At 46.8% G+C, this 115343-nt stretch carries 113 protein-coding genes, 2 tRNA genes and 2 pseudogenes (1 of these 117 running past the window's edge); 49 read left to right on the top strand and 68 right to left on the bottom strand.

The features are described 5' to 3' along the window. The 5 genes from OGX98_RS07225 to pepT form a co-directional block, all read right to left on the bottom strand. Positions 1-896 carry the 5' portion of a helix-turn-helix transcriptional regulator gene (locus OGX98_RS07225; RefSeq protein WP_286595052.1) on the bottom strand. 88 nt of this gene lie to the left of the window's left edge, so 896 of the gene's 984 nt are visible here — the first part of the coding sequence; it begins with the start codon at positions 894-896; its stop codon lies off the left edge, out of view. A 190-nt stretch (positions 897-1086) separates the two neighbouring features. Then, positions 1087-2679: a methyl-accepting chemotaxis protein gene (locus OGX98_RS07220; protein ID WP_286595051.1), complete on the bottom strand. Its 1593-nt coding sequence runs from the start codon at positions 2677-2679 to the stop codon at positions 1087-1089. A gap of 647 nt (positions 2680-3326) precedes the next feature. Next, the gene (locus tag OGX98_RS07215; protein ID WP_286595050.1) at positions 3327-3956 is read right to left on the bottom strand and encodes a DUF2913 family protein; all 630 of its coding nucleotides are present in this window, start codon (positions 3954-3956) and stop codon (positions 3327-3329) included. Between the two features lie 574 nt (positions 3957-4530). Next, positions 4531-5892, bottom strand: coding sequence for a C4-dicarboxylate transporter DcuC (dcuC, locus tag OGX98_RS07210; RefSeq protein WP_286595049.1), 1362 nt, complete (start codon positions 5890-5892; stop codon positions 4531-4533). Next, positions 5889-7145 carry a peptidase T gene (pepT, locus tag OGX98_RS07205; protein ID WP_045440314.1) on the bottom strand — a complete coding sequence of 419 codons (1257 nt, stop codon included), beginning with the start codon at positions 7143-7145 and terminating at the stop codon, positions 5889-5891. Before pepT ends, dcuC begins: the two co-directional genes overlap by 4 nt. Before the next feature lie 1110 nt (positions 7146-8255). Between pepT and rclC the strand changes: the two genes are divergently transcribed. Together rclC and OGX98_RS07195 are read left to right on the top strand one after the other, a co-directional pair. After that, positions 8256-8816, top strand: coding sequence for a reactive chlorine resistance membrane protein RclC (gene rclC / locus OGX98_RS07200; protein WP_404842376.1), 561 nt, complete (start codon positions 8256-8258; stop codon positions 8814-8816). A 43-nt stretch (positions 8817-8859) separates the two neighbouring features. After that, a complete protein-coding gene (locus OGX98_RS07195) occupies positions 8860-9321 on the top strand; it encodes a DUF302 domain-containing protein (RefSeq protein ID WP_286595048.1) in 462 nt (153 codons plus the stop codon). 143 nt (positions 9322-9464) lie between these two features. On the opposite strand, the gene OGX98_RS07190 is transcribed toward OGX98_RS07195, so the two are convergent. Then, entirely contained in the window at positions 9465-10028 is a 564-nt protein-coding gene (locus OGX98_RS07190; RefSeq protein ID WP_045440307.1) for a DJ-1/PfpI family protein, read from the bottom strand. 401 nt (positions 10029-10429) lie between these two features. Here OGX98_RS07190 and OGX98_RS07185 point away from each other — a divergent pair, with 401 nt between their 5' ends. From OGX98_RS07185 to OGX98_RS07160, 6 genes are all read left to right on the top strand, one after another. Next, positions 10430-11542 carry an agmatine deiminase family protein gene (locus OGX98_RS07185; RefSeq protein ID WP_286595047.1) on the top strand — a complete coding sequence of 371 codons (1113 nt, stop codon included), beginning with the start codon at positions 10430-10432 and terminating at the stop codon, positions 11540-11542. Positions 11543-11918: 376 nt separating this feature from the next. Further along, positions 11919-12599, top strand: a complete 681-nt coding sequence (locus OGX98_RS07180; protein ID WP_045440301.1) for a heavy metal response regulator transcription factor — start codon at positions 11919-11921, stop codon at positions 12597-12599. A gap of 15 nt (positions 12600-12614) precedes the next feature. Further along, entirely contained in the window at positions 12615-14072 is a 1458-nt protein-coding gene (locus OGX98_RS07175; protein WP_045440298.1) for a heavy metal sensor histidine kinase, read from the top strand. A gap of 65 nt (positions 14073-14137) precedes the next feature. Next, the gene (locus tag OGX98_RS07170; RefSeq protein WP_255642487.1) at positions 14138-14269 is read left to right on the top strand and encodes a hypothetical protein; all 132 of its coding nucleotides are present in this window, start codon (positions 14138-14140) and stop codon (positions 14267-14269) included. Between the two features lie 78 nt (positions 14270-14347). Further along, complete coding sequence (locus OGX98_RS07165) at positions 14348-14932, top strand: flavodoxin (RefSeq protein WP_045440295.1); 585 nt, start codon at positions 14348-14350, stop codon at positions 14930-14932. A gap of 107 nt (positions 14933-15039) precedes the next feature. Beyond that, entirely contained in the window at positions 15040-16104 is a 1065-nt protein-coding gene (locus OGX98_RS07160) for an alpha/beta hydrolase (RefSeq protein WP_048221992.1), read from the top strand. Between the two features lie 245 nt (positions 16105-16349). On the opposite strand, the gene OGX98_RS07155 is transcribed toward OGX98_RS07160, so the two are convergent. The 3 genes and pseudogenes from OGX98_RS07155 to OGX98_RS07150 all read right to left on the bottom strand — a co-directional run bounded on the left by OGX98_RS07155 (position 16350) and on the right by OGX98_RS07150 (position 17983). Continuing rightward, on the bottom strand, positions 16350-17276 hold the full coding sequence (locus OGX98_RS07155) for an alpha/beta hydrolase (RefSeq protein WP_286595043.1): 927 nt from the start codon (positions 17274-17276) through the stop codon (positions 16350-16352). A gap of 33 nt (positions 17277-17309) precedes the next feature. Next, positions 17310-17402: pseudogene (locus tag OGX98_RS23975) on the bottom strand (hypothetical protein); the annotation flags it as partial. Positions 17403-17464: 62 nt separating this feature from the next. After that, the gene (locus OGX98_RS07150) at positions 17465-17983 is read right to left on the bottom strand and encodes a 2-thiouracil desulfurase family protein (RefSeq protein ID WP_045440287.1); all 519 of its coding nucleotides are present in this window, start codon (positions 17981-17983) and stop codon (positions 17465-17467) included. Positions 17984-18221: 238 nt separating this feature from the next. Between OGX98_RS07150 and OGX98_RS07145 the strand changes: the two genes are divergently transcribed. Together OGX98_RS07145 and OGX98_RS07140 are read left to right on the top strand one after the other, a co-directional pair. Beyond that, positions 18222-19073, top strand: coding sequence for an aldo/keto reductase (locus OGX98_RS07145; protein WP_286595042.1), 852 nt, complete (start codon positions 18222-18224; stop codon positions 19071-19073). A gap of 26 nt (positions 19074-19099) precedes the next feature. Further along, a complete protein-coding gene (locus OGX98_RS07140) occupies positions 19100-20089 on the top strand; it encodes an aldo/keto reductase (protein ID WP_045440284.1) in 990 nt (329 codons plus the stop codon). A 34-nt stretch (positions 20090-20123) separates the two neighbouring features. Here OGX98_RS07140 and OGX98_RS07135 read toward each other — a convergent pair whose 3' ends face one another. Next, positions 20124-21017 carry a LysR family transcriptional regulator gene (locus OGX98_RS07135; RefSeq protein WP_045440282.1) on the bottom strand — a complete coding sequence of 298 codons (894 nt, stop codon included), beginning with the start codon at positions 21015-21017 and terminating at the stop codon, positions 20124-20126. A 449-nt stretch (positions 21018-21466) separates the two neighbouring features. Between OGX98_RS07135 and OGX98_RS07130 the strand changes: the two genes are divergently transcribed. Then, positions 21467-21718 carry a YdgH/BhsA/McbA family protein gene (locus OGX98_RS07130; RefSeq protein ID WP_045440279.1) on the top strand — a complete coding sequence of 84 codons (252 nt, stop codon included), beginning with the start codon at positions 21467-21469 and terminating at the stop codon, positions 21716-21718. 57 nt (positions 21719-21775) lie between these two features. After that, the gene (locus OGX98_RS07125; RefSeq protein ID WP_048221996.1) at positions 21776-22126 is read left to right on the top strand and encodes a helix-turn-helix domain-containing protein; all 351 of its coding nucleotides are present in this window, start codon (positions 21776-21778) and stop codon (positions 22124-22126) included. Positions 22127-22296: 170 nt separating this feature from the next. Here the strand turns inward: OGX98_RS07125 and OGX98_RS07120 are convergent. The 13 genes from OGX98_RS07120 to proB form a co-directional block, all read right to left on the bottom strand. After that, positions 22297-22372: transfer RNA gene (locus OGX98_RS07120), tRNA-Thr, on the bottom strand. A 253-nt stretch (positions 22373-22625) separates the two neighbouring features. Further along, positions 22626-23090 carry a methyltransferase family protein gene (locus tag OGX98_RS07115; protein WP_225760507.1) on the bottom strand — a complete coding sequence of 155 codons (465 nt, stop codon included), beginning with the start codon at positions 23088-23090 and terminating at the stop codon, positions 22626-22628. A 267-nt stretch (positions 23091-23357) separates the two neighbouring features. Next, the gene (locus OGX98_RS07110; RefSeq protein ID WP_200013305.1) at positions 23358-24806 is read right to left on the bottom strand and encodes an EAL domain-containing protein; all 1449 of its coding nucleotides are present in this window, start codon (positions 24804-24806) and stop codon (positions 23358-23360) included. Positions 24807-25148: 342 nt separating this feature from the next. Further along, positions 25149-25622 (bottom strand): FidL-like protein, encoded by a 474-nt coding sequence (locus tag OGX98_RS07105; RefSeq protein WP_045440270.1) that lies wholly within the window; start codon positions 25620-25622, stop codon positions 25149-25151. Next, the gene (locus OGX98_RS07100) at positions 25597-26334 is read right to left on the bottom strand and encodes a winged helix-turn-helix domain-containing protein (RefSeq protein ID WP_286595039.1); all 738 of its coding nucleotides are present in this window, start codon (positions 26332-26334) and stop codon (positions 25597-25599) included. The genes OGX98_RS07105 and OGX98_RS07100 overlap by 26 nt, the downstream gene beginning before the upstream one ends. A gap of 143 nt (positions 26335-26477) precedes the next feature. Further along, positions 26478-27173, bottom strand: a complete 696-nt coding sequence (locus tag OGX98_RS07095; RefSeq protein ID WP_286595038.1) for a fimbrial biogenesis chaperone — start codon at positions 27171-27173, stop codon at positions 26478-26480. Further along, positions 27170-28786 (bottom strand): fimbrial adhesin EcpD family protein, encoded by a 1617-nt coding sequence (locus OGX98_RS07090; RefSeq protein WP_286595037.1) that lies wholly within the window; start codon positions 28784-28786, stop codon positions 27170-27172. Before OGX98_RS07090 ends, OGX98_RS07095 begins: the two co-directional genes overlap by 4 nt. Before the next feature lie 4 nt (positions 28787-28790). Then, a complete protein-coding gene (locus OGX98_RS07085; RefSeq protein WP_200013301.1) occupies positions 28791-31283 on the bottom strand; it encodes a CS1-pili formation C-terminal domain-containing protein in 2493 nt (830 codons plus the stop codon). Positions 31284-31341: 58 nt separating this feature from the next. After that, the gene (locus OGX98_RS07080; RefSeq protein ID WP_045440260.1) at positions 31342-32019 is read right to left on the bottom strand and encodes an EcpB family pilus assembly chaperone; all 678 of its coding nucleotides are present in this window, start codon (positions 32017-32019) and stop codon (positions 31342-31344) included. 52 nt (positions 32020-32071) lie between these two features. After that, a complete protein-coding gene (ecpA, locus tag OGX98_RS07075; protein WP_045440258.1) occupies positions 32072-32659 on the bottom strand; it encodes a common pilus major fimbrillin subunit EcpA in 588 nt (195 codons plus the stop codon). 595 nt (positions 32660-33254) lie between these two features. Next, entirely contained in the window at positions 33255-33974 is a 720-nt protein-coding gene (locus OGX98_RS07070) for a Crp/Fnr family transcriptional regulator (protein WP_045440256.1), read from the bottom strand. 279 nt (positions 33975-34253) lie between these two features. After that, positions 34254-35507 carry a glutamate-5-semialdehyde dehydrogenase gene (gene proA, locus OGX98_RS07065; RefSeq protein ID WP_286595036.1) on the bottom strand — a complete coding sequence of 418 codons (1254 nt, stop codon included), beginning with the start codon at positions 35505-35507 and terminating at the stop codon, positions 34254-34256. Positions 35508-35518: 11 nt separating this feature from the next. Continuing rightward, on the bottom strand, positions 35519-36622 hold the full coding sequence (gene proB, locus OGX98_RS07060) for a glutamate 5-kinase (RefSeq protein ID WP_045440251.1): 1104 nt from the start codon (positions 36620-36622) through the stop codon (positions 35519-35521). A 290-nt stretch (positions 36623-36912) separates the two neighbouring features. Here proB and phoE point away from each other — a divergent pair, with 290 nt between their 5' ends. Continuing rightward, positions 36913-37968, top strand: a complete 1056-nt coding sequence (gene phoE, locus OGX98_RS07055) for a phosphoporin PhoE (protein ID WP_045440249.1) — start codon at positions 36913-36915, stop codon at positions 37966-37968. A 56-nt stretch (positions 37969-38024) separates the two neighbouring features. Here phoE and crl read toward each other — a convergent pair whose 3' ends face one another. The 3 genes from crl to gpt form a co-directional block, all read right to left on the bottom strand. Then, positions 38025-38426, bottom strand: coding sequence for a sigma factor-binding protein Crl (crl, locus tag OGX98_RS07050; RefSeq protein WP_045440244.1), 402 nt, complete (start codon positions 38424-38426; stop codon positions 38025-38027). Positions 38427-38483: 57 nt separating this feature from the next. Beyond that, entirely contained in the window at positions 38484-39728 is a 1245-nt protein-coding gene (frsA, locus tag OGX98_RS07045) for an esterase FrsA (protein ID WP_045440242.1), read from the bottom strand. A 100-nt stretch (positions 39729-39828) separates the two neighbouring features. Further along, positions 39829-40287, bottom strand: a complete 459-nt coding sequence (gpt, locus tag OGX98_RS07040) for a xanthine phosphoribosyltransferase (RefSeq protein ID WP_003031380.1) — start codon at positions 40285-40287, stop codon at positions 39829-39831. Between the two features lie 261 nt (positions 40288-40548). Between gpt and pepD the strand changes: the two genes are divergently transcribed. After that, positions 40549-42006, top strand: a complete 1458-nt coding sequence (gene pepD, locus OGX98_RS07035; RefSeq protein WP_045440238.1) for a cytosol nonspecific dipeptidase — start codon at positions 40549-40551, stop codon at positions 42004-42006. Between the two features lie 60 nt (positions 42007-42066). Here pepD and dinB read toward each other — a convergent pair whose 3' ends face one another. From dinB to lafA, 11 genes are all read right to left on the bottom strand, one after another. Then, positions 42067-43122 (bottom strand): DNA polymerase IV, encoded by a 1056-nt coding sequence (gene dinB, locus OGX98_RS07030; protein ID WP_045440234.1) that lies wholly within the window; start codon positions 43120-43122, stop codon positions 42067-42069. 78 nt (positions 43123-43200) lie between these two features. Further along, complete coding sequence (locus tag OGX98_RS07025; RefSeq protein WP_286595035.1) at positions 43201-43848, bottom strand: DNA primase; 648 nt, start codon at positions 43846-43848, stop codon at positions 43201-43203. A 53-nt stretch (positions 43849-43901) separates the two neighbouring features. Continuing rightward, positions 43902-44900 carry a putative lateral flagellar export/assembly protein LafU gene (gene lafU / locus OGX98_RS07020; RefSeq protein ID WP_045440228.1) on the bottom strand — a complete coding sequence of 333 codons (999 nt, stop codon included), beginning with the start codon at positions 44898-44900 and terminating at the stop codon, positions 43902-43904. Between the two features lie 2 nt (positions 44901-44902). Further along, positions 44903-45766, bottom strand: a complete 864-nt coding sequence (gene motA, locus OGX98_RS07015; protein ID WP_045440225.1) for a flagellar motor stator protein MotA — start codon at positions 45764-45766, stop codon at positions 44903-44905. A gap of 29 nt (positions 45767-45795) precedes the next feature. After that, positions 45796-46512 carry a FliA/WhiG family RNA polymerase sigma factor gene (locus OGX98_RS07010; protein ID WP_045440222.1) on the bottom strand — a complete coding sequence of 239 codons (717 nt, stop codon included), beginning with the start codon at positions 46510-46512 and terminating at the stop codon, positions 45796-45798. A gap of 20 nt (positions 46513-46532) precedes the next feature. Beyond that, positions 46533-47003 carry a flagellar basal body-associated FliL family protein gene (locus OGX98_RS07005; RefSeq protein WP_045440219.1) on the bottom strand — a complete coding sequence of 157 codons (471 nt, stop codon included), beginning with the start codon at positions 47001-47003 and terminating at the stop codon, positions 46533-46535. 7 nt (positions 47004-47010) lie between these two features. Continuing rightward, positions 47011-48189: a flagellar hook-length control protein FliK gene (locus OGX98_RS07000; RefSeq protein WP_286595034.1), complete on the bottom strand. Its 1179-nt coding sequence runs from the start codon at positions 48187-48189 to the stop codon at positions 47011-47013. After that, positions 48186-48503 (bottom strand): flagellar protein FliT, encoded by a 318-nt coding sequence (locus OGX98_RS06995; protein ID WP_200041924.1) that lies wholly within the window; start codon positions 48501-48503, stop codon positions 48186-48188. The genes OGX98_RS07000 and OGX98_RS06995 overlap by 4 nt, the downstream gene beginning before the upstream one ends. A 4-nt stretch (positions 48504-48507) precedes the next feature. Further along, positions 48508-48900, bottom strand: coding sequence for a flagellar export chaperone FliS (gene fliS / locus OGX98_RS06990; RefSeq protein WP_045440209.1), 393 nt, complete (start codon positions 48898-48900; stop codon positions 48508-48510). 33 nt (positions 48901-48933) lie between these two features. Then, positions 48934-50235, bottom strand: coding sequence for a flagellar filament capping protein FliD (fliD, locus tag OGX98_RS06985; protein WP_045440207.1), 1302 nt, complete (start codon positions 50233-50235; stop codon positions 48934-48936). Positions 50236-50436: 201 nt separating this feature from the next. Beyond that, the gene (gene lafA / locus OGX98_RS06980; protein WP_045440205.1) at positions 50437-51342 is read right to left on the bottom strand and encodes a lateral flagellin LafA; all 906 of its coding nucleotides are present in this window, start codon (positions 51340-51342) and stop codon (positions 50437-50439) included. Positions 51343-51857: 515 nt separating this feature from the next. Between lafA and OGX98_RS06975 the strand changes: the two genes are divergently transcribed. Then, complete coding sequence (locus tag OGX98_RS06975; RefSeq protein WP_286493132.1) at positions 51858-52811, top strand: transcriptional regulator; 954 nt, start codon at positions 51858-51860, stop codon at positions 52809-52811. Beyond that, the gene (locus tag OGX98_RS06970; RefSeq protein ID WP_045440201.1) at positions 52789-53268 is read left to right on the top strand and encodes a hypothetical protein; all 480 of its coding nucleotides are present in this window, start codon (positions 52789-52791) and stop codon (positions 53266-53268) included. The genes OGX98_RS06975 and OGX98_RS06970 overlap by 23 nt, the downstream gene beginning before the upstream one ends. On the opposite strand, the gene OGX98_RS06965 is transcribed toward OGX98_RS06970, so the two are convergent. The 12 genes from OGX98_RS06965 to OGX98_RS06910 form a co-directional block, all read right to left on the bottom strand. After that, complete coding sequence (locus tag OGX98_RS06965; protein WP_286595033.1) at positions 53265-54266, bottom strand: flagellar hook-associated protein; 1002 nt, start codon at positions 54264-54266, stop codon at positions 53265-53267. The genes OGX98_RS06970 and OGX98_RS06965 overlap by 4 nt on opposite strands. A gap of 25 nt (positions 54267-54291) precedes the next feature. After that, positions 54292-55221: a flagellar hook-associated protein FlgL gene (flgL, locus tag OGX98_RS06960; protein WP_045440194.1), complete on the bottom strand. Its 930-nt coding sequence runs from the start codon at positions 55219-55221 to the stop codon at positions 54292-54294. 17 nt (positions 55222-55238) lie between these two features. After that, positions 55239-56615, bottom strand: a complete 1377-nt coding sequence (gene flgK, locus OGX98_RS06955) for a flagellar hook-associated protein FlgK (protein WP_286595032.1) — start codon at positions 56613-56615, stop codon at positions 55239-55241. Between the two features lie 97 nt (positions 56616-56712). Beyond that, positions 56713-57024 (bottom strand): rod-binding protein, encoded by a 312-nt coding sequence (locus OGX98_RS06950; RefSeq protein WP_045440189.1) that lies wholly within the window; start codon positions 57022-57024, stop codon positions 56713-56715. Further along, positions 57024-58145, bottom strand: coding sequence for a flagellar basal body P-ring protein FlgI (locus OGX98_RS06945; RefSeq protein WP_045440187.1), 1122 nt, complete (start codon positions 58143-58145; stop codon positions 57024-57026). The genes OGX98_RS06950 and OGX98_RS06945 overlap by 1 nt, the downstream gene beginning before the upstream one ends. A gap of 14 nt (positions 58146-58159) precedes the next feature. Beyond that, on the bottom strand, positions 58160-58825 hold the full coding sequence (gene flgH, locus OGX98_RS06940) for a flagellar basal body L-ring protein FlgH (RefSeq protein ID WP_045440184.1): 666 nt from the start codon (positions 58823-58825) through the stop codon (positions 58160-58162). Between the two features lie 31 nt (positions 58826-58856). Then, positions 58857-59642, bottom strand: coding sequence for a flagellar basal-body rod protein FlgG (gene flgG, locus OGX98_RS06935; RefSeq protein ID WP_045440182.1), 786 nt, complete (start codon positions 59640-59642; stop codon positions 58857-58859). A gap of 16 nt (positions 59643-59658) precedes the next feature. Then, entirely contained in the window at positions 59659-60396 is a 738-nt protein-coding gene (locus OGX98_RS06930; RefSeq protein ID WP_045440180.1) for a flagellar basal body rod protein FlgF, read from the bottom strand. 11 nt (positions 60397-60407) lie between these two features. Then, positions 60408-61640 carry a flagellar hook protein FlgE gene (flgE, locus tag OGX98_RS06925; protein ID WP_284097334.1) on the bottom strand — a complete coding sequence of 411 codons (1233 nt, stop codon included), beginning with the start codon at positions 61638-61640 and terminating at the stop codon, positions 60408-60410. Between the two features lie 26 nt (positions 61641-61666). Then, the gene (locus tag OGX98_RS06920; RefSeq protein WP_045440175.1) at positions 61667-62551 is read right to left on the bottom strand and encodes a flagellar hook capping FlgD N-terminal domain-containing protein; all 885 of its coding nucleotides are present in this window, start codon (positions 62549-62551) and stop codon (positions 61667-61669) included. Continuing rightward, positions 62551-62982, bottom strand: coding sequence for a flagellar basal body rod protein FlgC (flgC, locus tag OGX98_RS06915; protein ID WP_045440172.1), 432 nt, complete (start codon positions 62980-62982; stop codon positions 62551-62553). Before flgC ends, OGX98_RS06920 begins: the two co-directional genes overlap by 1 nt. A 2-nt stretch (positions 62983-62984) precedes the next feature. Then, positions 62985-63332: a flagellar basal body protein gene (locus OGX98_RS06910; protein ID WP_045440169.1), complete on the bottom strand. Its 348-nt coding sequence runs from the start codon at positions 63330-63332 to the stop codon at positions 62985-62987. Positions 63333-63414: 82 nt separating this feature from the next. On the opposite strand from OGX98_RS06910, the gene flgA reads away from it, so the two are divergent. The 12 genes from flgA (at position 63415) to OGX98_RS06850 (ending at position 75922) form a co-directional block, all read left to right on the top strand. Continuing rightward, positions 63415-64185, top strand: coding sequence for a flagellar basal body P-ring formation chaperone FlgA (gene flgA, locus OGX98_RS06905; RefSeq protein WP_286595031.1), 771 nt, complete (start codon positions 63415-63417; stop codon positions 64183-64185). 94 nt (positions 64186-64279) lie between these two features. Continuing rightward, positions 64280-64567, top strand: coding sequence for a flagellar biosynthesis anti-sigma factor FlgM (gene flgM, locus OGX98_RS06900; RefSeq protein ID WP_045449457.1), 288 nt, complete (start codon positions 64280-64282; stop codon positions 64565-64567). A gap of 12 nt (positions 64568-64579) precedes the next feature. After that, positions 64580-65008, top strand: a complete 429-nt coding sequence (gene flgN / locus OGX98_RS06895) for a flagellar protein FlgN (protein WP_045440164.1) — start codon at positions 64580-64582, stop codon at positions 65006-65008. A gap of 138 nt (positions 65009-65146) precedes the next feature. Next, on the top strand, positions 65147-66091 hold the full coding sequence (locus OGX98_RS06890; protein WP_200041917.1) for a lysine-N-methylase: 945 nt from the start codon (positions 65147-65149) through the stop codon (positions 66089-66091). A 57-nt stretch (positions 66092-66148) separates the two neighbouring features. Beyond that, positions 66149-68704: a glycosyltransferase gene (locus tag OGX98_RS06885; RefSeq protein ID WP_286595125.1), complete on the top strand. Its 2556-nt coding sequence runs from the start codon at positions 66149-66151 to the stop codon at positions 68702-68704. A 220-nt stretch (positions 68705-68924) separates the two neighbouring features. Next, a complete protein-coding gene (locus OGX98_RS06880; RefSeq protein WP_200041915.1) occupies positions 68925-70115 on the top strand; it encodes a UDP-N-acetylglucosamine 4,6-dehydratase in 1191 nt (396 codons plus the stop codon). Between the two features lie 14 nt (positions 70116-70129). Further along, entirely contained in the window at positions 70130-71281 is a 1152-nt protein-coding gene (locus OGX98_RS06875) for a LegC family aminotransferase (RefSeq protein ID WP_286595030.1), read from the top strand. An 11-nt stretch (positions 71282-71292) separates the two neighbouring features. Further along, positions 71293-72441 carry a UDP-N-acetylglucosamine 2-epimerase gene (neuC, locus tag OGX98_RS06870; protein WP_223306974.1) on the top strand — a complete coding sequence of 383 codons (1149 nt, stop codon included), beginning with the start codon at positions 71293-71295 and terminating at the stop codon, positions 72439-72441. A 6-nt stretch (positions 72442-72447) separates the two neighbouring features. Beyond that, on the top strand, positions 72448-73521 hold the full coding sequence (gene neuB, locus OGX98_RS06865) for an N-acetylneuraminate synthase (protein ID WP_286595029.1): 1074 nt from the start codon (positions 72448-72450) through the stop codon (positions 73519-73521). Further along, positions 73514-74170, top strand: a complete 657-nt coding sequence (locus OGX98_RS06860) for an acetyltransferase (protein WP_200041912.1) — start codon at positions 73514-73516, stop codon at positions 74168-74170. Before neuB ends, OGX98_RS06860 begins: the two co-directional genes overlap by 8 nt. Before the next feature lie 10 nt (positions 74171-74180). Then, a complete protein-coding gene (locus tag OGX98_RS06855; RefSeq protein ID WP_284097340.1) occupies positions 74181-75233 on the top strand; it encodes a nucleotidyltransferase family protein in 1053 nt (350 codons plus the stop codon). After that, positions 75230-75922 carry an acylneuraminate cytidylyltransferase family protein gene (locus OGX98_RS06850; protein ID WP_286595028.1) on the top strand — a complete coding sequence of 231 codons (693 nt, stop codon included), beginning with the start codon at positions 75230-75232 and terminating at the stop codon, positions 75920-75922. The genes OGX98_RS06855 and OGX98_RS06850 overlap by 4 nt, the downstream gene beginning before the upstream one ends. A 135-nt stretch (positions 75923-76057) precedes the next feature. On the opposite strand, the gene OGX98_RS06845 is transcribed toward OGX98_RS06850, so the two are convergent. Genes OGX98_RS06845 through OGX98_RS06805 form a run of 9 tightly spaced genes read right to left on the bottom strand, consistent with a single transcriptional unit; the run spans position 76058 to position 85875 of the window. After that, the gene (locus OGX98_RS06845) at positions 76058-77191 is read right to left on the bottom strand and encodes a hypothetical protein (RefSeq protein WP_286595027.1); all 1134 of its coding nucleotides are present in this window, start codon (positions 77189-77191) and stop codon (positions 76058-76060) included. An 8-nt stretch (positions 77192-77199) separates the two neighbouring features. Then, complete coding sequence (locus OGX98_RS06840) at positions 77200-79266, bottom strand: glycosyltransferase family 9 protein (RefSeq protein ID WP_286595026.1); 2067 nt, start codon at positions 79264-79266, stop codon at positions 77200-77202. Between the two features lie 42 nt (positions 79267-79308). After that, complete coding sequence (fliJ, locus tag OGX98_RS06835) at positions 79309-79749, bottom strand: flagellar export protein FliJ (protein WP_045449451.1); 441 nt, start codon at positions 79747-79749, stop codon at positions 79309-79311. 2 nt (positions 79750-79751) lie between these two features. Beyond that, on the bottom strand, positions 79752-81092 hold the full coding sequence (fliI, locus tag OGX98_RS06830) for a flagellar protein export ATPase FliI (RefSeq protein ID WP_045440130.1): 1341 nt from the start codon (positions 81090-81092) through the stop codon (positions 79752-79754). After that, positions 81085-81795 (bottom strand): flagellar assembly protein FliH, encoded by a 711-nt coding sequence (fliH, locus tag OGX98_RS06825; RefSeq protein ID WP_045440128.1) that lies wholly within the window; start codon positions 81793-81795, stop codon positions 81085-81087. The genes fliI and fliH overlap by 8 nt, the downstream gene beginning before the upstream one ends. A gap of 3 nt (positions 81796-81798) precedes the next feature. Then, positions 81799-82815 (bottom strand): flagellar motor switch protein FliG, encoded by a 1017-nt coding sequence (locus OGX98_RS06820; protein ID WP_045440125.1) that lies wholly within the window; start codon positions 82813-82815, stop codon positions 81799-81801. After that, positions 82793-84475, bottom strand: a complete 1683-nt coding sequence (gene fliF, locus OGX98_RS06815; RefSeq protein WP_286595025.1) for a flagellar basal-body MS-ring/collar protein FliF — start codon at positions 84473-84475, stop codon at positions 82793-82795. The genes OGX98_RS06820 and fliF overlap by 23 nt, the downstream gene beginning before the upstream one ends. Before the next feature lie 4 nt (positions 84476-84479). Then, positions 84480-84842 carry a flagellar hook-basal body complex protein FliE gene (fliE, locus tag OGX98_RS06810; protein WP_045440121.1) on the bottom strand — a complete coding sequence of 121 codons (363 nt, stop codon included), beginning with the start codon at positions 84840-84842 and terminating at the stop codon, positions 84480-84482. Between the two features lie 46 nt (positions 84843-84888). Then, positions 84889-85875, bottom strand: coding sequence for a sigma-54 interaction domain-containing protein (locus tag OGX98_RS06805; RefSeq protein ID WP_286595024.1), 987 nt, complete (start codon positions 85873-85875; stop codon positions 84889-84891). Between the two features lie 610 nt (positions 85876-86485). Between OGX98_RS06805 and OGX98_RS06800 the strand changes: the two genes are divergently transcribed. Genes OGX98_RS06800 through OGX98_RS06770 form a run of 7 tightly spaced genes read left to right on the top strand, consistent with a single transcriptional unit; the run spans position 86486 to position 92743 of the window. Then, positions 86486-87349 carry a FliM/FliN family flagellar motor switch protein gene (locus OGX98_RS06800; protein ID WP_286595022.1) on the top strand — a complete coding sequence of 288 codons (864 nt, stop codon included), beginning with the start codon at positions 86486-86488 and terminating at the stop codon, positions 87347-87349. Then, a complete protein-coding gene (locus tag OGX98_RS06795) occupies positions 87342-87713 on the top strand; it encodes a FliM/FliN family flagellar motor switch protein (RefSeq protein ID WP_045440114.1) in 372 nt (123 codons plus the stop codon). Before OGX98_RS06800 ends, OGX98_RS06795 begins: the two co-directional genes overlap by 8 nt. Next, positions 87710-88468, top strand: a complete 759-nt coding sequence (gene fliP, locus OGX98_RS06790) for a flagellar type III secretion system pore protein FliP (protein WP_045440112.1) — start codon at positions 87710-87712, stop codon at positions 88466-88468. The genes OGX98_RS06795 and fliP overlap by 4 nt, the downstream gene beginning before the upstream one ends. Before the next feature lie 12 nt (positions 88469-88480). Then, the gene (locus OGX98_RS06785) at positions 88481-88753 is read left to right on the top strand and encodes a flagellar biosynthetic protein FliQ (RefSeq protein WP_045440110.1); all 273 of its coding nucleotides are present in this window, start codon (positions 88481-88483) and stop codon (positions 88751-88753) included. 1 nt (position 88754) lies between these two features. Then, entirely contained in the window at positions 88755-89537 is a 783-nt protein-coding gene (gene fliR, locus OGX98_RS06780) for a flagellar biosynthetic protein FliR (RefSeq protein WP_045440107.1), read from the top strand. Further along, positions 89527-90666: a flagellar biosynthesis protein FlhB gene (flhB, locus tag OGX98_RS06775; protein ID WP_045440105.1), complete on the top strand. Its 1140-nt coding sequence runs from the start codon at positions 89527-89529 to the stop codon at positions 90664-90666. Before fliR ends, flhB begins: the two co-directional genes overlap by 11 nt. Then, positions 90650-92743 (top strand): flagellar biosynthesis protein FlhA, encoded by a 2094-nt coding sequence (locus OGX98_RS06770; protein WP_045440103.1) that lies wholly within the window; start codon positions 90650-90652, stop codon positions 92741-92743. Before flhB ends, OGX98_RS06770 begins: the two co-directional genes overlap by 17 nt. Before the next feature lie 38 nt (positions 92744-92781). Here the strand turns inward: OGX98_RS06770 and OGX98_RS06765 are convergent, their stop codons facing one another. Beyond that, a complete protein-coding gene (locus OGX98_RS06765) occupies positions 92782-93543 on the bottom strand; it encodes a C40 family peptidase (protein WP_045440100.1) in 762 nt (253 codons plus the stop codon). Positions 93544-93881: 338 nt separating this feature from the next. Here OGX98_RS06765 and dpaA point away from each other — a divergent pair, with 338 nt between their 5' ends. Further along, the gene (gene dpaA / locus OGX98_RS06760) at positions 93882-94622 is read left to right on the top strand and encodes a peptidoglycan meso-diaminopimelic acid protein amidase (RefSeq protein WP_045440098.1); all 741 of its coding nucleotides are present in this window, start codon (positions 93882-93884) and stop codon (positions 94620-94622) included. Here the strand turns inward: dpaA and OGX98_RS06755 are convergent. Together OGX98_RS06755 and lpcA are read right to left on the bottom strand one after the other, a co-directional pair. After that, positions 94593-95360 carry a class II glutamine amidotransferase gene (locus tag OGX98_RS06755; RefSeq protein ID WP_045440090.1) on the bottom strand — a complete coding sequence of 256 codons (768 nt, stop codon included), beginning with the start codon at positions 95358-95360 and terminating at the stop codon, positions 94593-94595. The two genes, dpaA and OGX98_RS06755, sit on opposite strands and share 30 nt — an antisense overlap. Before the next feature lie 213 nt (positions 95361-95573). After that, complete coding sequence (gene lpcA, locus OGX98_RS06750) at positions 95574-96152, bottom strand: D-sedoheptulose 7-phosphate isomerase (protein WP_286595021.1); 579 nt, start codon at positions 96150-96152, stop codon at positions 95574-95576. 239 nt (positions 96153-96391) lie between these two features. Between lpcA and fadE the strand changes: the two genes are divergently transcribed. The 9 genes and pseudogenes from fadE (at position 96392) to OGX98_RS06710 (ending at position 105804) form a co-directional block, all read left to right on the top strand. Then, a complete protein-coding gene (fadE, locus tag OGX98_RS06745; protein ID WP_286595020.1) occupies positions 96392-98836 on the top strand; it encodes an acyl-CoA dehydrogenase FadE in 2445 nt (814 codons plus the stop codon). Between the two features lie 109 nt (positions 98837-98945). After that, the gene (locus tag OGX98_RS06740; RefSeq protein ID WP_048222014.1) at positions 98946-99713 is read left to right on the top strand and encodes an amidohydrolase; all 768 of its coding nucleotides are present in this window, start codon (positions 98946-98948) and stop codon (positions 99711-99713) included. Between the two features lie 151 nt (positions 99714-99864). Further along, positions 99865-100275 (top strand): Spy/CpxP family protein refolding chaperone, encoded by a 411-nt coding sequence (locus OGX98_RS06735; protein WP_286595019.1) that lies wholly within the window; start codon positions 99865-99867, stop codon positions 100273-100275. A gap of 286 nt (positions 100276-100561) precedes the next feature. Beyond that, on the top strand, positions 100562-101386 hold the full coding sequence (locus OGX98_RS06730; protein ID WP_045449449.1) for a PRD domain-containing protein: 825 nt from the start codon (positions 100562-100564) through the stop codon (positions 101384-101386). A 31-nt stretch (positions 101387-101417) separates the two neighbouring features. Continuing rightward, a pseudogene (locus OGX98_RS06725) lies at positions 101418-102686 on the top strand (PTS transporter subunit EIIC); the annotation flags it as partial. Continuing rightward, complete coding sequence (locus OGX98_RS24045) at positions 102663-103004, top strand: PTS sugar transporter subunit IIB (protein ID WP_502873561.1); 342 nt, start codon at positions 102663-102665, stop codon at positions 103002-103004. The pseudogene OGX98_RS06725 and the gene OGX98_RS24045, both read left to right, overlap by 24 nt. Next, positions 103004-104188, top strand: coding sequence for a MalY/PatB family protein (locus OGX98_RS06720; RefSeq protein WP_048222016.1), 1185 nt, complete (start codon positions 103004-103006; stop codon positions 104186-104188). Before OGX98_RS24045 ends, OGX98_RS06720 begins: the two co-directional genes overlap by 1 nt. Then, the gene (locus OGX98_RS06715; protein WP_045440072.1) at positions 104181-104777 is read left to right on the top strand and encodes a KpsF/GutQ family sugar-phosphate isomerase; all 597 of its coding nucleotides are present in this window, start codon (positions 104181-104183) and stop codon (positions 104775-104777) included. The genes OGX98_RS06720 and OGX98_RS06715 overlap by 8 nt, the downstream gene beginning before the upstream one ends. Positions 104778-104850: 73 nt before the next feature. Further along, entirely contained in the window at positions 104851-105804 is a 954-nt protein-coding gene (locus tag OGX98_RS06710; protein WP_045440069.1) for a phosphoglycerate dehydrogenase, read from the top strand. A gap of 45 nt (positions 105805-105849) precedes the next feature. Here the strand turns inward: OGX98_RS06710 and OGX98_RS06705 are convergent. Both OGX98_RS06705 and dnaQ read right to left on the bottom strand, forming a co-directional pair. Then, positions 105850-105926 (bottom strand) — tRNA-Asp (locus tag OGX98_RS06705). A 134-nt stretch (positions 105927-106060) separates the two neighbouring features. Next, positions 106061-106789 carry a DNA polymerase III subunit epsilon gene (gene dnaQ / locus OGX98_RS06700; protein ID WP_045449447.1) on the bottom strand — a complete coding sequence of 243 codons (729 nt, stop codon included), beginning with the start codon at positions 106787-106789 and terminating at the stop codon, positions 106061-106063. A gap of 64 nt (positions 106790-106853) precedes the next feature. Between dnaQ and rnhA the strand changes: the two genes are divergently transcribed. Further along, positions 106854-107321 (top strand): ribonuclease HI, encoded by a 468-nt coding sequence (rnhA, locus tag OGX98_RS06695; RefSeq protein WP_045440067.1) that lies wholly within the window; start codon positions 106854-106856, stop codon positions 107319-107321. Here rnhA and OGX98_RS06690 read toward each other — a convergent pair. Next, positions 107318-108040 (bottom strand): class I SAM-dependent methyltransferase, encoded by a 723-nt coding sequence (locus OGX98_RS06690; protein ID WP_286595016.1) that lies wholly within the window; start codon positions 108038-108040, stop codon positions 107318-107320. The two genes, rnhA and OGX98_RS06690, sit on opposite strands and share 4 nt — an antisense overlap. A gap of 33 nt (positions 108041-108073) precedes the next feature. On the opposite strand from OGX98_RS06690, the gene gloB reads away from it, so the two are divergent. Next, entirely contained in the window at positions 108074-108829 is a 756-nt protein-coding gene (gene gloB / locus OGX98_RS06685; protein ID WP_286595015.1) for a hydroxyacylglutathione hydrolase, read from the top strand. A gap of 71 nt (positions 108830-108900) precedes the next feature. Next, positions 108901-110259, top strand: a complete 1359-nt coding sequence (gene mltD, locus OGX98_RS06680) for a murein transglycosylase D (protein ID WP_136345274.1) — start codon at positions 108901-108903, stop codon at positions 110257-110259. Positions 110260-110308: 49 nt separating this feature from the next. On the opposite strand, the gene OGX98_RS06675 is transcribed toward mltD, so the two are convergent. From OGX98_RS06675 to OGX98_RS06665, 3 genes are all read right to left on the bottom strand, one after another. After that, complete coding sequence (locus OGX98_RS06675) at positions 110309-111079, bottom strand: class I SAM-dependent methyltransferase (RefSeq protein ID WP_225760496.1); 771 nt, start codon at positions 111077-111079, stop codon at positions 110309-110311. 81 nt (positions 111080-111160) lie between these two features. Next, positions 111161-111958: an endonuclease/exonuclease/phosphatase family protein gene (locus OGX98_RS06670; protein WP_286595014.1), complete on the bottom strand. Its 798-nt coding sequence runs from the start codon at positions 111956-111958 to the stop codon at positions 111161-111163. 131 nt (positions 111959-112089) lie between these two features. Further along, positions 112090-113265 carry an MFS transporter gene (locus tag OGX98_RS06665; RefSeq protein ID WP_200013294.1) on the bottom strand — a complete coding sequence of 392 codons (1176 nt, stop codon included), beginning with the start codon at positions 113263-113265 and terminating at the stop codon, positions 112090-112092. Between the two features lie 104 nt (positions 113266-113369). Between OGX98_RS06665 and yafC the strand changes: the two genes are divergently transcribed. Then, on the top strand, positions 113370-114284 hold the full coding sequence (yafC, locus tag OGX98_RS06660; protein ID WP_045440052.1) for a DNA-binding transcriptional regulator YafC: 915 nt from the start codon (positions 113370-113372) through the stop codon (positions 114282-114284). A gap of 22 nt (positions 114285-114306) precedes the next feature. On the opposite strand, the gene dkgB is transcribed toward yafC, so the two are convergent. Further along, positions 114307-115110, bottom strand: coding sequence for a 2,5-didehydrogluconate reductase DkgB (gene dkgB, locus OGX98_RS06655; protein ID WP_286595013.1), 804 nt, complete (start codon positions 115108-115110; stop codon positions 114307-114309). Positions 115111-115343: the final 233 nt, after the last annotated feature.

Genomic DNA, 115343 nt, shown 5'->3' with positions numbered 1-115343 from the left:
ATCCATGCCGCCTGCTGAACGCTGTACCCTTCCAGCAAATAGCCGCGCGCACGTTCCAGACGACAATCGCGCAAATAGTCAAAAACCGAACAGCCGTAGGCTGCCCGAAATTTACTGCGCAAACTGCTGGGACTCATCGCCGCTCGCTGGGCCAGATCGTTTAGCGTGTAGTCATTCTCCGGCGTCTGTCCCAGCAGACGACGAACGATCTCCAGCCGTTGTTGTTCACCATTGGCAGGCTGATATTTACCGCTCTCCATCTGGCACACGCTCAGGCCGTGACCGAACAGCTGTAAAATAAGTCCTTCCAGCATCAGTTGCCGGGGCACGCTACCGAGCGTACTCTGCTGCGCATACTGTAATCCGCTAAGCAAAAAGCCCGGAACCTGCCAGATAAGCGTTGGCGTCTGGCATCTTTCCCACTCACGCATCAACGACTCGAGCAATCCTGTGCGCCATGCGCCGTCGGGATACAGTCCCAGCGATAACGTACGCAGTTTGCAGTCAGCATGGTGGCGGGCACTCATCGTTTGATGTTCACTCAGCCGGGAGCTAAATGCCATGCCGGAACGCACCACATGCTCCTGCCCGTTGAGCGTCAGTATCACGCACCCTTCCAGTACCACCAGCATATACAGGGGACTGCTGTGGCGGGAGGTTGTTTCATAAGGTTGCAGCACCTGTACGTCGGAATGGGTCACGCACATACCGCAAGGAAGTGTCATCTCCTCAACTTCCCCTTGCAGCACGGCGCAGGAATGCGGTAAATCCGTTTTTTGCTTCAGCATCGGAAAGCGGTAATCAATACCGTAGCGCTCGCCAAAATCCATAAATTCACTGACGGAGAAAATTCGTGCTAAGCGTCCGGAAGCATTTTGGGCGGTGGTGTTGTTCATGCTGTCTTATGCATAGGAAATGGGATTAACTCGTTGTGCAACATTACCATTACCCTCAGGGCACAACAACAATAATGAGAATTATTATCAATAATGTTACAACATGAGTCCCCTGCCAGGTATCGTTTCGAGCGTTACCCCGAGCATCTCACCAGACTGAATAGCAGCTGATGAGATGATCATTTCCCGACTAACGTATGCTGCCGCTCCCGTTGAGGCCCTCTTCTTGATTTACCTCTACCTGAAATACAGCCACTGCCTGCGATAGCATTGCCGACTGTTCTTCCACACTGCCTGTCGTTGCGGCAATCTCTTCCACCAATGATGCGTTTTGCTGGGTTACCTGCTCCATTTGAGTGACAGCGACCCGGATTTGCTCTATGCCGCTATTTTGTTCGCCTGAAGCTCCGGATATATCTTCCATCAATATATTGATGTTACGTATTGCCTCCGCAATATTCGCCATCATGACACCACTGTTTTCGGCTATTTCCACACCTTCTTTGACGCTGATTGCCGCTCTGGCAACTAAGTCCGTAATTTCCTTTGCTGAAGCAGCGCTGCGTTGGGCAAGAGTCCTGACTTCGCTAGCCACAACGGCAAATCCACGACCTGATTCGCCTGCACGAGCGGCTTCCACTGCTGCATTTAGTGCGAGGATATTGGTCTGAAAAGCAATACTATCAATAACATTCGATATTTCGCTTACGCTCTGCGCATTGCGGCTAATCAGATGGATCTTCTCAACCATGTCACTCATTAAGCGTTCGCCACGCAATGCCATTTCGGTACTTTCATTCGTCATGGCGGATGCCTGGTGTGACTTATCGGTATTATTCTTTGTTGTTGCGGATATCTGTTCCATACTGGCAGCCGTCTCGACGACAGCTGCAGCCTGCTGTTCCGTTCTGGTAGACAAGTCTGTATTACCTGTCGCTATCTCCTGCATACCGATATTAATAGACTCGACACCATCACGAATCGTTGTGACAGTCTCCCGAAGGCCATTCTGCATATTTTGTAAATTCAAACATAACAGACCAATTTCATTGTTACTCTGTACCTTCACAGGATGACTCAGATCGCCTTTACCAATCCGTGAAAAATGTTCAGATACTGTTCGTAATGGTAGGATGATTGTGCGGTTCAACCAGATATTACAAATAAAGAAGATGAAAATCGTAAACGCCAGGATCACCGATATTTTAATTATTGATGAATTAAACTGGGAGTGTGTTTGCCCTACGATCTTCTCACTGATCAACATTGTTGATTTATAATAGCTAGCCAGTTGGTTATCAAAATTTTTACGCGAAGCGAGCAATTCATTATTTAAATTTATTGATGCATCAGCGATACGTCCGCTCGATATAACTTCATTTAACTGATCGATATGTTTTTTTTCAAAATCCATTTGTTGTTCAAAGGCAGTCTTGATGATTTTTCCTGCCTGCGGATCATCCGTCGTCAATCCAGGTATTTCCCAGAAAACATTGAACTCTTGTCTTGCATAAGCAATCTCATCCTGTGCTTGTTTTAATGTCTGTTGCACATCAGCAGAATCATGCAACTGAATATTATCAAGCATGCCCCTTAATTTATTAATAGATCCAGTGATACTATGCAGTGAATACTGCTCTCTTACTATATTATGTAGTAAAAGCGTACTTTTCTGTGTGTTTTTGAGATCTAATAACTCCAGTCCATTAGAAAAAAACTGCATAAATGTAAATAACAACAATAGTAATAACAGGCTGGTTTTAACCTTCATATTTTTTAACATTTAAACATCTCCATAACAATAAAAAAATCTTCTATGACTTAATTGTTATCGACTCAGCCCGTAATACCTTAACCTGTAAAATGGTTAATTATTAGAAAGTTTCCCACTATTTACACTATGATATAGTAAAGTACACAGGTATACACACTGCGGCATACAGTATACTTCTGGTACCTGAAAGAATAAAATTAAAGCAAGTGAACATTAATATCATTTATGTATTAAGCAACGGCACCTAATTTGAATACTTTGAGACGCTAAGAATGCCTGAGCTGTTTGTATTGATTTAAACGAAGGTGATGTCAGAATCAGAGAATATAGACGATAACACTTCCCGGACTGCCTGGTGGAACCCTTAGCCAGGATAACGAATCAACAGCGATCGGTGCCATCTCATTCTCAAATCTCAACAAGGGTGTATTATCATCCGGGACCGATGTGCTTTCACATATTTCAATAATCCCCCTAAAGGATATAGACACACTGGCAGGAATATCAGATAACTTTACCCATTCATCAGTAATCACTAACTTTCGCGTAAACATCACTTGGTCCTTTACTCGTGATTTATAGTCGATATTTTTATATTCAGATAAAAAGACATTCTCCGCTCTAAAAATACTCAGTATGTATTCGTTAGTGAAACCTTATTCATCTAAAAGAAACTGAAAGTAATAAAACTCATTTGACGTGTGTTTCACAAACTCAACCGGAAGGTTATTTTTGATGAAAAGTGATTTAGCGAACTCAACATCACCATAAACCCGGACACAGAATGGCTTTAAGATCTCACCCTGAATACCAAAGCATTCTTGTAGCCGAGCATCATCCATAAAGATAAAATTGCCGTTTCTAACTTTAATTATATCATCCAGATCACGCCACTTCCCTGGGGTGAGCAGAAAACTCTCCCACCCATTGTTTCGCAACACTTCAATAGCATGGGTAAATTTAAAATAGTAATTCTGTATTGTCACATCGCTACTCGATGTAGAATATAAGTATTCTATTTTAAATTTAAGTTGTGCATTGAGACTTTTTTTCTTTCCTTCATCAATCAGCCATTGCAGTTCATTAGCGATACTCTTTGGAAAGAGCTTCCTCTTTTTTGCAATTGCCAACCAGTTCATAATAAAAATATGCTCTGACATTTTAGAGTAAATTCTATTATCCATTATTGCGATGCCTATTGCGACTAACGCACTCCAGGTAAACGTTTCAAGCTCATCCTGATAATTATGTCTCAACTGACTGACTTTTCCTGAATCACTTACCACTTAAAACCCACCTACACAAATCATCATTACATTTAAATCCTGTATTACTCCATTTAAAAAAATACTACAATTGAAACTACCAAAATATGATCCAGATTAATTTATTTCCATGTAAAAAAACCACATAAATAACATATTACATTTCTTAACCTTTCATCTTTTTATGAAATGGTAAAAAATAATAAGAAGAATACGATAAAGATGAAAACTAATAATACTCAAAGGCAATTAATACCACGAAATATTGTGGACCCAACTATCATAAAAACTCAAAAACCGCTCATTAGCGGAAGTTTTCCTGACATATCCCACCAGCAACGCTCAGAAAACGATCAGCCACCCCTCACGCAGACATTAAGTCTCCTGATGAAATCATTTTATTGCATACCTTTACGACAGAAGTCATAAAATGATCAGGATGGGCTTTAAATGAAATTTAATATAGAGGCATCAATAATATTAAAGATATAAATTTCCCTTTATTCATAAAAATGATGAGTTAAGGTTCCTGTCCTGGCCCCAAAAACCCCCTTCCGCGTTCTACAAGCCGGAAGGGTTCTTTTAGCAGGAGCGATTAATAGAAGATACCGATAATCAGGGTATGCGTGACAAAGCCTACAATTAACGGCACAGCGGTACGTTTAACTACATCGAAAGGGGTGATCTTCGCACCACTTGAAACAGCAATCACCACGCCGGATACAGGTGAAATAGCCCGCCCCATATGAGATGCCTGCTGCATAGGCAGGATCATCGCAACAGCATTAGCCCCCATACTTGCAGCAATTTGAGGAATAAGCTCAACAAACGCCAGGAAAGGCGCATTACCTGACCCCATAATGATCGCGGCAGCAAGCGTCACCAGTGCAAACACAACCGCCATTGCAAATGGTGGTAATCCAACGTGTTCTGCCATCAGAATTAACTGATCAATCGCACCAATGACCTTAATACCATGCGCGAATACCCCCGCAGCAACCAGCAGACCGACCACACCGGTAAACGCGGTTCCCATTCCTTTCAAAAAGTGGCTGAATCCTTCGCATACTGACTTTAAATCACGGGTCCGTAACCACTCAATCAGCATACAAATAGCCATGGAAATGAGGACGATGGTGATAATGTTCAGGTTAATGCCACTGACAAACATTGCGGATGAACCTACCGCCATCAATATCGGCAGCATGGGGAGCAGCGCATAAAAAGCCGGTGCTTTTCCTGAGTCGGTAACCTCAGCGGTACCTATTTCCCGTGGTAAAGTCCCCGCTTTACGATCGCAATGCCGCTGCCAGAAGAAATGACAGACCCCCACGACCAAAACGGTTGCAAGCGCAGCAGGCCCTTGATGATAGACAACATATTCCACCACATCCATATTAACGGCCTTAGATCCCCTGATGGCATCTATCGCTGTTGGGGTGTACGCCACACCAAGCGAGGTCGCAATCACTCCCGCAGCAGAGGCCGCGGAGAGCCCTAATCCCAGCATAATAGGGAACATCGTCCCCATCAGTAACACCGCGAGTCCGGTGGCTGAAGGGATGGCCAATTGAAGAAGGCTGGCAAGCAGGTAGGAGAAAAAAAGTAAAATATATGGCGACCGCAGCGCCCGTAATGGTTTCGTTACTACACGCACCACTGCTTCATTCGCCCCGATATGATCCATGTAATGCGCAAATCCCATTAACGCCATAATCATCAGACCAAGATCGGCAGCGCGCGTACTGAAAAGATCGCGCATAACTTCGAAAGGATCGAGAAATGAAATTCCCGTACCGGCAACCCCTTTCGGCAATACAGACCCCCATCCACTCAATCCGGTACAAATCATCAACACCAAACCCGCAATGAATAACACCGGCTCAGCGCGATAACCTTTCAGGATCAGACGGGCGACGACAACAATAACCAAAAGGGCAATAAGTACCTGAATCATGACTGAGTTCTCCGCTCCGCGAACTCAGCAAAGGTTTCCTCAATGACTGCCACAACGACATCACTGGCAGCGCGCAGAGAACGTACCGGCAGGTATTCATAAATTGAATGAAAATTATGGGCACCGGTAAAAATATTCGGACAAGGCAATCCTTTCTGAGAGAGAACCGCACCATCATAGCCGCCACGCATAGCTACCGGTGCCGGTGTAATACCACATTTCTGATAGGCGCGTAGAGCAATATCAATGGGGTAGTGAGCATTGCCCTGCAGACTATTAAAAACATTCGCATAGCGATCGGATAAGTGGCAGACCACGCTATTTTCACCCCAAAGCATATTGGTGCTCTGTGCAAGTTGCCGAATAAATTCCATCCGTGCCTGATAGCCTTCTTCACTGAAATCACGAATATCCAGCTTGAGCACCGTGCGGGCACTGTTGCCTTGTAGTTGTTTCACCCAATAATAACCTTCACGCCCTTCCGTATATTCAGGCGCTTCTCCTCCTGGGAGCATAGAAATGAACTTATGGGCCATCAGCAGAGAGTTTTTAAGCTTGCCTTTGGCTGACATAGGGTGTGCAGACTGACCGGTAAAGATAATTTCTGCATCGCCTGCATTCCAGTTTTCATAAACAAACTCACCAATTCCACAGCAATCCAGGGTATAGCCAAAGTCAGCACCAAATGCCGAAACATCAAAGGCTTTTGCCCCCCGTAAGCCTTGCTCCTCATCAGGCACAAAACCGACTTTCACAGTGCCATGCTTAATTTCTGGATGTTCAACAAGGTACTGCAGCGCATTCATAATAGCCGCGATAGCGGCTTTATCATCCGCTCCCAAAAGACTGGTTCCATCTGTCACGAGAAGGTCATCACCGATATAATTTTTCAGTTCAGGGAATTCACTTTCACGAAGATAAATATTCAGCTCTTTGTTCAGACACAAATCGCCGCCACTGTAGGGGAGACGTTGTGCATTCGTATTCGCGGTCTGTTCTGCACTGGTATCCAGATGACCAAAGAAAGAGACAACTGGAACGCTGTCGTCAGTATTCCCGGGCAATGTTGCCGTCACGATAGCAGTATCTCTAACCTCGATGTTTTCCATTCCTAATGCTTCAAGCTCTGCTGCAAGCAGCTTTGCCAGCACCATCTGGCCAGGGGAAGAAGGCATTATCCCGTTTGCACCGTTTTCCCTTGAAGTCGTTGTATTGATTTTGGTGTAGTTAATAAAGCGTTCAACAATATCCATTGTGGGACATCCTTTAATGTATTATTTACGAGGTACTGCGAGAGGAGACCTGCATGCAGCGCGAGCCAGATAAACCCGGAGAGTAAAAAACAGTGCCTATCCCTGAGCGCCTATTTGTGGGGATTTCGACAACAAATGCTATGTTCAAAACAAATCATTTTATATTTTTCAATGAGCAAATTTTCAAAAGCAAAGTGCAACGCTGTTGCACTAATCTAGGAATACCCACTTAATGAATTAAAATCCGTGAACAAAGTCACATTTATTTTAATGGTTAAAAATACCTATCACACTGAAAACAAGGAAATTATAAGCCCATCTTTATTATACCCCTGTATATAAGACCACAACAAAACAATTCACCTTCAAATAGAAACGCGCTGGTACTATTGAGCCTTAATATATCTGTACACAGAAAATATCGCAGCATTATAAACTTACGTCGCTAATCATCATATTAGCCATAATAATGCTTACCCGTGTAGTGAATATTTTATTGCATAGACGTAAAAAAAAACCTCTACCCTGAGAAGAGATACAGAGTAGAGGCAATACGGGTGTTAAGGACAGATTTATTGTTTTAATGATAACGGAAGAGCTTCTTGCAGGATCGAGTATACACAATTTATTACAGAGAGAAAATTCTTAAAATAGTATTTACTACTTTTACTGAGCTTATAATAAACAATAGCTTATCAAAAACAGGATTTCACACCCAAGAATATTAAACCATATTAATCTATTATGTAAGTTAGTGAAGACCAACACTCTTGTATTGGTACAGATAGCACAGCAGATACTGAAGAAATATAAAATAAATTAATACATTAATCTCTTCATTACATAACGAGAATTTAAAGTTATCAGTCTAATTACCCTCATTTTGAACGACATCTATCAACACAAGCCGCCATATCCAATTTCCACTCTCGATTATAATTTACTTTATTGCAACATTAAAATCACATTCAAAATGTGAGGTCAAGTACGTTAATTTATAAAAAAGACTCCTGAACAAAAAGCATGGACGTCAGAACAGGGTCTGCTCGTGAACTACTGATATAAAGGATTGTGTTTAATACCCAAAAGGAAAATCCAATGCTCAATGATATCTACAAATATATTTCAACAAAAGAAAACATAGGCGTTAACCTGTGTCGTATTTCCATTGCCATTGTATTTATGTGGATTGGTTTATTGAAATTTATACCTTATGAGGCAGACAGCATAGTCCCCTTTGTTGCTAACAGCCCATTTATGTCATTCTTTTACAATGATCCCATGAACTATGCACAGTTTATGAATCATGAAGGCGAATTAGTCGAAGCTCATCGTGCTTGGCATAATGCAAACAATACCTACGGATACTCAACTGGATTAGGCGTCATAGAAGTAATATTTGCATTGCTCATTCTGTCTCATTACATTTCGCCAAAAGCTGGATTCTGGGGAGCGACCATGGCGTTCCTGACACCTTTTGTAACGTTAACATTCCTGATATTTACGCCAGAAACGTGGGTGCATGGTGCTGATGCCCATACAGGGTTTCCTTATCTTTCTGGTGCCGGCCGACTAGTACTGAAAGATACAATAATGCTAGCCGCAGGATTTATCGTAATGGTGCACTCAGCAAAGTGTATCGTCAAAAGAGAGAGTCAGAGAAAAAGTTAGTATCTGCAAAAATTTTTTCGCACTCTGACTTATGGAGGTAATAATGCAACATTTTATCAAAAAAGGCCTCATATTATTGGTTCTATATATCTCTGCAACAATAACAGGATATGCTGAAAATAATAACGCTGACACTATGCAAAAAAATTTTAGTGCTTATAACTATCCGCAAACAAGAGAACATTTAATAAACGCAATTAACCGCAATAACCTGGTGTTATTTGGTGAATTTGACCACGCAAAAGCAGCCCAGAGTGTCCAGTTAACAATGCCACCGACAACAGTGCTTGTCTTTGGAACCCCTTTAGCAGGGACACCATTAATGCTTGCACATCCTGATCTGGCTCTTGATCTACCGTTTCGGGTTCTGATTTGCCAGCAGCAAGATGGACGGGTTTTAGTAAGCTATCACCCAATGGAAAGTCTACAAGTCCATGGTCTTGATACGGCATCGGTTAACACACTAAAAAAACTCGAAAAACTTGTTCAAAATGCGATTCGGTAATTTTTGTCTCATCGTATTCCGATTTCTGCTCCTTCACCAGAGAAAAGGCACCTGCATATATTGGTGCCTCATTTATAAACAATCATGATGCCCCAATCGGTATAGCCGAACAGGTTATACCGATTTTCTACTCAACGGGCCTCTTACTTCGTTAATACTTCGACAAATTTAGCCAGCCACTCAGGATGCGCAGGCCATGCAGGTGCCGTAACCAGATTGCCATCGACGTATGCCTGGTCAATCCCGATATCTGCGTAATGTCCACCGCTCAACCGAATCTCCGGCGCACAAGCTGGATAGGCGCTGCATGTACGGTTTTCTAACACCCCTGCTGCAGCCAGAATCTGAGGGCCGTGACATACGGCGGCAATAGGCTTACCCGCCGCGTTAAAGTCTTGCACCAGTTGAATGACATCAGGGTTCAGTCGTAAATACTCGGGGGCACGTCCTCCGGGGATCAGTAATGCATCATAATCTGTTGCCCGCGCATCAGTAAAATTCGCATTCAGGGTAAAACGGTGCCCTGGTTTCTCGCTGTACGTCTGTGCCCCATCAAAATCATGGATGGCGGTCTGAACATAATCCCCCAGGCTTTTATCTGGACAGACAGCGTCAACCTGATGACCTAACATTTTTAGCGCCTGAAAAGGAACCATAGTTTCGTAATCTTCGACATAATCTCCGACCAGCATCAGTATCTTCTTCATTTCCGTCCCCGCCCATGGTTATTCATGATGAGAAATAATGGCCATCTTTACTATAGTCTACCGGCAAAAAGTTATTTGAAAATCCACCCCGGAACCTGCGGAACATTCGGGCAGATCACACTCTGCTCAGCAACCCGCTGTCAGACGGCGCGGTTACTCTACTGACAAGACAAATACAGCGAATAAATATAAATTATATATAAATATATAGTTGAGAAATTTTAATATTATCCATTTTTTCTCATTAATTAAAACAGAGCAATTGCAAGTTATAACACCTGTGTTATATTCCGCTCAGGTTTTCATATCACCTATATTATTAATAATATACTCGTGTTATTTACCATCTATTATTATTCTGTTCACCGTATATTGGGTGAATAATCACAAAGGGTTTCCCCATGATGACAAGACGTTCGTTCGTCAAGCAGAGTCTGGTAACTTCAACGAGTATGTTACTCGCCAGTATGATGGGCTGCAGCTTCAGTAAATTAGCCAGTGCTGCAGAACGCCGCCGATGGCAAATGCCGGATGAAGGCGCACCTCATGCGGCAACCTGGATGGCGTTTGGCGCCAGTGCGAATATCTGGGAACCTCATCTGCTACCAGTGGTTAGGGAAAATCTGGCGACAATCGCAAAAACCATCGCCGCATTTGAGCCAGTGAATATGCTGGTACGCGAAGAGGACAGCGACCTGGCAGCACGGCTGTGCGGGTCGACGGTCAACCTGTTGATTCATCCGATTGACGATCTGTGGATCCGCGACACCGGACCAGTGTTTGTCAATAATTCTAGCGGGGAGCTCGGGGGCATTGGGTTTAACTTCAACGGCTGGGGTGATAAGCAAGAGCACGCTCGAGATGCTGAAGTGGCAGAATTCGTTACAGATTACACTAAGGCCGCGTTTATTCGCTCATCACTGGTGCTGGAAGGTGGTGGGATTGAGGTCGACGGCGAAGGCACGGCGATTATCACCGAGAGCTGTGTTATTAACCCGAATCGTAACCCCGGCGTCAGCAAAGCCGAGTGTGAAAGAGAGCTGAAGCACCTGCTAGGGCTGGAAAAAATCATCTGGTTACCCGGCATTGCCGGGAAAGATATTACCGACGGACATACGGACTTTTATGCCAGATTCACTCACCCAGGTACGGTGGTGGCTGGACTCGAGCAGGATCAGTCCTCATTTGATTACGCTGTAACCAGACGTCATCTGGAAATCTTGCGCGCCGCAACGGATGCAAAAGGACGGCGCCTGAAGGTGATCACGCTGGAAGGCCCTTCCGCTATCCGTCCAGCCTACGCAAGCAATGATTTCGCCGCAGGTTATATCAATTTCTATGTCTGCAACGGTGCGATTATTGCACCGGAATTTGGCGATAAACGCACTGACCGCAATACTCGCGATATTTTGCAGGAGTTGTTTGCTGAACGTGAAATTATTCAACTCAATATCGACGGCATCGCGGCAGGTGGCGGTGGCATTCACTGCACTACCCAGCAGCAACCTCGCTAGCGGCAATCAGCAATCTGACTTTTGCTATCGCAGAAATTGTAGCGGCACAGTAAATTTATGCCGCTACAAACACAGCATTCAACATCCCTTTCAGGTAAAAATAACGATTACATGCCCCTGTCCGGTTTATGAGTTTCGTTCATAGCGCCTATTTAATGTGTGTAATTATCTTTCATCCCGACATCGTTAGTCTTAGATGTACACGCGGATAAGCACTAATCAAGCTTATGAAACAGTCAGACTGACTGGCATTGTCACTTAAGACCGAATCTGTAACTGACAGAAATGTCAGAAAAATGTCAGCCAGCTGTTGGGGCTGAATAATTACCATCCCCCGGGTGCGGCTGCTGAACGGACAGCGAATGGAGGAAACAGGATGAGGTTACTTTTAGTAGAAGACGAAGAAAAAACATCTACCTACCTCAGCCGTGCGCTGGGCGAGTCTGGATTTACGGTGGATGTCTCAGCAGATGGTGCAGAAGGCCTCCATTACGCGCTGGAGTTCGACTACGACGCGATAATTCTTGATGTGATGTTGCCGGGGATGGATGGCTACCGGGTACTCGAGGGCGTACGGGCTAGTAAACAGACCCCCGTGTTAATGTTATCTGCTCGAGGGTCGGTCGACGAGCGCGTTAAAGGGCTTCGACTTGGTGCTGATGATTATCTTCCTAAGCCCTTCTCACTCATTGAATTGGTGGCGCGTATTCAGGCGCTGGTACGTCGCCGGTCAACGGATGGAGCCGACATCACCCAACTTCAGATCTACGATCTGCATCTTGATCTACTGGCTCGCCGTGTGTTTCGTGCAGGAACGCGACTGGAACTGACCGCGAAAGAGTTTTCCCTGTTGAGCCTTCTGGCCCGTCATCAGGGGGAAATTCTGTCAAAGATGATGATTGCTGAGCAGATATGGGACATGAATTTTGATAGCGATGCCAATGTGGTTGAAGTTGCTATTAAACGTCTGCGGGCCAAAGTTGATGCTCCGTTCGGCATAAAATTACTACATACCGTACGTGGTATGGGATACGTTCTCGAAGTCAGGCCAGAATAAATGAAGAGGATAAGCATGCTTAAGCGCTCCATATCCGTCCATCTGGCACTGATGTTTGCGTTATCCGCTCTGCTGATTCTCTCCGTTATCGGTATAACACTACGAAGCTCGCTGCATGACTCATTGCAAAAACAGATACACAACGAGCTACTGTTTCGTGAATCATTAATGAGCCCGTGGATCACTGCGCGAACTTCTCTTGACGGCTGGTCTACGCTTGCCAGTAAATTCAACATGTTAACCAATTCAGAAGGCGAACTTGTTCGCTACTGGGTAGTGAGTGATAACCCACATTTTAGCGTAGGCGGAACACCGCCGACTGGGATCCAGTGGTCTTCTTTACGGGAGGGGTTTAATAAAATGCCCGGCGCATCCGAAGGGGCATGTTCACTTCATTTGTTGGTAAAAACAATCCCCGCCAACGGCGAAAGACCTGAGTTGCGCTATGTGGTTGCCATCGACTCCACTCCGTATATGGGCACGCTTGATGCATTCACGCGCACCCTGCTGATTATTGCCGCTCTGGGGGTGTTTATTGTAGCGCTGCTGGGTTATATGGTCTCAAGGATCGGCCTACGTCCGCTAGGCGCACTCAGTAAACAGGCACAGCAGCTCGCTCCGGGAGACCACGGCCAACGCCTTGATACCAAAGCACTACCAAAAGAATTGCAGCAACTCGCTTCATCATTTAACGGGGTGCTGGAACGGCAGCAGGTAGCCTGGCGACAGCTTGAAAGTTTTAACGCTGATGTAGCCCATGAACTTCGTACGCCGCTGACCAACCTGATTGGCCAGACGCAACTGGGGTTGTCACGCCGACGTTCGCATGATGAGTTGGAAGAGCTTTTAGGTTCGAATCTCGAAGAGCTTGAGCGTATGACGTCGATCGTAAACGACATGCTTTTTTTGTCACATGCTCACGCGGGTGAACACGCTTCCCAGCTTATGCAGGTTTCCCTGCGTCAAGAGACCCTTAAAACAGCGGAGTATGTAGAGCCTTCCTTTGCTGAAAAACAGCTTTCCCTTGATATTGAAGGTGACGTCACCGCGCATATCGACCGACGGCTGTTCCACCGTTCACTTGCAAATTTACTGGAAAACAGTGCAAGACATTCGCCATCCAACAGCACGGTTACCGTTCGGTTGAGCGAAACGAATAATCACGCCTGCGTTGAAGTTTCTAACCCGGGTGCTCCCATTGCGCCGGAACATTTACATCGGCTTTTTGAACGTTTATATCGCGTCGATACTTCCAGGGCCAGGAGCGATACCCATCACGGGCTGGGTTTATCAATCGTACGTGCCGTCGCCATTATGCACCAGGGGGACGTCTTTGCGCGTAGTGAGGACGGTATCAATACATTTGGTGTCACGTTTGCAATGCAGCCGGATAACGCATTCAGCCACGCTCCCCCTGGGACAGAGCCAGAAATAAGATTAACTGACACAGATGTCAGGGGGTCGTCAGCCTGAAGACATGTCCCACTCTTTAGAATCATCGCAGGCTATCTTTCCCATCCTTGATAAGGACGCTTTGCATGACTCGATATTTACCTTACCCCGCACTGTTACTGCCCTTCTCTACGTTTTCTTCCTGGACAGCGATACTGCTGACCTTTGGTTTTAATCTCTCGGCAAATGCTGCACCCGCTGGCGCAGTTTCGGCGTGAATATGGCGAAAATGTTGCAGCCATTCGCGTTGAAGAAGCATTGGAATGGGCGGTGGCAAGCAAACAGAGGAGTGAGTTATGGAGCATGATTCCACCCGAAGAATGTTACTTACAGCGCTTGCCGGGCTCACACTGGCGAACGTTTCTCTGGCTTCAGCGGCAACTGGAAACGCAAACGTGCGGGGTAATAGCCGCATTCTGGTAGCGTACTTTTCTCGTAGCGGGAACACACGGGTGGTTGCGGGTATCATTCACCGAAGCCTGAATACCGATCTGTTTACAATCGAGCCGGAGAAACCTTATCCGGAAGACTATTTTCAGACCGTTGAACAAGCAAAAAATGAACGGGCCCGGGGAATTAAACCGGCATTAAAAAATAGCGTCGCAGATATCGAACGTTATGAGGCCGTGTATTTAGGCTTTCCCGTCTGGAGCACCAGTGTGCCACCCATAGTACAAACCTTTCTGAGCAGCCATAACCTCGAGGGAAAATTACTCATCCCATTTATCACCCACGGCGGTTACGGTAAAGGGGACAGCGACGGCATCCTTGCAAAACTTGCCCCAACCGCGCGCCGGGAAAAACCGCTGGTCATTGAATGCGATCAGGAGCGGAGAACCACAGAGATGGTAACCAACTGGTTAGAGACAATACGTAGCTAATCGTTCGTATTCATGAACCGAACAAATAAGGGTATTCATCGGAACGAAATTATCGCCAGGGCCAACTCAGATATTATTAAGCTGCAAACATAACAGAGGATGTAATCTTGAAGACAATCTTAAAAGCGCTGGCCATCAGCGTGATAGCGGGTGGTCTGGCGGTTCAGTCGGTGTATGCAGAGCCATTAATCATTCAGGAACAAGGAAGCTTTTCTGCTGGCGGCGCTATCATCGCAGCACCAGGTACATTTAACGCGAAAAAACCACTGGATTCTGCTGGTCAAACTTATCATGGTGATCATGCGTCTGTTTTCTACCAAATTCCGGAAAATCCGCATAAATACCCTATTGTCATGCTGCACGGCGCAGGTCAGTTTTCCCGTACCTGGGAAAGCACACCGGACGGTCGCGAAGGGTTTCAGAATATATTCCTGCGCCGTGGGTTCTCTACTTATCTTGTCGATCAACCGCGTCGGGGCAGCGCCGGGCGCTCTACAGTAGAAGGTACTGTCACGCCAAAACCCGATGAGCAGATGTGGTTTAATCAGTTCCGTGTTGGCGTGTGGCCTGAGTATTTTAAAGGCGTTCAGTTCTCTCACGACAAAGAGGCACTGAATCAGTATTTCCGTCAGATGACTCCGAATACAGGGCCGTTTGATATCAATGTAATTTCTGATGCGATGTCCGCAGTAGTGGATAAATCCGGTCCGGCTATCCTCTTCACCCACTCTCAGGGTGGCGGGCCAGGCTGGTATACCGCGATGAAAAACGACAAGGTCAAAGCCATTATCGCCTTTGAGCCAGGCAGCAGTTTTGTTTTTCCGGAGAAAGAATTACCGGCACCAATGCCAAGTGCTTTCGACACGCTGAAAGGTGAACCTGTTCCAATGGAACAGTTTATGGCACTGACTAAAATCCCGATTCTGATTATTTACGGCGATAACATACCGGATAAACCCGTGGCGATGCCCGCGCAGGACAGCTGGCGAGTACGCCTGGCAATGGCTCGTGAGTGGCGCAACGTGGTGAACAAACACGGCGGGGATGTGACGGTTACGCACCTTCCGGAGATAGGGATCAAAGGCAATACTCACTTCCCGTTTTCTGATCTGAATAATGTTCAGATCGCGGATTTAGTAAGCCAGTTCCTGAAAGAGAAAAAACTGCAGTAGCACGAGAAAATATTGAGCCTCCAGTGATGAAGGCGCAGAACGAATATCCTATTTATAAAGATTTTCTCTGGTTTGAAGTAGTCTGATCTCAGTTGTGAGACTTTCAAATCAGGCTATCTGCTGTGAGCGAGAAACTGCGTTGCGCTAATAACATCAGGCATAGTTTAATCATACATATCGGGGTGGGTAGTCGCCCAACCCGCTCGAATCTGAAAACTTGTGCAATTTCCCAGGGCTGCATATCCTTATTCAGGGCTAATGTTGTCTGCATTTTTAGACAAAAATTGAGAAATGGCATCAACTATACCGGGCGCAAGAGGAAGTGATGGGTTTGTATAAGCAGCAATATTTTCTTGCCTGTTATCTGAAGTAACCGGCTTTAATACGTGATTTGTATCAGGAAACATTACAACCGTTGCTCCAGGGTTTGCTGCTGCAAGTTCTCCTGCGTTGTTTTTATCCACCTGAATATCTCGTTCTCCTTGTAAGATCAATATCGGTTTAGTTACAGCCTCTATCATTTGGCTCGGGTTGTATGTAAAAAGGTCTATAAGAAATCCCTGAACTGAAGGATTGAATATACTTTGTAATACGGGGGGCATATTTTCAACATCGATATATTGGCCCTGTTCAAGCGCATCGATAACTTTACCCCCCAGCGTTTGAAGAGTCGCGTCCTCTAGATTTGTTTTGAACTGATGCCGCAAAACTTCGCTCAGGGGGCGTGATGGTGTTGCGACCAGGATTATGCCAGAGATCTGATTTTCCTGAGCTGAAGCTAGTGTAACTATCCCACCTTCGCTATGTCCAAGGAGCCAAACACATTCTGTATTGAATCGGCGGTTCAGAATGTTCAACCACGACCGAATATCGTCGACATAATCTTTCAAGACCACCGAGTTTGCATCCATAACTGCTGATAAACTGCCAAACATGCCACGTTTATCAATTCTTAACACCGCTCTGCCTTTTTTAGCCAACCCTTCCGCAAGAAGTCGGTAAGTCCCGGCATTGACGCCAAGCGGATTATTGCCCTCACGATTAGTGGGTCCTGAGCCAGGAACGATCAAAATAATATTCTCAGGATTTGGAGAAGAACTGAGTAAAGTGCCTTTAAGGGGGCCCAGTGGACCATCTGCTTCCAGGAAAGTTTCGTAAGGTAAATTCGTCATAAGTTTGACTCAATGGGAGGAGTAGCCCTACATTTAACAGCCTTTACTTTTGAAAAAAATCAATCTTGCCTCGTTTAAACTAAAAGTATTAGCCCCGCCAGAGTAATCAGGATTTTCAAACTGAACAAGATCATCTTCTCATTCACAGATTGGCACAAAGCGGTCTGAATTAAGACGGATGATACCCGTTAAGAGCGGGAAGCGGACGCTAACTCAAAATCCCTGTCCTTAATCCAGGAAATAAGCTCCACGACCTGTGTATCTGAAAATACTTTTATACCATGCTCTGAAAGTAGCGATGCCGCAACTCCCATACCTGATTTACGCTGGCCACTGAAAGAGCCGTCATAAATAAACTCGACACCACATGTTGGACTGCCGTCAGTTAACAACGCAGCGGTGCAACCAGATTCCAGTGCCGTGCGCAATGCCAGCCAGGCTGCGAGTCGATATTGTTCCGTAACATCTCGCCCCGTGTTCTCTATTATGCTGGCTCGCCCTTGCATCACATCTGTGCCGCAAGCAGAAATAATCTCTGCCGGTGGGCGCGGCACAGGCAACCCGGCAGCCATTTCGGGGCAGTGAATTACCAGACGTTGTTCTTCTTGCCAGCGAGCAAGTTGAGCCGTCACCTGTGCTTTCTCACTTCCGTTATAACGGACTTTTAACCCCATCAGGCAGGCACTTACCAGTATTTTATTTACCATCGTTTTTTTCAATTTATGTACAGAACATTTTGATCATAACACTTCGTCACGATGCATTAATTACTCACCATTAACAACACATATCGACAGAAGTGACTTCCGCTCCTGTACTAAGCCTATTGTCATATATCCACAAGATTAATGAACATATCTAATAAACCCTAGCTAATTACCCTATCTAATCGAATAAATCAGTTTGCGTTATGCTTTTCCCGGACAACAGCTGAGAGATAACGTCATGCAAACTGTAAAACTGAACAATGGTATCGAAATGCCCCTGCTGGGTTTTGGTGTGTTTCAGATGACGGATGCCGCCGAATGCGAGCGTGCCGTTATTGATGCAATCAATACGGGATACCGCCTGATCGATACCGCTGCTTCATACCAGAATGAAACCCAGGTAGGGAACGCACTGAAACAGACCGGTGTCGCTCGTAGCGAGCTCTTTGTAACAACCAAGCTTTGGCTACAGGATACCAATTACGCAGGTGCTAAAGCTCAGTTTGAGCGTTCATTGAACCGGCTGCAACTGGACTACGTTGACCTGTACCTGATTCACCAGCCTTACGGTGATGTCCATGGTGCCTGGCGTGCCATGGAAGAACTGCAACAGGCAGGCAAAATTCGCGCCATTGGCGTCAGTAACTTCCATCCTGACAGACTGGCCGACCTTATCGCCTTCAACAGCGTTGTCCCCGCAGTAAACCAGATTGAAGTTAACCCCTTCAACCAGCAACTGCATGCCGTTGCCTGGATGCAAAGCCGTGGGATTCAACCGGAAGCCTGGGCTCCGTTTGCTGAAGGTAAAAATGGTCTGTTCCAGCATCCCGTATTAACGGCGATTGGTCATAAGTACGGCAAAAGCGTAGGCCAGGTTGTTCTGCGGTGGATCTTCCAGCGAGGCATCGTTTCGCTGGCTAAATCAGTACGAAAAGAACGTATGGAAGAGAACATCAACATTCTCGATTTTGAACTCACTACTGAGGATATGCTGCAGATTGCCGCCCTTGACACCGCAACCAGCGCATTCTTCTCACACCGCGATCCAGCAATGGTGGAATGGCTGACTGGCCGCAAACTTGATGTTTAAGCCGCGATAAAAGAGGTATTCATTAAATGCAAAAACGTTATCTGGGTAAATCCGGGTTAGAAGTGTCAGCGCTTGGGCTCGGTTGCATGGGACTCAGCCACGGCTACGGCCCGGCGACAGATACCCGTCAGGCTATCGAACTCATTCGCGCAGCGGTTGAACGTGGCGTTACTTTCTTCGACACCGCTGAAGTGTATGGTCCATTTCTGAATGAAGACGTTGTCGGCGAAGCCTTAAAACCCTTTCGCGACCGCGTGGTTATCGCAACTAAATTTGGTTTTACCTTTGGAGATGACAACAAGCAGCAGATTTTAAACAGCCGTCCAGAGCATATCCGTGAAGCTGTTGAAGGATCATTACGCCGTCTCAAGACAGACGTTATTGATTTGCTGTACCAGCACCGTGTCGATCCTGATGTTCCAATTGAAGATGTTGCCGGAACGGTAAAAGACCTGATAGCAGAAGGGAAGGTCAAACATTTCGGTCTGTCCGAAGCGGGAGCACAAACCATTCGCCGTGCGCATGCTGTACATCCTGTCACTGCCCTGCAAAGCGAATACTCCATGTGGTGGCGCGAGCCTGAACAAGAGATCCTGCCGTTGCTGGAGGAATTGGGCATTGGTTTTGTGCCATTCAGCCCATTAGGCAAAGGATTCCTGACAGGCTCGATTAAGTCAGGAACGACTTTTGGGAAGGATGATTACCGCAGCACCGTGCCGCGCTTCGCCGAGCAAGCGATTGAAGCCAATGAAAAGCTGGTCTATTTATTGGGTGAACTGGCTGCCGAGAAAGGTGTAACGTCTGCGCAAATCGCGTTGGCATGGTTACTGGCACAAAAACCGTGGATTGTTCCTATTCCGGGTACAACCAAACTGCACCGGTTGGAGGAAAACCTGGGGGCTGCTGACCTTATTCTTTCGCAGGATGATTTATTTCAGGTAACACAGGCGCTTGAAACAATCAAAATCGTCGGCGCGCGCTACTCACCTGAGCATCAGGCTCGTGTAGGCCGTTAAAACTTAAGCGGGTCCACCGTGAATTACGGACCCGCTATTCAGAGTACCGAAGCGCATCTATCATCAGCGCAAAAGCGGGTGGATGCTGTTTGCGGCTGGGATAATAAAGGTAATAACCGGGGAATGAAGGGCACCACTCCTGCAGAACCAGAATAAGTTCTCCTGACTTTATATAATCCTCAACCATATCCTCAGGAACACAAGCGATACCAAAACCAGATAAAACAGCATCGATCCTTTCTGCCAGTAGATTAAAGGTCACCTGCCCTTCAACTCTGACCCGTAACGGTTTCCCTTCCTTCTCGAACTCCCAGTGGTAAAGCCCACCAGCAGTCGGCAGACGCATATTGATGCAGCGATGATTTTGTAATTCGTGTGGTGTTTCAGGAGCAGGGTTAGCGGCAAAATATGACGGTGCGCCAACCACTGCCATCCGCATATCCGGTCCGATCCTCACAGCGACCATGTCTTTAGCCACGCTCTCGCCCAGACGAATTCCGGCATCAAAACGCCCTTCAACAATATCGACAAAACCATTATCAACAACCAGTTCGACATTGATTTCCGGGTATTCCCTGAGGAAAGGTTTTAGCTTCGGCCATACAAGACTTCGCGCAGCATGTTCCCCGGCGGATAAACGGATATTGCCGGAGGCAATACCGTTAAGTTGCACGAGCGATTCCAGCTCCTGCTCAAGATCGGCAATACGCGGTTCAAGACAGGCAATAATTCTCTCACCTGCTTCTGTGGGGGCAACGCTTCGGGTGGTTCGGGTTAAAAGGCGGATGTTTAACCTTTCCTCCAGCGCTTTTATCGCATGGCTAAGTGCTGACTGAGAAACACCAAGTTTGCCAGCAGCTTTGGTAAAACTTCTCTCCCTTGCTACCACAAGAAAGATTTGCAGTTCGTTGAAGTTTTCTCTAAGCATTGGCTATTTCCTTATTAAAGCATTCCCCCAAAGAGGACCATGATGGATGTTCACAGGCACCATCATTTTAGCCTCATTACTGACAATAGCGATAATTGATATTCTGTTCATACCAGAAATAAGTCTGTGTTATCAGAAGGTTTGTCATGAAAATACGCGTTACCGTGGCACCTAAAAATATTACTTTTCGTCATGAACACTACCATTAAATTGGCCCATCACCCCGTGACTTTTTTTAGATATGGACACCTCGCGGTAAAGAACCTGCGTGCATTATCAACAGAAAAACCTGTATTCAAAACAAGTTAACCATCTAAAAACCTGACAATTTTGTCATATGGCTGTCAGTTTTATGACAGCTTAGAACCGTATATTTATTTGTGAGAACCAGCAGGAATTCCTTCTGTTCTCAGGTCTGGTAAAAAATTTACTCAGAAGAGGTACGCAATATGAAAACACTATTTGTGACGACATTCCTCATCGGATTTATTTCAATGAATGTTGCATCTGCAGCCCAGCATATTAATCATACAGATGGTAAACAAAAGATTGGCGTAGTCTCAACCAGCAATGCCTATACACTTAATGATTTATCGAATGAGCTTTCTCGCAAGGCTGATGAACAAGGTGCAACATCATTCAAAATTCTGTCAATCACAGGGAACAATCGTTTGCACGGTGTTGCAGCAATTTATAAATAAATTATCAATATCCTGAGAAGGATGGTGTCATAAACCTTTCATAATGAGCGTCAACTTATGTTCAGAACAGAAGACATCATCGATGAGATAATCCAATGGATTGATTTAAACATACACAAACCGCTGAAGATCGAGGATGTTGCAACGCGAGCAGGATACTCGAAGTGGCATCTTCAGCGGGTTTTCATGCAGGTTAAAGACGTTAGTCTTGGTAAATATATTAGAGATAAAAAACTCAGACTTGCGGCAAGGGATCTTGTTGAAACCAATGAATCGATTATAGAAATCGCTTTTAAGTATGGTTTTGACTCTCAACAGACGTTCACAAGGGTGTTTTCAAATAATTATCGACTGTCACCTTTAAAATATAGAAAAATCAAAAGGATAAAAAAATCAAAAACTCCCTGATACATTTAAAATTTTAAACGCATTTAAAATGATGCAACCTACGATAGTGCCCCCACTTATGCCCCCCAACAATAACTTGATTCCGGTTGATAACAGCAGATAGATATGGGCCAGAATCCACAGCATACGGGCTTTGCGTTGATTTCGGTAGACTTGGGAAGAGTTTAAAATGGTGCCGATAATAGGAGTCGAACCTACGACCTTCGCATTACGAATGCGCTGCTCTACCAACTGAGCTATATCGGCCCTGAAAAGGACATGTCCACGAATGTGAGCACGGGGTAGAAGGTTAAAACTAACCGGGCGACGCGTCAATGGCCTTGCGAATCAAACGCCTATTTTTGCATCACCCGGTTTCAATTACGCACGAATCGTGTCGTCACAAAGCCTACCCATTTGTATATGGTCAGTGCTTCCACACACGCCATCACAGACACAGCGGAGCGCTTGCATCGCTTTTCCCGTTGGCAATAGCTATATTCGAGATCACCGGGTATTACTATAACCAACGACGAACTTGCCGTTCATAATGTTCCCATTCCAGCCCGAAATGTTTTCGCAGTTGTTCCTCTTCAAAATCGATATGCAATCTGGCAACTACCAGCATAAACAGCGGTACAGCCAGTATCCCGGCAATGCTCCCGACGCAGAGAGCAAAGGCCAACTGGAGTCCACTCATACCAAGGTAGATCGGGTTGCGGCTCCAGGCGTAACATCCGCTGGTAACAAGCGTGGTCGATTTTTCTGCATGAAGCGGGTTGAGCGTCGTACGTTTCATCCGCATCTGCCACGCGGTATGAAGTATCATCGCCAGGCTGACAACCGCCAGCAATACGCTTAACGCGGTATTCACCGCGCCGAAAGAAAAACGCTGGCTCAGCGTCAACGCATCCGCGACGAGGAATAGTACTAAGATCAGCGGTGGCGGAAACCATACTCTTAATTTTATCAGGAAATTACGCATGGCTACGGGCTAACCTCGGGACTTTAGCGATTAACACTTACACAGCTATGAATAACCCGTTTAGGATAAATAAACAAATGATGCTTCGCTCGCAACAGGATATCTCCTTAACCAGACAGGCAAAACCTATCGTGCCTGTCTCTGCAAAAAAACTGCACCGGAGGCATTTGCCCCTGATGCTCCGGAAATAAAAATAGTGTAGATAACCATACGGCTTTTAACACACGCACGTACTAAGTCTTATGCCCTTCTCACTCCCGAAAGGCTCTACGTTGAGAAAGTGGAGTCAGACACTGATTCAAACATACTTACAGACTGCTTGTAATACCGGATAAAATCATCAAACGTCACTGGCGGTAAAAATTGATAACCCTGCAGGTAATCAACATTATTTTTTCCCAGCCACTGCTGCTGATAGCCGTATTCAACGCCCTCCGCGACCATACGCAATCCCAAGAGTCCGGAAAGGTGAATGATTGACTCGAGCATAGGAATATGTTGCTCAACCTCTTTAATAGCCTTGATGAACGTTTTGTCAATTTTTATAACATCTAGTTCTAACTCATTGAGATAGCAGAGGTTAGCGTATCCAGTCCCAAAATCATCTAAAGCAAACAGCACCCCTCTGTTTCTCAGTGATCGTATCAGCTCTTTGATTGCCGGAGTGATAGTGAGGGTCTGGTTTTCGGTTATTTCAATCATCAATTTAATCGGTAGCCTTTGCGTTATTTCCATGAAATTAAGGCATTCCCAATAAAAGACGGGGTTGCTTAAACCAGATGGACTAACATTAAATGAGACGAATAGAGTTTTATTGATACCCTCACCTCCATCGACCAGTACACGCGCAACGGTGGTCATTAAATAGCTCGTCAGCTCATTAATTAAACCACTTTTCTCTGCCAGCGGAATAAACTCACGCTGAGAAATGGCATAGTTATGACCCTGTGGCCAGCGAGCTAAAACCTCAACACCACAGACGTCCCCACTAATATTTACGATGGGTTGAAAATAAGGAATGATTTCTTCATTCCTTATTGCCATACTCAGTCTACTAGAATCTGAGGCATCATATGCATCGCCGTAAATTATATTCTCTGCAGAATGACTGTTTGTCGGATAATCTTCATGCAATAAATTATTCCTGGTCAAAAAAATGACAACCTCATTAAAATGAGAAAATCCTAGTCGGGCAGTAATTCTTTCCCGATATCGGTACACTGACTTAATTGTTAGCGAGTTAGCAATACAAAAATCGTGCAACTTTTCTTTTGTGAATGATGCATACAGCATTTCCTCTTCAAATTCGGTCAAATGAAAAGTAAACATTGTTGAACCTTTAGTGACTTCCACAACCTCATTAGGTTCCATTAGATTGGCTCTTAGCTGAGAAATCAATTGATCCGACAACTCCCGTCCACTAATAAAGGCATACTCCTCGTACCCCCGATTAACAGGACGGGTTTCATTCATCCGAAGAACAATACAATTTATATTAATAAACTGTGTACTGTTTCTCTGGAACCACTTCCTGACCAGGAATAATGGTAACCGGTTATCGATAACCAGCAAACAGGACGGATATTGTAGAGTAACTGACGGCGTACCAGAAATAAATGTCCGCGCATCGACCAACACCAGATTTGGCAACCATGCTTTTATTCCTGAGAAAAGAAAAATATCATAACTGAGCAGAAAAACCTTTTTCGTATTCATAGTTACCACCAACTTAAATTTATGGCATAGCAGGTCCCTCGTTTTATAAACGAGAGAATATACAACACCTTCAGCCTCCAGCAATTATAATGCGATTTGCAAATTAACTTTATCCATAAGTCATATCACGTAGTTTCAGAGTTTATAATCACGATTATCCACATGAGTATTCCCAACAAATGGTAAGGCCATTTTAAATATTAAAAAAGGAAAATTCCTAATGTTTTATAAGTACAAATCCTTTTACTCACTTTCACAGCAAGGCAAAATAAAAAACCACAATTCAAACAGCAACAAAATATACAACCACAAACAACCGTGGAAATAATACTTTATTGCAATTCATGCTGCCCGACAAACCATGAGCGTACGTCGCAGATCTCTTATCGCATAAACATTTCCCGCGATATGAATGATCTTGTAATAGAAAATATCCTGACGTGACATGAGCAGGTCTGTAACTTCATCAGGGACATTATCATTTTTATTTTTGACGGTGGCCACGCGGCGGGTCTGTAGGTATCCATCACGATCTTTACCTATAAAGTTCAATTCGACATTACGATCTACGGCGTAATGTTTACCCTGAACATTAAGGCTTCCCACCTGAGATACCCGCCCTTTTGTAGCGGAAGAAATACGAAAAACCAGCAGAACTTCACCTTCAATCTTTACACCCTGAGTTTGCGCCTCCAGATGCAGATAATTTTTGGCAGAACAAGTCAGCGTCTCCGAATCATGATGATGATAAAGATAGAATGCTGCTATTATTGCAAGGATAACACCCACACTAATAAATAAAGTTTTCGCATTCATGGGCAGCACCTCCTTTACCTAGCGAACAAATCCCGAGAAAGTTCTCTTTAAGAGAGTTACCTGCTGATAAATTATTGTCATCATAAAAAACAATCGTTTTCTTACCATCATGACAAACCGCATTCACTTTTCGCCACATATCAGAAGATAAAAACGCTTTAGTTTTATCAGCGTTATTGTCATCTGCAGTATAAAGTTTACAATCACCTATTGCCCTAATATAGATAAAATTCGTGGTGCCTGAATTAAAAACTGGCAATATGAAAAAAATACTCCCAAGTAAAAAAAATAATAAAATGAGCAGCATAATATTTTTACGCTTAGGTCTTACGGATGAGATCACCTTTTCCGTTTCAGATACCAAACTCACAACTTCATCCCCACTGGAAGATGCCGATTCGTCGCTGATCGAAGCATGGAACAAAAATCCCTGCCGGGGCAGCGTTTCAATGGGATTTCCCGCCCCCAACTCACTAAAGGCTTTTCGCAAAATACTGATACTTTTATTAAGACTATGACCCGATGGAGCCATACCATGCTTTTCCCATACTTCTTCAATGATAAAATCGCGATGGAGTTGTTGATTTTTATGGGCAATGAATAACTCAAGTAGTCTCACTGTAGACGCCGAAAGGATTATTGTAGTATCGCGATGTTTCAGGCTTTTGCTGGTGGAATCATACTCAACCTGATCATTAATTATACTTTTCATACTACTGGCTCTTAAATACCGTGATATTGAAAACAAATAACCATAGCCTCATCTGTGCTGAGCTGATTACTACATTTTATATAGATGGTTACAGTATAGGTTCAATATCTAATCATGGCATATCAGATCAGACTCAATGCTTACTATTGATTGAGTTTGAAGCCCCCCTGGCCCACAGGTATGTATTTCTGCAGCGCAACGATAAATTTTCGGTTTTTTGATTTCAGTTCGTTACTATGCCAGCTTTCCCCCGGTAACACATAACGCATGGTGGCTTCATCATCGGTTGAGTTGCACCCCTGGTGTATGATGATTTTAAAAAAAGTATTCCCGGTGTTTTTCAGTGTCCCGTTTGCCTCATCAATGGTATAAGCCAGATTCATTTCCCTTGGGCGAACAACCAATATTGTGTCCATAGCGATGACAGGGAGAGCCTGCCCTCCTTTCTCTTGATTACGCTCGGTAAACAACGTTATCGGCATTTCGCGAAACAGAATTCGGTAATAGCGTTCTTTATCATCCTGCGGACCACGGTAGAAAATCTTAAAAAACTCGCTCGCCTGCGGTGCCAGTGAAAAACTCAGCGGTGTAAACAGAAGTTCGCCTTCAGCAATGGCACTTCTGTTTTCACCTCCCGGTCCCGGTTTATCAATTTTTACTGCGCCAATACTATACAAATTCTGTTTCTGGCTATCGTTATAGATTCGTTTGCTGATAAACGATTTATCCGATGGCATCTCATAAATGGTCGACTCCAGGTAGACAGCCTGTGCGGAGAATGCAGCCAGCCCGGAAAGAAAGATAAATGCCCATCTAAGTGCCAGACGGCAGTGGCTCATGGCGTCACTCCCACCCAATTCGCCGTTACTTTTATCTCACCACTGGCACTGACGACACCTTCCCAGTCTGTACCGGTAACGGTTAACATCGAACGCGAATCATTCATTGGGAAAAGCAACTTCAAATCAGTAGCATAGTAACTTCCGTCATCGTTGTTATTTGCGTCCCAGGGCGTCTGTTGCCACTGCGCATCACTCATGTTGATTGCCGCTTCACTACAGCTATTTCGTTTCTGCACCACGACCCCCGATTGACTGTTGTACTGAAGAAAGGCGGGGATTGGGACGGACAGTCCTCCTTGCGTGGAGGTAAACAGGCAGTAAGGCACGCTATTTATCGTCGTACTCTCCCCGATAACTTGTGCCGTAATGCTATCGGCCTGACGGGGACCCGAGACGGTTACGGTGTAATCCATTTCAATAGGAGCGGCATCGCCAATCGTGCCACTGCCGCTCGCAGAAGCGGTGTTATCCGAAGAGATGATACTGATCCCATACTCCTTCGGCACAATATTGAGCTGTAGCGAAGGGGTAAACTGGTAGTGCCCTGACTCTGGTGTTAGGCTATTATAAAAACCGAAGGTAAACGGTTGACTGTTAGTAATGCTGATACCTGAATCAACGAGATTTTTCAGAAATGCTTTCGACAGAAAAATATAAATGTACTCTCCAGAAGTCGTGAAAACGTTGGAATAAACAGTTGAAGTATTATAGTTATACCAGTTTGAACCATTCCCGGAGTATCTCACTGTGGCCGCTCCTGGTGTAAAACCAAGCATCGCCGTGTCAACATAAGCGCGAAATGTTAAGTAGGTGGTTAGGTTTGCCGTTTGTTGCAGGTTAAAACTCACCATTTTGCAAATCACGCCGTCTGTGCTACCTACCACGCCAAGCTCGCAATAACCGGAGTCTTTGGTAATGCTCGGGGTACCGTCGCTGGCAACCCAAAGTTCTTGAAATGCATTAGTCGAAACAAGTGACAGATGCCCGCGTTTGGTTAACGTGTAATTAACGTAATTCCATAATCCAGTGGATTGGTCTTTGCAGCGTTGCCCGGAAGAATAATCATAATTTACAGAAGTATAACAGCGGTTGAACACATAGGTTTCGCTGCTACCGGTAGGCACATTACGAAAGTATTCATAGGCAGTATCAGTCAGAGAGGCGAATCCGTAGGCGCCACCAATAACGCCTGCGACAGACCCTACTTGCGCATGATAAAAACCGTTTTTGTCAGTGCCTTGCCCGGCAATAAACCCAGTTGATGGACACTGGGTGCCACTATAACAACGGATCCCCCGAAAAGGTCCATTAATCGGGGAATTATCAATCCACATGTCCTGATAATAATTTCCAGGCGCAGTCCAGCCGACAAAACCTAAATACCCGAGACTCACCTGAGAGGTACCGTATTTTATCCACGTGTTTGACCCGCTGAAACGCGGATCGAGTAACGAGGGGGTAATAAAGTATTCACTATCAATGGCATTTTCAATAAACAAATAGTTATTACTGACTGAGCCGGAAGAGATTGCATTCAAAGCCAAAGCAGGCACAGGCGCGAAACTCCCCACAGCACATATTACAGTAGCTAATTTAATTAATACTTTCATTTTATTACCTCTGCGCCATCGTGGTTTGCGTTGCACATTTCACATCACCAACCCACGCTGCACCGCGTGTTTTTTCCAAATCGAGATCGGCTTCGCATATGCTGCCATTGGCTGAAATTAACGTAATGACCGGATACTTCTTATCGATATCGATAGCAAACTCACCCTTTTCATCCGTACGCGTTTTACCGATGTGGTTATGGATATCGGTATTTGCAGCCAACTGCCCATCGGGGTAACGAATACGCCCGAATACGGTGACCATGCTTTTCACTTCAGGGTTGATAACACCCACGTTGCCCGGATATAGCGTCAGTTCCTGCTTACGCCCTGAAACAATATCGAAGCTATCTTCAGAGTTTTTATCATTGAGGATCTCCAGCTTGTACCGAGCATAAGGCGGCAGTGCAATGAAATTTGATTTACCGCTGAGAATATAATTACGGTTATTAATCTTCGCAGCCAGTTTCCCCTCGCCGGTCAAATCTGTTTTCACAATGACGCCAGACCGCTGCCTCTCTTTACTCAGACCAAAATCTTTACCTGCCCACGCCAGGGAACCTTGAGAAGAGAAGTTCATATTGGTGGAGTTGTCTGCGGAACGCGTTACCGATACGGTGCCTGCGTTATATTTCGTGTCATAACTCAGATTCCCGTTTATAGAGTAATTGTTATCGTAATACTGTTCACCACTCAGACGTGTTGATGCCGACAATCCGACCGATTTGATGGGGCCTTCAGCATACTGCTTTCGTGCACTGAGATTACCCTGGGTGCTGCCATAGCGATCCCGGGAGACCCCCATGCTCAACCACGAAGCCAACGGTAACGATAAATCCAGGCTGACATAACGTTCCTGACGTCCATCGTCATTTCGGTTGTTGTAGTAATAGCGTTGAATACCTGCACGTAACCCAACTGAGGCATATCTGCCAGAATAAAGGGTTGTGCTGTAGTCCAGGTTACGGTATTTATTTCCCGAGTAACGATTCTCCGTCTGACTAACAGTAAGCGAGCCTCCATGAGGAATAAACTTTCCGAGGTTAAGAGTTCCACCAATGGAATAATTGTCACGCTCCTGCATGGGCAGACGATCACCAATTTTACTATCTTCACGAGATGCCCAAAGAGAACCATATCCCTCAGGTACATTGAGATTGATGTTACTGATGTTTCGCCATGACGAATCGTTCGCCACCAGCGTCTGATTGCCAATGCTTACGTATTCATTCACATTGAGCGTGACGTCCGTTTCATTGACCATATTATTGTCAAAGCCGTAGATCGTCGATTTCAGACCTAATCCCGACAATATCGCCAGCGTCACCGATGCAGCCCCTCCGGCAATCCAGGTCTGCTCACTGCCCAAATCCCGATAATGGTTACGTTTATAGCTCACACGGTCGTAATCCAGTGAGCCACCAAAAATCTGCCATGAGAGCTGATCAATTCCGGCAGCTTGTTGGCGTGCAAAGATTTTATTAACCCGGCTAATACGACTATTAATTGTCCGGCCATTAACCACGATATCTACCGTGACGTCATAAACACCATACGGAAAACGACTAGTATCAATTTCATAGCTGCCCATATTAAAGTTCTGTACGCTGAGCAAACGCCCGTCACGGAATACATGAACTTCACCAGCTGCTGGCAAAAATACGGTGATCGGTGTGAGCGAAAGCGCGGTATTTTCAACAACGGTACTTCCTTTGTTTCCGTAGCTCACGCCATAAATTTTACCGCCATTAAGCGCATTCAGGCTGGCAATCGACTGGACATTCCAGGTGTCCAGCATCCCTAGCGCCAGTCGATACCCTTCATAATCGCGCTCATACATCGCACGGTATAGTTTACTGGTACCATTGCTGTCACCTATGCCGTAGAACGAACCATTAATGTTGATATGGTGTTCACGCAGCGATGTTGTGTTGTCCATCGTCAGATAGCTACGGGTACTGCTGCCGTTACGATAATCGTTGTAGTAAGAACCAAAGTTATAGTTCAGGACGTTAGAGAGAGAGTCCACGCTGGAAGGTCCAAGCAGACTGCTTCGCGCGACAATCGCTTCAGTTAAGGCATCTTTGCTGACAATCATCTCCAGGTGAAATGAAGAGACATTGAGTTGCAGGCGCGCGTCATCTGATAGCTCTATATTCGTGTTATCATGAAATTTCACATCACGAATTTTTTCCACCATCGCGCGTGTTTTTCCAGATAACACCGCATTATTAGGCAATTCAGCGAGAGTCAGAGCTTTTACTGTAATATTGCCATCAACAAGCGAAATCACCGCATCGGCAATTTTTTGCTGACTTTTCTCGTCAGTCTCGTTGTAACGAATATATACCGGCACCGTCATTCCCTGCTCCAGTGAACGGGCGAAAGCGCTGGGAATAACGTAATTGCCCACTTTTACTGGGGCTGCATGTGAAAATCCTGGTGTCAGCGCAAGAAAAAAACAAATGCTACCGCCGACAATATTTGTTGTTGTCATATGCATCCTTACATTCCGGTATTTTTATTTATCCCGTACAGATGGCTGCTATTGACCATCACTTCACTGTAATAAACTGCTTACCGTGCCAGATACCGATGCGTGAACGACTATTGCTAATGTCGGTAAACTGTAATTTTATTTTCGTACCAGGCATAATGTAATAACGTTCGCGACAGCCTCGCCCCTGATCACGAGCCTTATCCTTGCAAGCCCCATAGGCGATCACGCGAAACGAAACATTGCCAGTATTGGTAATAACATCGCCATTTCGGCTATATTCAAAATGTTCTTTTCGCGGAGCGACCACCAGGATAGTGCCAATTTCAGCTGACGCTGTTGCAACAGCCATTTTATTTGCCCGAGTTTCCGCGCTCTCGGTCACCGGTTCATCTACCCATTGCAGACGATAATAACGCTCAATATCATCTGCTGGCCCTTTATAAAAAAAGCGAAACACATCCTTCGCCTGACCAGGGAGAATTAGATTGGCTGGTGTAGAGAGTAATTCTCCGGAATTAACAGGTTTTATTTCGACACCACCCGCCAAAGGAGATGACAATTGTTTTACCGAAACGCTGACATAACGTGCCGAGTCTGTCGTATTGGTAATTTCTTTCGATAATGAACTCTCAGCAGAAGTCATTATCGATGTGATTTCACCGACATTAATTGCCCATCCGGGAAAAGATGCTACTAACCCTACCAACATTGCTGCCGGTAAATATTTTTTCATGACACCATTCCTGATAAATTCGGGAGAAAAAATTCTCCCGAATTTTTATTGCTTAGGCAGCCGGAGTCGTCCAGGTTGCATTGAACTGTACTTTTACATCACCAGTCCAATAACCGTCCGGCAGTTCAGAGTAATCCGTTACCTGCGTACTACCATTGGAAGTCGCTGACGCGATGGTGAATTTGAAGTTGGATTGATCGCTGACACGGGCGGTGCCGTTATAAGCACCATCAGCCATCAGGCTTTCAAGACCAGAAGTTGAGCTGGAGTTTACCAGGACAGTATCTGATGCATTAGTCAGCGCGGTGCCATTCCATGCCACCCCTACGTTCAGTGTAGAAGCATCACCACTGGCGTTGGTCAGAGTGTTGCTAATGATCTGAGCTGTCAGCTCAAAATCAGTTGCCGTCTCCTGACCCTGAATGGTCACATCAAAAGCACCGTCTTGAGAGTTGAAAGCATTCAGTCCTTCAGCATACTGGAAAGTCAAAGAGTTCAGCGGGGTGACAACCAACATGCTGGTGGTATCTTTTGTTGCCGTCGCGTCCCACGAGGCCGTTGCAGAAGCAGTAACATCTGCCATTGCATTTGCCGCAACAAATACAGAAGCCAGAGAGGTTACTAATAATAATTTTTTCATTTTTATCTTCTCCTAAGAACAAACTCACCACCGAGTCTTATTATTAAGTCACTCCAGCGGTTCCATTAATTGCGAGCCAGAATTGCCGCGCCAAAAAATTATCAGTTGAATCAAATAACATCTCAACAAACCCTGAAACGCAAAATTACAAAAAAAATAAGAATTTTCCCGCAAAAAAACTCTCTAAGAAGTTTCCTAAGACATAATTACTCATAACACACCAAATTTCAGAATTATCATCCGAGAAATTAAGAAATGCCAAACAATTTATCTTTTTTATATTTTTGATAAATATCAAAAAGATCATACAAATATAATCCCATCAAAATCCTTACAAAACATAAAGATAATTAACACCTCCATGCTTTCTCTATAATGCTTATTATTTGTTGCAATTATGCTAAATTTTTAACCCAACAAGAAAATTCTCATGAAATATTTAGATGAGGGGGAATATTCTTATAAAAAAGACGATAACCTGTAGGATTAGTATTCGAATTGATAATTATTTCACAAAAATAAAACTAGGAATTTTCCACATAAATAGAATATTCCTAGTGTATCAAGAGATAAATAATGCCCGGCGAAGAGAGATTTAGCTAAAACCTTTTAAACCCAGATAACTATTTATTGTTACTGTGCGTACCCGATGTAAGGTAATCAAATTTTGTTGTTCGAGTGATTTTAATGAGCGGCTGACAGTTTCAATTTTTAGATCGAGATAGCTGGCAATTTCCTCCCGAGAGAATGGCAACTTAAGCGTCGTTTCTGGCCTGCCAATCCGTAAATGCATCTCGTAAAACTCCACCAGGAAAGCAGCAATTCTGGCCTCGGCGTGTTTATTTGCGTAACGCCGCCTTTTATCAACAATGAATCCATTATCCCTGCAGAGAAACTTGATTACTGCCGCAGCAACTGAAGTGTCCTTTTCTGCTACCTTGAACAACCGCGCAATATCAATATGGCATACCTCTGCAGCCGTTGCGGCCTTGATAGTTGTCAAATACGTTCTGCCTTCAACAGCATCCAGCGCCATAATATCTCCCGGAACATAAAAGCGACTGATAAAAACGTTATCGCCACATTCCACGCTGGACTTGCAGTACCCCTCATGAATAACAAAAAACATGTCCGCAGCTTCATCCTGCCGAGCAATTGTGTCACCCGCTTTAAACTTCCTTCTTTTGTCTATTAATCTATATTCATTATCACGATCAATCGCCGATCCCTTTGGACACAGCGAGCAATGGCGGGGGGGAAACGGGTTGCCGAGCGGCACAACAGGAATGCTATGTTTGTGAATATCCGATTTCACGCAACAACTCCTCATAAAAATGAGACTGATTCTAATAGATCGGACCATGGAAACAATACATGAACCGCAGGTCAGGAAAATTCATGCCTGCGCGAGAAAATTCTGTGAAATATTACCTTTCTGACACAGAGGAGAGCATGGATAAAAATCCGTCTGGATGGGATGATTAATAAAATGCAGAACTAAAACAAATGCGGATTAGGGGTAAAAGGTAAAACTAACCGGGCGATGCATTAACCTTGCGAATCAAACGCCTATTTTTGCATCACCCGGTTTCAATTACGCACGAATCGTGTCGTCACCAAAGCCTACCCACTTGTATGTGGTCAGCGCTTCCAGCCCCATCGGGCCACGCGCGTGTAATTTTTGCGTACTTACGGCGACTTCTGCGCCCAGTCCAAACTGGCCACCGTCGGTGAAACGGGTAGAGGCGTTAACATACACAGCGGAAGAGTCCACTTCATTAACGAAACGATCGGCATTACGCAGGGTTCGCGTCAGGATCGCATCGGAATGCTGAGTACCGTGCTCACGGATATGGGCGATGGCATCATCCAGATCGGTAACGATTTTCACGTTCAGATCCAGCGACAGAAATTCATCATCGTACTCTTGCGCTTTTACCGCCACCACGTTGGCAGGTCCCGCTTGCAGTGATGCCAGCGCCGCCTCGTCTGCATGTAACGTCACACCGCTTTCCGCCATCTGCTTGCTCAGCGCAGGCAGAAAACTTTCAGCGATATTCTGATGCACCAGCAGCGTTTCAACGGTATTACAGGTGCTTGGACGCTGGGTTTTAGCATTAACAATAATCTTCAGCGCCGGTGCTATCTCAGCGCTATCATCAACATAGATATGACAGACACCAATTCCGCCAGTGATTACCGGGATCGTCGACTGCTCGCGACATAGTTTGTGCAAGCCCGCGCCACCGCGAGGGATCAGCATATCGATATACTTATCCATACGCAGCATTTCAGTGACCAGAGCACGATCCGGGTTATCAATCGACTGTACGGCCGCTGCCGGTAAGCCACAGGCTTCCAGCGCCTTCTGAATCACCGCGACGGTCGCCGCATTAGTACGGTAAGTCTCTTTTCCGCCACGCAGGATCGCCGCATTGCCTGTTTTCAGGCACAGAGAGGCCACATCAACCGTCACGTTAGGACGAGCTTCATAAATCACGCCAATTACGCCCAGAGGAACGCGGCGGCGCTCCAGACGCAGGCCGCTATCCAGCAGACCACCATCCATCACCTGCCCTACCGGGTCTGCGAGATTACAGACCTGGCGTACATCGTCAGCGATCGCTTTCAGACGCGCGGGAGTCAACGCCAGGCGATCAAGCATCGCCTCGCTCAGACCGTTTTCACGTGCCTGATCGACATCCTGCTTGTTCGCACTGAGTATGCTTTCCGTTTGTGCTTCCAGTTCATCAGCAATTTTTTCCAGCACGCGGTTTTTTTCGCGGCTGGAGAGTAGCGCCAGTTTGTATGACGCTGCTTTGGCAGCAATGCCCATTTTTTCCAGCATATGCCTGCTCCTTAACGGGTGATCATATCATCGCGATGGACGGCAACCGGGCCGTATTCATAGCCAAGAATCGCGTCAATCTGTTGTGAGTGGTGTCCGGCAATACGGCGTAGCGCGTCGCTGTTATAGCGGGTAACTCCGTGGGCAATATCACGCCCTTCGAGATTGCAGATACGAATCACTTCACCACGAGAAAAGTTACCTGTCACGCTTTTAATACCTTTTGGCAGTAATGAACTACCGCGCTCCAGAATGGCTGAGGTTGCGCCTTCATCGACGGTAATTTCCCCAGCAGGTGGAGCACCAAAAATCCAGCGCTTACGGTTCTCCAGCGGAGAGGCCTGGGCATGAAAACGTGTGCCGACGGAAATACCTTCCATCACATCGCCAATAACGCCAGGCTTGCTGCCCGCGGCAATAATGGTATCGATGCCGGCGCGGCAGGCAACGTCTGCAGCCTGGAGCTTAGTGCCCATGCCGCCCGTTCCCAGACCAGAAACACTGTCCCCGGCAATGGCACGCAGCGCATCATCAATGCCGTGAACATCTTTAATCAGTTCTGCCTGCGGGTTGGTACGTGGGTCAGCAGTAAACAGCCCCTGCTGATCGGTGAGCAGCAGCAGCTTATCGGCCCCGGCCAGAATCGCCGCCAGCGCCGAGAGGTTGTCATTGTCACCGACTTTAATTTCCGCGGTCGCTACAGCGTCATTCTCATTGATGACGGGAACAATGTTGTTATCCAGCAACGCGCGCAACGTATCGCGGGCGTTAAGGAAACGCTCTCTGTCTTCCATATCCGCACGCGTCAGCAGCATCTGCCCGATATGGATACCGTAAATCGAAAACAGCTGTTCCCACAGTTGAATCAATCGGCTCTGCCCTACCGCCGCCAACAACTGTTTAGAAGCAATGGTTGCCGGGAGTTCTGGATAACCAAGATGCTCACGTCCGGCGGCAATAGCGCCCGAGGTAACGATAACAATACGATGCCCTGCGGCATGTAACTGCGCACACTGGCGAACCAGTTCTACGATGTGGGCACGGTTCAGACGGCGCGATCCGCCTGTTAACACACTGGTGCCAAGTTTTACCACCAGCGTCTGGCTGTCACTCATGATTCTCTGCCATTCAAAATTGGGGAAAATGATATCAAACGAACGTTTTAGCAGGACTGGCCCCGGTTGCCAACAACCAGCGCACAAAGCATGAAATTTTATTGCGCAGGATCAGCAAGCGTAGCGGCAGACTTTGACGCATTTATTACAGAAATAAAAAAACATCCTTTTTTAAAAATATTCTTACTTTGTCATAAAACGTTCATTCCCGGACGATAAAAACCATCCTGTTTTTAAACGGGGATCACACCCAGAAAAATTTAAGCGCGTACTTTAAATCAGGAATGAAAATGAAAAAGAGCACTCTGGCATTAGTGGTGATGGGTATTGTTGCATCGGCATCTGTACAGGCAGCAGAAATCTATAACAAGAACGGGAATAAACTGGATTTGTATGGCAAGGTAAAAGCCATGCACTACATGACGGATTATGACAGCAAAGACGGCGATCAGAGCTATATCCGTTTAGGTTTTAAAGGCGAAACGCAAATTAACGATCAACTGACGGGTTATGGTCGTTGGGAAGCAGAGTTCGCGGGCAATAAAGCCGAAAGCGATTCAAACCAGCAAAAAACGCGTCTGGCCTTCGCCGGTCTGAAATTAAAAAATCTCGGTTCCTTTGATTATGGCCGTAACTTGGGCGCGCTGTACGACGTAGAAGCGTGGACGGATATGTTCCCGGAATTCGGTGGCGACTCTTCCGCGCAGACCGATAACTTCATGACCAAGCGCGCCAGCGGCCTGGCGACTTACCGTAACACCGACTTCTTCGGCGTTGTAGATGGTCTGGATCTCACCCTGCAATACCAGGGCAAAAACCAGGACCGCGATGTGAAGAAACAAAACGGTGATGGTTTTGGTACTTCTGTGACCTACGACTTTGGCGGCAGCGATTTCGCTATCAGCGGCGCTTACACCAATTCCGATCGTACGAATCAGCAAAATCTGCAAAGCCGCGGGACAGGTGATAAAGCGGAAGCCTGGGCCACGGGCTTAAAATATGATGCCAACGATATTTATATTGCGACAATGTATTCTGAAACACGCAATATGACACCTATTTCCGGTGGCTTTGCCAACAAAACACAAAACTTCGAAGCGGTTGTCCAGTATCAATTTGACTTTGGTCTGCGTCCGTCACTAGGTTATGTGTTGTCGAAAGGCAAAGATATTGAAGGCGTAGGCAATGAAGATCTGGTGAATTATATCGATGTTGGTGCAACATATTATTTCAACAAAAATATGTCGGCATTTGTTGATTATAAAATCAACCAGCTGGATAGCGATAATAAGTTGGCCATCAACAACGATGATATCGTCGCGGTGGGTATGACCTACCAGTTCTGATATAGCATAAAAAATGCCGGATGGGGTTGCGCCGCCATCCGGCATTTTACTGTTCATTATGCCGTTAATTTAACCGGTTCATCCTTAAAATCGTCAGCAGGTTCCAGCGCCAGATTCAGCGACGTTAACAGCCCACGCAATTTTTCATGGAACTCACGCAAGGTGTATTCCAGCCGCTCTACCACTTCAGTCTCTTTAATCGGCACGGCAGTCCAGTTGCCGTCTTTATCAAACAAACCAAACTGGTAGCTGTACGTAAAGCGTTTTTCCTGTGCCTCCAGCTCCATCCACCAGCCCCAGAATTCACGTTTCTCCGGTGCGGGTTTCACGTTGACGCAAACAGCCAGACAATCGAAAAAAAACCGATTATCTTCGCACTGCCCTTCCCGGATGTACGGGCCAAGCGCGGTGAATTTCTTGATCAATCTACTTTTCGGGTGCCCACTCGGTAACGTCATTGCGATCTCCTTAGGTGAAGCAACTGTTTTACCAAATCAATAAAATTTAGCAATCTATTAACACAATCTATGATTGATCCACCCGGTTATTTCTTGCAACGCTTTGTCAAAATTCCGATACACCGGATTGAACGGGATCTCCAGTAGCTTACCGTCAGAAGATGAAGATGCGATTAAGCGAGACTCCTCTTCCGGGCTGAACGGATCGTTTTTCCAGAATCCCGAAAGCATCGGTGTTGGGCAGCGTCTTCCCAGCAGGCCTTGTACTTTTAATGAATAGCGATTTAGCTCAACCCGCAGCGCTTCATCTGAGGCATCGTGCATACCCAGGCGACTGGCCAACACGTCAAGATACATTTCAGGAACAGAAGCCTGACGCTGTGGGTCACTGAGCAGCGCATGAACCACCGGCCCAAGGCAGGCCACCGCTTTCAGGCGCGAAGGTTCAAGATACGCCAGGCGTACTGCCACGTTAGCGCCAAAGCGAAAACCAAACGCAGCTACACGGGTATGATCCACCCACGGAATATTAGGCAGTGCTTTTAAAACATGCTGATGAAGCAGACTGGAATCCTGTGTCAGTTTCCATTTAGATGAGAATCCGACCGAAGGCATGTCCAGCGTCAGCATCGCAATACCACGTGGGGCGAAATAGCGCTCATACAGGGTGTAGTAGTCCGTTTGCATTGAATCCAGACCACCGCACATCAATACGGTCGGGAACGGACCGTCACCTTTTGGCATATGTAAAAATGCCGTGATGGGCGCGCCGCCAGTGACGGCAAATTCCATTTCACGCAGTGTGCCGGGCAAGCGCTGAGCTGCCTCTTCATAGGCGCGATTCGCGAGGGCCTGAGCTTGTTCTGCCAGCTCGTCGCCTTTCAGGTGCGGATAAGCAGCAATGTTGTACAGCGTGGATGCGTGCAACCAGTGGCGTCCGCTAATTTGTGGGTCCTGTTCCTGGGCAGCTTTTTGTTGCCAGTCCATCGCCTGCTTTGCCCACTCATATATCCAGTTCCCACCACGGTAACCAATTACCGTGTCGTAGAGCTCTTTATCCGTGCGCTCCGCTTCGCTCATGACGATGCGAGCCTGCACTTCAAGGATTTCACGCGGATCGACACCACGCCAGATCCACATCAGACGGTTAACCATGCGATACCAGTGCGGGATTGTTTTTCCATCCAGAGCAGATTGCACGGACGGCTGCGCACCGTGATTAAAACGACGAACAAGCGTTGACGTTTCAGGGTGTTTGAAGCGGGGTTTAAACAGAACTTCGCTGAGGTTAGCCTGTGACATTCTTGCGGCCTCCATGAATACTCACTAAGGCGCATTGTAACCTGATGGGGCTTAATAAAGAACAACGCCCGGCATGGCCAGGCGTTGAAAGCGTTATTGATTAGCGACCAGAAATTGGCGGGACGAACACCACGCCCATATCCCACGGTTGCTCAATCCAGGTATCCTGAGGGATATCAACTACATAATCATTCACCAGCGGGCGGCCTGCTGGTTTAGCGAAGATGGTGACGAAATGTGCTTTAGGGTACATTTCGCGAATGGCAACGGCGGTACCACCGGTGTCAACGAGGTCATCAATAACGATGAAACCTTCACCGTCACCTTCGGCACGCTTCAGCACTTTCAGTTCGCGCTGGTTATCGTGATCGTAGCTGGAGATACATACAGTATCAACATGACGAATACCCAATTCACGCGCCAGCAATGCGCCCGGCACCAGACCACCACGGCTAACGGCAATGATGCCTTTCCATTGTTCAGAAGGCATCAGGCGGCTCGCCAGTTTACGTGCATGAATTTGCAACATGTCCCAGGTGACGACGTATTTTTCGCTCATGTGAAGTGTCCCAGCCTGTTTATCTACGGCTTAAAAAGTGTTCGAGGGGGAAATAGGTTGCGCGAGATTATAGAGATCTGACGCACTAAAAACCAGTGTTTAGCGGAATCCACGCCTCTTTTTGCATGCTTTATACTACCCGCGAGCAGAGAAAGTGGTATTCTCAATCGCATCTCGCAAGCCTGACTTGTGGTGTTTTTAATTCTGCTAACCCTGTGGCCTGCAAGTCAATTTTGTAGGACATCGCCAAGGAGACTCAACGTGTCTGAACTGTCTCAATTATCTCCACAACCGCTGTGGGATATTTTTGCTAAAATCTGTTCTATTCCTCATCCGTCCTATCACGAAGAGCAGCTCGCTGAACACATTCTGAGCTGGGCCAAAGAGAAAGGTTTTCACGTCGAGCGCGATCAGGTCGGTAATATCCTGATTCGTAAACCCGCTACCGCAGGAATGGAAAACCGCAAGCCGGTCGTTCTGCAGGCGCACCTGGATATGGTGCCGCAGAAAAACAACGACACCGTCCACGACTTCACTAAAGATCCTATCCAGCCTTATATCGACGGCGAATGGGTGAAAGCCCGCGGCACCACTCTGGGTGCAGATAACGGTATCGGTATGGCCTCTGCGCTGGCGGTTCTGGCTGATGACAATGTCGTCCATGGCCCGCTGGAAGTTCTGCTGACCATGACTGAAGAAGCAGGAATGGACGGCGCGTTTGGTCTGCAAGCTAACTGGCTGCAGGCAGACATTCTGATCAACACCGACTCCGAAGAAGAAGGTGAGATCTACATGGGTTGCGCCGGGGGGATCGACTTTACCTCTAACCTGCCGCTATCTCGTGAAGCCATTCCAGCTGGTTTCCAGAGCTTTAAGCTGACGTTAAAAGGTCTGAAGGGTGGTCACTCCGGTGGCGAAATTCACGTTGGCCTCGGTAATGCTAACAAGCTGCTGGTACGTTTCCTGGCAGGCCACGCTGAAGAGCTGGATCTGCGTCTGGTTGATTTCAACGGCGGTACGCTGCGTAACGCGATTCCACGTGAAGCCTTTGCTACCCTCGCCGTTGCCGCAGATAAAGTCGATGCGTTAAAAGCGCTGGTGAACACTTATCAGGACATACTGAAAAACGAACTGGCAGCAAAAGAGAAGAATCTGGCTCTGTTGCTGGATGCTGTTGCCAATGATAAAGCCGCGCTGACTGCTCAGTCTCGCGATACCTTTGTTCGCCTGCTGAACGCCACACCAAACGGTGTGATCCGTAATTCAGATGTGGCGAAAGGCGTTGTGGAAACCTCCCTGAACGTCGGCGTTGTCACTATGACTGACGATAACGTGCAGATTCACTGCCTGGTTCGCTCGCTGATCGACAGCGGTAAAGACTATGTCGTGAGTATGCTGGATTCTCTGGGCAAGCTGGCTGGTGCAAAAACCGAAGCCAAAGGCGCGTATCCTGGCTGGCAACCGGACGCTAACTCCCCAGTGATGCATCTGGTGCGTGAAACCTATCAGCGTCTGTTCAACAAGACGCCGAACATCCAGATTATCCACGCAGGTCTGGAATGCGGTCTGTTCAAGAAACCGTATCCGGATATGGACATGGTATCCATCGGGCCAACCATCACCGGTCCGCACTCCCCGGATGAACAGGTTCATATTGAAAGCGTCGGCCATTACTGGACGCTGCTGACTGAGCTGTTGAAATCTATTCCGGCGAAATAACTCTCTGTAATACATTGCCGGATGGCGGCGTTAACGCCTCTGTCCGGCAAATAATCCAGGTTAGAGTCCTAACAACAGTTGTCTCTCGAGCTGCGGATCCAGCAGCGTCACGTGTAATCCCACCAGCCGAACTCCCCGCCCTCCCCGACGCTCATCCCAGGTTTTACGCGCGGTTGCAATTAAATCGTCTTTATTTAAGCGCGGCCAGACGTGTTCCTGCGTCGTCTGCTGAAAATCATTAAACTTTAATTTAATGCCCTGGCGAGCGATGAAGAGATCCGGCTTCACTTTCGCCAGACGTCGTTCCAGTTCCGGGTAAAGCCGTTCGATGATCGCCTCGCACTCTGGCCACTCATGAATGTCTTCCGCGAGGGTACGCTCGACGCCAACTGACTTACGCATTCTGTCATTGCTGACATCCCGTTCGTCAATCCCCTGGCTGCGCTCCCACAGCACCCGACCAAATTTACCAAAACGCTTAAGCAATATGGCCAGATCGCATTTTTGTACATCCTCGCAGGTGCGCAACCCCATGGCTTCGAGTTTTGCAGCAGAAACTTTCCCGACGCCAGGAATTTTCCCCAGGGGTAACGTTCTGATGAATTCAGGGACATCCGCAGGGGTTATCACATATTGCCCGTTGGGTTTATTCAAATCTGAGGCGATTTTGGCCAGGAACTTAACCGGTGCAATCCCCGCCGAGGCGGTGAGTTGTAACTCATTAAAAATCGTCTGGCGTATCTCGTGGGCAATCAGCGTGGCGGAGCCGTGACAATGGGTGCTGTCGGTAACATCCAGATAGGCTTCATCCAGGGAAAGAGGCTCGATGAGTGAGGTGTAGCGCGAAAAGATAGCCTGGATCTGGCTGGAGGCTTCTTTATAAGCCTCATAGCGCCCAGGCAATAAGGTGAGATGCGGACACAATTTTAGCGCCATTCCTGTGGGCATCGCACTGCGTACACCAAATTTCCTCGCCGGGTAATTAGCCGTACTGATGACCCCTCTGCGTTCACGGCTCCCACCGATAGCAATGGGAATATCACGCAGGGCGGGGTTATCGCGCATTTCCACCGCCGCGAAAAAGCAGTCCATATCGACATGTATGATTTTGCGCATAACTCGCCTCCCACAACACTGTTTAAGTATACAGTATTTTTGTATCGTGAGAAGTATGAATCTGCCTTACGCGGGGGATTACGCTGGCTCCGGTTCATTCATGACAAAGCGAGCGTCACACAGGTAACGTACAACGTCTTTCGGCGCATGATCCGCGGGATTGCCCGCCAAACTGACAAACAGCTTATTCACTTTTCTGACATTTGCCCGCAGGATCCTCTCAATGGTCATCTGATGAAATGCCTCATCTTCGATGCAAAAAAGCTCGTAGTCGCCCAACCGTTCGCCACAAATTTCACAATGATTCATCCAGTAGCGAAGCCCGGTTGTTTTACTCTTATCCAGATAGTAATTGCTGGCCTTAATGTTCTTTTTTATCTCATCAGGCAGAGAATTAATATGGAAGAGAAACGTATTGCGCCGCACAGACTGCCAGCCTTTACCATCCTGATTTTGTTTAATAAAGCGAGTAAACATCACTCCATGAATACGCGTTGACTGGTGGCAACTCCAGCAGTGCATCTTCGATGTAATCACCAGGCAGTAAGGCGCCACGATATTAAAAGCATCAGTATCGTAAGCATAACCACGAAGTGCCTCATTCAACTTATGAGGTTCGGTGTACCAGATACCGGAAACATTGTCGAAATGCGCCCCCTGACGAGTAACATCAGTACTACTATCGGTCGGAATATCTAAGGGAATTAAATCGGTTACAGCAATCATGCGACTCTCTTGAGAAAAAATGCCCCCACGTTGCGTGGGAGCAGAGAACAGAATTAATGAGGTACAGAAACGGGTTGTTGACTCAAGGAAGTCACCTGCTTTTGCTTATCCAGCTTGTCCACCAGCGGTTGCACCACCTTCTCTCCATGCTGACCAAAATACTGATACAGCGTATCGGAAGCGCTTTGCGTCAACACCATGATCTCAATGCGGCGGTTACCTGCGCTCTCTGGATTATTCGCATCCAGCAGCATTTGATCCGCCATTGCACTGACCTGCATGACTTTATCCTGAGGCATTCCGGCATCTTCCAGAACACGACGGGCCGACAATGCGCGATCGCCAGAAAGATTCCAGTTGTTATAGATGTTGCTCTTATAACTCATCGCATCCGTATGTCCGGTAATGATGATCCTGTTATCCAGCGAATCAAATACAGGAGCAAGCTCAACCAGCAATGATTTAAAGAACGGCATAATTTTCGCACTGCCGCGTTCAAACATATTCCGGTTCTGGTCATCTTTAATCAGCACCCGCAACCCCTGGGGAACGATCTCCATTTCCAGATTGGTTTCCATATGTGCATTGCGGGCAATAGCATTGATGTTGGTCGCCAGTTCACCGAGTTCACGCGCCGATTTTTGCTTCAGTAATACCGTTTTCTCATTTACATCCAGCGCCTTTTTGGCGTTTTCTTCTGTGACCTTCGCGGTCTCTTGCGGATGTGTGGTTTTATCCAGTTTGTTTGGCGTGACGTTTTTCTTCTGGGCACCCGGCGCAATCGGCTGTTTACCCAGTTTGTTTAACGGTGCCATACCGCCACCATTAAAAATTGACTGACCGTGTAGTGCCGCCACGATATTTTCACGATCGGCCTTACTGACGCTGTTCACAATCCACAGCGTCATAAAGAGCGCCATCATCGCCAGCGTAAAGTCAGCAAATGCCACCTTCCATGCGCCGCCATGATGACCTGCATGATTCTTTTTAATTTGTCGCCGGATAATGGTGGTCTTTGCACCGCGGTCACGACGATTTGGCCCCTTCCCCATGCTTATTCTTGCTCCAGCATCGCATTGACCCATGCATCCAGATTGGCAAATGTGGGTTTAGAAGCCAGGTGAAGGAGTTTACGACCGGCATCTACGGCCAGCAGAGTCGGTTTACCGCCCGCCTGCGCCACCAACACGGTACGCACACATTCCAGCAGAGAATGCTCTGCACGGGCCTGTTGTTCCATAGCGTTCGCCAGCGGATCCATCAGGCAGTAGCAGATGAATACCCCTAAAAAGGTCCCCACCAGCGCGGCGGCAACTTTCAGACCGATTAGTGCGATAGATCCATCGATAGACTGCATGGTGATGATAATCCCCAGCACCGCCGCACAAATACCAAAACCAGGCATAGCCTCTGCGGTACGCTGTAGTGAACGCGAGGGGGTTAACAGAGACTCTTCCGCCGTATCCAGCTCCTGATCAAGAATGCCTTCCAGTTCATGGGCATCAATTTTTCCCATAGCCATCAGGCGGAAGTTATCCGCAATAAATGTCACCAGGCGTTTTTGTGTCAGCACCAGCGGGTATTTTTGAAAGATGGTACTTTCTTCCGGCTGTTCTATATGCTGATCCAGCATACGCAGCCCACCGTTTTGTACCATTTCCAGCAGTTCATACAGGCACATCAGTAACTGGCGCTGAAACTCCGGCCCCATTTTCTTTTTACTGATCACCCCTTTAATTTGGTGGATGATCTCTTTAAGCACATGCATCGGGTTACCAATAATCATGGCCCCCAAACCCGCCCCGATAATAATGATAATTTCCGCCGGTTGCCAAATAGCAATTAACTGCCCACCAGCTTCAAAATAACCACCAAATACACAGCCTAAAATAACCAATAGACCAAAAATCTTTTGCATTACATCCTCCGCATCGCGATGCGTAATTGTTAATCTTGGTATAAACAATCACGAATCTTCTGCGTGATTTTTTTATTCATTTGACAAATTCGGGCTTCCGTCAGCCCCAACACCAGCGCAATCTCTTTTAAATTCATATCGTGCTGGTAATACATTGAGAGCACGAGGCCCTCTTTTTCACTGAGTTGTCTCAGGGCATGGCTCAACATTTCCTGAGTAACAATTTGTTCCTCAAGCCCCCGCCCTTCGAGCGTGACAACTGACATGTCACCACTCAATAATTCATCCAGACTGGCCAGTGTTTCTGCACCTTCCAGCTGTTGGTATTCTTGATAATCTTCTGACGACAATCCCAACTGTGAGAGCTCTTCCCACCCAGGCTCGTGTCCGAGTTGTTTGCGCGCATCACGAATCAGATCTTTAATCTGATGGTATTTCTGTCGTAACTGGCGAGGACGCCAGTCGAGGCTGCGTAGTTCATCCAGAATTGCCCCACGTATGCGATGTACGGCATATCCGGCAAAGCCTTCATCAGGCATACCGTAGCGACGAATTGCATTCAGCAACCCCATCAGCGCCGTTTGCTCCATATCCTGCCTGTCGATAACGCAGGTACATTGCGGCGCAAGTTGCCGCACGACTTTGCGTACCAGTGGAAGATAAGCCTGTAAATAATGACTCTCTTCCTGTGGCGTGAGCACGGGTGTCGCATTAAAATCTTCTGATTCGTAAGCTTCCTGTATCATTTTATTTCCTGGCTTGCCGTTTATTGAAACACGACTTTTTTCACCAGAATATCCTTATACGGTGCAGCCATTTTTCGGGTTGTTAATTCTTTTTTCAACGTATTAGAAACCATCGTCCTGATTTCTGATATTTTTAAAGAACGAATCTCTTCATATTTCATATTTGAAAGCTTATCGACAGTAATACTCTGATATAACGGTTCTTCTTTCTTTATTTTTTCAGCATCTTTGTCTGTATTCACAACCATAACTAATTCAGCCACCATGTAATGATCTTCACCTTCACTGTCATGAAGGGTGACCACCGTTTCAGGTAAGGAGACAAAAATACTGCTGGTATCATCAAGGCTATTTTCTGCTTCTGCGGCAGGATGTGTCGTCGCAGCTGCGGTTCCCTTTGCCATAAAATGATAAATACCCCACGCGGCTCCCCCCGCAATACCCAGAGCCACGACGGAACTGATTACACACGCGATAACAATTTTCTTCATTTTGCTTTTACACTTTGATCAAAACGGATTCATTCCGTTGAAATTGAGGTTCGTCATTAAGGGTTAATGCCGACGTCACCTCATCCTGTTGATGACCTGACTGCTGTTGTTGCTGCCGCTGTTGCGATTGCCCTTCAGAGGAGACCTGCACATTCACTTCCATGAAGTTCTGCGCCGTCAGATGCTGACGTAAGTTCTCGCTAAATTGCTGCAACGAACGGCAGACATCACTCTGATTTGCGCCGATGTGAACCATCAGCTTTCCCGCATCCAGCTGTACGGCAATTTCCAGTTTGCCAAGTGATGGAGGGTCCAGACGAATGGTAGAAATTTGCTGCTGCTGACCTAATTGAAACTGAATCCGGTCTTTCAGCAGTGCCGTGAGTTTCTCCCCCAGTTCATCTGGCGACATTGCCACAGACTCAGAAATTTGCATCGGCGCCACGCTACGATCAGCAACAGCATTCGCCGGTTGATTCACCCGAGCGGACATATTGAGCAAGTTCTGGGCGGAGGTGGACTGACTCACATCACTGCTGCCACTTTTTTTTACCACCGCCATTGGGTGCGGAAGAGGAGCTTCCGCTGACTTCACTCGAGCAGTCATTTGCTGCGGGGAAGAGAGTGGCGGCTGTTCCGGAGAGATCGCACGTAAATCCTGGGCGGAAAACGTGCTCAGTTTTGCCTGCTGCTCAGGTGTTGCCTGCGGCATATCCTGGGTTAATGACGTCAACAACGCTTGCAGTTTAGGCGGAAGTGAGGAGAGATCTTTCACATTCTGCGCAACTGCTGCGGGTTTTTCCTGCTGCGCCATTGCGCTTGCCAGTTGCCGGACGAGCGCCCCTTCTGTATTTCCGGATTGCACCTGCGACAGCATTTTCAACACGTCACCATCAGGTGGTTTCTGTGAAGCAGCGGGAACCGCCGTCTGAGCTGGATGCGCCAGCAGCATAGCCAGTAATGCCTGCATTGCTGCTGGGTTGGTATCATCGTGATGACGCTCAGCAGCAGACGCCTGCTGCTGGTTAACTTTTGCACCGAGCAGACGTTCCGCCACAGCGTTAAACCCCGCCTGTGGTAAAGTAAATGCGCTGCCGCTCCCGGAAGGTGCCGGGGCCGAAATAGAGGCCTTTTCGGGCGCGGCCTCTGCCAGCGCACTGGCCAGAGCCGCTAATACAGGGTTCATGCCTTCTCCGAAATTAAATTAACCATTGAATACGCCATCATCCCCTCCTGATTTTGCTGATGTTTATCCATACGCGTTTTGAGCTCTTCCGCACGCCGCTCACGGCGCTCAATCAGCGCTGAAAATGCCGCACGCATGTGATTTTTCACTTCATGCAGCGCTGTGACGTCTTGTTCCCATGCTTCATATTCATGAAAGACGCGCATCACTTGCTTATGCAGCGCGGGCAATCGCCGCCAGCGATTTTTGTCCAGAGCTTCGTTCATCGCATCGACCAGGGCATAGAGCTGCTGTTGCTGTTGCTCTCTTTCCATCGCCCTATCCAAGTTTGGCCGACAGACCTTCCCAGCCTGTGCGCAGATTGGTCAGAATCAGGATCACTTCATCAATTTTTTCCAATGACATTTCACCGCTGGCTTCATACAGACGGTAGACGCAATGGTCATAAAGGCGGGACAAATTCACCACCAGTTCGCCACCTGTTTCAAACTCCAGCGAACTGGTTAAGGCGTTGAGAATATCGATGCATTTGTTGATGCTTTGCGCCTTCTTCTCGAAACGTTTGTTCTCGATGTGACTTTTAGCGCGCTCCAGTTCATCCATCAAACCGGAGAACAGCACCAGTACCAGCTCTAACGGTGAAGCGGCAGCCGTGCGGGCAGCAAGATCCATCTCTTTGTATTGCGAATAACCATCCTGCGTGTCGTACATGTTGACTCTCTATTCTTTTGCTAAACCAGGTGCTTACATAAACGCAGCCATACTCACTTTCATGGTGTACGTTTCAATCAGCGTATTGGTGTACTCTTCCAGGTAGCGGTCATAGTTGGTGTTATAGGTTTGAGTGAGCTGATCGCTTTCGTCCTGGATTTTGCCCTGCTGATCCTCAATATTATCCTCACGCATGGCGATAATACCGGTGCTGGAATCCAGGTAGCTTTCCATCAGGCTGTCCATCTGTGCGACCATGCTGTCGTCACCGACGAAGATAGAAGTCAGGCCATCCGGATTCTCTTCCATCGCTTCGTTAAACTTATCTGAGTCGACCTGTAAATGGCCGTCAGAATCCAGCGAAATGCCGTAATCCACGATCGACACACCGCCATAGTAAGCATGCGCTATGTCATCGAGTTGGCTCGTTAACGAACTGAGTCCTGCATCGCCCGCAAATACACCGGGATTTGAACCATTACCACCATTGCTGGTGAGTGAATTGACGGTATCGATAAGCGTGTTATAAGCATCTACAAAAGTTTGTACTTTTGCCTGCGAAGCGCTGGAGTCTTCCGCAATGGTAATAGTGGTAACATCACTGGGATCATCGGGATCGCTGGCTTCTGTGAAAGTCATGCTCACACCAGGGATCACATCATCAAAGGTATTGGTGCTGCTGGTTATGGTTTGCCCACTAGCTCCCCCCAGACAAATCACAGCATCTTGCGCTTTTGTCATCGCAGTGTCGGGGCTGGCAATGACGGTTCCATTCACGGTCGCCGTAAAGGCGCTATCCTCACCGGTACTGTCAGACGTCAGCATAATGGTTGTCTGACCGTCCGTTTTTACCAGCGCCGCCGAGACCCCAGGGTTATCATCGGAATTATTGATAGCATTCACCAGCCCGGTGGAATCGATCTTATTATCACCATCGCTATCAGCTGTAGAGAGATCGATCTCCATGGTGCTGCCATCTGCCATGGTCAGGTCAAACGTACCCGTTGCATCGTAGGTATTATCTGCCATCTGGAACGTTGACTGCTGCGCCTGAGCCAGTTGCTGAACATAAAACGAATACGTTCCCGCCTGCGCTTCTGAGTTCGCCGACACCGTTGCCGCATCATTATTTGTCGTCGCCGAAAAGGTCAGCGGACCGTCGGTATCACTGTTTAATGCATCAATGGCCGATTGAAAATCGGTTAAAGCCGTACTCAGCGAATCCAGCCCGCTACTTTCAGCGTCCAGTTGCGCCTGCTGTTGCATCAGGTTTGCACTTTGCGTGGCGATATCCGCATAGGCGGCAGCTTTCGCCATGGTTCTTGGGTTAATCATGAATAACTCCGTGCGACGTTATTGATACTTAAGCAAGAGGTGTGCCAATTTTACATTTCATTTAAAATCAACAAATTATTGAGCACGTGGAAATCAAATTTCCGCTGAGCGGGAAGCTTGCAGACCAACCCTCTGCCGCTGAAAGCACAACACCGCCAGTCGGCGGTGTTGTGATTGGCGCAATTTCACCACTGAACAGAATTACTGCAGCAGGCTGGACACCATGCTGGACATGCTGTTGGACTGCTTCAGCATGGTAATACCGGTTTGCATCAGCACCTGTTGTTGCGTCATGTTGGAGGCTTCCGTCGCGTAATCGGTATCCATAATGTTACCGATTGCCACTTCAGTGTTGTCCTGCATGCTGGTCAGGTTATTCGCAGTGTCGTTCAGACGGTTGATAGACGCACCCAACTTGGACTGAATTTTAGAAACGTCATCCATTGCAGTCTGAATGGTACCGATCATCGCGTTTGCAGAACCAGAAGTGGTCAGTTCAGTACCACCGGAAACACCCGTTGCACCCGACTGATCGGCGCCGAAAGAGGTGCTGACAGCGGTCAGGTCAGTTACCAGAGTGTCCAGCTGGCTGGAGATATCCACAGTCATGGTGTCAGAAGATTCAGCACCAACCTGGAAGGTCACTGCGCTCTGGAACAGACCAGAAGCACCGGTGTTGCTGCCAGAAGCTGTACCAAACAGGTTAGTACCGCCGTAGGTGGTGTTCTGCAGCATGTCGGACATCTGCTGACCCAGTTCATCAAACTCATCCTGCATAGCCTGCATGTCGTCAGCGTTGTATGTTCCGTTCGCTGCTTGCGTGGACAAGTCTTTCATACGGCCCAGAACGTCGGTCATTTCATCAAACGTGCTATCTGCAGTTTGCAGCATTGCGGTTGCGTCCTGAATGTTGCTCAGCGCAACACCCATACCGCTTGACTGTGCAGTCAGACGGTTAGCAATTTGTTTACCTGCGGCGTCATCTGCAGAAGAGTTAATACGGCTACCCGTCGCCAGGCGTTCCATAGAAGTAGACAGAGATGAACTACTTTTGTTGATTGCGTTAACAGCCGCCATTGATGCGGTATTGGTATTAATTGATAACATGGTACAGCTCCTTGGGAATAATCATCTTCGTTTCGATACCCTGTAAAAACGACCACCCGTTCAGAAAACTTAAAGCACCACATCAATTTTTTTTGCCGACATCATCATTAAGCATTCTGTGCTGTTGTTGTCAGCACTCAAAACCAAGACAAGCGCAAATTGAGCTTAAATAAAAAGATTATTAGTAATATCTCATCAAGCCATTACCCCTGATAACCAAAAATCGTTAACACCATGAAACCAATGAGATTAAACTCAAATCAGATCTTTTTATTTTACCAACCCTGCGCTTTTTTTTACATTTCGTTGCAAATGCAGTCTACTTTTATATTGTGAGTTTTTAGTGCTTTCGTTACATTCCAAGTCCATTTTTGGACTACGCAAAAAAACACTCTATACTTAAACTGTCACTTTCCAGCCAGTACGATATCTCTGTTTATCCAGAACTTTAATGCACTAATATTTAACGGTGTGGCATCAGGGATATAAAAATTCTTGCACAGGTAAACCAAACCATGAGTATTATAGTCAACAACTGGCGGATGGATCCTTCGCTTAATGCCCTGATCCATTGCGAGACAGGTGAAACGCGCCGTCTGGGCGAATACCATTTTATTCTTTTAGAAACATTAGCTAAAAATGCCGACTCTGTTTTATCTCGTTCATATTTAATGAGCGAAGTCTGGAAAAGTCGTATTGTGGGTGGGAATAGCCTTCCGACGGCTATTCATGCTTTACGTGTTGCGATTGATGATGATGGAAAACAACAAGAAATTATTAAGACCATCCCCAAAAAAGGCTATTTATTTAATAAAAGTTACCTTACCACCCTCAGTGATCAGACATTAATTAATGATGAAACCGAGGTCGCTGAAGAGAGCATACTGTCTCCCGCTTGCAGGACACCTGAGGAGGACAACGAGGCAGGCCATGAACAACTGGAAAACCATGATAAGTCATTACTTATCAATGAATCACCAGAAAAAAAAGAGAAAGAAAACATCACATCACGGCATCCCTATAGAGCCGTATTCATAACATTGCCTGTCATCGCTATCACCCTATTTTTATTTATTTTCATGTATTACTTTGAAGCTCCGTTCGCGACAAAACCTGTTGATGTACCACAGTTGATAAAAGAAAACACTGATAATGCCAGTCAGATCTCGGTCTATCATCTTTACGATACTGATACCAAAAATAAAACGACATCTTTTTTTTCTCAACATCTTTTACCAGGAATGCAACATATCAATCCGTTGTTGATCTCACATAATATGACAATGAATGTGTACTACAGAGAGTCTCTGAGTAAGTTTGTCCTTGATATTGTGCTTAGCAATCAATGCAATGACAGTTGGCAGCTGGTATTGAATTTTGATAACTGGCAGAACAAAGATAATGAAATGAATGCTATTATGTTTAAAGAAGTGGAGAAAATGTTAAATGAAATTCCTAAGTGCAAATAACTATTTTTCTTACATTGCGTTTACTTTTTTTTCGCTCGCTTCATTTATGGTACATGCACACATTGAAAACACTGTTGCCAGTAATTATAACCTTGCCACTGGGGAAAGTTCTCATTACGAACTCATCTTGAGCCCTCCTGGAAAAAACACAACCCTAACCTTCCTGCCAATCGGGGAAGGTAACAATACCCCCTCAATATTTAAGGTATCGGCATGTATTAATCGCTATTCTGGCACGGCTAAGCAGGGAGAATTTCATTTTAGCGGTGCAGAAACCGATCATACGGATCGCCGCCTGTCGAATTTAGGCGCCTTTGTTAACGAACATAATCTGCGTATGTGGTGGTTCCATTTAGATACGCAGCAAATTTTACTTTTTAATCAGGATGCTGGTGGCCTGCTTGTCTTGGATCCATCCTCGTTTATATCACAAGCAAAAGCATGTCAGTCTGACTAACGTAATAAACTCCGCACGGTCTGGCCAGAAAGTCTGGCCTGCCCGTTAACCGCTTGCGCTAACACCTGATAATTATGATTAGCGTGATCCAGTATTCCACCAAGTGACTCCGATGCTTTTACTGCGCTTTTTGCCTGTGGGAAGCGCGCCATACCATCAATCAATTGTCGGGCTTTCTCTTGCTGGGTCGCCATTTGCGCCCTCTGATCGCCAATGGCATCCAGGGCGTGTTGTATGGCATCTGGAGTACGGGAATTTCCTCGTGACAGGCTCTGCAACAATTCTTCTGCTCGCGAAGGATCGGCAAAGGTTTTCAACGGGGTAAACGTTGATGACTTTGCCTCCACATCGCGTGCGCTCAGCGTCTTTTCCAACTGAGGCCACTGTTTTTCTGTGGTGGAAAAGTTGAGCATGCCCTGCTGCTCGTGCATTTGCACTCCAACACGACGCAGCGCATGACTCATCATCATTTTATATTGGCCAGACTCGACATCGTCTCCGACCACCACCGCAGAAAGCTGAGTTTGCCGTCCATCGGAGACGCTGAACATCCGCGACTCCGAGACATTTTTTTGCAGCATCCGCACCAGATCAGGCGATTGGAACGTCACTCGCGCTTCCCCCTGCAATACCGGGCGCAATTGACGATCGACCGCTCCACCGGAGAGCGACGATCGTTTTTCCAGCCACTGTGTAAGATCGGCCCCCTTCTGCTGCTGCGCCTGCCCGCCACGACGTGCCGCATGGCGATAATCCAGCAAATGCTGCTCCAGTTGGCCCAGATAGTGATCGGCCTGTTGCAGCGTGGTGAGCTGGTCGTTGAGCTGAACACTGTAACGCTGGGGCCGGGTAGTGATCAGTGGAGAGGCCGGGTAATCACTCGCCGTTGCGGGTAACTTTTGACGGACGGGAGCATTCTGAGCAACAGCATACTGTTGAACGGAAGGATTGAGCGCTCCGTTAGCGGAGAGTGATGTTGTATTTAAACCGACCTGCATACTGTTCCTGAACCGTTGCTAATTGTTAAATCACACTAAAAAGGTTTAACTCACTCACTTTGGAGTAGGTTTTCAAGGTGGCTTCCATCGCCATTTCCAGCCCGGTAAATTCAATAGACGCGGGGCCGTAATCCAGATCGCTCAACTGGCTGATAAGCTGATCGTTAGAGGTGGAGATATCCGTCTGGGCATCACTCAACATGGTCATCGTATTCTGCGTTTCCCCCAACGAAGCGATTGACACATTGAGAGAATCAGAGGCGTCATCCACTGTATCGATGGCATTCTGAATATCGCTTTGCACTTGCGGATTTGAAGGGTCAACTGATGGATCCTGTAGCTCTTTCGACAGCGACGTGAGCGTGTTCAGTACATCAAGACTACTGCCAAAAAAATCACTGACTGCGACATTAGTATCAACCTCAACGCCATTGGAAACCGTGGTTTGACGATGATTGCTGTTGCCCTGATAGGTGTAGCTGTCAGTTACACCATCACCGTCATCATCCACTGCAACAATCGGCGGCTGATCGTTGACCGTACCGCCAAATACATAGTGGCCGTCTTCATCCTGATAATTTAATGCTGATACCATAGCTTCGGTCATAGACTGAATATCCTGGCCCAGACTGGCTAACGAATCAGCGGTATTAGTGCCGTTCGCCGCCTCCAGCAGATCGTCGCGTATCGCTAACAGATCGTTGTTAACCCCATCAAGAATCGACTCCTGCTGGCTCATACCCGACGATGCGGAATCAATATTACTCTGATATTGATCGAGAGCGGTTTGCTGGCGATTAAGCTGGGTGATACGGGTAGCGGCTATCGGATCATCAGACGGCAGCAAAATACTTTTCCCGGTCGCCATTTGCTCAACAACATGTGACAGTTGGCTGGAGAGATTATTAAAACTCTGCGTCATGGACACATAAGATTGTTGGGTAGAGACTCGCATAATAATAACCCTCCAGGTTAGCTACACATTTCCAGCACGGAATCGAAAATATCAGCACCCGTAGAGATCACTTTCAGGTTGGCCTCATAGATTTGCTGATAAGTAATAAGATTCACCGCTTCTTCATCCATACTGACGCCGCTGACGCTGCTCTGTTGGTTTTGTGCTTCAGAGTAAACGTTCGATGCTGCCGTCGCTTCCGTTTGAGTCTGCTGGCTGTAAATACCGATGTTGCTGATGATCGATGAGCAAGCTTCACCGACGGTCACGCTTCCCAGCCCCTCAATTTCCAGCGGTTCGGTGGAAATGTTGATCAACGCCTGCAGATTATCGCTATTGCCGCTTTCGTCCGGCGAACTGGAAAATGCCAGTTCATCGGCGGTGATATCCGGGTTAACCTCCAGTGGGCCATCGGCAGAGTTTTCATCATAAATAAACAGCGGCTCGCCGGGATTACCGTTCAGGTCATAGCCTTGTGCAAGCTGAGTATTCACCGCATTGGCAAATTGTTCCGCCATACTGTTGATAGTACCGCTCAGCGGCGTCAGCACTTCGTTCTGGTAATCAAACAGCGCACCTAAAGCGCCACCCGTATCGGAATTCATTGACGATGTCGTTCCGGCAAACGTCAGTGACATGCTCTGAGTGCCATCAGTATTGGTTTCCAATGCAATGGTTGAACTTTCTTGTCCGCTGACCAATGGCTGACCATTTTGCAACGTAACGTCGTAGTTCCCCTCATCATCAATATTGACCTGAACATCCATGATGCCGCTAAGCTGTTCAACCAATTGATCGCGGGCGTCGTACAGGGCAGATGCGTTATCACCGTTCGCTTCCGCCTCAGTGATCTGCTGGTTATAACTGGCAATGCCGCTGGTCAACGTATTCACCTGAGCAACATATGCCTGCTCCTGGCTGGCAATCTCACTACTTTGCGAGTCGATATAATCCAGAGTGTTATTCACACGCAGCGCCAGCGCACCAGACTCGCTGATCACCTGTTCACGTAAAGCAGAGTCATCCGGGCTGGTTGTCGCCTCGCTCAGCGCAGCAAAAAAATTATCAAATCCCGCGTTCAGGTTACTGTTGTCATCGCTAAGTACCGTTTCCAACTGGAGCAGGTACCCCTGTTGGGTGTCGTAGTAATGAAATTCGCTGGCAGAATACCAGACCTGATTCACCTGATACTGGTTCGACACCCGGCGAATACTGTCCACCTGCACACCATTACCGGCGCTGTTTGACGAGCCCGAGCTGGCGCCAATGGTACTGGTGACAGCAACCTGCCTGGTGTAACCATCCGTCAGCGCGTTGGCGGTGTTTTGCGCAGTGACGTTCAGCTCCACCTGCGCCGTAGATGCGCCGCTGTAGCCAATATTAATCATATCCATCAAAGAATCCTTGCCGGCCTGTCGCCCGGTCTGTCGTTAACAACCTTGCCGATAAAGAGCGGCGCAAAACCGCGGTTCTTAAGCCGCCGCCTGACCTTTATCCTTTGTGGTGGGGTGAGAGTTGCTTCACGATCATGGCCGCAATCCCAATCCCGTTATGTTGGGCCAGACTGTTGCTCAATTGGTCGTCATAAAAACCCTGCATCATACGCACCGAGTCGCTGTTAAACGGGTTATCTTTTGAATCAAAGATCTCATTGGTTTTACGCATCTCTTTCATCATGTTGCGTAAAAAAATCGCCTCAAACTGCTGAGCCGCTTTCTGCAAATCGTTATCTTTAATTTTGGGTCCCATTAACGCATCGCTACCGTCAACGCCCCCGCTGTGATTCACCTTGATGTCAGCCATCAGATCACCTCCAGGTCGGCATCCAGCGCACCGGCTTCATGCAGCGCCTGCAAAATAGACATAATGTCGTCCGGCGTTGCGCCCAGGCTATTGAGAGCATTAACCAGTGTTTTCAGGCTGCTGGACTCCGGTAAGTTAATCACCCCAGGTCGGGCATGATTCACCGATATATTGCTCTGTGGAGTAACCGCAGTGCGGCCACCTGCCAGGGCATTCGGCTGGCTAACATTGCTGCTTTCGTTGATAGAAACCGTCAGGCTGCCGTGGGATACTGCCGCCGCATGCAGGGCGATCCCCTCTCCCATGACGACCGTGCCAGTACGCGAGTTAAACACCACGCGAGCACGGACTTTTTCGGCCAGTACCTGTACATCATCCAACTGGGACATAAAGGCAACGCGAGCACCTGGACTGGTTGGGGCACGAACGATAACGTTGGTCGAGCTTTGCGCAGTTGCAATACCGCCAAATGCCGCGTTGATCGCCCCCGCAATGTTATTAGCATCTTTAAAAGAGGGACGTTTCAGATTAAGCGTGATGGTATCGCCCATCTGGAAGTCGCTGGGTATTTCACGCTCCACTGATGCACCGTTCGGGATAAGTCCCGCCGTCGGCGTATTCACTGTAACGCTGGAGCCGCTGGCACCGGTCGCATTCATCCCGCCGACCACCACGCTCCCCTGCGCCAGGGCATAAACTTCTCCGTCAGCGCCATGTAGCTGGGTAAGCAACAATGTGCCACCGCGCAGGCTTTTGGCGTCGCCAATTGAAGAGACTGTGACATCAATGGTCTGCCCACGTGAGTACATTGGCGGCAGTGATGCACTGACGGCCACCGCCGCGACGTTTTTCACCTTTGGATCAATCTTGGACGGTAACTGAACACCGAACTGACGCAACATGTTGGTGATGGTCTGGTTTGTAAACTTGACCTGGTTTTTATCCCCGGTCCCATCCAGCCCAACAACCAGGCTGTAACCGATGAGTTGGTTTTCCCTGACGCCCTGGACGTTGACCAGAGATTCCAGAGATTGCGCCTGCGTCGTACCAGACACAACAAGGCTGAGAGCGATCAAGACGCCACTTAACGCCTTCATCCAGCGCCCGCTTAGGTGTTGCATATCAAAATCCTGCATTAGATCGGGAAGAGAGGATGGTTAAACAGACGTGTCAGCCAGCCTGCCGCGTTGGCATCGCTCAACGCACCACGACCCGCATACGAGATCCGCGCATCTGCAATACGTTGTGAAGAAACTGAGTTATCGTTCTGGATGTCATCGGCACGCACCAGCCCGCTCAGGCGAATATATTCATCCCCCTGGTTGAGGGTGAGCCATTTTTCGCCGCGAATTTCCAGAATGCCGTTCGGCTGTACAGAGTGCACAGATACTGTAATTTCACCGCGTAAGCTGTTCTGTTGTTGCGATGTCGCCGTACCATTGAAATCGCGATTGGCATCAATAGATCCCGACAGATTATCTTTGGTATGACCAAAAATAGTCGGCGCGCCGATATCGACGGTATTGTTCTTGCCGAAATTGGTTTTCGCCTGTTTGCTGGATTGGGTGGACTCTTCCAGCATAACGGTCAGGATGTCACCCACCCGATAGGCTCGGCGATCCGCCGTCAACGACCAGTTGTAACTTGTTTCGAACACCCCCCCTGCACGGCCATCAGCCGTCGGCTGTGCCTCCGTTTTCGGGGGGGCGAAGAATTCGTCATTCTTTTTGACCAGCATAGCCTGCGATTCACACCCGCTTAACAGGGGAAGCAGGACTATCAGCCAGAGATAATTTTTCACGTTCTGTCTATTTCCGTTTTACATTCTCGTATTACAGCGTCTGGCTAATAAACTGCAGCATATCGTCTGCCGCAGAGACCATTTTGGCGTTCATCTCATAGGCACGTTGAACGGTGATCATCGCCACCATTTCGTTGACGATATCCACATTCGAGCCTTCCAGCGCACTGTCCTGCAAGGTCCCCAGGCCATCTTCTCCCGGGATACCTTCCGTCGGTTGACCACTGGCGGCGGTTTCCAGATACAGGTTGTCGCCTTCGGCTGAAAGGCCTGCCGGATTGGCGAAATTCACCAACGTCAGTTGCCCCAGTTCGGTCGGATCGCTATCGCCAGGAAGGATCGCCGTCACGGTACCATCTTCGCCAAATGCCACATTGGTCGCACCGGTTGGCACATCAATCTCTGGTTGCAGAGGTAGCCCCTCGGAGTTAGTTAACACCCCATCAGCATTAATCTGCATGTTGCCGTCACGGGTATAAGCGATATCCCCGTTAGCCTTTTGCACTTGCCAGAACCCCTGTCCCATGATCGCCACATTCATCGCATTATCAGTAGTTTCCACATTCCCTTCGGTGAAGGTTTTCTGCGTACCAACAATGCGTACACCGCTGCCAAACTGCATTCCGGTCGGCATGATGTTGTTTTGATCAAGCATTGCGCCCGGCGCTTCCTGAGTCTGATAAAACAGATCCTGGAACATAACGCGGTCGCGCTTAAAGCCCGTGGTGTTGACGTTGGCGATGTTGTTGGCAATCGCACTCATCTCAGCATCCTGCGCCGACAGGCCGGTTTTACTGATCCATAACGCTGCATTCATAAAACTTTATCCCTGATTAAGAGCCACGTAACAATCGGTTGCCCGAGTCACTCAGTTCCTCGGCGGTTTTCATCATCTTGATTTGCGCTTCAAACTGGCGGTTCATCGCAATGGAAGACATCATTTCGCTAACCGCAGACACGTTGCTGCTTTCCAGAAAACCACCGCTTACTTTGATGTTTTCATCACGCTGTGCCGGTACGCCGTCAGCCGTCACCAACATACCTTCGGTATTTTTCGCCAGATTACTGACCGGAATATCCACCAGCTTCAGACGATCAATATCCATTGTGGCAGTTACATCACCATCATCTGGTGTCACCGAGAGTGTGCCGTCGCTACCGAAAGAGGCGATCGCGTTCGGCGGCAGAATAATCGGACCGTTATCACCGAGAACGATATTGCCGTCGATCGTCAATTGCCCCTGGTCGTCCTGCTGAATATTGCCGTTACGGGTATAGACCTCATTTCCCGCCTTATCCTGCACGGCGATATAGCCACCGCCCTGAATAGAAACATCCAGCGGACGCTCTGTTTTTTCCGCAACGCCGATACTGTCATTGACGCCACTCGGGCTTTCCTTCGCCATAAAACGCGTATCGAAACCACCACCCTTCACTTTGTCATTACTCGCCATCGCCATATCCGCGCGAAAACCATTGGTGTTCACATTGGCGAGGTTATTGGCGCTAATCTGCTGTTCCAGCAGCGTCTGAGTGGCACCGCTCAGTGCGGTATATATCAACCGATCCATTTATGAGTGCCTTACATCGCCTGGAAGAGGGCCTGATCCAGCTGCGTACTGGTCGAGATCACTTTCGTGTTCGCCTGGTAGTTACGCTGGGCCGTCATCAGGTTAACCAGTTCATTGGTGATATCCACATTGGAGCTTTCAAGCATGCCGGAAGCGAGCGTGCCGCAGGTACCAGAGCCAGGGACGCCAATCAACGGCGTACCGGATTCACCGGTTTGCACCCAGGCAGTGCCGCTCACCGCTTGCAGCCCGCTATCATTCGGGAAGGTTGCCAGTACAACCTGGCCTTGTAACATACGTTCGCCGTTGCTGTAGGTGGCGTAAACTTTACCGTCGTCATCAACCTGAACGCCGTTTTGCGTTGCGGAGGCATAACCGGTCGCGGAGTTTGTAGTCACCGAGAAATCAGAACCGTACTGAGTACAATCTGAGTAATCGACAGTCATTGAAATTGGCGCGGCTTCATCGGTAGTAAAAGTGATCGTTTGTGGTGTAGTTGGAGAGACCAGCTTGCCGGTATTCGGATCGAACGTCAGCGTGGTGGGTGGTACGCCGTCCTGCTTCTCGCCATCAAAGGTATAATCAACTTCCCAGGTATTATCCGCCGTCTTGGTAAAGTACTGGCTGACCGAGTGTTCATTACCCAATGAGTCATACACGGTTGTGGTGTAGCTGTCGGTATAGGTATCGCTGTTGTTAGGATCAAAAGGTACAGCATCAACAGGTGGTGTCGCAGTTGCATCACCATCACGATCGATAATCTCATCACTGGCATTAAAGTTTGCCGTGAACGTCATACTGTCCGTTGCCTGTGCCGGAATATTGCCGGTTTTAATCTGAATATCAGTGACTGTACCGGTTTGCAGCGTACCGCTGTCATCAACCGGATAGCCCTGCAGATAATCACCGGTAGCGTTTACGATATAGCCGTTTTTATCGGTCACGAAAGACCCGGCACGCGTATAGGAAATGTTTCCTGCGCTATCGCATGTCACAAAAAAACCGTCGTTATTGATGGCCAGATCCAACGCGTTTCCGGTTGAAACCATGGAGCCCCCCGTCGAGATGCTTTGTGCAGAGCCGGCCACACTCACGCCCATCGCCTGCGTTCCCGCATACATGGCGGAAAACTGCGTGGTCATGGATTTGTACCCCACCGTTCCGGAGTTAGCGATGTTGTTACTGATCCCATCAAGTTGTTCGTTGACGGCATTCAGCCCCGTCGCTGCAATTTCATAACTCATTGTTTATTCCTGTTATTTAAACTTCATCAAAGCACGAGATTTTCGCTGCTACTGTCCGTCTGCTCTGGGGTAACATCATCGCTACCGTCATCCGGTGGCACTGGCGTAACATCATCGGTACCATCCGGTATACCGAACTGGGTGATCATGGTGAAAGGCACTTCACCGACACCATCAACATTGAGCACCGGTGTGCTTCCATCAAGCGGAATACGCACATCTTTAACCTCTCCGGAAACCTCGATAGGGACCTCTTCCTCCCCGGTATTGGTCACCACAGATACGCTGTAATCGCCGGGCGGGATCCCGTAATCAGCCGGATTAATATCGAAATCCACCTGTCCTGGTCCTGCAGAGGTTTCACCTTCCGGGATCAGCGAGACGGTATAATCGTTGCCCGCTTCGTCGGTAAAATGCAGGTCAACATCGGTACAGGCATCATCCAGCGTGACACGCCCCTGAATCTCCTGATCGCTCACGTCCAGTGATGTGGTCTGCACCATGATGTTGTCACCCACCATATTCCCCAGCGCCATTACCTGAATGTTGCTCATCAGCACGGCATTGGTATTCGCCTGTACGCTCATCTCTTCCATCATCGCCACCTGTGCCATTGAGGAAAGCTGATCGATATAAGCGGTCGGATCGGTAGGGTTGGTTGGATCCTGGTTTTCAATTTCAGCCACGAATAATGTCAGGAACGTTTGCACACCTGACGGCTCCGTAGACGTTGTCGTCGTCGGGGTGTTGCTGGTACCACTGGTATCCGTTGTGCTAGTAGTGTTTGAGGAGCTGCTGTCCCCCAGATTGGTGCTTTGCGACGTCGCCCCCACGTTATTTTCTGCGACTGCTGTCTTCTCCTGAGAAGAAGACAGCGCCTGAGATTGGGCATACAAAGCCAGGCTATTCATTACACTTCTCCCAGTTTGAGTAAGCTTTGCTGCATACTTTTGACGTTATTCAGCACATCAACGTTGGTTTCAAAATCTCGTGATGCGGACATCATGTCAGCCATTTGTTCGACGACGTTGACATCCGGATACCAGACATAACCATCCCGATCCGCCATAGGATGATGAGGTTCATAACGTTTCACCGCCCCACCGCTTTGCATGACGTCCTGCACCTGAACACTCGCACCATCAATAGCGTGATGGTTGTGCCCACCAATCAGGCTATTGTTGTAAACGGCAGCAAAGACGGGGCTTCTTGCTTTGTAGGCCTGCGCCTCGCTGCTGGCTGGAGACTCGGCATTTGCCATGTTACTGGCGACGGTATTCAGGCGAATGGTTTGCGCCGTCATCGCCGAACCCGAGATCTGATAAATATCAGTAAACGACATCGTTATTTCCCTTCAATGGCCTCTCTGACACCGCTAAGCTGCAGGTTCAGAAAGGTCAGACTGCTTTGATAATCCATACTATTTTGTGAAAACCGAGCCTGCTCGGTATTCAACTCCACGGTATTGCCATCCTCTGAGGGTTGCATCGGCACACGATATTTCACATCAACCTCTGGCATAACATTTGAGCGACTTGCCCGTTGCATCTCAGTGGAAAAATCAATATCTTTAGCCTTGAAATTTGGCGTATCGACATTCGCTAAATTCGCAGTCAGCAGCTCGGTCCTCTCAAGACGTAACTTCACTGCCTGCGGATGTACACCCAATGCCTGTTGAAAACTGATTCCCATTTCTCGCATCACTCCTGCATCAATATCGCTTCTTTAAGCAATATACATGCCAACTTTTAAGTGACTGATGAGAAATGGTTTTATGAAATTAACAATCAACCGAAGGAAGTGTTCTTTCCTCTTTTCCGTGGAAATTATGCTGGCCTTATTCTGTGCCTTACCTGCATATGCCGCTGTCCATCCCGTTCAACACAGCGCCCGGGAACAAATCAACGCGCAGGTTCTCAATGCCGCAAGCCATGAAATTGAAGCCCTGGCGCAAAAGCAGCAGTGGCATGACTATCGCTACACCTTCAATATCTATATCCCCTCCGTGGTAAGCACCAGCGCGCTATGCGCTACAGCTCCGAAAGCCACTTTCACCTCTTCCCCGGAGGCGGTCCTGACACGAATGAATTTTTCAGTCGCCTGCCCAGGAAGTGCTGGCTGGCAAGTTAACGTGGCAGTACGCCCTGATGTATTCGTGCCTGTGGTGATGCCTAAGTCGCTGATTGCGCGGGATACGGTGCTGACCACCGATGTCCTGCAGCTCAAAAAATTCAATATCAGCGGCCAACGAGAAGGACTGATGATGAATGTTGAGGAGGCTATCGGGCTGACCAGCAAGCGCACCTTACAGCCAGGAAAACCCCTTACCCGTGCGGCGCTGGTCTCTCCCGTACTGGTCAAACGAGATCAACCGGTGATGATTGTGTCGCACATGGAAGGGATCACCGCGTCTATGCCCGGTGTTGCAATGAAAAATGGCCATAAAGGGGATGTGATAAAAATTCGCAATAGCAGCAGCCAGCGGGTGATTAGCGGCGTGGTAGAGGATACGGGTGTTGTCACCACGCTAACGGCGGAACAATAAGAGATTTTTTGTGATGGGATTAAAGTTTTCCCCCCAGCAGTCGCTTTTATCCGATAACAGATACACAACCACACGGAACATGCTCGAGGTTGATATGAAAATTACACCTACTCTGCCTGGTAATCGCCCGACATCTGCGACCGGAACGGACCGCTCAGACAAGAACGCTGCGCAAGCTACGGCAACCAGCGCAACAATGCTTTCTGCCGACGACATTACTCAGGCGGGTTTACAAACCGCACAGCAAACGCTGAGCAGTGATGCGCAAAATGACGTTGATTACGACAAAGTCGCGCAAATGCAGGCCATGCTGGCATCGGGTGACCTGCAGGTTGACAGCGACCAACTGGCTGGCGATATGCTCAGCTTTTTTCAGAAATAAGAGGCGGAAAGAGTGAGCACCAGGCTACAGCAGGTCAAAACCCTGCTTCAGGGCATTCGTGAAGATGAAATGCTGTATGACACACTTCGGGCCCAGCTTGAACAGCAGCGTCTGTGCATGATTCGTCGCGCCAGTGAAGAGTTATTGACCGTCAATGACACCATTCAACAGCACTATGAACGGCTGAAAAACAGCAGTCAGCAACGCCGCTCAATCCTGCAACAGCTGGGGGTAAGCGTCAATCGCGCGGGGCTGGAGCAGGTTTTCAACTGGTTACCTGTACCACAAAAAAGCGCCGCGCACAGCTGGTGGCAAAATCTTGAGCAGAAAGCAGAACGCTGCAAAACCTACAATGAAAAAAACGGCGAACTGCTGATCCGACAATATGAATTTATTCAGTCATTTTTAGGTACTGAAGCAGATTTTATTTACCACCGTTAACGTGTTCCGCCTTCCGTTTCGCGGAAGTCTTTTTTCCTCTGTGCAAATAACTCGTTGATATTTACCCATATAAAATTCAGGCATGCAATTTGCATTACGTTAGCCAGATTTGTCTATTGGGGTTACTGAGAACACGTTATGAGTAAGATTGAAAGTTACGAACCTGACTTTGTCCGGTCGTTTTTATCCCACAATCCAGATTCTCCTTTGCACACCAGAATAGTGCGCAAAAATGAAATTCGACACAGCCTGCTACTGACAGACATTGCCAGCAGCAAAGCAGCGCTGGGCGAACCCCATGCTTTTACTTTACATGTTTCCTGTTGCGACAGAGAACCGGAAAGCCGCGCACTCTCTCCGCGTGACCAGGTACTGAATCAGGCCGCGCTGGATACCGTAACCCTGGCAGGATTACCGCCAGAGCTGAGGCTCTACGCGCTGGGAATTATACTTTCTTACTCGGAGAAATTGCCCGGCGACACTCCTGATGTCTTACGTCAACTCGCCTCTTTGCCGCAGGCTCTGGCAGGACATGCTGAGGATGGAAAATTACAGGAACAGTTTGCTCAGTTGCCTGCCGTACTTGCACTTCAGTGCCAGTTACTGACTCGCATGGGAGGATTCGACTTTGACTGGCAAATACTGCCGGACAGCTCCCGCAAAATCAGTCTCCCTTTACAGGTCAGCTTACTCATGCTGCAGGACGCCAACAGTGAAGCGCTGTTGCAACAGCAATTACAGGGTCAGTGGCAGAAAACCTATGAGCAGTGCTTTGCACAGGCTCCGTGGATTTTGAATAACTATCTGATTTACCGACTGTATCACGATGTATTTCCGCAACATGACAGCGAAGACGTCAGCCAGCGTTATTTCGAACTGGTGACCGATTTCTACCTGCTTCGTACTTTGTTCAGTCTTTGGACGCTCGACAGTTCAGCATTGACGGACGACGATATTTTCGCGCTGTTCGCCCTGTATGAACGCTGGCGACTTAGTGAAGATGCCGTATCCGCACGTCAGCAATTAGCCAATCAGTTGCCAGCTGATCACTTGCTCTCAGCATTCTCACTGCTTTTTTGTTAGTGCCTGTTGGCCGGGCGAAATCCCGGTCCTTTTTCGATCCGCGAAATGCAAACCATCATGCCCAATACCGCTAAAACTCGCACCACGCTGCCTGACATCGTTAAAACGTTAGAAACTGGTCGTGAAAAACCGTTTGTTAGCGTCGTGACCCCAACCTGGAATCGTGCCGCTTTTCTACCGTATTTACTTTACATGTATCGCTACCAGGACTACCCCGCGGACCGCAGAGAACTGGTTATCCTTGATGATTCAGCGCAAAACCATTTATCGATTATTGAGCAACTCACACAAGGGCATCCTGAAAAATACAATATTCGCTATATCCACCACCCGGAAAAACTGGATCTGGGGAAAAAGCGTAATATGCTCAACGCGCTGGCAAAAGGTGAATATATTCTCTGCATGGATGACGATGATTATTATCCGGCAGATAAGATCTCTTACACCATTGCGATGATGCAACGTCACCGGGCATTAATATCCGGCTCGGACCAGATCCCAATCTGGTACAGCCACATAAATCGGATTTTCAAAACCCGCAGCTTCGGCCCGCAAAATATTCTCAACGGCACCTTTTGCTATCACCGTAATTATTTGAAAAAGCACCGTTATGATGACGCGTGTAACTTAGGCGAAGAGGAAGGATTTACCAATAAATTTACGGCGAATCCACTGCAATTGCCCGGGGAACACACCATCCTTTGCGTCTCACACAGCCAGAATACCTTTGACAAAGACTTTGTCCTGGGTTCCAGCCAGTCCACAGGGGCCAGCCTTGACGAGTACATTCCCGACCCCATGCTCAAAACATGGTATTTGAGTCTGCATAACGCAACGCATAATCAACCTATCCAATGGAGCGGTATTGATCAGGCGGTGATCGTCAATTTAGATAAACGTCCGGATCGTCTGGCGCTTATTCAGCAGGAGCTGGCGCAACTGAATTTTCCAGCCAGTAAAATAACCCGCCTGACGGCATGTGATGAAAAAAATGGTCAATGGGGTCGCCGCCAGTCCCATTTACAGGCGCTTAAACTGGCGCAGCAGCAAGGCTGGAAAAACTATCTGTTGCTGGAAGATGACACCGTCATCCTGAAGCAGGAAAAACACATCCAGGTGCTGAATAGCCTACTCGCAGCCCTGCCCAAATTACCGTGGGAAGTGATCCTACTTGGCGGGGAAATTAAACGTGGGAATGTCCTTAAAAGTCTCAGCGGTATAATCCATGCACGTGACTGCAATAAAGTTTGCGCCTATCTGGTGAATAGCCATTATTACAACGAACTGGCTCAGCAAATGGAACGCGACCGCTCAGACGCACCTGAGGAGCAATGGCAGTCGTTACTGCGTGAAGGAAAATGGCTGGCCTGTTATCCAAGCATTAGCTATCAACGTGCAGGTTACAGCGATATTGAGAATAAAGAAACTGACAATATTGGTTTTTATTTCAATAAAATCAATCAAATGCCAACTGACACGAATAAGAGAAACCAAACACTCGCCAATAACGTAGGCGAAACGATCGGTTTCTTTATGGAAACAGCCTTCCACTATCAAATTTATCGCCCCATTATTGCTTCGCTTCAGTCACAAGGACAGCGCTGTGCGTTGTTAGTTAACGATCGCGTGGCAAAACCGCTGCGAGACGAGATGCTGAATTTACTTAAAACCATCAGCCATTCAGATCTTGGCGGAAATTTGCTCTCCCACGTTCTGGCGCAAGGACAGCGCTATAAATGTCTGGTAAGCCCTTACTATATTGCAGAGCTGGATGGTCTGGCCGGCATACATATTCGCGCCATTCATGGGCTCGCAAACGCACAATGGAATCATGCATGGTGGAACACGTTTTACCAGCAGATACTTTGTTATGCTTCTTACAGTCAACGCGCGTTGGATATTAATGGCAGCGCCAAAATCGTCGGCAATCCACGCTTTGATGACTGGCATACGAAAAGTGAAACAGCCACTCTACCGTCAGCACTTAAACTCGATCCTAAAAAAATGACAATTTTGTATGCACCAACATATGGTGCATCCAGTTCAGTTCCTCACTGGGCGGAAAAGCTGTCGCGTCTGGGACATGACTACAACCTCTTGTTACTGACCCAACACAGAGTTCCTTATGGAAGTGATGGAGAAAAATGGCTGGCTCTCTGTAATCGCTGCTTTAAAAAGCAGATTGCTGCACATGATCATATTCCTCCAGCATTAGAACTGGCTGACTATATTCTCACTGACAGTGATGAATATGTATTTGATGCTTTCCATCTCAATAAACGTGTTATTCGGCTTGATGAGTCTGGGGCAGAAAAGCCAACAGATAACCGAAATATGGCAACAGACATTCATAAAATAGCACCTGTTGCCAATGATATGAATGAATTAAGACTATTTCTTTCCAATGTTTACGACTGGTCGGCACAACAAATAGCAGTCGACAATATTCGCCATCAGTATTGCGATGCTTTTATGGATGGCAACGCAGGGGAAAGAGCGGCATCAGCTATCGTTGAAGCGATAACACAGAGTGAAACAATAAAAGAGAATTTATTATTAGCGAGTCTGCAAGAAAAGCTGTTCTCTAAAAACATATTGCTCACAGAAAAATAGATTCATATTTGCAAGATAGATTGCCAGTAAAACTGGCAAAAAAATTCAAACACCCCCAGGTTTTACAGAATTAGAACACTGTAAAATCAGGGCGGTAGCGTGCCTGAAATTAATAAAAGCGTGCCAACCATTTTTTGCGGCATACATCTTGTTACTCTTTGGCATCGTTCTAAAGTAATCGATACATTACAACAAATTATTTTCGATCTGCAGGTTTACAATGACTACTGTTTCACAATTAATAGGCAGAGAATATAACATATTTTCTGATGACATCAGCGCACGTCAAAATGAACTACAACAAATAATATCTGGCTCCAGTTTTCTCGTTCTCGGTGGCGCGGGTTCTATCGGTCAGGCTGTAGTCAAAGAGATCATAAAACGTCAGCCAAGAAAATTACACGTCGTCGATATCAGCGAAAATAACATGGTCGAACTGGTTCGCGATATCAGAAGCTCATATGGCTATATCAAGGGTGATTTTCAGACATTTGCGCTGGATATTGGATCTCTCGAATATCATGCTTTTATCAACGCGGATGGTGAATATGATTACATTCTCAACCTTTCGGCACTCAAACATGTCCGCAGTGAGAAAGATCCCTTCACTTTGATGCGTATGGTTGAAGTAAATATACTTAATACGCAAAAAACAATTCAACATGCTATCGCAGCGAAAGCGAAAAAATTCTTCTGCGTTTCTACAGATAAGGCAGCCAATCCAGTCAATATGATGGGGGCTTCGAAACGCATAATGGAAATGTTTTTGATGCGCCAAAGTGAACATATCGAGATCTCAACAGCCCGTTTTGCCAACGTCGCATTTTCTGACGGCTCGCTGTTACATGGCTTTCAGCAAAGAATAAACAAACGCCAACCTATTGTAGCGCCTAATGATATAAAACGTTATTTCGTGACTCCGCAAGAATCAGGTGAACTTTGTCTACTGTCTTGCATTTTCGGAGAAAATCGGGATATTTTTTTCCCAAAACTGGATGAAAAACAACATTTGATATCATTTTCAGATATTGCTGTACGTTATCTGGAACAGCAAGGATATACACCCTGGCTGTGCGAGTCCGAAGATGAAGCCCGCACACTGGCTAACTCCCTGCCGATAAAGGGAAAGTGGCCATGTCTGTTTACTTCCAGCGACACCACCGGTGAAAAAGATTTTGAGGAATTTTACACAGCGAATGAAAAAATAGATCTGACTCATTTTTTGAAAATTGGCATCATTAAAAATGAGTTAAATTACAACAATCAATTATTACAGCACTTTGAATATCAAATTCACAAATTGCGTAGCACTCTTCACTGGAACAAAGAAGATATCATTAAATTATTTATGACAATGCTCCCTGATTTTAAACATAAAGAAACCGGGAAATACCTTGATAGTAAAATGTAATAAAGGTGCGCTGTATGAATACCCTATCCGTTGTCGAATTCATCCGTGATATATATAGATCCAACGATTTCATTCCATTACATGCACCATCTTTTGATGGCAATGAAAAACGCTATGTCCTTGATACACTGACCAGTACTTTCGTCTCCAGCGTTGGTAAATATGTTGATGATTTTGAGAGTAAAATACAAAACGTTACGGGAGCTTCACGCGCCGTCGCAACAGTAAATGGTACGACAGCGCTCAGTACTGCCCTCTATCTTGCAGGTGTGAAGCCGGATGATCTTGTCATCACCCAGGCACTGACTTTTGTTGCGACCTGCAATGCGCTTTATCACCTTGGTGCAAAACCTGTTTTTATCGATATCTCCAGCACCAGTTTGGGACTTTGCCCCACTGCCATGGAGAACTGGCTAGCAGAAAATGCAGAGCTTGTTGAGAACGTTTGCATGCACAAGAAAACGCGCCAGGTTATTCGGGCAGCAGTCCCTATGCATACTTTCGGTCATCCTGTAGAAATAGATGAGATTATCTCGGTGTGCAACAAATGGCATATTACATTAATTGAAGATGCCGCTGAAAGCCTGGGCTCGTTTTATAAAAATGCCCATACCGGGACATTTGGCAAATATGGAATTTTAAGCTTCAACGGAAACAAAATCATCACTACTGGTGGCGGCGGTATGGTGCTGTGTAACTCTGTCGAGGCTGGCATCAAGGCAAAACATATTACCACGACGGCAAAAGTCCCTCACCCCTATGAATTCTATCATGATGAGCCCGGATTCAATTACCGTATGCCCAACCTCAATGCTGCTCTGGGTTGTGGTCAAATAGAAATGCTGGAGGTTTTTCTTCAACAAAAGAGAATCCTCGCAAAAAATTATTCTGATTTTTTTGCCGGTTCCCGGTTTAAATTCGTTGAGGAACCTGTATATGCGCGTTCGAATTATTGGCTTAATTCTATTATCTGCGAGAATAAAGATGAGCAGGATGCTTTTCTTTCCCAAATGAATAATTCGAAGATTATGGTTCGTCCGGTATGGAAACTGATGCATCGATTACCCATGTTCGCGCAAGCTATGCGCGATGAATTAAAACAATCAATCTATATTGAAGAGCGCCTGGTAAACTTACCGAGTTCTGCATCCCATTTATTATCATGACCACAAAGAAAATGAAAATCGCGGTCTTTACCGGTACGCGTGCAGAATATGGGTTGCTGTATTGGCTGATGAAAGATATCCAGGATGCCCCCGATCTTCAGCTCCAGTTACTGGTCAGCGGGATGCACCTTTCACCAGAATTTGGCCTGACCTGGCAGCAAATAGAGCAAGATGGTTTCAGGATTGATGAGAAAATCGAAATCCTGCTCTCCTCAGATTCGGCCGTCGGGGTAGCCAAAAGCGTGGGGTTAGGCATTTTGGGATTTTCTGATGCCTTAATACGGTTACAACCTGATGTATTACTGCTGTTAGGCGACAGATTTGAAGCACTTGCCGCCGCGCAAACGGCGATGTTCCTGCGTATTCCAGTTATGCACCTCCATGGCGGGGAAATAACGGAAGGAGCGTACGATGATGCCATCCGTCATGCCATCACCAAACTGAGTTATCTTCACGGCGTATCGACTGAAGAACATCGCCGTAGGGTTATTCAGTTAGGCGAAGAGCCGTCCAGAGTCGTAAATGTGGGGGCAGTCGGTCTTGACCATCTCAACAGAAGGACGTTTCTGACAGTAGAAGAACTGGCTTGCTCACTTAATTTCCCATTACAGCGTCCCTTCTTTCTTGTGACTTATCACTCCGTCACATTAGGGTATGAACCGCCGGAAGAAAGCTTCAACATATTATTAGCTGCGCTGGATGCATTTCCAGAATATCAGGTTATTTTGACCTGGCCTAATGCCGACGATGGAGGCAGAAAAATTATTTCTCTGATAGAAAAATATGCTCAGAGAGATCGAGAGAGAATCTTGGCAATTCCTTCTCTTGGGCAACATCGTTATCTCAGCGCCGTCAAAAACGCGGCTGTTGTCATCGGGAATTCTTCCAGTGGCATTATTGAAGCCCCTGCATTTAATACACCCACAGTAAATATTGGTGAACGACAGCGAGGCCGAATAGCAGCCAAAAGCGTACTCAATAGTGCTGTCACGAAAGAAGAGATTACTCAAACAATTAAACAAGCTATTCATCATGCGTACACATCTCCAGGTGAAACCATTGTTAATCCCTATGGCAAAGGAAATGCCAGTGAAAAAATCCTGGCAATGATTAGAACAACTCCATTTTGCCAGCAAAAAATATTTTATAATTTGAAGTGAATTGATATGACATTAATTATTGCTGAAGCCGGTGTTAATCATAACGGCGATGAAAAGCTTGCTTTTGAACTTGTTGATGCTGCGTATAAAGCAGGCGCAGATATTATAAAATTTCAGACATTTAAAGCCAAAAACCTTGTTACCGGGCATGCCCAGCAAGCAGCGTATCAGATCGCCAATACGCAAAAGCGGGAATCACAACTCGAAATGTTAAGCCGGCTTGAGCTCTCCTGGGAGACACATCATGCACTGGTTAATTACTGCAATTCATTGGGTATCGAGTTTCTTTCTACGGCATTCGACTCTGAAAGTCTCCATTTCCTTGTAAGCGAACTGGGGTTAAAACGCTTAAAATTACCATCGGGCGAGTTAACAAATGCGCCATTAGTCCTGGAGTATGCCAGAACTGGCTGTGACATTATTATCTCTACAGGAATGGCTTCATTAGCTGAAATTGAGGCTGCGCTGGCAGTGGTCGCTTTCGGCTATACCACGTCAGAAGATGCAACCCCATGTGCAACTGCCTTTGAACAGGCTTACATTTCAAGTGCAGGCCAAAAAGCACTAAAGCAAAAAGTTACCCTACTTCATTGTACGACAGAATACCCGGCGCCGATAAACGAAATTAATTTACGTGTTATCGATACATTACATTCAGCATTCGATCTTCCCGTAGGTTACTCGGACCATAGCGAAGGAATATTTGTCCCTGTTGCCGCAGTTGCCAGAAGAGCTACCGTCATTGAAAAACATTTTACCCTCGACAAGAATATGACAGGTCCGGATCACAAAGCTTCTCTCGAACCCACTGAATTAACTGAAATGGTCAAAGCTATTCGCCAGGTTGAACAGGCTCTGGGGCATAAAATTAAAGCAGCCACCACCTCTGAAATTAAAAATAAAGATATTGCCAGGAAAAGCTTAGTGGCTGCCAGAGATATTAGTACTGGTGAGCAATTTACCGAAGAAAACGTTGTTATTAAGAGGCCGGGGAACGGTATGTCACCGTATTTATATTGGAGTGTTATCGGTAAAAGATCAACCCAGAGCTATCACTCCGGAGATCTTATCATTGAATAAATCATCACGAAAAATAGTTATGCTGGGTGCTGGTGGACACGCATCTGTCTTGTTCGACATACTGTGCAACAATAACGAAACCGTGCATCTTATCGTGACCAGTAGAGTCCAAAAAACACGATCTTTATTCAATGGCATAAGCATAATTGACGACAATTCGTTTATAAAAAAATATAGCCCTGAAGAGGTTATATTAGTTAACGGTATCGGTATGCTGCCTCACTCTGCGCTCAGAGAAAACATTTATACTGATTATACGAAACAAGGGTATCAATTCAAAAATATCATTTCCGAGCAATCAATAGTATCACCATTCGCCTTATTGGACGCTGGTGTTCAAATTCTCCCCGGTACAATAATTCAAGCAGGAGCTCATATCGGCGAAAACTGCATTATCAATACACGCGCAGTTATTGAACATGATTGTACTATTGGTCCACATAACCACATAGCCCCCGGAGCGGTTCTCTGTGGCGCAGTAGTCACCGGGAAAAGGACCTTCATAGGTGCTGGATCAACTGTCATACAAAATATAAAAATCGGAGATGACGTTATTATTGGAGCAGGCACAATCATAACAAATGATGTTACGGCTAAATATATAGTACACCCCCAACACCAAAACCATTTTAGACATCGCCCACTTTAAGGTATCCCACATGAAAAAAAACTGGGGAAAAATAGTTCTGTCGTCAGAACATTCCGTATTAGATGCGCTCTCGGTAATAAATGACGGTGCACTTAGAATATGTTTAGTTGTTGATACAGATGATAAACTTTTAGGCGTAATTACCGATGGTGATATTCGCCGGGCGATATTAAAAGACATATCGCTCCATGAAAAAATTTCATCTATTATGAATCGTCAACCCATTACCGTATCCAGTAATACTTCTCATAAACAGCGTCGAAAAATAATGCAAGCGCAAAGTATTCTGGCATTACCCATAGTAGACGCTGAGAATAAAATTCTCGGGCTAGAAACCTGGGAAAAAGAAATATCCACCCCCGCATATGAGAATCCTGTATTCATCATGGCCGGAGGGTTAGGGACACGGCTAAGACCGCTAACTAATGATTGTCCAAAACCAATGCTAAAAGTGGGAGATAAACCTATCCTTGAAATATTGTTGACACAATTTATTAAATCTGGGTTTAAAAACATTTATATATCCACATACTACATGGCGGAAAAAATTATCAGCTATTTCGGCGATGGTTCAGACTGGGGGGCAAATATACAGTATGTTCATGAAGATAGTCCTCTGGGTACCGGCGGTGCATTAGGTCTGTTACCTGATAATATACAAAAACTACCCTTGATTATGATCAATGGTGATGTATTAACAGATACCGATTTTGTACGTCTTCTTGAATTCCATCTGGAAAACAACCCTATAGCCACAATGTGTGTCCGACAGTACGAATACCAGATTCCTTACGGAGTTATCAACAGTAGTGGAAATCGGATTGTAGATATAAAAGAAAAGCCAGTACATCACTACTTCGTTAATGCCGGTATTTATGTCATTAGCCCAGAATTATTTCTACAGGTTCCTAAACACGAAAGAATTGATATGCCTTCGTTACTTGACCAGCAAATATCTGAATCTCATGACGTACTCATGTATCCATTACACGAATATTGGCTGGATATTGGACGCATGGACGACTTCCATAAAGCACAACATGACGTCAAGGAATTAGTATGAGAGCACTGAATGTAGCTATCATCCCCGCCAGAGCAGGCAGTAAACGCTTACCCGGTAAAAATATAAAATTACTCGCAGGGAAACCATTGATTGTCTGGACAATCGAAGCCGCGATAACCAGTAATTTGTTTGATGTCATATTAGTGACTACGGATTCTGAAGAAATAGCCAACATCGCACGCGCCGCGGGTGCCAGCGTCCCTTTCTTAAGGCCCAGCGAACTCTCAACAGACACATCTTCTACCAATGAGGTCATCAGCCATGCTGTCGACTGGATTGAGCAAAATGTGGGGACAGTGTCATGTGTAACGTTACTACAGCCTACATCACCTTTACGTACTGCAGATGACATTGCGCAGGCGATGAACATGTATGATACGAAACAAGCATCAGCGATCGTTTCTGTTTGCCTGACAGAACATCCAATTCAATTTTGTAATACGCTCCCGATAGATTTATCAATGGCCGGATTTATTAAGACTCAAGATAACAAACGTTCGCAGGAACTTGAACCATCCTGGAGATTGAATGGCGCAATCTATATTTTCGATCGAAAATACGTCAGTAATCTAACTCATCTGTATGAGCAAAACACATTTGCTTATATCATGAAAAGAGAAAACTCTATCGATATAGATCAGGAATTAGATTTTATATTGGCAGAGATAATTTTATCTAAACCATCCTGATTTTTATATGTAGAACACTCCCGCTCAACAATCAAACCAGACTGTATCAACTCTCCGCAGAATAGTATTCTGTTCGGGGGCACCGCGGTGCTCCCCACGTCACAGAACGCTACATTAAAATATCGCCCACTCTAATCACAAATATATAACCTTATCCATCTCAAATGCGTTATATTTATTGGCAATATCACAAAATATTTTATTATCCATTTCAGCCTCACTACCTTTGAGAATAACGAATTCAACATTGATATCTTTCATGCAAAAAAAAGTTGAGCTAAACTCCCCGCCTACATTATGCGGAAGTAAATTAAAGGAGCTTAAAAACTCAATTGGGATTTCATCAGGGACACAAAGGACATCATTACCTATCGCCTGACTGATTTCATGATTTAGTTTTTTATTCTCTGGATGTCCTTTGAATATAACTTTCGCAGAATCTGGAATTTTCCCATCAGTTTTTAGTTGTTGGATTAATGCAATAAGTCGTTGGTGATAAGTCATCGCCTTCACTGGATCCAGACAATAACTTGTGACAAACATCAAGGCATTAGGATCCTTATTAAGCTGTTCCAGTTTGTGATATAACGCCATGGGGAAGTTGACCAGTTTAAGTAACAGTTGTTGCTCTTCTGGCGTAATAATTTTTTGGAGATTAAAATTAGTATATATTACGTGCCGTTCTATTTTATTATAAAATGCATTAGTGTTGTTTTTTTTACGTGAACTAATAAAGTAATATTGAGTATCAACCAAATAGTGCCAGATATAGTTATCAATAATATTCCAGGTATACTCTTTACTTTCTGTTGCTTTCAGCACTGCCAGTAATTGTTTTTTTCGCTGCTGCATCAGATGATCAAAAGCTACTGAGTCAAGCGACTCAATAGCGTCGCGTTCAATTAATGAACCTGAACCATCATCATAAAGATGCAACTTAATGTTATCAAGCGAGAAAAATGGCGCAAGCAACTTCATCATCGGAAAAAGAATGTCTCGCTCACGATGTATATTCGTATGGACTTCAACTCGTGAAGGTTGTACGCCTTTGATAAAGTTAGCCATTGCGGTTAACTTTTCATTCAGACCAATATTAACATTATTAATAAAAACAGTATTTTTCTTATTGGTGTAATTTGTATTAACTTTAAGTCTTTGAAAAGCAATGATATTAACAATATTATCATTCTTATAACTTCTGATATAGTTCAAAAGTTGCTGAGTCAGCGGAAGTGATGCCGGCTCGATATAAAGCTTGACCGTTTTCATTGAATACTCTAAATATAATCAGGTAATTGATCGATAAATTTCTTTGAATCTAAAAATCGATTTATCTCTCGGTAAAAATCGTTCACTTTATACTTTTCAATACAAGAGTAAGTCTTATTATTTGGGCACCACGCATCAAATGTGCCACGAGTATCAAGTGGGTAATATTTTGCACAATGGACATACTGGCAGGACAAATTTATAGCCAGTGCATTCCAGCCCAGGATACCGTGCCGATATGGCAAGCGGTATTTACCCGGAACCACAGAATAGAGCCCACAGATAGCAATATCAGTTGCCGCAGCTAAAGCAACAGGCCCAGAGTCACAGGCAACAAGCAGAGACGATCTTGACATCAAGTAGACAGTTTCACCCATAGTAAATTTATCAATTGCATTGAATACCCTGCTACTGCCAATCTCTACCGTTTTTTTATGGGTGTAGAAATTATTATTAGCGCCAATCAAAACAACAGACCAACCATCATTCAGGAACAACTCTATTAACGCTTCCCATGAAGCTTTTGGCCACGTTCTGTTTGGAACGCCTTCATTTGGATGAATCAGTACAACTTTACTGGTGAGATTGTTACTCTCAATAAACCCATCAACTTTTTTCTTATCTATATCATCTAGTGACAAGACAATTTCTTTTCGGGTATTGCTGATATTTTTCTTGTTATAATAATCTAGAATAGAGTCGATTTGATGTTGTGACGCAAAAATATGCGCCCCGGAACATGGCTGGTGATATTTACCAAGGATGGTAGAGATATAGATATCTTCCTTCATCGTTTTATCTAAATTGTCCCTATCCCAAACAGTATCAACATAAGGGCATAATACTAATAATTCATGATAAATTTTAGGTGCCAGTAAAATGAATGCCCCGGATAATTCACGCCTAAGGGCATTCATGCTGCCAATAGCAAAAAGAGCATCACCCATTGACTCGCCAATATAAAAAATATGTTTCTCAGTGTAATTTTTTTCTAACCGTTTTTGCGTTTCGTCGATAAATAAAAATGGAATACTCTTGCTATAATGAGAACGGAGAAAATGGCTTAACCTGATATTTTCAGGGTGTTTTTTATGCTCATGGAAGTATACGCTTTTTACTTTTTCACTGTCACAGGAAAAAATCGAGAGTGAGCATAGTCCATAAATAACATCAGGGGATACCCCCGCAATTGTTAATAATTCCGGGGTTATAGCATCTGGCAAGCGGATAAAATTTACTGTTGGGTAAGATTTACTGTCGATACTTCCCGTATAATTAATTAGAAATACGAATTCGAAGCCCTGTTCCAGTACACCTTGCAACAGGGCAGTATCTTTATCTTCTTCGCCCAACGGAAAATCGGCACCATCATCAATAAAGAAGAGAGTTTTCTTCTGCTCACATATTTTCTTAATTAAAGCAATAGTATTACTTTTAACCCCTGACAATGAAGTTAACTGTGCTAATAGTATTTCATCGGCATAAGCATTCAGGTGGTCAGCATAATGATAATGAGATGCTGAAAACAGTGATTTATCAGCATTTAGATACAGCCTGTTAAAAAAATAATGTGTATCAACGATGTAATTGAAAAGATAATTATATATTGCATGCCAGTTATTATTGTCATCAACTGTCTTTTGTTTTAGTTTTTCAGCATAATCAAGATAACGCAAACCTTTACCCAACAAATTATTTAATTGTTGGCGGTATGCAATATCATTGAAACTGGCCTCATACAAAAACAATGATAATTGCATTCCACATGGCACATCCTGGTGAAATTTTTTCACCAGTGGATAATTAATATTTGCTGAATACTCAATAGCCGAGTATATTCTTACTGAAGTAGCATTGATCTTTCTCGAGATATTATATATACCATCAATCCATGCGGGTGTTATACGGTCAGGAAAATCAAATGTATAAACATTTTTCCTGTTTGCTAATTCTTCTGGGGGCTTGCGTAAAAAGAAAAGCGAAACAGTATTATCATTATCGTTTTTTGCATAATCTATCAAATGATAAATATTATGTTGCTCATTGCCCCAGATATAAATATTTAAATTACGCAAAAATAACTCCTAATCGTATGTTCCGACTTTAGTAATGATAAATTATTGTCCCAACATCTTCTGTCGCAGCCAGCACTGTGTGGCAATTTCATCGACTGTTTTTTGTTCTTTGGCAAGCGCCTCATGGCTCAACGCATAGCGCTTTTCATCCAGTGTTATGGAGACAATTTTCTCTTCGCAGGCAGCAGAAACCAGGTTTTTCTGAATACGCAATTCTTTAATTTTGGCCAGCGTTTTCTCCTGTTCCTGCCAGGCGATCACCGTACGTAGCGTGCCTTTATATCCGGTCACATTTTTCAGCGACTCAGCAGAAGGAAGGTCGACACCGGTGGTGGTTTTTTGAATGAGGTAGCCCAATGCTTTGATATTATTTTCGTATCCGGCACAAACCTGCTGCTGCTGAGCAAGTTGTACCGTCATGTCTTTTACCGATTTGTCTCGCAGGCGCTGTAACTGCGCAAGCGTATCAATAATCTGCCGCATCATTATTTACCTTCTGTTTTCTTTGCGACCGGGAAAAGGGTTTGCAAGCGGCTTTGCACCAGTTCGAGGGAAGCAGGCTCGCTGACTTCCTGGCGTAAAAAACGCTCAATAGCGGGGAATACTTTGACGGCTTTATCTACGCCAGGATCGGCGCCTGCCACATATCCACCTAAAGGGATCAGCGGCTTAATATCCATGTAGGTGGCATAATTTTGCTTGAGTAGCCGGGCAGACTGTTGATGCTCATAGCTCGTCACCTGTGTCATGCAGCGGCTGATCGACTGCCCGATATCAATCGCGGGATAATGGCCGGATTCCGCCAGTTTACGGGTCAGAACGATATGCCCGTCCAGCACCGCTCGAGCGCAATCAACGATCGGATCCTGCTGATCGTCACCTTCCGCCAGCACGGTGTAAATGGCGGTCATTGATCCTTCACTTTCACTGTTGCCCGCACTCTCCACCAGTTTTGGGATCATGCCAAATGCAGAAGGAGGATAGCCTTTGGTCGCTGGCGGCTCTCCAAGCGAGAGCGCAATTTCACGCTGCGCCATGGCATAGCGCGTTAATGAATCCACCAGCAGTAAAACGTGGTGCCCGCGGTCACGAAACCAGGCGGCGATAGAGTGGCAAAGCTCAGTTGCTTTTAAACGCATTAACGGCGATTCATCCGCCGGCGCGGCCACAATAATCGATTTTGCCAGGCCTTCCGCACCCAGTGAGTGATCGATAAATTCTTTCACTTCACGACCACGCTCACCGATCAACCCAACCACGACGATATCGGCTTTGGTCTGTCGAGTGATCATTCCCAGCAGCACACTCTTCCCGACACCGCTGCCGGCCATTAACCCCACACGCTGGCCTTTGCCGATCGTGAGTAACCCATTGATGGCTTTGACACCCACATCAAGCGGCTGGCAAACCGACTGACGCGTGAGTGGGTTAATCGAAGGAGCCTGAGGCGGCAGAACATCATTACCGTTCAGACGCCCTTTAGCATCCAGCGGTTCCCCCAAACCGTTGACGACCCGACCCAGCCAGCTTTCGCTAATCAGGATCTCCTGAGCTTTTTCTTCAGGGAACACGCGCGCACCCGCCATCAACCCTACGGGATGTTTGAAGGGCATCAGGTAGGTGATATCCCGATTAAAGCCAACCGCCTGGGCATCTATCAGCGTATGGTTGGCGCTTTCGACGCGGCAAAGCTGGCCGGTCATCAGCGGACACCCCACGCTTTCCAACAAAATACCGTTCACTCGTACCAGTCGTCCCGCAATCCGGGCTAACGGGATAGCTTCAATAGAACGCAATGCATTATCGAAGAACGAGAGATCACTCATTCTGCGGCTCCGGGCTCAACGTCTCTTTTAATGCAGTCATGCATTGGTCGAGTCGATGTTCACAGCCTATATCCAGTTCAGACTTATCAGTAATGACCCGACACTCACCCGCCTGTAAATCCGGAGACGGTGTCAGCCCCCATTCGTTGACCTTTTCCGGTGCCGCATCCTTGATGCGATTAAACTCTTCATTACTCAGCAGCACCTGTAACGACTCAGGCATGGTCGGGAAAGCAGAGAGCGCCTCTTCCACCAGCGACAATAGCTGAGTTGGCTGTAGTGCCAGTTCACAACGAATGACCTGCCGGGTCACCTTTTCAACCAGTTGCAGCAAATCTTCACGCTGTTTGCGCTGAATGTGTGCCAGAAAATCGTTCACTTTGCCGGAGATGTTGTCCAGGGGTTGCGCGGCCTGAATAAACTGTTTGCGTCCTTCCTGTTGTCCCGCCAGACTACCTTCGGTATACCCCTGGCGCTGGCCCTCTTCGCTCCCTTTTTGATGCCCTTCCTGGAAACCTTGTTCCTGCCCCTCAGCCATTCCCTGTTCAAAGCCTTTTTGCATCCCTTCCTGGAAACCGTCCATTAACTGGCGCTGGTAATCCGCTGGCGTAATACCCGGTGTTAGCTGCTCCGTCTGCAGATGGCGCTGGCGAGGAGGAAAACGGTGTAATCGGTAACGACCACGAATGGTTTCAATTGCCATGTTTTACTCCGCCGTCTGTTCAGCAAACAGCTGTAGCTGAATTTCACCCGCTTCTTCCAGCTCGCGGGCAATTCCCATGATTTCACGGCGGATTTGTTCAATTCGACTGACAGGCACCGGACCCAGACGCGAAGTAATCGACTCCAGCTGCTGAACCTGACGTTTTGGCATCACGGCATAAATAGAGCGACGCAGTAGCACCTCAGTGCCTTTGAGCGCCACCGCCCAGTCTTCCATCGGAACTTCATCGAGAAGACGGCGGCGAACCTCATCACTCTGACGGCTGAGAATAAAGAAGTCGTACATTTCATCCTGCAACTGTTCCAGCACACCTTCATCGCGTTCACGGAGTTGATCGAGGATCAACTGTTGGTTGCCCTGGAAGCGGTTAACAATATCCGCCGCCTGCTTGATGCCTTTCACTTTCGAGCCATGTTCGGACAGCACAGACAACCCGCGTTCAATCAGGCGATCCAGTTCATCCACGACATCACGGTTTACGTCGTTCAGTTTCGCGACCCGATAGAGGATCTCGTTCTGGACTGACTCCCCCATATAAGACAGCACCGTGGCGGAAATTTCCGGTGTCAAGAATGCCAGGAATACGGCCTGCAATTGCAGGTGTTCTTCCGAAATCAATATCGCCAGTTGGCGGGGTTCAACCCACTGCAGACGCGACATTCGCGAACGGATCTCATCACCGTAGATCCCGTTTATGACGCTACTGGCGATTTCTGTCCCCAACGCTTTATTCAGAATACCTTGCAGCATTGAACGTGATGCACCATTGATGCCGCTCTGCTCGCGGAATTCATCAAAAAAGTTATTGATCACTCTTTTCGCCATGCTGGTTTTCACGCCAGACAAACGCGCCATATTTTCACTCAGACGAACCACCTCTTCGCGACTGAGTTTCTGCATCACCGTGGCCGCCGCTTCCTCTCCAAGGCACAACAATAAAATTGCGGCCTGTTCCAGATAGCTGTTGTTACTGCCGTTACTTGTTGTCAATTCGCTCATTACTGGTTATCCATTGTCTGAGAACTTCAGCTACGCGATCGGTATCACTCATCGCCAGTTTTTGCAGGAACTCCAGCTTCACTTCCAGCCCGGAACTCTGCGAGGGCAGGCTGTCGTCACCAGGGAAAGAAGGCAGTTCAATACTTTTACGTTCATCATCTGTCGCCGCAAAATGCGGCTCTGTCGCAGGAATAGCTACCGGAGAGCCCGCATTCAGCGCCAGTTCAGGTGCATCAGTTATCCGGCGATCGGCAGCCAGGCGTTTCATTAGCGGACGGATTACAAACAACAGCAGCAATAGCGCCAGCAAGCCACAACCAATCAGGCGTACCCAGGCCCGAATATTGTCATCTTTCCATAGCGGGATCTGCGGCTCAGCGGGTATCGACTGTGGAACAAAATTGAGCAACGATAGTGAAAGATTATCGCCACGCTTTGTATCAATCCCGGCAGCATTATTCAGCAGGGCTGTCAGTTGTTCAGTTTGTTCCGGTTTCCAGTTTTTCAGCGCAGGAGCACTCTGGTTGAGGACCACAGCCACATTCAGACGCTTAATATCGAATCCGGGGTGCTGAATATGCTCGACGCTACGGTCCCAGGAATAGTCACGCTTGTTTTCGCTATGCTTCGATAGCGCCTCTGGTTGGCGCGGTTCCTCTGCAGTATTCGCATTGGCACCATTTCCCGTCTGGTTTACAGCCGCTGGCGGACGGTTGCTTAACGAGCCAGGGATCCCCATCGCGATTTGATTTGTATCGCTATCGAGAATGGTTTCTTCGCGATTCACCTTCGGCGTGTCGCCATAGTGTTCCTGCGTCTCGTCGATATTGCTGAGATCGAGATCCGGCATAACGCTGACCCGGTAGTTGCCTGTTCCTACCAGCGAGTCGAGGACATTTGCCATACTGGCACGAGTTTTATCCTGAATATCCTTGAGGATCTGGTCGCGTTTGCGCGTCGCTGCAGAAACAGCTTCTCCTGCGCCAATACCGTCGGACAATAGGTTGCCGGCCTGATCGACGACGCTGACCGTTGAAGCATTCAGATTGGGAACGCTGCCAGACACCAGATGCACAATGGCATTCACCTGGTCTATATCCAGTTTGCTACCATAATGCAGACGCACAATGACCGAGGCGCTGTTTTTCGGTTCGTCGCTGACGACAAACGAACTCTCTTCGTTCAAAGCCAGATGCACACGGGCGCTTTCTACGGCATCCAACGTCATGATGCTCTGAGACAGTTCACCTTCCAGACTGCGTTTATAGCGGATGTTCTGCACAAACTGACTGGCACCCAGCACTTCATCTTTGTCCATCAGTTCATAGCCAGCAGGCAACATCGCCTGAACGCCTTTGGCCGCAAGCGCCATCCGCGTTTTAGAAAGCGCATTTTCCGGCACCAGAATCTGACCACTTTGCGGATCAATACGGTATTCCAGCTTTTCGCCATCCAACACGGTGACTATTTGTGAAACTGGGAGATTTTCTTGCCGACCATACAGTGAGACATAGCCGTGATTCCCGTTCCACAGGATGCTCACAATAATCGCAGTAGCCGCAATAGCTGCAGCTGCCAGTAACGCCCAGCGTTTATTACCCTCCAGCCTGAAAGATAATGAAGGTAATAGCTGAGTAAACTTCTTTATTAATTCATTCATAGCGTTAGACTGACATGTTCATCAGGTCATTGAATCCGGAAGCGATTTTATTTCTTACCTGTACCAGCGCGGAGAAGGACAAAGACGCCTGCTGACCCGCAATCATTGCTCCCGCCAGGTCATCGCTTTTCCCCGTCTCAATAGCCGTTTGCTGTTGCTCCGCAACCTGCTGAAACTGATCAACATGGTTAAGCGCCCCTTGCAAGACCTGATTGAATGAAACCTGAGATGACGCCGACGGTGTGCCAACAACGTTAATCTGAATCGGCGAGAGTACGGGCGCCTGAGCGACCGTTTTCATTTGCTGCATGTCCTGCATCATCTGCGTTTGCATCGTACTGGCTGGGGTGATCGTATTTATGCTCATGACCTACTCTTAAAATGAAAAAGCGCTCTATGTACAACAGACTGATTCAGGAGAAGATTTCTATTCCCTGTTTTCGCATTGACGCCAGACGATAGCGAAGCGCACGCGGGGTAATTCCTAATAAATCAGCAATCTTTGTTTTATTGCCCTGATATTTGCGCATCAGATCAGCAATGTATTGATACTGCGCACTGCGACCATGCTGGCCCAGATTGTCGCTTTCAGTTAATTGCAAACTGGGTTTAGGATGCCATTCCGGTTCGCTCCAGGAATCCGACTCAATTGACGGAAGACCTAAAGTGTCGGGATAAATCACCCCATCACGATTAAGGATCATGCCCCTTTGAATGGCATTTTCTAGCTGGCGTACATTTCCCGGCCACGCATAACTGAGTAATGCACGTCGTGATGATTCAGAGAGTTTGATATTCTTAGCCAGAACCGTGGAGTATTTTTTAATAAAGGACTCAGCCAGCGGGATAATATCTTCCATACGATCACGCAAAGGTGGCATAGTCACAGGAATCACTGATAAACGATAATAGAGATCCTCTCTAAATCGCCCCGCAGCAACCTCTTTTTCAAGATTCTTATTGGTACAGGCAATTAAGCGGAAATTCAGTTTTATTAAACGATTGCTGCCTAAACGTTCAACCTGTTGTTCCTGCAATACACGCAATATCTTAGCCTGCAGTGCTAAAGGCATATCACCGATCTCATCGAGCAGCAGCGTTCCATTATTGGCTAATTCCATTTTCCCCGGTACGGTTGCAACGGCTCCCGTAAACGCACCTTTGTCATAACCAAACAAAGTTGCCTCGAGCATATTTTCAGGAATAGCGGCACAGTTAACACCGATATAAGGTGCACATTGGTCCTGCGGAAACGCAATAGAATGTATAAACTTGGCAACACATTCTTTACCTGTTCCCGTTTCACCATGAATAAGGACAGGAACATTAAAAGCAGCGATTCGCCTGGCCAGTGAAAAGGCATTGATGCTGGAAGCTGCTTCGGCAATAAGTTCAAACATGATTATCTTACACTTAGAAGTAAAGTTAACGTCCATTACGAGAAATATATAAATCATTCCAAAACACAATCATCGAATAATATAGATATCGCCCGTGCCGTGTTTTAATCTCATCCTTGCTCATGTTTTACCGCGCTCTCAAAGCGTGGTCTTACCCAAGACTATGCTCAAATAAGGTTTTTCCTAAAAAAATACTACCACTGGTGGCGAAAACAATTATGAATTAAAAGATAATAAAAACATTATTCATTCAAAAACAGCAAGTTACAAAACCAACAGATCAAAAAACAAACAATCACAACGTACTAAAAGGCTTAAGTCTGAAAGAGGCGAACATCACGAATACGTAATTAATTATTTTTTAATTATAGGATCAGGATATTAATAACTTGCAGAAGAAGAAGACAGACTATCTAATGATAATCCCGCATCAAAGACGATCGTGGGCAGAGCATTTCATACGTTAGAACATTTCATACGTTAATGAACTCCAACAAGAGAATAGCGTCAGGGATGAACAAAAAATTAAATGGATTTGTATTTTCTTCAATAACTGCGGGATTTGATATCAATTCATCCGCCCACAAAATTACAGCTGAGAACGTGTACCATGCTGAAATATAGTCAAACACCCGGGATCTTTAAACTTGAAGGGAACCGGCTTGGGCGTCCATATCATCGTCTGCCGACTATGTTTACGGGTAATTTTGATACAATTGAATCACATCTCGGAAACTATTTCCTGAAAAAGCATCGCACAAATATAACACTCAGAAAAATACATTGTGAAATGGATGTTATAAATAAAAGTGCTGAGTTGTTAGTTTCTCAGGTCGGTCACCTGGCTTTTGATATAGATCGTTCGTTATTGTTAATGCTGTTAGGCAACTTTTACGGTTTGACATCATCACTGACTGACGAAACGCCGCAAGATGATCTACCGACAAAAACCGAAACCCGTCTGAAAAGCAGGCTGGCGTTGGATATCAGCAATATTATTTTTAATAAAAACATCTCTGGTATTCCACTCACACTCAAAGCCGACAGCAGTACAGTAAAAACACATTGGGCCTATCAGCTCACCTTTATACTAGGCGACGATGAGAATTGCAGTTTCAGAATCTTACTGGACGATTCACACACGGATTACATTCTGAATTTAATTCGTCGTAGTGAACACGGCGAGAAAAAGAAGCAGGTCGATAAGATTGATTCTGAAACGCGTAAAAAATCGCTAGTCAAAGAAATCATTAATACGCTACCGCTGACCATGAATGTAAAGATTGCAGAGATCCCCTTAAATGTCGCCGACCTGACAACGATTAAGCCTGGGGACATTTTACCTATTGCGATGCCTGATAGCTTCCCTGTTTATATCGGGAAATCCGAATTATTTAATGCCCTGATCGTAGAAGATAAAGACAAACTGTTTTTATCCGAGTTAACGAGTAAGACTGAGAAATCCTATGAGTAAGCAAGAAGATATTTTAGAGCAAGGTTTCGAGTTAGCACCTGAAACCACAACGCCGCCCACTGCGTCAGTTACCGAAACACTGGTCGCGCGTTTAGAAGATCGTTTTTCAGAGTCGATGACGTTACTTAAACGCATTCCGGTGACATTAACACTGGAAGTCTCTTCCGTCGAAATCATGCTGTCCGATCTGCTGAATATTGACGACGATACCGTGATTGAAATGGATAAACTCGCCGGCGAACCTCTGGATATAAAAGTAAATAATATCCTGTTAGGTAAAGCTGAAGTGGTGGTGGTCAACGAAAAGTATGGCCTGCGCGTCCTTGAATTCAACACTCATGAAATCAATGACCTGGCACCATGAAACTCGCGTCAAAACTCACACTCACGCTGGGTATCTCATTACTCATCCTTTCTCCCTTTGCCTGCGCGCAAGGGGGAGAAATCACATTGCTGAACGTGATTTCTCACGGTAATAGCCAGGAATACAGCGTAAAAATACAGGTTCTGCTTCTGATGACCCTTGTGGGTATTCTGCCTACATTGGTACTCATGATGACCTGTTTTACACGCTTTATTATCGTGTTATCGCTATTACGCCAGGCATTGGGTCTGCAGCAAACACCGCCAAACCGCATACTTATTGGTATAGCGTTGGCATTAACCATGCTGGTTATGCGCCCAATCTGGATAAACATCTACGATCACGCCGTTGTTCCTTTTGAAAACGATCAGCTAACGCTCCCTGACGCACTAAGCACTGCCGCTGCGCCGCTGAAGCGCTTTATGCTGGCGCAGACCAACAAAAAAGCGATAACACAGATCATGACCATCGCCAATGCGCAAGGTAACGCCGCCGATCAGGATCTTTCTATTGTGGTGCCAGCCTACGTCCTCAGCGAACTCAAAACGGCCTTCCAGATCGGTTTCATGATTTACATCCCGTTCCTTGTGATCGACCTGATCGTAGCCAGCGTATTAATGGCGATGGGGATGATGATGCTTTCTCCGTTGATCGTTTCCCTGCCCTTTAAGCTCATGCTTTTCGTGCTTATTGACGGGTGGGCGCTCACCGTTGGCACACTCACCTCCAGCATTCGCGGTCTGGGTCTGGGCTAACGGGGATCAGATATGTTAACCATTGATGTAGCAGCAGATATTGTCGCCAGCGGTATAAAGGTCGTGATTATTTTAGTCTGCGTATTGGTCGTTCCGAGCCTGTTGGTGGGTATCCTGGTCAGCATTTTCCAGGCGGTAACACAGATTAATGAACAAACGCTCAGTTTCTTACCCAGACTGATTGTCACCCTGGCCGTACTGGGTATTTGCGGGAAATGGATGATCGTCCAGTTAAGCGATCTCTGCGTTCATCTGTTCACTCAGGCCGCCATTTTGGTGCATTGAAATGCGCGAAACAGACATCACACAGTTAAGCAGCCTGATACTGGGCATGTGGTTTCCATTCGTGCGCATTATGGCGTTTATTCGCTATGTGCCGGTACTGGATAACGCAGCACTGACGATCCGCGTACGCATTATTCTTTCGCTGATGCTGGCCTTCATCATCACGCCGTTGGTCCCTCATCCCGTTCCCGACAGTCTGCTGTCGATAAACAGCATTATTTTAACCGTGGAGCAGATCCTGTGGGGAATGCTTTTCGGCCTGATGCTGCAGTTTTTATTTCTGGCACTCCAGCTGGCCGGTCAGATCCTCTCATTCAATATGGGGATGAGTATGGCCGTGATGAACGATCCCAGCAGCGGCGCGTCAACCACGGTGTTGGCAGAAATGATCAACATTTACGCCGTGATTTTGTTTTTTGCCATGGACGGGCATCTATTGCTGGTGAGTATTCTGTTCAAGAGTTTTACCTGGTGGCCAATTGGCAATGCGCTGCATCCGCAGTCGTTACGCACAATTTCTCTGGCGCTGGGCTGGGTGTTAGCTGCAGCTACGCTGCTCGCACTCCCGACCACGTTTATTATGCTGGTCGTACAAGGCTGCTTTGGTTTGCTTAACCGCATCGCCCCGCCATTAAACCTGTACTCGTTAGGCTTCCCCATCAACATGCTGGCCGGCCTGGTGTGTTTTGCCACTTTGCTTTACAACCTGCCCGATCACTATCTGCATCTGGCGAATTTTGTTCTGCAACAGCTCGACGCGCTGAAGGGGCACTATGGCGGATAACGGCAGCGAAGAAAAAACAGAAAAACCCTCGTCGCAAAAACTTCGCAAAGCCAGACAAGAGGGTCAAATTCCGCGTTCAAAAGACATGGGCCTTGCTGCCAGTCTTTTTGCCGCCTTTATGGTGATTTCCAGTAGTTTCCCATGGTATGAAGATTTCGTGCGCGAAAGCTTCACCAGCGTGCATCAGTATGCACAAGATATTAATAATCCAGACATTATCGGGCAATTTCTTGAGCATCATCTACTGATTTTAGGGAAATTCATCCTGACGCTACTCCCCATGCCCGTCGCCGCCCTGTTTGCCTCACTGGTGCCCGGCGGATGGCTATTTCTACCGAAGAAAATTTTGCCAGACTTCAGCAAACTAAGCCCGCTGAAAGGGATCGGTCGCCTGTTTTCAACGGACCACCTTATTGATACTGGAAAAATGACGCTGAAAGCATTAGTCCTGCTCGTGATGTTGTGGATTAGCCTGCGCAACAATTTCGCAGCGTTCCTTGGGTTACAGGAGTTGTTCTTTAAGCAGGCCATTACCGAAGGGTTATCGCTTTATAGCAGCGTGATGCGCAACTTTGTCATCCTGTTTATTTTCTTTGCCCTGCTTGATGTTCCTCTGAGCAAAAAAATGTTCCTCAAAGGACTGAAGATGACCAAGCAGGAAATTAAAGAAGAGTACAAAAATCAGGAAGGTAAGCCAGAAGTTAAGGCCAGGATCCGCCGTCTACAGCGTCAAATGGCGATGGGTCAAATTCGTAAAGTGGTTCCAAAAGCCGATGTGGTGATCACTAACCCAACACATTACGCCGTGGCCCTCCAGTATGACCAGGCTCGTGCCGCCGCCCCTTTCGTTGTCGCGAAAGGGACCGATGAAATTGCATTGTATATCCGTCAGGTGGCAGCAGAAAACAAGATCGAAATTGTTGAATTTCCAAAACTGGCGCGCTCTGTTTATTACACCACCCAGATCAATCAACAAATCCCTTTTCAACTGTATCGGGCGATTGCACACGTCCTGACCTACGTACTGCAAATGAAACACTGGCGTGACGGTTCACAGGCACGCCCATCACTGAACAGACATATTTCCATTCCTAAAGAGGTTCTTAAACTGGATGCCGAAAACAACTAAGCAATTCCTCGCGCTATTGCGCAACGGTAATATCGGCGTGCCGCTGGTTATCCTGTCCATCCTGGCGATGGTGATCCTGCCATTACCTCCCGCCCTGCTGGATATTCTGTTCACCTTTAACATCGTGCTGGCGGTGATGGTGTTGTTGGTGGCTGTTTCTGCGAAACGTCCGCTCGAATTCAGCCTGTTTCCAACCGTCCTGCTGATCACCACGCTGATGCGACTGACGCTGAACGTGGCGTCAACACGTGTGGTTTTGCTCCATGGTCATATGGGAGCAGGTGCCGCCGGTAAAGTCATTGAGTCCTTTGGACAGGTGGTGATTGGCGGTAACTTTGTGGTCGGTTTTGTGGTGTTCATCATCCTGATGATCATCAACTTTATTGTGGTCACCAAAGGTGCGGAACGTATCTCCGAAGTTTCGGCTCGCTTTACGCTGGATGCCATGCCCGGTAAGCAGATGGCGATTGATGCCGATCTGAACGCAGGATTAATTAACCAGGCACAAGCGCAAATTCGACGTAAGGACGTGGCGGGAGAAGCCGATTTCTATGGCGCAATGGATGGCGCGTCTAAGTTTGTCCGTGGAGACGCCATCGCCGGGATGATGATTCTGGCCATCAACCTGATAGGCGGCGTCTGTATTGGGATATTTAAATATGACTTAAGTGCCGAAGCGGCATTCCAGCAATACGTACTGATGACCATCGGTGACGGTCTGGTCGCACAAATCCCATCTCTGCTGCTGTCAACGGCTGCGGCGATTATCGTGACGCGCGTGAGCGACAGTGGTGATATTGCTACTGACGTGCGCAGCCAGTTGCTGGCAAGCCCATCCGTCCTTTATACCGCCACCAGCATTATGTTTGTGCTGGCGATTGTTCCGGGCATGCCCCACTTTCCGTTTCTGGTTTTCAGCGCCCTGCTGGGGTTCACCGCCTGGCGCATGAGCAAACGCCCGAAGGTTGCTGAGACCGAAGAGAAAAATCTCGAAACGCTGACCAAGACCATTGCCGAAACCACCGAGCAACAGGTCAGTTGGGAGACGATTCCTTTAATTGAACCCATTAGCCTGAGTCTGGGGTATAAGCTGGTGTCGCTGGTGGATAAATCAAAAGGGAATCCTCTTACCCAACGAATTCGCGGTGTGCGGCAGGTTATTTCAGACAGTAATGGCGTTTTGCTGCCAGAAATTCGCATCCGTGAAAACTTCAGGCTAAAACCAACGCAATACGCTATTTTCATCAATGGCATTAAAGCTGATGAGGCGGATATTCCATCGGATAAGTTGATGGCGCTGCCCTCCAGCGAAACCTATGGCGAGATCGACGGCATTTTAGGACACGATCCGGCATACGGAATGCCCGTTACCTGGATTGCGGCTGCGCAAAAAGCAAAGGCTTTAAATATGGGGTATCAGGTGATCGATAGCGCCAGCGTTATTGCCACCCATGTGAATAAGGTTATTCGCGGGCATATCCCTGACCTGTTTAACTATGACGATATTACTCAGTTACATAACCGCCTGTCATCGATGGCACCACGCCTGGCAGAAGATCTTAATACGGCGTTGAATTACAGCCAGCTGTTGAAGGTATATCGTACGCTGCTAATCGAAGGGGTATCCTTACGCGATATCGTCACCATTGCCACCGTACTGGTCGCCAGCAGTGCCGTGACGAAGGATCACATTCTGCTGACGGCTGATGTACGTCTGGCGCTGCGTCGCAGCATCACACACCCGTTTATCCGTAAAGATGAGCTGGCTGTCTATACGCTCAATAATGAACTGGAGAATTTGCTCTCTAATGTGGTCAATCAGGCGCAACAAAGCGGAAAAGTGATGCTCGACAGCGTACCGGTCGATCCGAATATGCTCAATCAGTTCCAGACCAATATGCCGCAGATTAAAGAGCAAATGAAAGCGGCGGGTAAAGAACCCGTGCTGTTAGTCGCCCCACAATTACGCCCTCTGCTCGCCCGCTACGCACGGCTATTTGCGCCAGGCTTACAGGTGCTGTCTTACAACGAAGTCCCGGATGAACTGGAATTAAAAATCATGGGAGCGTTGAGTTAACGATTCCCCAGGCGGTAATGAAAATACCGCCTTTTTTATTACAGGATAGTGTTTTCCGTCAGAATACGGCGGGCGCCGAGATAATGATCCTGCCAGAAAGGATCGGCTAAATTGCTGACCCGAATGGTTTCTCCCGTACGCGGTGATTCAATGAATTGCCCCTGCCCCAAATAAACGCCCATATGATCGGCAATATCCTGGCTGTGAATATGAAAAAACAGCAAATCGCCACGACGGATATCGCGATGAGAGACAATGGTCGCCCGGCGATAGTGATACATTTCATTTGCGGTGCGGGGTAGCTTCGCCGCCAGAATTTTATTGTAGGCATAAAAAATCAACCCACTGCAATCAAACCCCTCATCCGGGCTGGTCCCCCCCCATTGGTAAGGCTTGCCCAGTTGCTGCTCAAGACGATGAATCGCCACCTCAGTGATATTGTGCAAGTGATCACTACTGAGAAAATGGTCGTTCTCTGCCAGTTCCTGCCAGCGATGGTCGCTGGCTTTAAGCGGACCAGGAAACCACTCCGGGTGCTGTTTAATCAGAACACGGTTTTGCTGGCGTAGTGCTCTTTTGCTTTCTGCGTTTCCTTCCACAATGTAACCCGCCTGCTTTTTTAGCTGTGTATGATACTGCTTCAGCAGTCGGGTGCGGTTACGCATACGCAATTGCGCCGCATAGCTTAAGTGCGCGTCGGATAAGGAAGGTTGAACTTTGGCTGCTGAGGATACGGAAAACACGACACACAAAGACAGCAGGCCCGGCAAAAAGCGTCGGGGAGAGGATGCAAAAAACATGAAAAAAAGAATACCTGGTCAAACACGTTCGTCGCAGTCTACTGCTATTGCCGATCGAACCGTTTTAATATTTGATTATTAAATAATTAATATTATTAATTCAATATATTAGCGTTGATGTATTCTGCTTGCTCCACGTATTCCGCGCCCCGACAAAATAGGCCAGTGTCTGACTGCTTCTAATCCCAATTTTCAGTATAAGGTGTAAACGCCTCACGAGAGACTTGCGAAAAACTTTCTTGGTGCTAATGTGAGCGCTCCAAATCCAGATTTTTCTGATTTGGGGACTCTTTTTGCCGTCCTGGCGTGTGTAACCGTTTTATCAAGGAACAAGCAGTATGCGTAAAATCGCATTTTTTCTTGCGATGCTTTTGATGCCGTGCGTCTCATTTGCCGGTTTGCTGAGCAGCAGTAGCCCGACCACGCCAATCAGCAAAGAATATAAGCAGCAATTGATGGGATCTCCTGTCTATATTCAGATCTTCAAAGAAGAACGAACGCTTGATCTGTACGTTAAGATGGGTGAACAGTATCAATTGCTCGACAGTTACAAGATCTGTAACTATTCCGGTGGCTTGGGACCAAAACAGCGTCAGGGTGATTTTAAAAGTCCGGAAGGGTTTTACAGCGTACAGCGCGGTCAGCTCAAGCCGGATAGTCGCTTCTATAAAGCGATTAATATTGGCTTTCCCAACGCCTACGATCGTGCTCATGGTTACGAAGGTAAATACCTGATGATCCATGGTGCCTGCGTTTCCGTCGGCTGTTACGCAATGACCGACAACGGCATTGATGAGATTTTCCAGTTTGTGACCGGTGCTCTGGTGTTCGGCCAGTCCAGTGTTCAGGTTAGCATTTACCCGTTCCGTATGACCGACGCGAATATGCAGCGCCATAAGTTTTCGTATTACAAAGACTTCTGGACGCAGCTAAAACCGGGATACGATTACTTTGAACAAACACGTAAGCCACCGACAGTGTCAGTCGTCGATGGCCGTTACGTTGTCAGCAAGCCGTTGAGTCACGAAGTGGTTCAGCCACAATTGGCGTCAAACTACACGCTCCCCGAGACAAAATAGCGCCCACTCGCCTGGCATGATCTTTTGCCAGGTTTCATTACCCGTCAGCGGCTGAGTGGCGATCACGGTGACCACATCATTAGGTGTGGTCTGCGAGCTAAAATCAATTTCGACATCCTGATCAAGCAGCGTAGCAACACCGAATGGCGCACGTCGGGTAATCCAGTACAAATTGGTCGAGCAGAAGGCCATCACATAGCGCCCGTCAGACAGCAGCATGTTGAAGACGCCTTTCTTACGTAGTTCCCCTGCCAGCACCGCAATATATTTAAACACTGCCGCCATGTTACCAGGCGTACGAGGATAACGTTCGACCAGTTTATGTAAGAGCCAGCAAAAGGCTTTCTCGCTGTCGGTTTCACCGACCGGGCGAAAATTCCCCGTTGCCAGTGACTTATAACCACTAAGCTGCCCGTTATGGGCATAGGTCCAGTTGCGGCCCCACAGTTCACGTGTGAAAGGGTGCGTATTTTCCAGCGCGACTTCACCACGATTTGCCTGGCGAATATGGGCAACGACGGAACAGGATTTGATGGGATAGTCTTGTACCAGTTTGGCGATAGGCGAATTAAAACTGGGTTGCGGATCTTTAAACGTACGGCAGCCCTTACCTTCATAAAACGTAATACCCCAGCCATCTTTGTGCGGCCCGGTACCTCCGCCGCGCTGAACCAGCCCGGTGAAGCTAAAGCAGATATCGGTTGGCACATTGGCGCTCATCCCGAGCAGTTCGCACATACATCACCTCCACAAACGCCTTAAAGCGGGAAGGCGTAATTGTTGCAGCCAGTTTGGATTCAAAGTAGCAAATAAAACCGCTTCCTATACCCTAAATAATTCGAGTTGCAGGTAGGCGGCAAGGGAGGAAATCCCCAGGAGCATAGATAACTATGTGACTGGGGTTTCTGAGTGCAGCCAACGCACCTGCAGCTTGAAGTATGACGGGTATAGTTATTTAACCATCTCTTTTTCGATAAGCTGAATCAGGATATGAATCACTTTAATGTGAATTTCCTGAATTCGATCAGCATAACCAAAGTGCGGAACACGAATTTCAATATCTGCGCTACCCGCCATTTTCCCGCCATCTTTCCCGGTCAGGGTAATGACTTTCATGCCCTTCTCGCGAGCAGCGGTAATCGCTTTAATCACGTTTCCAGAGTTACCTGAGGTCGAAATACCTAACAGGACATCACTCTCACGCCCCACCGCTTCGACATAGCGAGAGAAAATATAATCGTAACCGAAATCGTTGCCGACGCAGGAGATATGGCTGACGTCAGAGATAGCGATAGCCGGGTAGCCGGGACGGTTTTCGCGATAGCGCCCGGTTAGCTCTTCGGCAAAGTGCATTGCATCACAATGGGAGCCGCCGTTACCGCAGGAAAGTACCTTGCCACCCGCTTTAAAACTGTCTGCCAACAGGACCGCCGCGCGCTGAATGGCGTGAATATTGGCGTCATCTTTAAGAAAATTAGCCAGCGTTTCCGCCGCTTCGCTCAGTTCGTTACGAATAAGATCCTGGTACATGAGGATATCCTTCAGCATGAATGTAAATGACAAGATGCAGTGTACCGGATAGCGCTACGAGCGAGAAGTACAAGCCACAGGAATGCCCATGGCTTTTGATTTTTTGTGCCGGTCAAAACAGCAACAATGTGAACCCTGTTGTAATTATTTTGTAAAATTATTGCTAAAAGAATTCACATACACTACAACCATATCATCACAAGTGGTCAGACCTCCTACAAGCAAGGGAGCTTTTCGTTATGATGATTTTGAGTATTATCGCTACGGTTGTTCTGCTCAGCGTACTGTTTTATCACTGCGTGAGCTTATTCCTCAGCAGCTTAATTTTGCTCGCCTGGACAGCGGCGCTTGGCGTCGCTGGCCTGTGGTCGGTCTGGCTGCTGGTTCCTCTGGCCATTATTCTCGTACCGTTTAACTTTACGCCGATGCGCAAATCGATGATCTCCGCACCGGTATTCCGCGGTTTTCGTAAAGTCATGCCGCCGATGTCACGTACTGAGAAAGAAGCAATTGATGCCGGTACCACCTGGTGGGAAGGAGATCTGTTCCAGGGTAAACCTGACTGGAAAAAATTGCACAGCTACCCTCAGCCACACCTGACGGCAGAAGAACAGGCTTTTATTGATGGTCCGGTAGAAGAAGCATGCCGTATGGCAAACGACTTCCAGATCACCCATGAATTAGCCGATCTGCCGCCGGAATTATGGGCTTACCTGAAAGAACACCGTTTCTTCGCGATGATCATTAAGAAAGAGTACGGCGGACTGGAATTCTCCGCATATGCTCAGGCCCGCGTTCTGCAGAAACTTTCCGGTGTTTCCGGGATCCTGGCGATCACTGTCGGCGTGCCTAACTCCTTAGGCCCTGGTGAACTGCTGCAACATTACGGCACTGAAGAACAGAAAAACCATTATTTGCCACGCCTGGCGCGTGGGCAGGAAATTCCTTGCTTTGCACTGACCAGCCCGGAAGCCGGTTCCGATGCAGGTGCAATTCCTGATACCGGTGTAGTTTGCATGGGTGAATGGCAAGGTCAGCAGGTATTAGGTATGCGCCTGACCTGGAACAAACGCTATATCACTCTGGCCCCTATCGCTACCGTGCTGGGTCTGGCGTTTAAACTCTCTGACCCAGAAAAACTGCTGGGTGGTGAAGAGGACCTGGGTATTACCTGCGCACTGATCCCAACGTCTACGCCTGGGGTGGAAATTGGTCGTCGCCACTTCCCGTTGAACGTCCCGTTCCAGAACGGTCCGACGCTGGGTAAAGATGTTTTTGTACCGATTGATTACATTATCGGTGGACCGAAAATGGCCGGTCAGGGCTGGCGTATGCTGGTGGAATGCCTGTCTGTCGGTCGTGGTATTACTCTGCCGTCTAACTCTACAGGTGGCGTCAAATCTGTTGCGATGGCAACGGGTGCTTACGCCCATATTCGTCGCCAGTTCAAAATCTCTATCGGCAAGATGGAAGGTATTGAAGAGCCACTGGCACGTATTGCGGGTAACGCCTATGTGATGGACGCTGCTGCGTCGCTGATTACCTACGGCATTATGCTCGGCGAAAAACCGGCGGTGCTGTCAGCTATCGTGAAATATCACTGTACCCACCGCGGACAGCAGTCAATCATCGATGCGATGGATATTACTGGCGGTAAAGGCATTATGCTTGGGGAAAGCAACTTCCTGGCGCGTGCTTATCAGGGCGCACCTATCGCCATCACCGTTGAAGGCGCGAACATTCTGACCCGTAGCATGATGATCTTCGGCCAGGGCGCGATTCGCTGCCATCCTTATGTCCTGGAAGAGATGGCTGCCGCACAAAGCAACGACGTCAATGCGTTCGACAAACTGCTGTTCAAACACATTGGTCATGTTGGCAGTAATAAAGTGCGCAGTTTCTGGCTTGGCCTGACTCGCGGGTTAACCAGCAGCACGCCGACTGGCGATGCCACTAAACGTTACTATCAGCACCTGAACCGTCTGAGCGCGAACCTGGCCTTACTCTCAGACGTATCCATGGCCGTACTGGGCGGTAGTCTGAAACGTCGCGAACGTATCTCAGCCCGACTGGGCGATGTATTAAGTCAGCTGTACCTGGCCTCTGCCGTGCTGAAGCGTTATGACGATGAAGGCCGTAACGAAGCAGACCTGCCGCTGGTTCACTGGGGCGTACAGGATGCATTGTATAAGGCTGAACAGGCGATGGATGACCTGCTGAAAAACTTCCCGAACCGCCTGGTTGCCGGGTTGCTGAATGTGGTTATTTTCCCTACCGGGCGCCACTATCATGCACCGTCTGACAAGCTGGACCATAAAGTTGCGAAGATTTTGCAGATTCCAAGCGCCACGCGTTCTCGTCTTGGTCGCGGTCAGTACCTGACGCCAAGCGAGCACAACCCGGTTGGTTTACTGGAAGAAGCTTTGCTGGACGTGATTGCCGCCGATCCTATCCACCAGCGTATCTGTAAAGAGTTAGGTAAAAACCTGCCATTTACTCGTCTGGATGAACTGGCACGCAATGCTCTGGCAAAAGGTTTGATTGATAAAGACGAAGCTGCGATTCTGGTGAAAGCCGAAGAGAGCCGTCTGCGCAGTATCAACGTTGATGATTTTGAACCTGAAGCGCTGGCGACTCAGCCGGTAAAGCTGCCAGAGAAAGTGCGTAAAGTCGAAGCAGCATAACGCAAATGCTCGACTGCTAGCCCCGCTTATGGCGGGGCTTTTTATTGCCACATTTTTGTTAAAGCTCATGCTACAGTGTCAAAATAATGTTCAACGAGGAGCCTCGATCGTGCCTGGTTTGAAAATAACTCTGCTGCAACAACCACTGATCTGGATGGATGGCCCCGCTAATCTGCGCCATTTCGACAGACAACTGGAAACCGTCAACGGACGTGACGTCATTGTGTTACCTGAGATGTTTACCAGTGGATTTGCAATGGATGCAGCAACCAAATCGCTTTCGCAGGAAGAGGTTGTCAACTGGATGCATACCAAAGCGCAGCAGGCAAATGCCCTGATAGCAGGCAGCGTTGCGTTACAGTCAGAACGTGGTCCGGTAAATCGCTTTTTACTGGTTGAACCTGAGGGTCGAGTTCATCTCTATGATAAACGCCATCTGTTTCGCATGGCGGATGAACATCAGTATTATCAGGCAGGCGAAGAGCGCGTTATCTTTGAATGGCGTGGCTGGCGTATTCTGCCATTGATCTGTTATGACCTGCGTTTTCCGGTATGGTCACGTAATCGCAATGATTACGACCTGGCGTTATATGTCGCAAACTGGCCAGCGCCACGCTCAGTGCACTGGCAGGCGCTGCTTACCGCTCGAGCGATTGAAAATCAGGCTTATGTAGCAGGATGTAACCGCGTAGGCACTGACGGTAATGGTCATCATTATCGCGGCGACAGTCGGGTTATTAATCCGCAGGGTGAAATCATTGCGACCGCCGAGCCACATCAGGCAACGCGGATTGACGCAGAATTATCGCTCGCTATGCTGCGGGAGTATCGTGAGAAGTTTCCAGCCTGGCTGGATGCCGACGCATTCACGCTGTAGATATCGCCTTCTCCTGCTACGGCGCAAATTTTCCGTAGCGGGATTGTTTCACTCCGTAACCAACCGCAAAACAAATTCGCGTGGCGACATGCCTCAAGCAACGTATTCTGAAAATGACAATCACACGTAAATTCTTTTTCAGGATATCAAAATGAAAAAATTCGTACGCATGACTTTGCTGGCTGCTACCCTGGCTGGTGCCTCTTTTAGCACGCTCGCAGCAAACGTATCCAACGTTCCGGTTCCAGCCCAGGATCCAGTAGTACAACATCTTAAACTGACCAACGACCAGGTCGTACAGATTAAAAAGCTGCACCAGCAGCTTGAAACCAATGTCAGCCAGATTTCAGTGAAGGATGTTAAAGACGGTGCGCTGATTGACGTCATCAAGTCCGGAAAATGGGATGATGCCGCAGTCAGGAAACAACTTTCCGCGTTCAGCAACATCGAACAACAGGCGCGTTATTATCGGGTGAAGTACTACTTTGACCTGAGCAAAGTGCTGACTCCGGAACAACGCCAACAGGTTCAAAAAGATATCGCGCAAACACTGAGCGAATGACGTTTACACGCTGTCGAAGAACGGCGGGCAACATCACACATAGAAAAACAATATACATATAAGGTATACATTCACTAAACAAACCATTTGATTGCTGTATGTGAGGTTTGCACTTCAGATTTGGTATGTTAATCCTAAAACAGGACGTACATCTCATTTATTTAAGATAGTTCTGTGTAGGGTATACACATTAGTGAATAATCTTGTAACTGTTAAATCAGGCAAGACAACGTTTGAAGTAATTATTACTTCTTACTTGTCTTGCCTTTTTTTTTGGAGCCATGAAATGATCATCGAAAAAGTCATGAATAACAATTGTGTGCTGGCATCGATGAGTGGTCAGGAAGTCATCATTTCTGGTCCTGGCGTCGGTTACAATAAAAAGAATGGTATGCCGGTTCCGCCTCATCCGGCTAACCGATTCTTTTATGTCAGAAATGAAGAGAAAGGTAAACTATACAAACTCATAGAGCGAGTAGATATTGATTATGTTTTTGTCTCTGAAAATATAGTTCGCTATGCGGAAATGAATCTTGACAAAAAATTAAACCCATCACTTTTGCTGATTCTTGCAGATCATATTTCCAATGCAATCTCACGGTGCGCATCAGGCATCCAAATAAGCAATATATTTCTTGACGAAATAAAAGCATTATACAAATCGGAGTATGCTATCAGTCGCGACGCTTTATCTATTATTAATGAGTATTTTAAGATCCAACTTCCGGATGATGAGATTGGCTTCATTGCCCTGCATATTTTAAATAATTATGAAAACACCTCCGACTATGAGTCCTTCAGAATTATAGAATTCTCGCAACGAATCACAGACATTATCGAAAAAGTTTACGAGAAAAGAGTAGATCGGAATGCATTCAATTACTCACGTTTCATGACCCATTTGAAATATTTTTCTTGTAGAGTGCTATGCAACGAAAAGATAAAAAATAAAGATATTGGTGATATTTATGAATATTTCCTGGAAAAAGATTTAATTTTACAATGTTCCATTATTGAAATTGAAAAATATTTAAAATCCGAATTTAACTATAGACTAGCAATGGAAGAGAAATTATATCTTTCAATTCGCATTAAAGTATTGATGGACTGATTACCTTTCACTTTATCACGAGACAGTTAATATGAAACAGAAAAAAGCCTGGAGTTTTTTTCAGAGCCTGGGGAAGGCATTTATGTACCCAATCGCTCTGTTAAGCGTATGCGGCATGATGTTAGGTTTGGGAAGTGGATTAGCCAGCGAGGAAATGGCCAAATTAATTCCTGTACTAGGGTTCCCTATCGTTAAATCATTTCTGGATTTTGTTGTTAATTTAGGGCTATTTGCTTTTGTTAATTTACCGGTGTTATTTGCAATCGCTATCCCGTTGGGCCTGCTGAAAGAAAAAGAAGATAAAGCATATGGTGCATTCTCCGGCCTGGTGGGTTTTATGGCAATGCATTTAGGGACAAACTTCTATCTGAAAACCCATGGTCTGTTAGTTCCCGTCGACCAGATGTCTACACATGGACAAACTATCATTCTGGGAATTCAGTCATACAACACCAGCGTACTGGGGGGGATTGTTGCAGGGTTGATGGTATTCACTATGTATAAGCGGATCGTCAATCTACGCATCCCTGAGTCGCTGGGATTCTATAGCGGCCCGCGCCTTGCGCCGATCATTACGTTAATTGTCATGAGTGTTTTCGGTATCATTATTCCCTTCGTATGGCCGCCGTTCTTTAACCTCTTTATGTTAATCGGCCACTGGATATCTACCTCTGGCCCAATAGGTTATTTCTTCTATGCCGTTGCAGAGCGCGTAACGATTCCCTTCGGACTAAACCATTTAGTCACTTCCGTATTCAGATTTACACCAATCGGTGGTTCAGCGATCATCAACGGTGAAGAATATTACGGTACTCTCAATATGTTTATGGCCTATGTCAAAGAGAATGCCGTCATTCCTCTGGACCTTGCTGGTAAAATGGAACAGGGAAAGCTAATGATCCAGTATGGTTTAGCTGGCGCAGCTCTCGCAATGTATCAGACTGCCCATGTACAAAATCGTAAGGCTATTAAAGCACTTTTGATTTCTGCGGTGCTGACTGTAATTATTGGTGGTGTTAGCGAACCAATAGAGTTTTTATTTCTGTTTGTCAGTCCTGTTTTGTTTGTGTTCCATGCTTTCATGAATGGTTTTGCTAATATGTTCCTACCGTATCTCGGTGTTAAAATGGGATTTACTGGCGATTTGATTCAATTTATGAGTTTTGGCGTATTGCGCGGAACAAGAACCGGCTGGCCAGTGGCTGTCTGTGTAGAAATAGCCTACTTCTTTATTTATTACGCGGTGTTTAAATGGGCCATTCTTAAATATAACCTGATGACCGTCGGCAGAGAAGATAGTGACCAGACACCTTCAGCAACAGCAACTGAGGTTGTAGTACCTGTTGCACAACCTGAGATAAATACCAATATGGGTCCCAGCACAGCAGAAAAAATGATTGAGGCCCTGGGTGGTAAGGAAAATATCGTATCACTGGATAACTGTGTTACACGTTTACGTCTGACAATCAACGATATGGAGATAATAGACGAGACGGCCATTAAAAGACAGGGAGGGATCGCTATTGTTAAACTCGACAAAAACACCCTGCAAGTCATTATTGGTACAAAAGTTATCGCCTTGCGTAAAGAAATGGACCAATATATGGAGTTATACTGATGGATATTTTTAACACTCCTGTTTCCCGAAAAGGAACGTACTGTACTCAGTGGGACTTCTGCGAAGATAGGTTCGGCGTAAAAGATATTATTCCGTTTTCAATATCAGATATGGATTTACCGATGCCGGAAGCGATAACCAACGCATTACGAAAAAGACTGGAACATCCTATCCTCGGATATAGTCGCTGGCAACATAGCGAATATCTCAATTCGATATGCCATTGGTATGGTCAGAAATATGATACGGAGATCGATGCTAATTGGATCACCTATAGCCCAAGTGTGATGTACTCTATCGCCAAAGCACTAGAGTTATTAACTGATTATGAAGATAACATTCTGATATTTACTCCGGCATATAATGCGTTCTTTGATGTTATCAAAAACACCGGAAGAAAATTAACTACTTCAACATTGATTCGGGAACAAGACGGTCGATATAGCCTAGACTGGAATGATTTTAATACCAAGGCAAAGCATGCAAAGATAATTTTATTGTGTAATCCACATAATCCTACAGGAAAAGTGTGGTCTGAAGATGAACTGATAAAGATCTCAGAAATCTGTTCAAAAAATAACTGTTGGTTATTATCCGATGAGATCCACAGCGATTTCACATTTAGCCACAAATTCACCTCTGTACTTAAGTTACATTATGATAAAACAGTTGTTTTTAACTCCATCTCAAAAACATTTAATGTCCCAGCTCTAACGGGTTCTTATCTTATTACACCTGATAATAATTTTAATGAGAAATTCAGGTTGATAACTCGATACAGGGATTTTGTCAACTCGCCATCAGTATTGAATATCATTGCCACTATCGTTGCTTATAATGAATGTGATGGATGGTTACACGAATTAAGAACACATCTTAGATCCAACGTTGATTTTGCAGTTAATTATGTTAAGGAAAATATTTCATCGCTGCTACTCAAAGAATCTGAAGGTTGTTACTTTGCTTGGATAGACTGCTCACAAATCAGTTGTTCGTTCGATAAATTCTATTCAAGATTAATTCATGAAGGAAAAGTCGGGATTATGGCTGGCAGTGTATATGGGCCTGGCGGAGAGAACTTCTTACGGCTTAATCTGGCATGTAGTAGAGAAAAACTACATCAGGGCTTATGTCGGGTCGCTTATGTTATTGATAAAATAAATCAGGAAAATAAACATGAATAATACTGATATCATCTCTCTCATTAAAACCTTCATGCGTAATGAACACAAAGCAGTTGAAGAAATAATTAACGCGCCACTTTCAGAAACAGCAAGTTTAGTCAAAGTAATCCAATCTTGCAGAGGGAAAGTTGTTTTTATCGGCGTGGGAAAATCAGGAATAATTGCTAAAAAACTGGCTGCTACATTTTCCAGCACAGGCACCCCCTCATTTTTTATTCATGGAACAGAAGCTGTTCATGGTGATCTGGGTATGGTTACCAGCGAAGATGTAGTTATCTTGATATCCAATAGTGGTGAAACAACAGAACTGTTAGCTACCTTGCCAAGTCTAAAAAAGATGAATAATTTTTTAGTCTCATTTACCCGAAGCCACAACTCATCGCTGGCTACTAATTGCAATTTATCTGTAGAAATCCCGGTGAGAAACGAAGCAGATAACTTAGGTCTTGCTCCATCCTGTTCTTCAACTGCTGTTCTTGTCGTGGGAGATGCCGTGGCCCTCGCCCTGTCAGAACTAAAGCAGTTTACCCGGACCGATTTTGGTCTATTTCATCCTGGAGGTGCTCTCGGCGTTAAAGCAAATTCATAACTTGTGTCATTTTTATTGTAACCGGTCTACGCCATCACAACCTGATGGCGTTCTCAGGTCTGAGGTATTAGATATGAAAAATATATTAATCACCGTTTCCAGTTTTTCAGCTCGTTGTGTTACAGGTTGCAAGTTACTGCGCGATAACCAGTTTAATCTCATTTTTAAGAACAATATTACTCATCTTATTCAATCTGAACCGGATGACGTGCGTGAATCTATTGATGCAGTCATTGCCGGAACAGATTGTTATGACGCAAGTGTGTTTTCTCTTCTACCAAAACTGAAAATCATCTCAAGATTTGGCACCGGTATTGATAATATAGATACAGAGGCGGCAAAAAAAGCAGGTATTGTGGTTAATAATGCCCGAGGACTCAATGCCAATGCGGTTGCTGAGTTTATAATCGGACTTATTTTCTCTGGCCTAAGAAATATTCCCGGTAATCACATGGACATGCAAAATGGTTACTGGGGATACTCGCTGGGAAATGAATTAAATAGTAAACGAGTGGGATTATTAGGTTTTGGGAATATAGCAAAAACCCTGGTTAAGAGGTTATCCGGTTTCGACATTGAAATTCTCGCATACGACAAATTCCCGGATCACGAGATGGCTGATAAAATGGCGGTAAAGTTTGTGTCAATTGACGACATCTTCATGCAGTCTAACGTCATTATCGTTCTTCTCCCATACACACCATCATTAGAGAATTTTATCAGTCACAAATATCTTTCTATGATGAGAAATGGTGCCTTGCTTATCAATGCTGCTCGAGGGAAATTAATAGATGAACGAGCATTGTTGCAGGTAACTGATGAAAGGAATGTACATTCCGCTCTCGACGTATTTCAGCATGAACCGCTACCACAATTCAGCCCTTTGCTACATTCCAGAAATATTATCACTACACCGCACATCGCTGCTGCGACGGTAGAATCGTACCATCAGACAGGGATCCATGCTGCGAAGTCAGTTATTGATTTTTTTGCTGGTAAAGCAATAGAAAATATTTGTAATGAGTAAAACGACGAAAGCCTGAATCATTGCTGATTCAGGCTTTCTGAATAGTGGCGGAATGGACGGGACTCGAACCCGCGACCCCCTGCGTGACAGGCAGGTATTCTAACCAACTGAACTACCACTCCGCGTTGTGTTCCGCTTGGGAACGAAGCGAATATTACGGATTGCCTCGCACCTCGTCAACGCTTTTTCTCACGTTTTTTAATCGTTTGCTGCAAAAATCACCCGAATGGCCATTTCTACACTGTAAATGCGTAAACTATGCCCGCCAGAGACAACTTCCGCCTTTCTTCTGAACCAGATCGAGGCGCGATTCATGGGCCGCTAACTCTTCCTCAGTGGCGAAAACAACGCGTAACTTGCTGGAGTGGCGCACAATGCGCTGGATCCCGGTATCATTCTGCTGCTGACTGTCGCCTTCCATTGAAAACGCCATCGTTGTCTGCCCACCAGTCATCATCAGATAAACGTCGGCCAGAATCTGGGCATCGAGTAACGCGCCGTGTAATGTACGCTTACTGTTGTCTATCTCGTAACGTGAGCACAATGCATCAAGGCTGTTACGCTTACCAGGAAACATTTTCCTCGCCAGCGCCAGGCTATCAGTCACTTTACAGAATGTATTTGTTTTCGGGATATCACGATTAAGCTTCGCGAACTCGTAGTCCATAAAGCCGATATCGAACGATGCGTTATGAATGACCAGTTCAGCGCCACGAATATAGTCTAAAAACTCATCGGCCACATCGGCAAACGTGGGTTTATCCAGCAGGAATTCATCCGCGATTCCGTGTACACCAAATGCTTCCGGGTCCACCAGCCGATCCGGCTTAAGGTAAACATGGAAGTTATTACCGGTCAGGCGGCGGTTCACCACTTCAACCGCACCGATCTCAATAATCTTGTGGCCTTCGTAGTGGGCGCCAATCTGGTTCATACCGGTGGTTTCGGTATCGAGGACGATCTGTCGTGTAATTCCAGTGCTCATAGCGGTCATTTATGTCAGACTTATCGTTTGATTTCGATTTGCTAAAACAGGAAGTCTACCAGAGATGCTTAAACAGGTAGAAATTTTCACCGATGGTTCTTGCCTGGGAAATCCAGGGCCTGGTGGTTATGGGGCAATTCTACGCTATCGCGGACGTGAAAAAACCTTCAGCGAAGGGTATAACCTGACCACCAATAATCGTATGGAGTTGATGGCCGCAATCGTCGCGCTGGAGGCACTAAAAGAACAGTGCGAAGTGGTTCTCAGTACCGATAGCCAGTATGTACGTCAGGGCATTACTCAATGGATCCACAACTGGAAAAAACGCGGTTGGAAAACTGCAGATAAAAAGCCAGTGAAGAATGTCGATCTCTGGAAGCGTCTGGATGCCGCGCTGGGCCAGCATCAAATTAAATGGGAATGGGTAAAAGGCCACGCGGGTCACCCGGAAAACGAACGCTGTGATGAACTTGCGCGCGCTGCAGCGATGAGTCCCAGTCAGGATGATGTTGGATATCAGGCCGAGACTTAAGCGTCAGGCTTCCGGTATTGCCGGGTTGCGCCAACGGCCTGGCGGATACGTGCTTTGCTTTTATTTTGTTTCATCGGATTAAGCGTAAGCGGGATTGTTCGCTTACGTGCAACAATCAGTTGTAAACACCCTAACGCCGGAACATGTGCGCTTAACAGTTTCCCCCCTTGTTTACTCCAGGGCAAAACGTGAAAACGGCTGTAGTGCAACACTTCAAAATTCAGCAAAGAGAGCCAGTCCAGTTGACGCATCAGCGTAAACATCCGGCTGTTATAGGGCGATGTTTTACGTAATACCGGCACCAGTTTACGCAAGCCCATCAGGCTAACCGGATTAAATCCACTGACTATCAGCCAGCCATCATCAATAAGCACACGGTCTGCCTCCCGCATTGAGCGATGTGGATCGGCACACCAAGGCAAAGTATGTGCCAGCAAACAGACATCGACGGATTTATCGGCGAAGGGAAGATGTAACGGATCGGCCAGCACCTGCATCGGTGAGCCTTGCGCAGAAACATTTACCTGATGAGAAACCGCGCACGCTTCAGAATTGATTTCTGCGCTTAAATTGCCAATCTTAAGCAGATGAAAACCGTACATTTTTGCGAACCACGGGTTAAGCTCATTCTCCAGCGCCTCACGATAGTGCTCGCCCCAGGGTAAATCATCCCAGCTAACGGGCGCTACGACAGTTTGAGGGATCCTTGCCGGTTTCATCACAACCTTCCGTTACGCATTGAGAGGTATTTTATGAATCTTAACAGCATTCCCGCATTTCAGGACAATTACATCTGGGTCCTGACAAATAATGAAGGCCACTGCCTTATTGTGGATCCTGGCGAAGCAGCTCCGGTATTAAAAGCCATTGCTGAGCATAACTGGGTACCTGAGGCCATTTTCCTCACCCACCACCATCAGGATCACGTTGGCGGAGTGAAAGAACTTCTACAGCATTTTCCACAAATAGTGGTTTATGGCCCAGCAGAAACACAAGATAAGGGAACGACACACATAGTCAAAGATGGCGATATCGCCCTCGTTTTAGGGCATGAATTTAGTATATTTGCTACCCCGGGTCACACTTTAGGACATATTTGTTACTTTAGTCATCCTTATTTATTTTGCGGCGACACGCTCTTCTCTGGCGGCTGCGGCCGACTTTTTGAAGGCACAGCTTTGCAAATGTATCAATCACTTAAAAAAATAAGCGCCCTTCCTGACGATACATTGGTTTGTTGCGCACATGAATACACATTAGCAAATATGAAGTTTGCCTTAAGCATCCTTCCGCACGATTCGTTCATAAATGATTATTATCGTAAAGTTAATGAGTTACGCGTAAAAAAACAAATGACACTGCCCGTAATTCTGAAAAATGAGCGTCGAAATAATATTTTTTTAAGAACAGAAGATATTGATTTAATTAATGAAATTAACAAAGAAACAATATTGCAACAACCTGAAGAGCGTTTTGCCTGGTTAAGGTCAAAGAAAGATACGTTCTGACAATTCCGGGTTGCCTTTTGAAAACTTCGCCGTTATGATCGGTCGTCTTTTAAGCAACTATTGACACACACATGAAGGCAAAAGCGATATTACTCGCCTCTGTCCTGCTTGTTGGGTGCCAGAATACTGGTAACGTCCAACAGCACGCACAGAGCCTTTCTGCAGCTGGTCAAGGGGAAGCAGGAAAGTTCACTAGTCAGGCGCGATGGATGGACGATGGGACATCTATCGCGGCCGATCAAGATTTATGGGCTTTCATTGGTGACGAGCTAAAGATGGGAATTCCGGAAAACAACCGGATTCGCGAACAAAAACAGAAGTATTTACGCAATAAGAGCTATCTCCACGATGTAACTTTACGGGCAGAGCCGTATATGTACTGGATAGCCGGGCAGGTTAAGAAACGTAACATGCCAATGGAACTGGTACTACTACCCATAGTGGAGAGCGCTTTTGATCCTCACGCAACGTCTGGCGCCAATGCCGCAGGTATTTGGCAGATCATTCCGAGCACGGGGCGCAATTATGGTTTAAAACAGACTCGCAGTTATGATGCACGTCGCGACATAGTGGCTTCCACCACTGCCGCGCTGGACATGATGCAGCGTCTGAACAAGATGTTTGATGGCGACTGGCTGCTGACCGTTGCTGCTTATAATAGCGGTGAAGGTCGCGTGATGAAGGCAATCAAAGCGAACAAATCTCGTGGTAAGCCCACCGATTTCTGGTCGCTCCCTTTGCCTCAGGAAACGAAGCTATATGTGCCCAAAATGCTGGCATTGAGCGATATTCTCAAGAACAGCAAACGCTATGGCGTGCGTCTGCCAACCACAGACGAAAGCCGCGCGTTAGCACGTGTTCGTCTTAACAGTCCGGTTGAGATGGCTCAGGTTGCCGATATGGCGGGTATTTCCGTCAGCAAGCTGAAGACATTCAATGCAGGTGTGAAGGGCTCTACGTTGGGTGCCAGCGGCCCGCAATACGTGATGGTGCCAAAGAAGCACGCAGAGAAGTTGCGTGAATCTCTGGCCTCTGGCGAAATTGCAGCCGTGCAGTCAACGTTAGTTGCGGATAACACGCCACTGAACAGCCGTAGCTACAAGGTTCGCTCTGGCGATACACTTTCTGGCATCGCTTCACGTCTTGGCGTAAATGCGAAGGATCTTAAGCAGTGGAACAATCTGCGTGGATCTACCCTGAAAGTGGGTCAAAGCCTGACCGTTGGTGCTGGCACCAGTGCGCAGCGACTGGCTAACAACAGCGATAGCATCACCTATCGTGTACGTAAAGGCGACTCGCTTTCGAGCATTGCTAAACGTCACGGCGTTAACATTAAGGATGTGATGCGCTGGAACAGCGATACGGAAAATCTGCAACCAGGCGATCAGCTAACGTTGTTTGTAAAGAACAACGGTATGCCGGACTCCTGATGAGATTATAAAAATTAAGGCACTGGTTTCCCCCCAGTGCCTTTTTTATTTATGCCGTTTTATGTGCTTCAACCATGATCGTGTCGCTGGTGAACGAACCGTCTTCCTGTAATTCAAAATACGCCTTCACTTCAGCAGAAGCACTCTCCTGATACAATCGGATAGCCTCTGTCAGTGCAACGGGAGTACGCATTCTCGCAACCCATGAACTGAATTCTAACGGCAGGCGATCTGTGAACAACGTATCGGCAATCATATTCGCGTCATTAATCAGAGACAGCCACTCACCGCTGGAATAGTTGCGCACATGCGAGGTATCGCGCAACGCTTCAACGGTTTGCAGCCAGATATCACGCACAGGGTGTCCGGGAGACATCACATCCATAATAATCAGCACACCGCCGGGTTTCAGTACGCGATTCACTTCTCGCAGCGCTTTCCCGACATCATGCCAGTGGTGCGCTGAATATCGGCTAATCACCACATCAAAAGTTTGATCCTCAAACGGCAGACTTTCAGCATACCCCTGTCGGATGGAAATATTCTCCAATCCCTTCTCTTTTGCCGTCTGTACAACCACCTCGAGCATCTGCGAAGATAAATCATACGCTACCACCTGCTTCACATTCTGTGCCGCAATAAAGCTGGCGTGCCCCGCACCACATCCCATATCCAGTACACTTGCCTGCGGAAAAAAGGACAGTCGCTCGGCCAGTCGCTGCAAATCGCGCCCGGATGCATGTACCGCGCTGGTTAAATAGGCCTTTGCCTGAGAGCCAAACTGCTTTTCGACGTTGTCATGATGGGAGCGTGTTGTCATTGTGTTGTCCTTCGGTTGTTGTGAAATATAAAGGGCAGCACCACTACAGGCCTGCCCTACGGCAGACCTGACACACCTTTATTATTCAGGCTTGCCGGGACTAAATTCAACGAGTAGAGGATTATGGTCGGATGCGCTCGTCACCAGCACAGAGGCTTCGCTCACGTTCAAACCACGGTAAAACACAAAATCGAGGGGGCGACCAAATGCGCGTCGGCGCTGATCGTCAGTAAAGCGCACCTGGCGCAGAGACATTTCACGAGAAAAGCGGTACAGCGCGTTCATACGCCGACGGCTCCATGCATTAAAATCGCCGGCCATAATCACCGGGCCACTGTGATGAGCAATCTGATCGCCAATGGGAAGTAACTGCTTACTATAGACATCCACGCCGAGACTGAAGTTAACAGCATGAATATTCACCACCATTAATAAACGCGAATCAGGCAGTGGGTAAACTGTCACCAGTGCCGATTTTGCCAACCGCAATATGGGTTCACGCTCACGCAGCGGGCAACAGTAAACAGGATGTGCAGCAGAAAGCGTCATGACGCCAGAGGGATGCTGAGGCAACACAAAAGCGGGAACCTGATCGGCAGCAAGATAGTTAGCGGTCGCAAACTGCACCAGTTCAGGCGTAGTCTGTGCTTCTTGCAATAACACCAGATGCGCGTCTTTGCCAAAGTTCTTCAGCACCGACAACCATTCTGCCCGCTGCTGTTTAAAAATATTCCACACCAGGACGCGGATGCGATCCTCGCTGCTTAACGGAACGCCTGCGGGCAATGCCTGGCCAATATGCGCAAACGACCCTGGCGGTAAAATTCGCTCAACGGGCTGTCCGGCAACATAGCGCATAGCATAGGTGTTTTTTCGCACTTTAGACTTTCAAACCTCTGTAACGTCAACCAGCCCGCAACCGGACTGGTTCTTCTGTTATAGGGATTTTAGCACTCACTTTCAACGGACAATTGCAGTTTGTTTTGTAAGTAGGTACTTACATCGGTGATTTATCCCATAGCTACACGTGCGGGTTTATCAAGACGACCGCTCACGCTCATCAGAAAGAAAGCGCTCAATACGATTAGCGCACCAATCCACGGGGTCTGCGCTAACCCATAATGCTCTACCGTTTGGCCACCAATCACTGAACCCAATGCAATGCCAATGTTGAACGCCGCAATGTTCAGTCCTGAGGCCACATCAACCGCATTGGGTGTAAATTGCTCCGCTTTCTGCACCACGTAAACCTGCAGCCCTGGTACGTTGCCGAAGGCAAAAATCCCCATGACAAGGATTGTCGCCAGAGCTGCGTACTGAGTGGATGCAGTTAACTGAAAGACCATCAACAGAACAAACAGGGCTGCGAAGATAAATTTCAACGCTGGAACGGCGCCATGTTTATCCGCCAGTCTGCCACCCCAGATATTACCGATGGCAACAGATACGCCATACCCCAGTAAGATCCAGCTTACCGCTGCCGGTGAGAATCCCGCCAGATCCTGCATCATCGGTGCAAGAAAAGTAAATGCAGTAAAGACACCACCATAGCCCAGCGCCGTAACGGCATAGATGAGTAACAGGCGAGGATGCGTTAAGACTTTCACCTGATCGCGGATACTGGCAGCAGCCCGACCGGGGATATTCGCAGGGATCAGCAACTGACTGCTAATCAGAGCAATGACACCTAACATAGATACCGCGAGGAAAGTCTCACGCCAGCCAAAATGCTGACCAATAAATGTTCCCAACGGAACTCCTGTCACAAGTGCCACCGTTAACCCACCAAACATAATAGCGATGGCTGAAGCTGCTTTCTCTTTTGGCACCAGGCTTGTCGCAATAGTAGAACCAATTGAGAAGAACACGCCATGTGCGAGACCGGTCAGCAGGCGTGCAACAATTAACGTCATATAACCAGGCGCCTGCCATGCCAGCAAATTACCGACCGTAAATAGCACCATTAGCGCAACCAGCAGTTGCTTACGCGGCAGACGTCCGGTCAGAGCAGTCAGTACCGGCGCACCAATTGCCACGCCCAGCGCATAGATAGAAACCAGCATTCCTGCAGAAGGCAAAGAGATCGCCAGCTGTTCGGCGATGGTCGGCACAAGGCCGACAATTACAAATTCAGTCGTACCAATAGCAAAAGCACTTATTGTCAGTGCAAATAAAGCGAGAGGCATAAATAACTCCATATCATCAGTAATCAGATGACACGAAGTATGCCGGGATGTTTTAATAACAAAAATATTCAAAATCTCAATATAATTTTGCTCCAGGTGCAAAAATGAAAGCAACTTCAGAAGAACTGGCCATTTTCGTTGCTGTTGTGGAAAGCGGTAGTTTTAGCCGCGCTGCAGAGCAGTTGGGACAAGCAAATTCCGCTATTAGCCGGGCAGTAAAAAAGCTGGAGATGAAGCTGGGTGTCAGTTTGCTCAACCGAACAACCCGACAGCTCAGTCTGACTGAAGAAGGTGAACGTTATTTCAGGCGAGTGCAGTTGATACTGCAGGAAATGGCTGCGGCAGAAACAGAAATTATGGAGTCTCGTAATACCCCGCGCGGCCTGTTGCGTATCGACGCGGCGACGCCGGTGATGTTGCATTTTCTGATGCCACTCATCAAACCTTTCCGTGAACGTTACCCTGAGATGACGCTGTCACTAGTTTCCTCGGAGACATTTATCAATCTTATTGAGCGAAAAGTTGACGTTGCAATACGAGCAGGTGCGCTTACGGACTCGAGCCTGCGCGCGCGCCCACTATTTACCAGCTATCGTAAGATTATTGCCTCACCGGAGTACATTGCCCGATTTGGTGAGCCTGAGAGCGTAGAGGAGCTTAAACAACATCTGTGTCTGGGTTTTTCCGAGCCTGTCTCACTCAATACCTGGCCTATTGCCTGTAGCGATGGACAGCTTCATGAAATTGAGTGCGGACTCTCTTCTAACAGCGGTGAAACATTGAAACAGCTTTGCCTGAACGGGAACGGAATTGCCTGTCTTTCAGATTATATGATTGATAAAGAAATCTCGCAGGGTGAACTGGTGGAGTTGTTGGCAGATAAACGTCTGCCCGTTGAAATGCCCTTTAGCGCAGTGTATTACAGCGATCGGGCTGTAAGTACACGTATTCGCGCGTTTATCGACTTTTTGAGTGAACATGCAAGAACAGCTCCCGCAGGAGCTGTGAAACAGGATTAACTCAACACAAAGGCAGCAGTCATTAATCCCATTCAGGGGCCAAACCCTCGGGGCTGACAAGGCGATCGTTACGATCCAGTGCAGCGATCGCAAGTTTGTCCTCTGTATCCAATTGCAGTTGTAGCGCGAGCAGATTGCTTGCCAAATTTTCACGTTTAGTCGAAGAAGGTATAACTGAGTACCCTTCTCCCATTGCCCATGCAAGAATAGCCTGGGCCGGGGTGGCATTATGTTTAGCCGCAATACGAGCAATCACTTTATCTTTCAGCGCGTTGCCATAAGCCAGCGTCATATAAGAGGTGATATGGATACCGTGTTGTTTGGCCCATTTAACTACTTTACGGCTTTGCAGATACGGGGAAAGCTCTATCTGATTAGTTGCAATATTTTCAGCACCCACCGCAGCAATTGCTTTTTCCATCAAAGGGATAGTGAAGTTAGAGATCCCAATTTCACGGGTTAACCCCTGCACTTTTGCTTCCAGTAATTCCTGCATAAACTCTTCAACGGATACGGCACCGTTAGGAGAAGGCCAGTGGATAAGTGTCAGATCAACATACTCAGTACGCAGCTTTTTCAGACTATCTTTAAGGCTCGGGATCAGCTTGTCCCGGCCCAGATTTTCAGTCCAGATCTTGGTGGTAATATACAATTCGCTGCGTGGCACACCGCTTTCAGCAATTGCCTGACCCACTGCGGCTTCATTATCATAGATTTGCGCAGTGTCGACTGCACGGTAGCCCAGTTCAAGGGCGGTTTTAACAGATGCGATAACAACGTCGTCTTTCAGGCGAAAAGTGCCTAAACCGAATGCAGGGATAGCCATAAATTCCTCTTTTTAATCACAGGGTTTGTTAACTGGGAGGATTATGACCGTCAGATCTTTGCAGAAAAAGAGTGTAAAATGCAGAGGATTTTTGCGTATTTGGCAATAATAAAAATGAATAAAAAAAAGCCCTGAGCATTAGCTCAGGGCTCTTAATAAGTGGCGGAACGGACGGGACTCGAACCCGCGACCCCCTGCGTGACAGGCAGGTATTCTAACCAACTGAACTACCG

The organism is Citrobacter sp. Cm046 (genome assembly GCF_030333065.1).
Taxonomy (GTDB): domain Bacteria; phylum Pseudomonadota; class Gammaproteobacteria; order Enterobacterales; family Enterobacteriaceae; genus Citrobacter; species Citrobacter murliniae.
Note: the sequence above shows the minus strand (reverse complement) of the source record. Positions and strands in the feature narration are given on the sequence as shown.

Bases quoted from the DNA above. Each gene is read 5' to 3' on its own strand.
- lpcA (WP_286595021.1), bottom strand. From the start codon at position 96,152: ATGTACCAGGATCTTATTCGTAACGAACTGAGCGAAGCGGCGGAAACG.
- OGX98_RS06765 (WP_045440100.1), bottom strand. From the start codon at position 93,543: ATGTTTTTTGCATCCTCTCCCCGACGCTTTTTGCCGGGCCTGCTGTCT.
- OGX98_RS06850 (WP_286595028.1), top strand. From the start codon at position 75,230: ATGAGAGCACTGAATGTAGCTATCATCCCCGCCAGAGCAGGCAGTAAA.
- flgA (WP_286595031.1), top strand. From the start codon at position 63,415: ATGAAATTAACAATCAACCGAAGGAAGTGTTCTTTCCTCTTTTCCGTG.
- OGX98_RS06950 (WP_045440189.1), bottom strand. From the start codon at position 57,024: ATGGCTGACATCAAGGTGAATCACAGCGGGGGCGTTGACGGTAGCGAT.
- OGX98_RS06845 (WP_286595027.1), bottom strand. From the start codon at position 77,191: ATGAAAACGGTCAAGCTTTATATCGAGCCGGCATCACTTCCGCTGACT.
- OGX98_RS06795 (WP_045440114.1), top strand. From the start codon at position 87,342: ATGAGTAAGCAAGAAGATATTTTAGAGCAAGGTTTCGAGTTAGCACCT.
- flgL (WP_045440194.1), bottom strand. From the start codon at position 55,221: ATGCGAGTCTCTACCCAACAATCTTATGTGTCCATGACGCAGAGTTTT.
- OGX98_RS07090 (WP_286595037.1), bottom strand. From the start codon at position 28,786: ATGAAAGTATTAATTAAATTAGCTACTGTAATATGTGCTGTGGGGAGT.
- OGX98_RS06920 (WP_045440175.1), bottom strand. From the start codon at position 62,551: ATGAATAGCCTGGCTTTGTATGCCCAATCTCAGGCGCTGTCTTCTTCT.
- OGX98_RS07170 (WP_255642487.1), top strand. From the start codon at position 14,138: ATGACTCGATATTTACCTTACCCCGCACTGTTACTGCCCTTCTCTACG.
- fliH (WP_045440128.1), bottom strand. From the start codon at position 81,795: ATGGCAATTGAAACCATTCGTGGTCGTTACCGATTACACCGTTTTCCT.
- fliS (WP_045440209.1), bottom strand. From the start codon at position 48,900: ATGTACGACACGCAGGATGGTTATTCGCAATACAAAGAGATGGATCTT.
- flgE (WP_284097334.1), bottom strand. From the start codon at position 61,640: ATGAGTTATGAAATTGCAGCGACGGGGCTGAATGCCGTCAACGAACAA.
- OGX98_RS06755 (WP_045440090.1), bottom strand. From the start codon at position 95,360: ATGTGCGAACTGCTCGGGATGAGCGCCAATGTGCCAACCGATATCTGC.
- flgC (WP_045440172.1), bottom strand. From the start codon at position 62,982: ATGTCGTTTACTGATATTTATCAGATCTCGGGTTCGGCGATGACGGCG.
- OGX98_RS07095 (WP_286595038.1), bottom strand. From the start codon at position 27,173: ATGAGCCACTGCCGTCTGGCACTTAGATGGGCATTTATCTTTCTTTCC.
- neuB (WP_286595029.1), top strand. From the start codon at position 72,448: ATGACATTAATTATTGCTGAAGCCGGTGTTAATCATAACGGCGATGAA.
- dkgB (WP_286595013.1), bottom strand. From the start codon at position 115,110: ATGGCTATCCCTGCATTCGGTTTAGGCACTTTTCGCCTGAAAGACGAC.
- OGX98_RS07175 (WP_045440298.1), top strand. From the start codon at position 12,615: ATGCTTAAGCGCTCCATATCCGTCCATCTGGCACTGATGTTTGCGTTA.
- OGX98_RS06965 (WP_286595033.1), bottom strand. From the start codon at position 54,266: ATGCAGGTCGGTTTAAATACAACATCACTCTCCGCTAACGGAGCGCTC.
- OGX98_RS07135 (WP_045440282.1), bottom strand. From the start codon at position 21,017: ATGCTTAGAGAAAACTTCAACGAACTGCAAATCTTTCTTGTGGTAGCA.
- OGX98_RS06930 (WP_045440180.1), bottom strand. From the start codon at position 60,396: ATGGATCGGTTGATATATACCGCACTGAGCGGTGCCACTCAGACGCTG.
- yafC (WP_045440052.1), top strand. From the start codon at position 113,370: ATGAAAGCAACTTCAGAAGAACTGGCCATTTTCGTTGCTGTTGTGGAA.
- OGX98_RS06715 (WP_045440072.1), top strand. From the start codon at position 104,181: ATGAATAATACTGATATCATCTCTCTCATTAAAACCTTCATGCGTAAT.
- OGX98_RS07125 (WP_048221996.1), top strand. From the start codon at position 21,776: ATGTTCAGAACAGAAGACATCATCGATGAGATAATCCAATGGATTGAT.
- motA (WP_045440225.1), bottom strand. From the start codon at position 45,766: ATGCAAAAGATTTTTGGTCTATTGGTTATTTTAGGCTGTGTATTTGGT.
- dinB (WP_045440234.1), bottom strand. From the start codon at position 43,122: ATGCGCAAAATCATACATGTCGATATGGACTGCTTTTTCGCGGCGGTG.
- OGX98_RS06910 (WP_045440169.1), bottom strand. From the start codon at position 63,332: ATGGGAATCAGTTTTCAACAGGCATTGGGTGTACATCCGCAGGCAGTG.
- OGX98_RS06855 (WP_284097340.1), top strand. From the start codon at position 74,181: ATGAAAAAAAACTGGGGAAAAATAGTTCTGTCGTCAGAACATTCCGTA.
- OGX98_RS07140 (WP_045440284.1), top strand. From the start codon at position 19,100: ATGCAAAAACGTTATCTGGGTAAATCCGGGTTAGAAGTGTCAGCGCTT.
- pepT (WP_045440314.1), bottom strand. From the start codon at position 7,145: ATGGATATTGTTGAACGCTTTATTAACTACACCAAAATCAATACAACG.
- fliF (WP_286595025.1), bottom strand. From the start codon at position 84,475: ATGAATGAATTAATAAAGAAGTTTACTCAGCTATTACCTTCATTATCT.
- OGX98_RS07010 (WP_045440222.1), bottom strand. From the start codon at position 46,512: ATGATACAGGAAGCTTACGAATCAGAAGATTTTAATGCGACACCCGTG.
- OGX98_RS06735 (WP_286595019.1), top strand. From the start codon at position 99,865: ATGAAAAAATTCGTACGCATGACTTTGCTGGCTGCTACCCTGGCTGGT.
- OGX98_RS07165 (WP_045440295.1), top strand. From the start codon at position 14,348: ATGGAGCATGATTCCACCCGAAGAATGTTACTTACAGCGCTTGCCGGG.
- OGX98_RS06720 (WP_048222016.1), top strand. From the start codon at position 103,004: ATGGATATTTTTAACACTCCTGTTTCCCGAAAAGGAACGTACTGTACT.
- OGX98_RS06785 (WP_045440110.1), top strand. From the start codon at position 88,481: ATGTTAACCATTGATGTAGCAGCAGATATTGTCGCCAGCGGTATAAAG.
- gloB (WP_286595015.1), top strand. From the start codon at position 108,074: ATGAATCTTAACAGCATTCCCGCATTTCAGGACAATTACATCTGGGTC.
- flhB (WP_045440105.1), top strand. From the start codon at position 89,527: ATGGCGGATAACGGCAGCGAAGAAAAAACAGAAAAACCCTCGTCGCAA.
- crl (WP_045440244.1), bottom strand. From the start codon at position 38,426: ATGACGTTACCGAGTGGGCACCCGAAAAGTAGATTGATCAAGAAATTC.
- OGX98_RS06675 (WP_225760496.1), bottom strand. From the start codon at position 111,079: ATGACAACACGCTCCCATCATGACAACGTCGAAAAGCAGTTTGGCTCT.
- OGX98_RS07180 (WP_045440301.1), top strand. From the start codon at position 11,919: ATGAGGTTACTTTTAGTAGAAGACGAAGAAAAAACATCTACCTACCTC.
- dpaA (WP_045440098.1), top strand. From the start codon at position 93,882: ATGCGTAAAATCGCATTTTTTCTTGCGATGCTTTTGATGCCGTGCGTC.
- fliJ (WP_045449451.1), bottom strand. From the start codon at position 79,749: ATGCGGCAGATTATTGATACGCTTGCGCAGTTACAGCGCCTGCGAGAC.
- fliD (WP_045440207.1), bottom strand. From the start codon at position 50,235: ATGATTAACCCAAGAACCATGGCGAAAGCTGCCGCCTATGCGGATATC.
- fadE (WP_286595020.1), top strand. From the start codon at position 96,392: ATGATGATTTTGAGTATTATCGCTACGGTTGTTCTGCTCAGCGTACTG.
- OGX98_RS07115 (WP_225760507.1), bottom strand. From the start codon at position 23,090: ATGCGTAATTTCCTGATAAAATTAAGAGTATGGTTTCCGCCACCGCTG.
- OGX98_RS07130 (WP_045440279.1), top strand. From the start codon at position 21,467: ATGAAAACACTATTTGTGACGACATTCCTCATCGGATTTATTTCAATG.
- OGX98_RS07080 (WP_045440260.1), bottom strand. From the start codon at position 32,019: ATGAAAAAATATTTACCGGCAGCAATGTTGGTAGGGTTAGTAGCATCT.
- lafU (WP_045440228.1), bottom strand. From the start codon at position 44,900: ATGGGGAAGGGGCCAAATCGTCGTGACCGCGGTGCAAAGACCACCATT.
- frsA (WP_045440242.1), bottom strand. From the start codon at position 39,728: ATGTCACAGGCTAACCTCAGCGAAGTTCTGTTTAAACCCCGCTTCAAA.
- OGX98_RS06665 (WP_200013294.1), bottom strand. From the start codon at position 113,265: ATGCCTCTCGCTTTATTTGCACTGACAATAAGTGCTTTTGCTATTGGT.
- OGX98_RS07155 (WP_286595043.1), bottom strand. From the start codon at position 17,276: ATGACGAATTTACCTTACGAAACTTTCCTGGAAGCAGATGGTCCACTG.
- OGX98_RS06945 (WP_045440187.1), bottom strand. From the start codon at position 58,145: ATGCAACACCTAAGCGGGCGCTGGATGAAGGCGTTAAGTGGCGTCTTG.
- OGX98_RS07145 (WP_286595042.1), top strand. From the start codon at position 18,222: ATGCAAACTGTAAAACTGAACAATGGTATCGAAATGCCCCTGCTGGGT.
- OGX98_RS24045 (WP_502873561.1), top strand. From the start codon at position 102,663: ATGACCGTCGGCAGAGAAGATAGTGACCAGACACCTTCAGCAACAGCA.
- gpt (WP_003031380.1), bottom strand. From the start codon at position 40,287: ATGAGCGAAAAATACGTCGTCACCTGGGACATGTTGCAAATTCATGCA.
- OGX98_RS06890 (WP_200041917.1), top strand. From the start codon at position 65,147: ATGAGTAAGATTGAAAGTTACGAACCTGACTTTGTCCGGTCGTTTTTA.
- OGX98_RS07150 (WP_045440287.1), bottom strand. From the start codon at position 17,983: ATGGTAAATAAAATACTGGTAAGTGCCTGCCTGATGGGGTTAAAAGTC.
- OGX98_RS06805 (WP_286595024.1), bottom strand. From the start codon at position 85,875: ATGTTTGAACTTATTGCCGAAGCAGCTTCCAGCATCAATGCCTTTTCA.
- OGX98_RS06730 (WP_045449449.1), top strand. From the start codon at position 100,562: ATGATCATCGAAAAAGTCATGAATAACAATTGTGTGCTGGCATCGATG.
- lafA (WP_045440205.1), bottom strand. From the start codon at position 51,342: ATGTTATCAATTAATACCAATACCGCATCAATGGCGGCTGTTAACGCA.
- OGX98_RS06880 (WP_200041915.1), top strand. From the start codon at position 68,925: ATGACTACTGTTTCACAATTAATAGGCAGAGAATATAACATATTTTCT.
- ecpA (WP_045440258.1), bottom strand. From the start codon at position 32,659: ATGAAAAAATTATTATTAGTAACCTCTCTGGCTTCTGTATTTGTTGCG.
- OGX98_RS06800 (WP_286595022.1), top strand. From the start codon at position 86,486: ATGCTGAAATATAGTCAAACACCCGGGATCTTTAAACTTGAAGGGAAC.
- neuC (WP_223306974.1), top strand. From the start codon at position 71,293: ATGAAAATCGCGGTCTTTACCGGTACGCGTGCAGAATATGGGTTGCTG.
- proB (WP_045440251.1), bottom strand. From the start codon at position 36,622: ATGAGTGACAGCCAGACGCTGGTGGTAAAACTTGGCACCAGTGTGTTA.
- phoE (WP_045440249.1), top strand. From the start codon at position 36,913: ATGAAAAAGAGCACTCTGGCATTAGTGGTGATGGGTATTGTTGCATCG.
- fliI (WP_045440130.1), bottom strand. From the start codon at position 81,092: ATGAGTGATCTCTCGTTCTTCGATAATGCATTGCGTTCTATTGAAGCT.
- OGX98_RS06710 (WP_045440069.1), top strand. From the start codon at position 104,851: ATGAAAAATATATTAATCACCGTTTCCAGTTTTTCAGCTCGTTGTGTT.
- OGX98_RS07100 (WP_286595039.1), bottom strand. From the start codon at position 26,334: ATGAAAAGTATAATTAATGATCAGGTTGAGTATGATTCCACCAGCAAA.
- fliR (WP_045440107.1), top strand. From the start codon at position 88,755: ATGCGCGAAACAGACATCACACAGTTAAGCAGCCTGATACTGGGCATG.
- flgK (WP_286595032.1), bottom strand. From the start codon at position 56,615: ATGGATATGATTAATATTGGCTACAGCGGCGCATCTACGGCGCAGGTG.
- OGX98_RS07000 (WP_286595034.1), bottom strand. From the start codon at position 48,189: ATGAACCCTGTATTAGCGGCTCTGGCCAGTGCGCTGGCAGAGGCCGCG.
- OGX98_RS07105 (WP_045440270.1), bottom strand. From the start codon at position 25,622: ATGAATGCGAAAACTTTATTTATTAGTGTGGGTGTTATCCTTGCAATA.
- OGX98_RS06975 (WP_286493132.1), top strand. From the start codon at position 51,858: ATGAGTATTATAGTCAACAACTGGCGGATGGATCCTTCGCTTAATGCC.
- fliP (WP_045440112.1), top strand. From the start codon at position 87,710: ATGAAACTCGCGTCAAAACTCACACTCACGCTGGGTATCTCATTACTC.
- OGX98_RS06970 (WP_045440201.1), top strand. From the start codon at position 52,789: ATGAAATTCCTAAGTGCAAATAACTATTTTTCTTACATTGCGTTTACT.
- rnhA (WP_045440067.1), top strand. From the start codon at position 106,854: ATGCTTAAACAGGTAGAAATTTTCACCGATGGTTCTTGCCTGGGAAAT.
- OGX98_RS06770 (WP_045440103.1), top strand. From the start codon at position 90,650: ATGCCGAAAACAACTAAGCAATTCCTCGCGCTATTGCGCAACGGTAAT.
- OGX98_RS07185 (WP_286595047.1), top strand. From the start codon at position 10,430: ATGATGACAAGACGTTCGTTCGTCAAGCAGAGTCTGGTAACTTCAACG.
- OGX98_RS06885 (WP_286595125.1), top strand. From the start codon at position 66,149: ATGCCCAATACCGCTAAAACTCGCACCACGCTGCCTGACATCGTTAAA.
- OGX98_RS07005 (WP_045440219.1), bottom strand. From the start codon at position 47,003: ATGAAGAAAATTGTTATCGCGTGTGTAATCAGTTCCGTCGTGGCTCTG.
- mltD (WP_136345274.1), top strand. From the start codon at position 108,901: ATGAAGGCAAAAGCGATATTACTCGCCTCTGTCCTGCTTGTTGGGTGC.
- flgM (WP_045449457.1), top strand. From the start codon at position 64,280: ATGAAAATTACACCTACTCTGCCTGGTAATCGCCCGACATCTGCGACC.
- OGX98_RS07220 (WP_286595051.1), bottom strand. From the start codon at position 2,679: ATGTTAAAAAATATGAAGGTTAAAACCAGCCTGTTATTACTATTGTTG.
- flgG (WP_045440182.1), bottom strand. From the start codon at position 59,642: ATGAATGCAGCGTTATGGATCAGTAAAACCGGCCTGTCGGCGCAGGAT.
- OGX98_RS06690 (WP_286595016.1), bottom strand. From the start codon at position 108,040: ATGAAACCGGCAAGGATCCCTCAAACTGTCGTAGCGCCCGTTAGCTGG.
- OGX98_RS07025 (WP_286595035.1), bottom strand. From the start codon at position 43,848: ATGATTGCTGTAACCGATTTAATTCCCTTAGATATTCCGACCGATAGT.
- dcuC (WP_286595049.1), bottom strand. From the start codon at position 5,892: ATGATTCAGGTACTTATTGCCCTTTTGGTTATTGTTGTCGTCGCCCGT.
- OGX98_RS07190 (WP_045440307.1), bottom strand. From the start codon at position 10,028: ATGAAGAAGATACTGATGCTGGTCGGAGATTATGTCGAAGATTACGAA.
- OGX98_RS07195 (WP_286595048.1), top strand. From the start codon at position 8,860: ATGCAACATTTTATCAAAAAAGGCCTCATATTATTGGTTCTATATATC.
- proA (WP_286595036.1), bottom strand. From the start codon at position 35,507: ATGCTGGAAAAAATGGGCATTGCTGCCAAAGCAGCGTCATACAAACTG.
- fliE (WP_045440121.1), bottom strand. From the start codon at position 84,842: ATGAGCATAAATACGATCACCCCAGCCAGTACGATGCAAACGCAGATG.
- OGX98_RS07110 (WP_200013305.1), bottom strand. From the start codon at position 24,806: ATGAATACGAAAAAGGTTTTTCTGCTCAGTTATGATATTTTTCTTTTC.
- OGX98_RS06820 (WP_045440125.1), bottom strand. From the start codon at position 82,815: ATGAGCGAATTGACAACAAGTAACGGCAGTAACAACAGCTATCTGGAA.
- OGX98_RS06875 (WP_286595030.1), top strand. From the start codon at position 70,130: ATGAATACCCTATCCGTTGTCGAATTCATCCGTGATATATATAGATCC.
- OGX98_RS06995 (WP_200041924.1), bottom strand. From the start codon at position 48,503: ATGGAAAGAGAGCAACAGCAACAGCAGCTCTATGCCCTGGTCGATGCG.
- OGX98_RS07085 (WP_200013301.1), bottom strand. From the start codon at position 31,283: ATGACAACAACAAATATTGTCGGCGGTAGCATTTGTTTTTTTCTTGCG.
- dnaQ (WP_045449447.1), bottom strand. From the start codon at position 106,789: ATGAGCACTGGAATTACACGACAGATCGTCCTCGATACCGAAACCACC.